This is a genomic window from Arthrobacter sp. D5-1 (genome assembly GCF_017357425.1).
Taxonomy (GTDB): Bacteria; Actinomycetota; Actinomycetes; order Actinomycetales; family Micrococcaceae; genus Arthrobacter.
Genome location: NZ_CP014571.1, coordinates 2399875 through 2515217 on the forward strand (window position 1 = coordinate 2399875; position 115343 = coordinate 2515217).

The window sequence follows — 115343 nt, forward strand, 5'->3', positions numbered from 1 at the left end:
ACGTTCCCAAAGAGGGGCCCTTCATTGTGGCCCCCAACCACCTTTCCTTCCTTGACAGCGTGATCGTCCAGGCTCTGATGCCGCGTCCGGTCGCCTTTTTTGCCAAGGCCGAATACTTCACCACCAAGGGCGTCAAAGGTGCCGTCATGAAGTCCTTCTTCGAAGCCGTGGGATCCATTCCGGTGGAACGAGGTGAGCAGGCTGCCAGCGTGCAGGCGCTCAAGACCCTGCTGGACATCCTCGAGTCAGGCAAGGGCATCGGCATCTACCCCGAGGGCACCAGATCGCGCGATGGCATCCTCTACCGTGGGCGTACGGGCGTGGGGTGGCTTGCCCTGACCACAGGCGCGCCTGTCATTCCCGTGGGCCTGATCGGGACCGAAAGGCTGCAGCCTGCGGACAAGAACGCAGTAAGGCCACAGCACTTCACCATGAAGGTGGGCGAGCCGCTCTATTTCGAGAAGACCGGGCCGGACCACTCGCTTCCGGCGCGGCGTGAAGTCACCGACAGGATCATGGACGCCATCGCCCTGCTCAGCGGCCAGGAACGCTCTGCAAGCTACAACCAGAGCAAATCCGTCGACTAGCAGCAGCTGCCGGGGGATGACGTGGCAATGGTTGTCGTTCCGGTTCACTAGACTGGAAACGTGGCAGATCCAGCAAGTTACCGGCCCCAAACAGGTGAGATTCCGACCACCCCGGGCGTCTATCGATTCCGCGACCCCCATGGCCGGGTCATCTATGTAGGCAAGGCAAAGAATCTCAGGTCCAGGCTTAATTCCTACTTTGCCAACCCTGCAGGACTGCTTCCCAAGACCCACGCCATGGTGCATGCGGCCAGCAGCGTCGAATGGACCGTGGTGGGCAGCGAGCTGGAATCGTTGCAGCTGGAATACACGTGGATCAAAGAGTTCAAGCCGCGCTTCAACGTAGTTTTCCGCGACGACAAAACCTATCCCTACCTTGCCGTCACCATGGGGGAGAAGTACCCCCGGGTGCAGGTCATGCGAGGTGAGCGCAGGAAGGGCACCAAGTACTTCGGGCCCTACACCGCCGGCGCCATCCGCGAAACGATGGATACCCTGCTGCGGGTTTTCCCGGTCCGCAGCTGCAGCGCGGGCGTCTTCAAGCGCGCGGAATCCAGCGGGCGTCCTTGCCTGCTCGGCTACATCGACAAATGTTCGGCCCCTTGCGTCGGCCGGGTGAGTCCGGATGAACACCGCAACCTCGCCGAGGATTTCTGTTCCTTCATGGGCGGCGAAGCGAAACGATTTATAAGCCGCCTGGAAAAGGACATGGCAGCAGCCGTGGCCGAACTCGACTACGAGCGGGCTGCCGGGCTCAGGGACGACATCATCGCGCTCCGGAAGGTTTTTGAGCGCAATGCCGTGGTCCTCGCCGAAGATACCGACGCTGACGTCTTCGCGCTCCACGACGACGAACTGGAGGCTTCCGTGCAGGTCTTCCACGTCCGCGGTGGCCGGGTCCGCGGACAGCGTGGCTGGGTGGTCGAGAAAGTTGAAGATGCCACGACCCCAGAGTTGATCGAACATTTGCTGCAGCAGGTCTACGGCGAGGACAGCGAGGTCCAGGGCCGGATTCCCCGCGAAGTCCTGGTGCCGGAAGCACCCAGCAACCATGCCGAACTCACTGAGTGGCTGGGCGGGCTGCGTGGTGCCAAGGTGGACATCCGCGTGCCCCAGCGTGGTGACAAGGCCGCCCTGATGTCCACGGTGCGCGAGAACGCGGAGCAAGCCCTCAAATTGCACAAGACCCGCAGGGCCGGCGACATCACTGTCCGCTCCGTGGCGCTTCAGGAATTGCAGGAAGCCCTGGAAATTCCGGTTCCCTTGCTGCGGATAGAGTGCTTCGATATTTCGCACGTGCAGGGCACCAACGTGGTGGCCTCCATGGTGGTGGTGGAGGACGGTCTGCCCAAGAAAGCGGACTACCGCAAGTTCTCCATCACGGGCGCAGCGGCAGCTGACGACACCGCGGCGATGCATGACGTCCTGACCCGGCGGTTCCGGCATTACCTGACGGACAAGGCTGCCCAGGTCCCCGTGATATCCGGCGAGATCGTCAACCCGACGCGTGCGGGGGCCAAGAGCAACACTGAAGCCCCGCCGTCGGACCCCACGATGCCGGCCCCCAAGGCCAAGTTCGCGTACCCGCCCAACCTTGTGGTGGTGGACGGCGGGCAGCCGCAGGTCAACGCCGCCAAGCGTGCGCTGGCGGAGCTCGGCATCGACGACGTCTACGTGGTGGGCCTTGCCAAGCGCCTGGAAGAAGTCTGGCTGCCTGACAGCGACTTCCCGGTCATCCTGCCGAGGACATCGCAGGGACTGTATCTACTTCAACGGATCCGTGACGAAGCCCACCGCTTCGCCATCACTTTCCATCGGCAGAAGCGCGGGAAGGCCATGACGGTATCCGTCCTGGACGGGGTGCCGGGCCTTGGTGAAGCCAAGCGCAAGGCTTTGGTGGCGCACTTCGGCTCGCTGAAAAAGATCAAAGCGGCTTCCGTTGAAGAGCTCACGTCTGCCAAAGGTATCGGCCCTGCGCTGGCAGCTGCCGTGGTTCAACACCTGGGTAAGACGGAAGACTCCGCCGGGGCAGTCCCGGCGATCAACATGACCACCGGCGAAATCCTTGAATCTTAGCTAGGGTTAGAACCTGGCCGATGGCCGCATCAGCGGCCACCGGCTCTTGAACATGTCGAGGGTGCGTTGACCCAAGGGGAGCGCACCTCAGGCCGTAAACACCACTTCGGACGAAACGGGGAACAACTCATGGATGAGGCAACGGCAGGGTCCGGAACGGAGCAGGACGGCCTCACGCCCGTCAAGCCCCCGGAGGCGGAACTGCTGGTCGTCACCGGCATGTCAGGGGCAGGACGCAGTACGGCCTCGGATGCCCTGGAAGACCACGGCTGGTATGTGGTGGACAACCTCCCACCGCAGATGCTGGGAACCCTGGCCGAAATTGTCTCGCATGCTCCCAAATCCATTCCCAAGCTGGCGGTGGTGGTGGATGTCCGCAGCAAGGACCTCTTCACTGACATCCAGACGGCGCTGGGCGCGCTCAGCGCCAGCGGCATCACCTTCCGGGTGCTCTTCCTGGACGCCAATGATGACGTCCTGGTCCGCCGTTTCGAGCAAGGACGCCGTCCGCATCCCCTGCAGGGCGGCGGCAGGATCCTTGATGGCATCGGGGTCGAGCGCGAGGTCCTGCGGGAACTGCGCGAGCATGCCGACGTCGTGCTGGACACCTCCGACTTCAATGTCCACGGCCTGGCAACAGCCATCACCGAACTGTTCAGCGACACAGGCCCGGTGACCCTGCGCCTGAACGTCATGAGCTTTGGATTCAAGTACGGACTCCCTGTGGATGCCAACTTCGTGGCCGATGCCCGTTTTATTCCCAACCCGCACTGGGTTCCCAAGCTTCGGCCCCATACAGGGCTGGATGAGGACGTCAGCAACTACGTGCTGGCTGCCGATGGCGTGCACGAGTTCGTGGACAGGTACGTACGGGCCCTGGAGCCTGTCCTGGACGGCTACCGCCAGGAGAACAAGCACTACGCTACCTTGGCTGTTGGCTGCACTGGAGGCAAGCACCGATCGGTGGCGGTCGCCGTCGAACTTTCGAAGCGTTTGGCGCAGTATCCCCGTGTCACAGTCACCACCACCCACCGAGACCTGGGACGCGAGTAGTGGGCGTCCTCACCGGCCCACTGCCCCTGATCCCGCCCAAAGGCGTCCCCGGCAGCCAGCAAAAGAAAAGTCCGTCAGTGGTTGCCCTGGGTGGCGGCCACGGACTGGCGGCGTCGCTGTCGGCACTGCGCCTGCTCACCTCCGAGCTGACGGCAATCGTCACAGTAGCGGACGACGGCGGCTCGTCCGGGCGTCTTCGCGAGGAGTACGGCGTCCTTCCGCCCGGCGACCTGCGGATGGCGCTCAGCGCCCTGTGCGACGATACCGACTGGGGCCGGACCTGGCGGGACGTCATGCAGCACCGTTTCAATGCCGGGTCCGCCAAAGGCGGCTCACTGGACCATCACGCCATGGGCAATCTGCTGATCGTGACCCTGTGGGAGCTCTTGGGAGATACGGTTGCCGGCCTGAAGTGGGCCGGCGCCCTGCTGGGAGCCAGGGGCCAGGTGCTGCCCATGTCCAGCGTTCCCCTCACCATTGAGGGCCAGGCCCACATTGACCTTCCGGGAGGTGGCCAGGAACTGCGTACGGTCCGGGGCCAGGCCAAATGCGCTGTGGCGGGCAAGCTTGAAGACGTCAGGCTGCTGCCTGAGGATGCTCCGGCCTGCACAGAAGCCCTGACGGCCATCGAACTGGCTGACTGGGTCATCCTTGGACCCGGTTCCTGGTACACCTCGGTCCTGCCGCATCTGCTGCTGCCTGAGCTGCGCCAAGCCCTGGGCGACACCGCTGCGAAGCGCTGCCTCACCATGAACCTTGACGTCGAAACCAAGGAAACCTCGGGCATGACGGCCGCGGACCATCTGGATGTCCTGCGCCGCTATGCACCTGAATTCAGCGTCGATGTGGTCCTTGCGGATCCTGCTGCAATCCAGGACCTCAAAGCCTTCGAGAAGGCCGCGGGGATGATCGGGGCTGAAGTGGTGTTGGGTAGAGTGGGGGCGTCGAGGCGCCGCCCCGTCCATGATCCACTGCTGCTGGCAGCGGCGTACCACGATATTTTCGGGAACAGTTAGGAATACGCGATGGCACTTACTGCGTCGGTCAAGGACGAACTGTCCCGGCTGGACATCAAAAAGTCTTCAGTCCGCAAGGCTGAAGTTTCGGCAATGCTGCGCTTCGCGGGTGGCCTGCACATCATTTCGGGCAGGATCGTCATCGAGGCTGAAGTCGACCTCGCTTCCACGGCACGCCGCCTCCGGGCCGCGATCGCGGAAGTGTACGGCCACCAGAGCGAAATCATCGTCGTTTCCGGTGGCGGCCTGCGCCGGGGAAGCCGCTATGTTGTCCGTGTGGTCCGGGACGGTGAAGCACTCGCCCGCCAAACGGGCCTGCTGGACGGACGCGGACGTCCTGTGCGAGGGCTGCCCTCGGTGGTGGTCAACGGCTCGGCTGCAGACGCCGAGGCTGTCTGGCGGGGAGCGTTCCTCGCCCACGGTTCACTCACTGAGCCGGGTCGTTCTTCCTCGCTGGAAGTCACGTGCCCCGGCCCCGAATCCGCGCTGGCACTCGTTGGGGCTGCCAGGCGGCTCGGCATCCAGGCCAAGGCCCGTGAGGTGCGCGGAGTGGATCGCGTAGTCATCCGAGACGGAGACACCATTGCTGCCCTCCTGACCCGCATGGGTGCGCATGACGCGCTGATGGTGTGGGAAGAACGGCGCATGCGCAAGGAAGTCCGGGCGACGGCCAACAGGCTTGCCAACTTTGACGACGCCAACCTGCGCCGGTCTGCCCAGGCAGCAGTGGCCGCGGGTGCCAGGGTGGACCGTGCCCTGGAAATCCTGGGAGACGACGTACCGGACCATCTCAAGTACGCCGGGGAGCTCCGTGTTGCCCACAAGCAGGCCAGCCTGGATGAACTCGGACGCCTGGCGGATCCGCCCATGACCAAGGACGCCATTGCGGGTCGCATCCGCCGCCTCCTCGCCATGGCGGATAAGCGGGCCCTCGACCTGGGCATCCCGGGTACTGAGGCAAATGTGACTCCGGAAATGATGGACGAGTAGTCCGCACCCATAGAATCGAAAATGCGTGGAGGAAATACTGCGAGGCCACCCGGGGTTGTTCCCGATGGAGGCAAGAGCAGGCTTCTTCGCCAAGGATTTCCGGCCAGCATGCTGGCCGGATGACATAACGAGAGTTACCAACCCGGACGTCAGTCCATTACATTGGAGGATTTCGTGACAGAGTACGTTCTGCCCGAGCTCGGCTATGACTATGCAGCACTCGAGCCGCACATTTCGGCAAAGATCATGGAGCTGCACCACAGCAAGCACCATGCTGCTTACGTTGCAGGCGCCAACAATGCCCTCTCCCAGCTGGCCGATGCCCGCGAGAAGGGTGACTACGCCAACATCAACCGTCTCTCCAAGGACCTCGCGTTCCACACCGGCGGACACATCAACCACTCCGTTTTCTGGAACAACATTTCCCCGGACGGCGGCGACAAGCCCGAAGGTGAGCTCGCAGCAGCCATCGATGACGCCTTTGGTTCGTTCGACGCTTTCCGTGCGCAGTTCAGCGCTGCCGCACTTGGCTTGCAGGGTTCCGGCTGGGCTTTCCTGGCCTACGAGCCCATCGGTGGCAACCTGCTCATCGAGCAGCTCTACGATCAGCAGGGCAACGTTGCAGTAGGTACCACGCCGCTCCTGATGCTGGACATGTGGGAGCACGCCTTCTACCTGGACTACGTCAACGTCAAGGCTGACTACGTCAAGGCCTTCTGGAACATCGTCAACTGGGCGGACGTTGCAAAGCGCTTCGAAGCCGCGCGCGCCAACGCCACGGGCCTCATCGTCCTTTAGTTGGTGAGCCCCGGTTCACGCCGATGTAACAAAAGTCACTTTTTGCGTGAATTGGGGCCAAATGCTGGAAAGCCTGCCTCCGCAGTTGCGGGGGCAGGCTTAGTTAAACGTAAGATGGATCACGGAAGGCGGTTAGCCTTCAGCAACGTGGCTGGTCGCCCTCCGATCTGATAATCACCTCTGCCCAAAGACGTGCGGGGTCTGTTGGTTGGAAATAATAAATCCGACTCACTAGGCGTGCTTGCAAGAGCACCAAGGAGATTGACACATAGTGACCACCCGTATTGGTATCAACGGCTTCGGCCGCATCGGCCGTAACTACTTCCGCGCAGCACTGGCCCAGGGCGCAGACCTTGAGATCGTCGCCGTCAACGACCTCACCAGCCCCGAGACTCTCGCCCACCTCCTGAAGTACGACTCCGTCGGTGGACGCCTCGCCCAGACCGTGGAAGTTGTCGATGGAAACCTGGTAGTCGATGGCAAGTCCATCAAGGTCCTGGCTGAGCGCGATCCCGCCAACCTTCCCTGGGGCGAATTGGGCGTTGACATTGTCATCGAGTCCACCGGCTTCTTCACCAAGGCCGCAGCAGCCCAGAAGCACATTGATGCCGGCGCCAAGAAGGTCCTCATCTCGGCTCCCGCAAGCGACGAAGACATCACCATCGTCATGGGCGTCAACCACGAGCTTTACGATCCCGCAGCGCACAACATCATCTCCAACGCCTCCTGCACCACCAACTGCCTCGGCCCGCTGGCCAAGGTAGTCAATGACGCCTTCGGCATCGAGCGTGGCCTCATGACCACGGTCCACGCCTACACGGCCGACCAGAACCTGCAGGACGGACCGCACGGCGATCTCCGCCGCGCCCGTGCCGCCGCCATCAACATGGTTCCTACGTCCACCGGTGCAGCCAAGGCAATCGGACTGGTCCTGCCGGAGCTCAAGGGCAAGCTGGACGGCTACGCCATCCGCGTTCCGGTCCCCACGGGTTCCGCTACGGACCTCACGGTCACCGTCTCCCGCGAAGTAACGGTTGAAGAAGTCAACGCAGCAGTCAAGGCTGCCGCTGAGTCAGAACAGTTCGCCGGCATCCTTAGCTACACCGACGCTCCCATCGTGTCCTCTGACATCGTCGGAGACCCGGCGTCTTCCATCTTCGACTCCGGCCTGACCAAGGTCATTGGCAACCAGGTCAAGGTTGTTTCCTGGTACGACAACGAGTGGGGTTACTCCAACCGTCTCGTAGACCTCACGGAGCTCGTCGCATCCAAGCTGGGCTAGGGTAGACACATGACATCTCACACCCTCAACGAACTCATCGCTGAAGGTGTCCGCGGGCGGTACATTCTGGTCAGAAGTGACCTCAATGTGCCGCTCGACGGCTCTACAGTGACCGACGACGGCCGCATCAAGGCCTCACTTCCGGTCCTCAAGAAGCTCTCGGACGCCGGTGCCCGTGTGCTCGTTACCGCACACCTTGGACGCCCCAAGGGCGCTCCCGAAGAAAAGTACTCCTTGAAGCCCGCTGCGGCCCGCCTTGCGGAGCTGGCGGACTTCCCGGTACAGCTCGCCGCCGACACGGTGGGGGACTCCGCCAAGGAGCTCTCATCCGGCCTCAACGACGGGGACGTACTCATCTTGGAGAACGTTCGCTTCGATGCCCGCGAAACCAGCAAGGACGACGCCCAGCGCGGCGCCTTCGCCGACGAGCTGGTTGCCCTCACGGGAAGTAACGGCGCCTTCGTGGACGATGCCTTTGGAGCGGTCCACCGCAAGCACGCGAGCGTTTATGACGTGGCCACCCGGTTGCCGTCCTATCTGGGCGACCTCGTCCACACCGAGGTAGAGGTTCTCCGGAAGCTCACCACGGACACGCAGCGCCCGTATGTCGTAGTTCTTGGTGGCTCCAAGGTCTCGGACAAGCTGGCGGTGATCGAGAACCTTCTGGGCAAAGCGGACACCATCCTTGTTGGCGGCGGCATGCTCTTTACTTTCTTGGCCGCAGCAGGCCATAAGGTTGCGGGAAGCCTTCTTGAGGAGGACCAGATCCCCGTAGTCCAGGACTACCTCCAGCGCGCTTCGGCTGCGGGTACCTCCTTTGTGATCCCCACCGACGTAGTAGTGGCCAGCCGCTTTGCAGCTGATGCAGACCACGAGGTCGTCAGGGCGGACGCCATTGAGGACAGCGCTTTCGGAGCTTCCGGTATCGGCCTGGACATCGGACCGGAATCCGCTTCCGCGTTCGCAGCCCAGATCGAAGGCGCCAAGACCGTCTTCTGGAACGGCCCCATGGGTGTCTTCGAATTCGAGGCCTTCTCCAGCGGCACGCGGGCCATCGCCCAGGCGTTGACGGATACGGTTGCCTTCACCGTTGTGGGGGGTGGCGATTCCGCCGCAGCCGTTCGGACCCTAGGGTTCGAGGACTCGCAGTTCGGACACATCTCCACTGGTGGTGGCGCAAGCCTGGAATACCTTGAAGGCAAGGAACTTCCCGGCCTGAGCGTCCTGGACCGCTAAGCACCATCCGGCCGGCAGGACGCCATCGCGTTCTGCCGGCCGTTCCATATTTCAACGCATTCTTTGGAGTTCATGTGACTACCTCTGCCAACGGCAACTTTGTCCGCAAGCCCTTCATCGCCGGCAACTGGAAGATGAACATGGACCACGTCCAGGGCATCACCTTGCTGCAGAAGCTCGCCTGGACGCTGTCCGACGCCAAGCACGACTACAACCGTGCCGAGGTTGCCGTCTTCCCGCCGTTCACGGACCTCCGTGGCGTCCAGACGCTGGTCCAGGGTGACGACCTCGAGGTGGTCTACGGTGGCCAGGACCTCTCGCAGTTCGACTCCGGAGCCTACACCGGTGATATCTCCGGTCAGTTCCTCAGCAAGTTGGGCTGCACCTACGTCCTGGTGGGCCACAGTGAGCGCCGCACCGTCCACAACGAATCCGACGACGTCCTGAACGCCAAGGTCAAAGCTGGGTTCCGCCACGGCGTCATCCCTGTCCTCTGCGTCGGCGAAGGCCTCGAGATCCGCCAGGCAGGAACGCATGTGGAGCACACCCTTGCCCAACTGCGCGCCGGTGTTGAAGGACTCACGGCTGAGCAGGCTGCGGAACTCGTGGTTGCCTACGAACCCGTCTGGGCCATCGGCACGGGCGAAGTTGCCGGTCCGGAGGATGCACAGGAAATGTGTGCAGCCATCCGAGCCGAACTTGCCGAACTCTTCGACGAGACCGTCGCAGCAAAGACCCGTCTCCTTTATGGCGGTTCCGTCAAGGCCAACAATGCAGCCGCCATCATGGCCGAAAGTGACGTTGACGGATTGCTTGTGGGTGGCGCAAGCCTGGACCCCGCTGAGTTTGCTAACATTGTCAGGTTCGAGAGCCACCTCGTCACGGACTAGTCCGGCTCCCGTTTTCCGCTTCTTCGAAAGGCCGTCGTGGACGTTCTTCAAGTCATTCTGCAGATCCTGCTGGGAATCACCAGTCTTCTGCTGACGCTGCTCATTCTCCTGCACAAGGGACGTGGCGGCGGTTTGTCCGACATGTTCGGTGGCGGAATGAGCTCCGGATTGAGTTCGTCCGGTGTAGCCGAGCGCAACCTGAACCGCTTCACCATCATTCTCGGTATCACATGGGGAGCTGTCATCATCGGCCTTGGCCTGATCATGCGCTTCACCTCAGGTGGCGACTCCTAGTCCCCACCTCAACGGATCTATCACAAGAGGAGTGGTTCCTTCCCAGGGACCACTCCTCTTTTTGTTGGTTACCCATCCCCAGTGCCGTCGTCGAGCACTTCGCACTAGAATGTCCGTGTTGGCCGAAAGGCCCACGGGCCGTGACGGCCGACCACCGAGTCGCTAGGGGTTCGAAAATGGTTCATGGCACGCCAGGATATCGGGGCACCCGCGTAGGTGTGGCCCAAGGTTCTACTCCGAGAAACCAAAGCGACCATGGCGGGGGAGTCCAGCTGCCGCGGATTCGGGTTCCCTATTGGTGCGCCAAAGGACACGAAACCCGGCTTGTTTTTCTTAAACTGCCGGACGAGCAAATTCCCAGGACCTGGGACTGCCCTAAGTGCGGCCTTCCGGCCTCCCGTGATCCCGGCCGTCCGGCCTCGGCCCGGCCAGAGGACGAGCTCTTCAAATCGCACCTCGATTACGTTAAAGAGAGACGCTCCAGCCAAGACGCAGAAATTGTCCTGACTGGAGCGTTGGAGCGGCTACGCGCCCGCGGGGTCCTTCCGGACCAGCTGCTGGGGGACGCGTGAGGCTGCGTTCTCGTCTATAAGCCACAGGGTCCGCGCACGGCCAACGGGACCGGAGGCGGGCACCTGGACCGGGTTGGCGCCAGCCAAGGCCAGGCCAACAGCTCCTGCCTTATCTTCGCCGGCAACAACCATCCAGATCTCCTGGGCGGTGTTGATGGCGGGCAGCGTCAAGGAGATACGCGACGACGGCGGCTTGGGCGAGTTCTCGACACCCACCACCGTGCGTTTCTTCTCACGGACGCCGGCCTGCTCGGGAAAGAGCGACGCCACGTGGGCGTCCGGGCCCACGCCAAGAAGCAGGACATCAAAGCGCGGCAGGAGGCCAGGCTCGTCGGAGCGGCTATCAGACATGTCAGCTGCATGCTCGGCTTCGGCTGCTGCCTTGAGTTCCTCGGCATAGGCAAAGGCGGCTTCGTCAGCTGTGGCAAAGTCGTCCGCCGAGCCGGGCTCGTGGACCCTGGCAGGATCTACAGCCAGGTGGGCCAGCAGGGCCTGGTGCGCTTGACGGGTATTCCTGTCCTCGCTGTCAGCAGCAACGAAGCGTTCATCACCCCACCAGAAGTTAACTTTTGACCAGTCGACGGCCGGTGCTGCAGCTGAATCGGCCACAGCCTTCAGCGTTCCGATTCCGACGGTGCCGCCGGTCAGGACCACCGTGGCCTCGCCGTGCTTGTCCTGGACATCCACAAGCTTGGTAATGAGGCGTGCCGCGATGGCGGCCATCAACACCTTGGAGTCGGGATGGATGCTAACTCTTGGCTCAGCGTGCACTTGTCTGGACTCTCCTCTGGCTGGTAAGTGGCAGTCCCATCGTAATCACTTCTCCGAAGACTTCGTCGGGGTCGAGCCGTCGGAGTTCTTCGGCGAGGCAATCTTTAAGGCTGCGCCGGGGGAGGGTGATACGCTGTGCCGGCTGTCCAGGTTGGGTCAGTTCCGCCACGGACAGTCCGGGACGGAAAAGCTGGACATCGCCGCTTGCACGGGTCAGCCGGACCCGCCGAATGCCGGTACCTGCAGGGTCCGCCACAATCGTGACGGGCGCCTCCAGCGCCAGGCTCAGCCAGGCAGCCAGCAGCAGGGTGCTGGGAGAGTCCGATGCGCCTTCCACAGCCACGGCTGAGACGGGGTCGCTGTCGACTTGGTCGAAGACAGCTGCGAGTTGCATGCGCCAGTTGGTCAGGCGGGTCCAGGCAAGGTCGGTGTCGCCGGCTTTGTACGTTGCCCGGATGTTCTCCAGTGCCCGGCGGGGGTCAGGTTCGTTGGCGGAGTCGGTGATGCGGCGGTGCGCGATGCGGCCGATGGAGGTTTCGCAGGCGCTTTCCGGGGCTCCGTGCGGCCACCAGGCAACGATCGGGGCATCCGGCAACAGCAGGGCGGCCACCAGGGATTCGCTCTCGTGGGCCATGTGCCCATGCCCGCGCAGGACGATGACCTCGGATGCGCCGGCGTCGCCGCCGACACGGATTTGAGCATCAAGACGGTCAGGACCCTCAACGCCGGCGTCGGCCAGGACAATGATCCGGCAGGGGTGTTCCCGGCTGGCTTCATTGGCGGCCTCTATGGCTTCTTCTTCCTGCCCGGACTTGGTCACCACCACCAGGGTCAGGACACGGCCCAAGGCGATGACGCCGCCCTGTTCACGCAGCGACATGATCTTCTTGGAGATCTTGGAGGTGGTGGTATCGGGAAGATCTACAATCATGGCCTTCTCCAGGTTCGTCCGTCACGGGCGAGCAGGTCATCGGCCGAGGCCGGTCCCCAACTGCCGGGTGCATAGGGTTGCGGTTGTTCGTCCAGGCCGGCCCAGTATTCCTCGAACGGGTCCAGGATCTTCCAGGACAATTCCACTTCCTGGTGGCGCGGGAAGAGCGGCGGTTCACCCAGGAGTACGTCCAGAATGAGTCGCTCGTAGGCTTCGGGGCTGGACTCCGTGAAGGAGTGGCCGTAGCCAAAGTCCATGGTGACGTCGCGGACTTCCATCTGGGTGCCCGGGACCTTGGAACCGAAACGGATGGTGGCGCCTTCGTCGGGCTGGACGCGGATCACCACGGCGTTCTGGCCGAAGTCGTCCTCACCATGGTCGCGGAACAACAGGTTCGGCGCGCGCTTGAACACCACGGCGATTTCGGTGACACGACGACCCAAACGCTTACCGGCGCGCAGGTAGAACGGCACACCGTTCCAGCGGCGGGTGTTGATGTCCACCCGGATCGCAGCATACGTCTCGGTCTTGGAATCGGCAGGGATGCCGTCCTCATCCAGGTAACCGAGTACTTCTTCGCCGCCCTGCCAGCCACCGGTGAACTGACCACGTGCGGAGTGGGTGGAGAGGTCGTCGGGCAGCTTGACCGCCGCGAGGACTTTTTCCTTCTCCGCCCTCAAATCATCGGCATTAAAGGAAATGGGCTCCTCCATCGCCGTCAACGCCAGCAACTGGAGCAGGTGGTTCTGGATGACATCGCGGGCAGCACCCACGCCGTCGTAATACCCTGCACGCCCGCCGGTGCCGATGTCCTCGGCCATGGTGATCTGGACGTGGTCCACGTAGTTGGCGTTCCAGAGCGGCTCAAACAACTGGTTCGCGAAGCGCAAAGCCAGGATGTTTTGCACCGTCTCTTTGCCGAGGTAGTGGTCAATCCTGAACACGGCATCGGCCGGGAACACGGATTCGACGATGTCGTTCAGCTGGCGGGCGGACTCGAGGTCATGCCCAAACGGCTTCTCGATCACCACACGTCGCCATTGGCCAGGCTTGGCCTGGGCAAGGCCATGCTTGGACAGCTGGCGGCAGACCTGTTCAAAGGCCTTGGGTGGGATCGACAAGTAGAAGCCGTGGTTTCCGCGGGTTCCGCGGGTCTCATCCAGCTCATCAAGGACATCACCGAGGCGCTCAAAAGCGTCGTCGTCGTCGAACTCTCCCTGGACAAAGCGAATACCCGAGGCCAATTGCTCCCATACCGCTTCATCGAACTTGGTCCGGGCGTGGGCTTTGACGTTTTCCTTGACCTCGGCCGCGAAGTCAGCGTTGTCCCAGTCACGGCGGCCGAAACCAACCAGCGCGAAGCTGGGAGGCAACAGACCACGGTTGGCGAGGTCATAGACCGCCGGCATGAGTTTTTTACGGGCGAGGTCGCCGGTGACTCCGAAGAACACCAACGACGACGGCCCGGCGATGCGGTTCAGGCGCCGGTCCCGCGGATCCCGCAGAGGATTCCGCAGACCGGCGTTTTTCCTGCCGTTTTCAGTTTCTGGCATGTTTGGTTCTGTGCCTTAGCTTTCGAGTGCGCTGGCTTGGTCGGCCAACGCAGCGACGACTTCCTGGAGTTGGGCCACGCCGGCAGCACGTTCGGTGAGGTGCAGGCGCAAAACAGGACGGCCATGGCCTTCCAAGACCTGGGCGTCGCCCGAGGCCTGGGCGGCAATGAGCTGGCCGAAAGTGAAGGGCCGCTCCGGGATGTCCAGATCAGTGGAGGATGCTGCAGTGACCTGCAGGAATACTCCGATGGCCGGTCCGCCCTTGTGGAACTGGCCCGTGGAGTGAAGGAACCGCGGACCCCAACCGAATGTCACAGGACGCCCGCTGACGGCCGCGAGTTCATCCCGGATACCTTCAAGCGGCGCGTGGGAAATACGGTCGAGGTATGCCTGCACGCTCAAGTAGCCATCCGTGCCGAGCTGGCTGAGCAGTGCCTGCACAGCCTCGCTTACCGTTGAGGCGTTACCGAGCCATCCACCTCCGCGTACTTCCACAGCACCGTCGGTGAAGGCCGCGGGGGTGGGTTCGGGACGGGCGTCCAGCAAGCCGCGGGCTGCCACCTTGGCGGCCTCGACGTCGGGCTGGTCAAACGGGTTGATGCCCAGGAGCCGGCCCGCCACGGCGGTTGCGAATTCCCAGACAAACATCTGCGAGGCCAGCCCACCGGCGATGGCTACCTCGTTCCCACGAAGCTCGACGTCGGCATCCGCGCTGACCAGCCGCACCACCAGGACGTCGTCGGCACCGTTCAGGGCCTCAGGAGAGTCCGGGCCGGCAACGACAGGCAGGACGCCCGTACCCAGTTTGCCGGTGGATTCCGCAATGAGCTGTTCGGCCCAATCAGCGAAACCGACAATACCTGAGCCGTCTTCGGCGATGACCACCTTGTTGCGCAGCGGGCTGGTACCACCCAAAGCTATGCCCAGTGCCAGGCCGATGTTGTCGGCGGAGTCCTCGTTGAGGATCTCCGCAGCTTCCTCCGCCTCATCCAGGAAGGCCTGGATGTCCACACCGGCAAGCCCACAAGGGACCAGGCCGAACGCAGTCAGTGCTGAGAAACGGCCTCCCACGTTGGGGTCGGCGTTGAATACCGCGCGGTAGCCTGCCTCGCGCGACGCCTTATCCAGGGGCGACCCCGGATCAGTAACGATGATGATGCGGCTCCCAGCGTCGATGCCGGCGTCGTTGAACGCCTTCTCGAATACACGGCGCTGGGAGTCGGTCTCAACGGTGGAGCCGGACTTGGAGGAAACGACGATCGCCGTTTCCGCCAACCGATCCGCCAGGGCAGCACTGACCTGTTCAGGATCAGTGCTGTCCAGCACAGTCAGCTCGACGCCGGCAGTACCGGCAATGACCTCGGGAGCCAGCGAAGACCCACCCATGCCACACAGGACAATGCGGGTAACTCCTTCGGCACGAAGGGCGTCACGAAGTTCCAGAATGTCACCGACCAAGGCCTGGGACACTGTGGCGGCCTCTACCCAGCCGAGACGGATCGCAGACTCGGACTCTGCCTCAGGACCCCACAGAGTGTGGTCCTTAGCGAAAATCCGCGTGGCGATCCTGTCCTCAACCAGGCTGTCAATGTGCTGGGCGATGGCCTGTTGCGCGGCACCGCTGGCGTCGTAGCTGATTGTGCTCATGGTGGGTTAGGAAGCCTTCCGTGCGGTGGCGAGGGCGCCTTCGACGTCGGCGAGGAGTTCCTTCCAGGAGCCTACGAACTTCTCAAGGCCTTCGGTCTCAAGCAACGTCACGACGTCGTTGTAGGAAACGCCGAGGGCTTCGAGGGCGTTGAGGGTCTCGTTTGCCTCGTCGTAAGTGCCGGTGATGGTGTCACCAGTGACGACACCGTGGTCGAACGTGGCATCCAGCGTTTTCTCCGGCATGGTGTTGACCACGCCGGCTGCCACGAGTTCGGTCACGTAGAGGGTATCCGGGTAGGCAGGGTCCTTGACGCCGGTGGAGGCCCACAGCGGACGCTGCGGGAGGGCGCCGGCCTCTGCCAGCACTGCCCAGCGCTCGGTGGAGAAGAGCTCTTCGTAGACCTGGTAAGCCAGGCGTGCGTTGGCGACACCGGCCTTGCCCTTGAGTGCCTTGGCTTCATCGGTGCCGATGGCGTCGAGGCGCTTGTCGATCTCGGAGTCAACGCGGGACACGAAGAACGAAGCAACGGAGTGGATCCTGGAGAGGTCGTGGCCGTTCTCCTTGGCCTGCTCAAGGCCGGACTGGAAGGCGTTGATGACCGCGCGGTAGCGCTCCAGGGAGAAGATCAGGGTCACGTTGACGCTGATGCCCTCGGCCAGGGTAGCCGTGATGGCTTCGAGGCCTTCCAGGGTTGCTGGGATCTTGATGTGGACGTTGTCCTTGTTGACCTTGGCGTAGAGGTGCTTGGCCTCGGCGATGGTGCCGGCGGTGTCCCAGGCAAGGCGGGGATCCACCTCGATGGAAACGCGGCCGTCCACACCATTGGTGGCGGCGGCTACCGGTGCAAAGAGATCGCAGGCGTCTGCGACATCAGTGGTGGTGATTTCAAAAATGGTCTCTTCGACGCTGGCGCCGGCCGCGGCCTGCGCTGCGATGATGGCGTCGTAGTCCGTGCCGGCGGTGATCGCGGCGTGGAAGATGGACGGGTTGGTGGTCACGCCAACCACGTTCTTTTCGTCGATGAGCTTCTGCAGGGTGCCTGTGTCCAGGCGGGTGCGGGAGAGGTCATCGAGCCAGATGGAAACGCCGGCGTCGGAAAGCTGCTGCGTGGGAGTGCTAGACATGTGTTTTTCTCCTGTGAGAGGGGAGCAGACTGTTATGCGTTGACGTCTGCGAGGGAGTCTTTGGCTGCGGCTGCGACGGCTTCGGCGGTGATGCCGAATTCGTTGAAGAGCCGCTTGTAGTCGGCCGAGGCACCGAAGTGCTCAAGGGAGATGGAGCGGCCGGCGTCGCCGACGAATTCGCGCCAGCCGAGTGCAAGGCCGGCTTCAACAGAAACGCGGGCTTTCACGGAAGCGGGGAGCACGGATTCGCGGTAGGCCTCGTCCTGCTTGTTGAACCACTCAACGCAGGGCATGGAGACAACGCGGGCTGCGATGCCTTCGGCCTGGAGGGCTTCGCGGGCCTGGACTGCCAGCTGGACTTCGGAGCCGGTGCCGATCAGGATGACCTGGGCGTCAACGGTTTCGCCGTCCTTGGAAGCTTCGGCCAGCACGTAGCCGCCCTTGGCAACGCCTGCGGTGGAACCGAACGTGTCACCGGTTGCTTCACCTTCGCCGCGGGCGTAGGTGGGGATGTTCTGACGGGTCAGGACGATACCTGCCGGGTTCTCGTGGTTCTCCAGCATGGCCTTCCATGCCGCGGAAACCTCGTTCGCATCACCGGGACGGACAACGTCCAGGCCCGGGATGGCGCGCAGCGAAGCGAGCTGCTCAACCGGCTGGTGGGTGGGGCCGTCTTCGCCCAGGCCGATGGAGTCGTGTGTCCATACGTACAGGGACGGAACACCCATCAGCGCGCCAAGGCGGATGGCCGGGCGCTGGTAGTCGCTGAAGATGAGGAACGTACCGGAGAAAGCGCGGGTACGGCCATGCAGGGAAATGCCGTTCACAATCGACGCAGCAGCGTGCTCACGGATACCGAAGTGCAGCACCCGTCCGTACGGGTTGCCCTTCCAGGCGTCCGTGGAGCGCGAGGTCGGGATGAACGACGGCGAGCCTTCGATCGTGGTGTTGTTGGACTCGGCGAGGTCGGCCGAACCGCCCCACAGCTCCGGCAGGACCGGGCCGATGGCGTTCAGGACCTTGCCCGAAGCCGCGCGGGTGGAAACGTCCTTGCCTGCTTCGAACACGGGAAGCGCAGCATCGATGCCCACGGGGAGCTTCTTCGCTTCAACGCGTTCCAGCAGGGCAGCGGCGTCCGGGTTGGCGGACTGCCATGCCTCGAACGAGCTCTGCCAGGCAGCGCGTGACTCGGCGCCACGGTCCAGGACCTTACGGGCGTGTGCCAGGACTTCTTCGTCAACATCGAAGGACTTGGCAGGATCGAAGCCGAGCACGGTCTTCAGGGCCGCGACTTCCTCGGCACCCAGGGCGGAACCGTGGATCTTGCCGGTGTTCTGCTTCTTCGGCGCCGGGTACCCAATGATGGTGCGCAGCGAAATGATGGACGGCTTGTTCGTCTCAGCCTTCGCCGCGAGCAGTGCTGAGTAGAGTTCCTGGACGTCTTCGACGTAGTCTCCGGTCTTGGTCCAGTCAACGCGCTGGGTGTGCCAGCCGTAGGCCTCGTAGCGCTTGAGGACGTCCTCGGTGAAGGCGATGTCGGTGTCGTCTTCGATGGAGATGTGGTTCTCGTCGTAGATCACTACGAGGTTGCCAAGTTCCTGGTGGCCGGCCAGCGAGGACGCCTCGGAGGTCACGCCTTCCTGGAGATCGCCATCGGAGGCGATGACCCAGATGGTGTGGTCGAACGGCGATTCGCCGGCGGGAGCATCGGCGTCGAACAGGCCGCGCTGGCGACGCTGGGAGTACGCGAAACCAACAGCCGAGGCCAAGCCCTGGCCCAGCGGGCCGGTGGTGATTTCCACGCCGGCGGTGTGCTTGTACTCGGGGTGGCCAGGGGTCAGTGAACCCCAGGTGCGGAGCGCCTCAAGGTCCTTCAATTCCAGGCCGTAACCGGACAGGAACAACTGGATGTAAAGGGTCAACGACGTGTGGCCGGGGGACAGGACGAACCGGTCGCGGCCAAGCCAGTCCGGGTTCTTTGGGTCATGGCGCATCAGCTTCTGGAACAGCAAGTATGCTGCCGGAGCCAAGCTCATCGCCGTACCGGGGTGGCCGTTGCCGACCTTCTCCACGGCGTCTGCGGCCAACACACGAACGGTGTCAACTGCCTTCTTGTCCAGATCGGTCCATGACAGTTCTTGCTCTTCCAAATGTGGCACGAAAACCGAGCCCCTCTCTGTGCTGACGGCAGGCGTATGGACACGGCACGCAGGAAGCACAGGATGGCGCCCGCTGCAATGTGTCTACCAGCCGTTCACCATTGAAACGTTGATCTCTCATCCAGACGCACGGATTCCCGAGAATACGGTTTCCCGGATCGTCAACGTGTGCTGATCTGCTCAACAGCTTAGCCCTAAACGTGTCACGGAACTCAGGGAATCCCACTAACTGGACAGAAATTCCCTTATATGAATCACGATGGCCCGGAAGCGGAGTGAAGATTCGGAAACATTGACGGATTTTGCGGACATTGGTCCACTTCCGGCCACGGTATGATATTTGGAGGCCACCAGCGGTTCATGCGCCCGTGTCAGCTTTCGAAGACCGGGACGGCAGCCGTTGCGAGAACCCCAGAGCATAGAACAGAGTGACTGCCGCCGTGAGCACAACTGATACGCCCCTCAACGCGTCCCCGGCCCGGGGAAGCATCGGAATTTCCCGTAAGTTCAAGGCGTATCTGGCACTCACCAAACCCCGGGTCATCGAACTCCTCCTGGTCAGCACCCTGCCCACCATGATCTTCGCCCAGCGTGGCTTCCCCTTCATCGGCCTGATCCTGGCCACCCTCGTCGGCGGAGCGTTTGCAGCCGGCAGCGCCGGAGTCTTCAACTGCTACATCGACCGCGACATCGACAAACTGATGCACCGCACCGAGAAGCGCCCCTTGGTCACGGGTGAGGTCACGCCGCGCGAGGCCCTGGTCTTCGCCTGGATCCTGGGTGCAGCGTCAATCGCCATCCTGTGGTTCGGCGCCAATCCTCTGTCCGCCTGGCTCGGGCTCGGTGCCATCGTCTTTTATGTGGTTATTTACACCATGATCCTGAAGCGCCGCACGGCCCAGAATATTGTGTGGGGCGGAGCGGCCGGATGCTTCCCCGTGCTGATCGCCTGGGCCGCTGTCACCAATACGGTGGAGTGGCCGGCAATCGTGCTCTTCATGGTGATCTTCCTGTGGACGCCCCCGCACTACTGGCCCCTGTCCATGCGCTACGGCGAGGATTACCGCAACGCCAAGGTGCCCATGCTCGGTGCCATCGCCGGCGCCAAGGTGGTATCGGTACAAGTTGTCCTCTATGCCTGGGCCATGGTTGCCTGTTCACTCTTGATGGTTCCCGTTGGAGGTGCCGGCTGGGTTTACACGATCGTCGCCGTTGCCGCCGGTGCTTGGTTCCTCTACGAGAGCCACGCTCTGTACAAGCGCGCACAGGGTGGCGACGTCTCCAACAAGGGCGCCATGAAGGTCTTCCACGGATCCATCAGCTACCTGACGCTGCTCTTCATCGCACTGGCCGTTGACCCCTTCATTGGCTCAGCGATCGTCGGCGGCTAAGTTTCGCGCTTCGTCAGGAAACAACGTTCGACGCCGGTGCCCGCCAGAGTGCCGGCGTCGCGCTTTTCCCTCACGCCACCTGACGCTCGCCCACATCCCAAGCCCTTGATCCCAACGCTCGCTCACATCCCAAAAGACGCAACCAAGTGAGCCAACGGGGGAGGCGCCTTGCCGGCGGGCAGCGCAGAGACCAGCAGGGGAGCGTAGCGAATCTTGTTGCCACTCCGGCCTCCGAAGAACCGTCGTAATTGGACTTCCACGGACCGGTCCCGCAGTGAGGGCTGGCGTTGGAGGAGCCTGAACGAGGCCAGCTCGCCTTCAGCCCCGATGACGTCGAGCACGGCGTCGATTCCCAGGCATCGGATAAGTTCATCCTCCAGATCGGTGTCACAAACCTGGAACCAGCGCTCTTCCAACGGTCCGGATCCCACACCGGCATGCAGGAGTGCCCTGGCAATGACTTTGGACTCGCCTGCATCACAAAGCCCAAGTATTCGGTGGCCGGATCCCTTCGGGCCGTAGCGCTCGAGGTAGTGGACGATACTCGTGGCGCCACCCATCGGGATGATTTGCACACGTTCTGAAGCCAAGTTGTGGTCACATCGAAAGGCCAGGGCTTCTACGGCCAACCTGTCGCTTTCACCCTCGACCAGCACAGTTGTCGCCTGCATAAGACAAGTATGTCGGACGCGGCAACGGAGGGCTTTGACGCGCTTCTATACCTAGAGTTCTCTTGGCAGCACCTAGTTTCGCCCTTCCGGGCACCTATTTCTTGCCCAAATGCCACCTAGTTTGCGGAAAAGTCGTCTAGGTGGTGCCGTGCGCACCCTAATGTTCGAAATGGAACAGAGCCGTTCCACACCGCACGAGCATTGGGGAAAACAATGAAAGCGCTCCTCCGTACTGCAGGAATCGTGACCATCGCGTCGGCTTCAGTTTTGACCGGAGTGACAGCCGCGCAAGCAGCGCCGGCCTGCTCCACGGCACGTGTATGTCTCTACGACAACTACTGGTTCACCGGAACGCAGCGGACCTACAACTGGGTCGCTTCGTATGTGGGCGACGCGGCGAACGATAAAGCCAGTTCCGTCGTCATAGGCCCGGCCGCGAACGTTCAATCGCCCTACGTGTATCTGTACCGGGACCTCAATTACTCCGGGCATGCAGTGATCTTCCGTGGTGGGAACGCAGTGAACGATCTCCGGGGTGTGTCAATGTATGCCGGTGTGAACTGGGACGACGAGATCTCAAGCATTTGGGGTTAGCCTTGCAATCGCCCGCTCTTCGGTCCACCGTGAAGGTCGCCTCGTTGCTGGCAGGGATCGTGATGGCCTGCGCTGCCTGTTCCGGCCCGCCGGCATCGTCGCCCAGCGAATCCATGGCCACCAGTTTGCCCGCCATCGATCGCTCTGCCGGCGCCAGGGCCAAAGCGTCCCTCAACGAAGTGAGCGGTGAGGTGCTCCTTCCCATGAGTGCCTACTGGTACTCGGACCGTGAGAACGTGATCGTAAATTCGGCGGTCGCTTTCCTCATCTACGACTGCGTGGAAGAAGCCGGGTTTACGGTGGCGCCGTGGGGCGGCGGAGGCAAGGCCCTGCAGGACTACAGGTTTGGTCAATGGTCCCGTCCATTGGCAGCCAGGAACGGCGCCATGCCGGAGATACGCGAAGTACCAGGGGTGCTGGACGAGCAACCGGAGCGCCCGCCCCTGAGCGCCAGGCAGCAGGAGGAAGAAGTGAAGTGCACCAACTCCGTGGGGCGGGCAGGCTTGCCCGAACTCCTGGAGGGGCTGGCCGGAGACACATCCCTCCAACACCGGATCACCGGTAACGCCGTGGCGCTGACGGAGCGCGATTCCGACTACCTTGCCTACCGGAAGAGCTGGGAGGACTGTGTGGCCGGCAAGGGCCTGAAGGTCGCGGAGGCGGGTTCCTGGAATCTGTCATCGAGCGGCTCCAAGGAAGACGAGATTCGAGTCGCCTTGCTGGACCTTGAATGTAAGGAGGCCAGCGGCGGGGCCAGGAAACCCTATGACATTCTCGCGGAATACCAGGCAGCACAGATGAAGGACCATCAGGCCGAGCTCAACGCCCTGGCAGAAGAGAAGACGGCCGCCGTGGAGCGGGCCAAGCAAATACTGCGGGACCATGGCGTGGCTGATGCAAGACTCTGAGTCAATCCTGATTCGCCGCGGCATGCGGCGTGTTCCGCGCTGGTGGCTGATGCCTGTCGCCGCGTCCATTGTCATTGCAGGTTTGGGCGTCACCTATTGGGCGGGGGCTGCCAGCACGGCCGGGATGGAGCCAGGGCCACCCGTGCCCGAGGTGGTTCCTGTTTCGGCCACGGTGGAGCGCCGTGCGGTGGCCAAACAGGTGGTTCTTTCGGGAAAAGTCATAGCAGGAGCCCAGTCCGCACTGCAGGCAAGCCCGGCCGAAGGTGTTGACAGGCTGGTGGTGACGGCGGTGGCCAAAGAAGCTGGGAGCGTCGTGGTGCCCGGTGAACTGCTGGCGGTCGTTTCCGGCAGGCCCCTGCTGATACTGCCCAGCAGTGTGCCGTTGTACCGTGACATTATCCATGGGGAGTCGGGACCTGACGTCATCGCCCTCCAGGCGGCACTGGCGATGTTTGGGTATGCATGCACCACAACAGGAACCTTTGACCTGGATACCCAGCAGGCATTGGGATCCTGGTACGAGTCCGCAGGGTTCAAGGCGCCCACAGCGCCCGCTCAACTCCCCCAGGGGGACGCCGGCAAGGCGGCACGAAAGCCTGCCGGGTCCGACATCATGTTCCGTTGGCGGGAATTCGTGCAGGTCCCCGGCGACTCCGGGACAATTGCATCCGTAGCTGGCCCGGGGGCCCTGCTGGCTGAGGATGGAATCGTAGCCCGCATAAGAGTTGCCGACGATTCGATTGTTGCGCGGGCCGACGTTGTCCAGTCCGAGAGTTTTGCGGTGGGTGCGCCCGTCACGGTCAGGGTCGGCTCAACGGTTCTGGACACCACTGTGGCCAAGATCAGCGGCTTCCTGGAGGGGGACCCAAGCAAGAATGAAATCCCTGGAAAAGACATCACGGTGGCAATTCCCCCAGGGTCACCGGGATTCGCGGCGGACCAATCAGTCACCGTAACTGCAGGCAGCGAAACTGCAGAGTCCCTCGCCGTTCCTCTGATAGCGATTCGCCAGGATCGTGGGACACCGTACCTCTTGATTGAAGGGAGCCACGAGCCCCGCCGCCTTGAAGTGAAGGTCACCGCACAGGCGGATGGTTGGGCGGCGATCGCTGACGTGGATGGTCTGGTTGTTGGGGAACGGGTGAAACTCCAATGAGCGCACCGGCTTCCACGCACGAATCCGCAGGGCCCGGTCACCCCCTGCCTGTCCTTAGCCTGCGGGGCGTAAACCGGGGGTTTCCCGGAACGAAGGCACTGGTGGACGTGCATCTCGACATTCATGAGGGGGAGTTTGTCGCCATAGTCGGTCCCTCCGGTTCGGGAAAGTCCACGCTCCTCAATGTCCTGGGCCTTCTGGACAGACCCACGTCAGGTACATATCGCATCAGAGGTACGGACGTCGCCGAGTTCAACGAGAGGCAGCGGGAAGATCGGCGGGCCGAAGTTTTTGGCTTCGTCTTCCAGGAATCACATATGGTGGGCCGGGACGCCGCGGCCCGCAATGCTGTGTTGGGGCTACGTGCACGGGGCATCGGGTTCGTGGTTCAGAAACAACTGGTCATGCCGGTTCTTGACAAGTTTGGGCTTGGGCATAGGGCAGCAACCCCGGCGTCACTCTTGTCCGGGGGAGAGCGACAACGCCTTGCCATCGCCAGGGCAGTGATCGGAGCACCCAAGGTAGTCCTCGCGGACGAGCCCACAGGCAGCTTGGACACAGAGAATGGCAACATCGTCATCCGCCATCTGCGGGGGCTCAGTGATGCCGGCACCACGGTGGCCATGGTGACCCATGATCCGGACATTGCGGCAGCCGCAGACCGGATCATCACGATGCGCGACGGAGCGATCGTCACGGACACAGGCCACAGCAGGGGAGCCGATCCCGTTCCAGCAACATCAGCTGCAGGTCCGGAAAGCACGCAACGCGCCTTCGTTCGGCGCCGGCGCCACGAGGCCATTGATGTTGTTGCCGACGCGCTGTCTGCGCTGACGGTTCGTCCCGCCAAGGCCCTTTTGCTGATCATGGCATTCCTCCTTGGCAGTGGAGGATTGGTTGCGGCCATCGGACTCAGCCAGAGCGCCTCTGTCAAGGTATCTGCCCGGATTGACGCAGCCTCGAGCGACGAAGTCAGGGTGACCCGAGCGGCTGGTTATGCATCATGGGAAGCCGTCAAAAGCGATCTCAAGGCATCCGAGGGACTGAACGGCGTGCACGATGCCGGAGTCATCGCCGAACTCTCATCCTCCGTGGTGCAGCCATCAACATTCCGGCCTGCGTCCTTTCCCGAACAACCCGCTTTCAACGGAGCCGTCCGGATTATCGACTCAGCTTACCTGCGGGTCCAAGGGGCTACCGTCTCCTATGGTGACGCCGCCTTGCTGGACCACTCATTCGGAGGGCCCGTCGCCGTTCTGGGTCAGGATGCCGCCCTACAGCTGGGAATCGCAAGGCCCGGTCCCGGCGTCGTGGTGTGGTTGTATGGCCAGGCGGTCCCGGTGGTGGGAATCGTTGAAGACCCGGGACGTGACCCGGTACTGCCGTCAGCGGTGATGGTGGGTGCGGGGTCTTACACTTTGACCAGCAACGTGGCAGCCAGCCTGGTCCTTCGGACGAGTCCAGGGATGCCGGCAGCTATTGCAGAGGCACTGCCAAAAGCACTCAATCCTGCTGAACCCGGGATCGTGGAAGTACAAACGGTGGCCGACCTCCGGGAACTCAAACAAGGGATTGATACGGACCTCGGCCGGCTGGTGGCCATTGTCTCCGTCATCCTGCTCGCCATGGCCGTCCTCAGCGCCGGAACCACCATGTACCTGGGCGTGCTGGCGCGATCAAGCGAGATTGCACTGCGACTGGCCTTGGGCATGCGACGAGGAATGCTGGCGTCGATGTTCCTCACCGAGGGCGCCGCAGTGGGAGCCTTGGGCGGGGCAGCAGGCGCAGCAGCCGGAATGGGCGCAGTCCTGGCCTACGCGGCCAGTGAAGGCTGGGTGGCAGTAATTCCTTGGTACGCGTCCATGTGGGGCCTGGGGGCAGGACTCGTCAGCGGCACCCTGTCTGCCGTATACCCGGCGATTCTGGCCATGCGGTCAAACCCCGCGCACCTGATCCGGGCGTAGGAGCGGCGGAGGAAATCTGCTAGCCGACCGGGCTGTGCTTCGCAAGGTCGGCCGCATTGGTAGCGGCACTCATGAGGACGGCTGCCCCGAACATGTGCGCACCGACCAGGAGAGCCGGAATTCCGTTGTAGTACTGGGTGAAGCCGATGACAGCCTGCAGCAGTGTCACGCCGAGCAGCAGGTATGCCGCTGTCCGGAACGGACCGTTGATCTTGTGGCGGACCACCAAGTACACCGCGAACAGCGTTCCGGCCGTGATCAGGTAAGCGGGGACGGCGTGGATGTGGGAGAAGAGGTCCCAGTCGAGGTCGTTCCGGGGTGCGTCAGCGTCTCCAGCATGAGGCCCGGCACCAGTAACCACGACACCCAGCATCACCGACACTGCTGAGAAAACAGCAACGGCCAGCATCACAGGGCGAGCCAAGGCCGGCAGCGCGGGCAGGATCCGGTTCATATGGCCACCGGTACGACCATAGGCCCGGTTGACAAGCAGCGTGGCGAAGACCACCAAAGCCATGGAGACCAGGAAGTGCAGGCCCACCACCCATGGGTTGAGGCCGGACAAAACAGTGATGCCGCCGATAATTGCCTGGGCCGGGATGCTTGCCAGCAGGCCCAGGGCAAGGATGAACAGGTCGCGGCGTTCTTTGCGGAGGTTCCACAAGTACACCAGCATGAGCGCGGCAACGGCTGCGAGGGCGAAGGTCAGCAGGCGGTTCCCGAATTCGATGAACCCGTGGATGCCCATTTCCGGTGTATTGACCAGCGAGTCATTGGTGCATCGCGGCCACGTGGGGCAGCCCAGCCCGGAAGCGGTAAGGCGGACGGCACCTCCGGTCACCACGAGGACCGTCTGCCCAATGAGTGACAACAAAGCCAGCCGGCGGACGGCCTTATTTACCTCGGTAGGCAGCTTGGACGTGAACCGCTGAACGGTTTTGGGGAGGCGCGATGCCGTGCTCACAGTTTTCTCACTTCTCAGTTCTGCATTGTTGTTGGTGCCCGTTGGATTAGTTCCACTTGAACCAGCGTATGGCCGCGGCGCCGGCAAGTACCGTCCACAGCAAAAGGACAAGGACCGCCGGGAATGGAACGGCGCCCATCAGGAAAGCGTCGCGGAGCGCCTGGCCAAGGGCGCCCGACGGAAGGAAGTGGACGATGCCCTGGAGCAGGCCGGGAAGTCGTTCGGACGGGACCACGATGCCGCCCAACGCACCCAACAGGATCCACAGCAGATTGGTGATGGCCAGCGTTGCTTCCGGGCGGACCGTGCCCGCTACCAGCAGTCCCAGGGCGGTGAAGGCGGCGGCACCGAGAACCAGCAGTCCGAGCCCGGGGAGCCAAGCCTCGGGCCGGGGCTGCCACCCCAACAAGGCGGCAATGGCGCCCACCACCACTACCTGCAGGAATAGAACCACCAGCACGGCAAGGATCTTGCCGGCAATGAGTCCACCCCTGCCCAAGGGTGTGGTGGACAGGAACCGGAGGACTCCATAGCGGCGGTCGAAGCCGGTGGCAATACCTTGCCCGGTGAAGGCCGTCGACATCGCGCACAGAGCGAGGATGCCCGGCGTGGCTACGTCCACACGTGATCCCCCCAGGCCATCCAGGAGGGGCGTCACTACCAGTCCCACCAAAGCCATCAAGGGCAGGACGATGGCAAGGATCAGCTGTTCGCCGTTCCGCAGCATGGTGATGGTCTCATAGCGTCCCTGCAGCATGATGCGGCGCGGCAGGGATGCGGGTCCCGCGTTGGGGGAGAGGAGCTTGCTCATCGGAGGTCCCTTCCTGAAATGTCCAGGAACACGTCTTCGAGGCTGCGGGCTTCCAGCCGAAGTGAGGCGGGCATGATGTTCCGTTCCGCCCACCAGGCAGTCAGCGCTGCAAGGTCTTTCGGTGTGATCGCACCCGTGATGGAGTAGCTTCCCGAGCGTGTCTCGGTCAGTTGAAGTCCCGGGCCCAGTGCGCCGGCAAAGTCGAGTCCGCCCGGAGCATCGAAGTAGAGCGTCCGGTCCGTGATGGGAGAATCCGTGGCGTGGTCATGTCGAAGGAGTTCCGCAACCGTTCCCTCCACCACATTGTGGCCGCCGTCGATGATGTAGACGTAGTCGGCCAGACGCTCGGCGTCGTCCATCAGGTGCGTGGTCAGGACAATTCCCATGCCGGCGTCCCGAAGTTCGGCGATCAGGTCGAAAACCATCTGGCGCGATTGCGGATCCAGCCCCGCACTGGGCTCATCCAGGAACAGGATCTCCGGGTTTCCCACCAAGGCTGCCGCCAGGGCGAGGCGTTGCTTTTGGCCGCCGGAAAGCCGACGGACGCTGGTCCTGCTGAACTGGCCGATTCCCAACCGTTCCACCAGCGCGTCAACATCCATGGGGTTTTGGTACATACCGGCCACGTGCCGCAACAGCGGGATGGGACGGGCCGACGGCGGCAGCCCGCCGTCCTGGAGCATGACGCCCACGCGGGACCTCAAGTCGGCGCCGGCCGCATCGGGGTCCGCGCCGAGGAGCGAGATACTCCCGCCGGTCCGCTTTTGCAGTCCTTGCGCACATTCAAGGGTGGTGGTCTTGCCGGCTCCATTGGCGCCGAGGAGGGCGGTCACCTGGCCGCGCTCCGCAACCAGGGACAGTCCGCTGACCACCCGGAGCATTTTGCCGTCAAGGGAGGCCAGGGGGCCTACATCCTTAATGAGTCCGTCTATGGTGAGGACAGGGGATTCGGGTGAGCGCACCAGAGTATTCTACGTGAAGTAGTACGGTCACACTTGGCGGGCGGCTGAGGTCAGTCTTGCCTTACTGGATGCATGAAACAAATTACGACATGATTGTGTTGTGTATTCCATGAGCAGTCCAACTTCCATGCCCTCACCACGGCATGCTGCAGCGGCGGGGGCATTCGCTGCCCCACATGCGCTGCCGGACGCGGATGACCGTACAAGGGACCGGGTGCTGAGCGCCGTCCTCGAAAACGGTCCGGTGAGCGCCGCTGAACTCGGCGACCTCCTCGGTTTCACGCCGGCTGCGGTCCGCCGCCACCTTGACCACTTGGAACGCAGCGGCGTCATTGAGGTCAAACGTGTGGCAAAGGCTGGTTCCGGGGCGGGACGTCCCGCGCGCCGCTACGTCCTAAGCTCCCAGGGGCAGTCCACTCTGGGCGACGACTACCTGAACATCGCCAGTTCGGCGCTCCGCCGCCTCCAGGAACTCGCCGGCGAAGAGGCAGTCCGTGAATACGCGGAGGAACGCTTCTCCGACATGGAACGGCGCTACGCCCCCGAGGTCGACGCCGCCGGAGATGACATCACCGCCCGGGCCATGGCACTCTCCAAGGCCCTGAGCCGCGACCGCTTCGTGGCGTCAGCACACTCCATTGAGGCCAAAGCCCCGTTGCCGGCTGCGCTGTCCAGCGTTCAGTTGTGCCAGGGTCATTGCCCCATCCAGCGGCTCGCCGCGGAGTTTCCCGTTTTTTGCGATACCGAGACCAAGGTCTTCTCGCGTTTGGTCGGCGTCGATGTCCGGCGCCTCTCCACACTCGCGCAGGGCGGCCATGTCTGCACCACCCACATACCTACCGGGCGCCCGGCTGCCACGGCATCCCCAGATGTCGCAGAGCAGACCGGGAACCCGTACCAGGAATCAAACAACCAGCAAGAAAGGCCGTGATGACGGACCAAATAGCAGAGAAAGCGGTAGCTGACGGCACTGTGATCTCGGAGATTCTGGAGAAGAATCCCGAACTGCACGGTATCGGAAACTACGAGTACGGCTGGGCCGACAAGAACGACGTAGGCGCAAACGCCCGTCGTGGCCTCAACGAGGAGGTCGTCCGCGACATCTCCTCGAAGAAGAACGAGCCCGAATGGATGCTCGATCTGCGGCTTAAGGGCCTGAAGTACTTCGACCGCAAGCCCATGCCTACCTGGGGTGCAGACCTCTCCGGCATTGACTTCGACAACATCAAGTACTTTGTGCGTTCCACCGAGAAGCAGGCGGCAACGTGGGAAGATCTTCCGGAAGACATCCGGAACACTTACGAGAAGCTGGGCATCCCGGAAGCTGAGCGCAGCCGCCTCGTCTCGGGCGTCGCTGCCCAGTACGAGTCCGAGGTGGTCTACCACCAGATCCGCGAGGACCTTGAAGCCCAAGGCGTCATCTTCCTGGACACTGACACCGCACTGCGCGAGCACCCGGAGATCTTCCAGGAGTACTTCGGCACCATCATTCCGGTGGGCGACAACAAGTTCGCATCGCTGAACACGGCTGTCTGGTCAGGCGGTTCCTTCGTGTACGTGCCCAAGGGTGTCCACGTGGACATTCCGCTGCAGGCCTACTTCCGTATCAACACGGAAAACATGGGCCAGTTCGAGCGCACGCTGATCATCGCCGATGAGGACTCCTACGTTCACTACATCGAGGGCTGCACGGCTCCGATCTACACCTCGGATTCCCTGCACTCGGCCGTTGTGGAGATCATCGTGAAGAAGGGCGCCCGCGTCCGCTACACGACCATTCAGAACTGGTCCACCAACGTGTACAACCTGGTCACCAAGCGCGCCATCTGCGAAGAGGGCGCCACCATGGAGTGGATCGATGGCAACATCGGTTCCAAGGTGACCATGAAGTACCCGGCCGTGTACCTTGTGGGCGAGCACGCCAAGGGTGAGACGCTGTCCATCGCCTTCGCCGGCGAGGGCCAGCACCAGGACACGGGCTCCAAGATGGTGCACATCGCACCGAATACCAAGAGTTCCATCATTTCCAAGTCCGTGGCCCGCGGCGGCGGACGTGCTGCTTACCGCGGCCTCGTCCAGGTCCGCGAAGGCGCCAAGCACTCGGCCAACACGGTCCGTTGCGATGCCCTCCTGGTGGACACCATTTCCCGCTCGGACACGTACCCGTACATCGACATCCGCGAGGATGACGTTGTCATGGGCCACGAGGCCACCGTTTCCCGCGTCAGCGAAGAGCAGCTCTTCTATCTGATGTCCCGCGGTATGCCTGAAGACGAGGCCATGGCCATGATCGTGCGCGGCTTCATTGAGCCGATCGCCCGTGAACTGCCCATGGAATACGCCCTTGAGCTGAACCGCTTGATTGAACTGCAGATGGAAGGGTCCGTCGGTTAACAATGACTGATATCACTACTGAAAAGGCGCGCATCGGCGCGCCCTCGGCCCAGCCGTTTATCAACGGCTTCACCGAGGAAGGCGAGAACCTTTCGCCCGTGAACACCGGAACGAACACCAGCACGACGTCGGAGCAGCCTTCCGCTGGTCCGCTGGCCGGCGCTTCGGCCAAGAGCCACTCGCATGGTGGCGGCGTAGGCATCCCGGACAGCTCCCGTGCAGGCCGCCTCACCTCCTACAAGCTGGCAGACTTCAAGCCCCTGAACGGACTTGAAGAAGACTGGCGCTTCACTCCGCTGAAGCGGCTTCGCGGCCTTCACACCGACGTCCTCAACGGCGCAGCCCCGGCTGTCAGCGTCACCGCACCCGCCGGCGTCGTTGTTGAAACCGTTGGTCGCAATGACCAGCGCATCGGCCAGGCAGCCATCCCGGAGGACCTTGTGTCCGCCAACGCCTGGGAGAACTTCGCCGAGGCCACGGTCATCACCGTGCCCGCCGAGCTGCAGGCCGAGAGTGAAGTTTCGGTCCTGATCACCGGTGCGGGCGAGGCACCATCTGCCCAGCACATCGTGATTGTGGCAGAACGCTTCTCCAAGGGTGTCGTAGTCCTGGACCACCAGGGCACCGCGGTTGTCTCCGAGAACGTGGAAATCATCGTTGAAGACGGTGCTGAACTGACCGTTGTCTCCTTGCAGGAATGGGCAGACAACGCTGTCCACGCGTCATCGCAGCAGGCAAAGATCGGCCGCGACGCCAAGTTCAAGCACATCGTGGTCAGCCTTGGCGGCGACCTCGTTCGCGTCACGCCGTCCACGCGCTTCACGGCTCCCGGTGCCGACGTCGAGATGTTCGGCCTGTACTTCGCCGATGCCGGACAGCACCTTGAGCAGCGCCTCTTCGTTGACCACGCAGTGGCCAACTGCAAGTCGCGCGTTCTCTACAAGGGTGCGCTCCAGGGCCGCAATGCCCACAGCGTGTGGGTCGGCGACGTCCTGATCCGCAAGGAAGCAGAGGGCACGGACACCTACGAGGCCAACCGCAACCTGGTCCTCACGGACGGTGCCCGCGCCGACTCCGTACCCAACCTCGAAATCGAAACCGGCTTGATCGAGGGTGCTGGCCACGCCAGTGCCACCGGCCGGTTCGACGACGAACACCTGTTCTACCTCATGGCCCGCGGCATCCCCGAGAAGGTTGCCCGCCGCCTGGTGGTCCGAGGCTTCCTCAACGAGATCATCCAGCAGATCAAGGTCCCGGCAATCGAAGATCGCCTGACCGCAGCTGTTGAGCGCGAACTCGCCGCGACCGACAACTAAGACAGGCCAGGCAGAGCAACAATGAGTGAAGAAACCAAGGGCGAACTGGTATGCAACGCCAATGACATCCAGGTCAAGCAGGCGCTGCGCGTCCTGATCGATGACTACCCCGTAGCCATCGTCAAGGACTCGATGGGCGAGATCCACGCCATCGCCGATACTTGCTCGCACGCGGACATCTCTTTGTCCGAGGGTGAGGTTGAAGGCTGCGCGATCGAGTGCTGGGGCCACGGGTCCCAGTTTGACCTCCGCAGCGGACAGCCGCTCCAGCTGCCTGCTTATGACCCCGTCCCTGTTTTCGCCGTCACCATCGACGGAGACGACGTGTATGTGGACGTGACCAACGTTGTGAACGGCGCCTCGGTAGATCACTACTGAGCGCCCAGTACCGCCAGACTTACGAACGGAAAGAAAGAAGAGCATGTCAACTCTTGAAATCAAGGACCTGCACGTCAGCATCGAGACGGAGCAGGGCACCAAGGAGATCCTGAAGGGCGTCAGCCTCACCATTAAGACCGGTGAGACGCACGCCATCATGGGCCCCAACGGCTCGGGCAAGTCCACTCTCGCCTCCACGATCGCCGGACACCCGCGCTACAACGTCACCAGCGGCACCATCACGCTGGATGGCGAAAATGTGTTGGAAATGAGTGTCGACGAGCGCGCCCGCGCAGGCGTCTTCCTGGCCATGCAGTACCCGGTAGAGGTTCCCGGCGTCACCATGACCAACTTCCTGCGGACCGCCAAGACCGCAATCGACGGCGAAGCACCGGCCCTGCGCACGTGGACCAAGGACGTCAAGGCTGCCATGCAGCAGCTCCGTATCGACGCCGACTTCGCACAGCGCAATGTCAACGAGGGCTTCTCCGGTGGTGAGAAGAAGCGTGTTGAGATCCTTCAGCTCGAACTCTTCAAGCCGAAGTTCGCCATCCTTGACGAGACCGATTCCGGTCTTGACGTAGACGCCTTGAAAGTTGTCTCCGAGGGTGTTAACCGCGCTCATGAAGAGGGCAACATGGGCACCCTGCTCATCACGCACTACACCCGCATCCTGCGGTACATCAAGCCGGACTTCGTTCACGTGTTCGTTGACGGCAAGGTTGTCGAAGAGGGCGGCCCCGAGCTCGCCGACCGTCTTGAAGACGAGGGCTACGACCGCTACGCCCCAGGCGCCGGCGTTGCCGTTGCTCCTGCCGTACAGGCCTAGTTAGGATCGTTTCATGACCGAAATCAACACGGCGCGCACCAGCCTCGAGGACGTCGAGGAAGCGCTCAAGGACGTCATTGACCCCGAACTCGGGGTCAACATTGTGGACTTGGGCCTTCTTTACGGACTGAAGTACTCCGACGACGACGGCGCCCTCCTGATCGACATGACGTTGACCACTGCGGCCTGCCCGCTGACGGACGTGCTTGAAGAGCAGGTAGGCAAGTCCCTTGACGGCGTGGTTGATGATTGGCGCCTGAACTGGGTATGGATGCCGCCATGGGGTCCCGAGCGGATCACCGATGACGGCAAGGACCAGATGCGGGCCCTCGGCTTCAACATCTGATCAGCAGTCTCCGCTCGCTTCCTGCGGGCAAAAGGAAGGGTTCCGGGCCATCGGCCTGGAACCCTTCCTTTGTCGTTTGCCCGCTGCACTAAGGCGTGGGTACCCCAAACGTGTCGCATTTGTTGATGTCGCCCGTGGTGTATCCCTGATAGAACCACTTTTGCCGCTGCTCACTGGAGCCGTGAGTCCATGACTCAGGGGAGACGCGCCCTGTAGCCGCCTCCTGGATGCGGTCATCGCCGACCGCGGAAGCAGCGGAGAGCGCATCCTGCAGATCCTGCTCGGTCAGGGGATCAAGGAAGGGCCTGCCGCTGGCATCCGTTTGCGTCGTTGCATGCCTGACCCACAAACCCGCATAGCAGTCAGCCTGCAGTTCCACCCTGACGGCACCCGACTGCGGGCCCTGGGGATCCTGCTGTGCCTGATCCAGGTTTCCGAGGACATTCTGGACATGGTGTCCGAACTCGTGGGCCACTACATACTCCTGCGCCAGCGGTCCTCCGGAGGACCCAAAGCGGGTCACCAGTTCGTCGAAAAAGCCAGGGTCAAAATACGCGGTGGTGTCTGCAGGGCAATAGAACGGACCCACAGCGCTGGTGGCTGCACCACAGCCGGTGTTGGTGGCCGCACTGAAGATGACGGTCTTGGGGCGCGGATACTGGACGTTGTAGTCGGCCAGGTAGTCAGGCCAGAAAGCGTTCAGGCTGTTCACCGTTCCAGTGATGCGGCAATCCAGTCGTTTGTCCGCGTCAGCTCCGGTCTGGCATTCCTGGACACCTCCGGCGCCGCCACTTTCGACGGCGGGCGGCTGGGTTCCGCTGCCTGTCAGGTCGCCCAGGATGTTGGGGTTTATACCGAAGAGTGCCAGCAGCAGGACCACGATCCCGCCGCCAATGCCACCGCCGATCTTGGTCCCGCGGCCCATTCCACTGCCACGTCGGTCCTCCACCTGGGAGGGGTCAAGCTGTGCGCCGTCATTGAAACTCATACAGTCAGAATAGACGTCACTATTGGTGCCCGGCGCCTGACACTGCCGTAAAATCGTGAGGATGCCTTTCCTGGACAAACTTCAGCTCTGGGCCGAAGAGCGCCCTCACGACACCGCGGTCGTTGTGGGCAGCAGCCGGCTCACCTGGGCGGAACTCCGTGACGCCGCAGCAGCGCTGCTGGACGACGCGAACGCCACTGCTGTTCTTGCCGAGCCAAACTCCGTTCGCTTTGTGGAGCGCTACACGGCGGCGGTGGCCGGGGAGCGGAGCTGCGCCGTGCTCGACCCCGAGTGGCCGGTTCCGATGATCGAAGAAGTCTCGGCGCGCATCGGCGGGACCATCAGGCCAGTCGAGACCGGGTTGTTGGACGGGGACCCGTCCAGTACGTTCCTCATCGGCCTGACGTCGGGCACTACCTCTGTCCCCAAAGCCTTCACCAGGTCCCGCCGGTCCTGGCAAGTGTCCTTCGAGGCATCCATCGAGTTCTTCGGCCTCTCACAGGACGACCGGACACTGGCGCCGGGCCCTCTGTCAGCCAGCCTTAATCTGTACGCGCTCTCGGAGTGCCTGTACGCGGGTGCCGCGTTTCACACGCTCGAATCCTTCGACGTGGGAGACGCCCACGCTGCCATCAGCCACGACGGCATCACCCGCTTGGTCCTCGCACCCACCGCGCTGCGATTGCTCAGCGAACGGGGACTGGCAGGAGACGTGGACGCCTCAGGCATCCGGAGCATCATCTGTGCTGGTTCCAAGCTGGACGGCCGAACCTTGGAGGCGGCCCGGCGGTGGGCGCCCCGGGCGGCCATCTACGAGTACTACGGCGCTTCCGAACTAAGCTTTGTTTCGGGCACCCGCCTGGCTGCCGGGGAACCAATGGACGCCGGTGGTACCGGCATTGGCTCGCCTTTCCCGGGCGTTGAACTGAGCATCCTCGACGACGACGGCAAGCCACTGCCGGACGGCGGCCACGGAAACATCAGCGTTCGCAGCGGGATGGTCAGCAATGGCTACCTGTGGGGAGACGATGGCCAAGCCCTGAGGTGCCTCGACGGTTGGTACACCGTAGGAGATCAGGGTTTCCTGGAGAAGGGCACCCTCCACATCCTGGGCCGCAGGTCAGACATGATCATTACCTCGGGAAAGAACGTCTACCCGCATGAGGTGGAGCTTGCCGTCGCCTCCGTACCCGGCGTGGACAGTGTTGTTGCGGCCGGGGCGCCCGACGATGTCCGCGGCCAGAAGGTGATCGCCGGCGTTGTGCCTGCCTGCGGTGCGGTCACTGCCACCCAGCTCCGAACGGGACTGGATGGTTTGCTGGCACGGGACAAATGGCCTCTTCAGTACTACTTGTTGGCGGAGTTGCCCCTGACCGACCGGGGCAAAGTCAGCAGAAAAGTTCTCCTGGACTGGATCAAGAACCATGACCCCAGGGCGCAGCTTCTTGGATAGCGGCTACGACTCCGCCGGAGAAGCCGACGAGTCCCGCCTGCCGGTGATCATCGCTGCGCTTCGGTCTCCAATTTGTCGCGCCAACGGCCAACTGAAGCATCTCCGTGCCCCGGACCTCGCGGCACCTGTCCTGGCCGCCCTGGTGGAAACAACAGGTATGGACCCGGCGGACGTTGACGACGTCATCTTGGGCAACGCCGTCGGCGGCGGCGGGAACGTGGCGCGCTTCGCGGCGCTCCAGGCGGGCCTGCCCATCACCGTTCCCGGGATTACCGTTGACCGGCAATGCGGTTCGGGCCTGGACGCCATTTCACTGGCGTCCCGCCTGGTGGCGGCGGGCGGTGATCCGCTGTTCCTGGCGGGCGGCGTTGAAAGCATCAGTACCGCCCCGGCAAGGGCCAACAGGAACGACGACGGCGAACTCGACTTCTACTCCAGGGCCAGCTTTGTGCCACCACAGTTTGGCGACCCTGACATGGGCGTTGCCGCCGAGAACGTTGCCCGCGCGTTTGGCGTTACACGTGAGCGCCAGGATGACTACGCCCTCCGGAGCCATCGTCGCGCCGTTGAAGCGGCCAGGACAGGCGGCTTCTCTGCGGAGATCGTTCCCCTGCGATGCAGCGAAAAATTGGTGGATTGCGACGACGGCCCCCGTGCCGCCCTCCGGGCGCCGTTGATGGCCAGGTTCCCTGCGGCATTCGTGCCCGGCGGAACGGTTACGGCAGCGAACTCTTGCTTCGACGCGGACGCAGCATCCGCCGTCGTCATCACGTCACTGAAACGTGCCCGCACCATGGGGGCCACCGACGGATTGATGGTGCTGGGGTGCGACACCACCGGGGTTGATCCGCAGTTTCCCGGTATCGGTGCGGCGCATGCGGCAGGACGTCTCCTGGACAGCCACGCTGTAGACGCAAGTGACATTCACCTTGTGGAATTCAACGAGGCCTTCGCATCCCAAACCATTGCCTGCCTGGAGTACGTGGGCATCGATCCGACGAGAGCCAACCTCCAGGGCGGCGCCTTGGCACTGGGGCACGGTTATGGTGCCTCTGGGGCTGTCCTGGTGACCCGTTTGCTGGCCCAGGCACGCAGCATGGATACCGTCAAAGGACAGCGCCCACTGGTGTTGGCCATGATCAGCAGCGCAGGCGGCATGGGAACCGCAGCGCTCCTGCGGTACTCAAGGCTCTAGTTTCTGCCCTGGTCAGTCCCTTTCGCCCAATCCGCGGGCTGCCAGGGCATCACCGGTTTGCCGGGCATACGCCACAGTGGTGATGAAGACCGGAAGAACCAGCGCCCGGGGATTGCGTTCAAGCCCGCGTGCCCGTGCAGAGTCCCTTACGTCCGAGAAGGCGCCGGCGATAAAGGGAATGCTCCTGAGCATCACTGCGATGGTCAAAGCAAAGCGCTCAGGGTCGGCCCCGAAGCGCCGGAAGGGCTTTGCCAGTGCCACCACACCATCCAACAAATCCTGCACGGGGGTGGTGGCTGTCAACACTGAAGCTGCCACCACACACACCAGCACGTTCAACACGATGCGGGCAGCGGTTGGCGCGCCGAGTTGCCACCACTGGAAGAGGCCGATGACCAAGAGGATGGGCATCACCATCCAGATAGCCCGCACGAGGCGACGCAACCCGGCGCCGGTCAGCATGAACAACCCACACATGACGGCAAAAATCGCCAGCGACACGGCCCAGTCGACAATGAGGAACGACGCCGCTCCACAGGCCGCCACCACCACCAATTTCAGCCACAGGGGAGTGCGGTGGATGATCGAGTTGCCGCGGACATGGTTGGCGAGCAGGAAACCATGGCCTCTCACCTGGACACGTCACCCAAGCGGGCACTGGGCAGGGGAGTTGCGCACAGCGCACGGTAATGGGCAACGCCTTCGGCAGCACCGCCGTCGAACACGATGCGTCCGGACTCCACCACCAGGACCCTGTCCATGTCGAGCGCAAGGTCCAGATCATGGGTGGACATGATCACCTGTTGGTCCAGGCCGGCGACGGTACGCCGCAGGAGTTCACGGTTCCTTAGGTCCAGCAGCGTCGACGGTTCGTCAAGGACCAGCACGGTGGGATCGACGGCCAGGACTGCGGCCAAGGCCAGCAACTGCCGTTCACCACCGGACAGTTCGTAGATGCTCTGATCGGCCAGGTGCAGCAGGCCGAATCGATCCAGGACTGTTTCTGCCCGGGCCGCCCGCTCTTTGGAGTTCTTGATGGAACGGCGCAAGGAAAGCTCAACGTCTTCGCGCCCTGTGGGCATCACCAGTTGCGACAAAGGATCGGTGAAAACAAAACCCACGTTGCCCCGGACGCGGCGCACGGCGCCAACAGTGTTGTCACCGTGGACCACTACGCTGCCCTGGGTCGGCGCAACCAAGCCATTCACAAGCCGCAGCAGAGTGGACTTCCCGGATCCGTTGGCACCGATCACTCCGATCCGGCGTTCGGCCAGGTCAAGGGAAAAATCGTGCAGCAGGGTCTTGGGTGTGTCGCTGCCATCGACGGCGACACGCACCGCGACCCTACTGAAACTGATGGAATTCATGGCGTGGTTGGTCCCGCTTTACTTGACCCGACGCACCAGGACGTCCGGGAAGGCTTTATGGATTGCCGTGGCGATGATCACGGCCAGGACGTTCTTAAGGATATCGCCGGGAACAAAAGGAAGGTCGGCGAGGAAGGCCTTGGCGAAGTCCAGCTTTGCGTTGACCATCATGCCCACAACACCCAGAGCATGAATGACCACGATGCTGCTCACCATGGTGGCGGCGAACAACCAGAGGGCCCTGGACTTAACGGTCCGACGGATGACTATGGCCGCCAGGTAGCCGGTGGCTGCTGCGGCCAAGGGAAACGCAATGATGTAACCGGCGGAGGGAGTCGCCAGGATACCCAATCCGCTGCGGCCGCCGCTGAAGATCGGCAGCCCCGCCAAACCCAGCAGTACATAGAGACCGACGGCGGCGAACCCGCGCCCGGCGCCGAGCACCAGACCGCTGAGCATCACCGTCAGGGTCACCAGGGTGATGGGAACGCCCAGGGCGCCTACCGGGATGCCGGGAACGATCGCGGAGGCTGCCACGAGGGCTGCGAAAACCGCGATGAGACCGAGATCGGTGGCAGTCCACCGTTGACGGGTCGTTGGTTTGTGCTGCACCGTGGCAGCGTTTGTCTGGCTCATGGCGGGTCCAATCAGGTGTAATGCGATGCGATGAATGCGGAGCGTTCTCCCCTGTTCTCGAGAATACGGATGGCGCGGACACAGGATTTTAGAGCCTTCCCACAAAGCCGGCCAGGAATTGTTTGGCCGTTGGCACAGTTTCCGCTTGCGGGGCCCGTTGTCACCCCGCGGCCGGGGTACCGGTAGACTTGGACAGGCTGTTCTCATAGCCGCACCCCGCCGCACTTATCGGACCCACCGGTCCCCGCGAGCGTTCCCCATTGAAAGGCATCACCCGAATTGATTACCGTCCAGGACCTCGAACTCCGCGCCGGCGCACGCCTGCTCATGGACCAGGTCAACTTCAGGGTGGACAAAGGGGACAAGATTGGACTCGTCGGACGCAACGGTGCCGGCAAGACCACCCTCACCCGGGTCCTCGCCGGCGAAGGCCTTCCGGCAGGCGGCAAGGTCACCCGTACCGGTGAAATCGGCTACCTTCCCCAGGACCCGCGGACCCCGGACATGGAGCAGCTCGCCCGCGACCGCATCCTCTCCGCGCGCGGCTTGGACGTGGTGGTGGGCAAGCTCAAAAAGGCCCACGACGACATGGCCAGCGACGACGCAGCCGTCCAGCGCAAAGCCATGAACCGCTACGACCGTCTGGAAGCTGAATTCCTGGCCGGTGGCGGCTACGCTGCGGAAGCTGAAGCCGCCGCGATCTCCTCCAACCTCGCACTGCCGGACCGTCTCCTCAACCAGCCGCTGAAGACCCTTTCCGGCGGCCAGCGCCGCCGCGTCGAATTGGCGCGCATCCTGTACTCCGACGCCGAGACCTTGCTCCTCGACGAACCCACCAACCACCTCGATGCCGACTCCATCACGTGGCTGCGCGACTTCCTGAAGAACCACCAGGGTGGACTGATCGTGATCAGCCACGACACCGAACTGCTGGAAGCAACGGTCAACAAGGTCTACCTGCTGGACGCCAACCGCGCCCAGATCGATTACTACAACATGGACTGGAAGCGCTACCTGCTCCAGCGCGAAACGGACGAGCGCGCCAGGAAGCGCGAACGTGCCAACGCTGAAAAGAAGGCCCAGGTCCTGATTGACCAGGCCAACAAGATGCGGGCCAAGGCCACCAAGGCTGTCGCCGCCCAGAACATGGCCAAGCGTGCTGAGCGGCTCCTGAGCGGCCTGGAGGCTGTACGGGAGAACGACCGCGTGGCCGCACTGCGGTTCCCGGATCCCTCACCCTGCGGCAAGACTCCCCTCACCGCGGAGGGTCTCAGCAAGTCTTACGGTTCGCTGGAAATCTTCACGGATGTGGACCTCGCCATCGACCGCGGATCCAAGGTGGTCATCCTGGGTCTCAACGGTGCCGGCAAGACCACCCTGCTGCGCATGCTGGCTGGCGTCGACAAGCCGGATACGGGCGACATCATTCCCGGTCATGGTCTCAAAGTGGGCTATTACGCCCAGGAACATGAGACGCTCGACGTCGACCGCACCGTCCTGGAAAACATGCGGTCATCCGCGCCGGACATGAAAGATGCTGAAGTCCGCGGCATCCTGGGTTCGTTCCTCTTCTCCGGTGACGACGTCGACAAGCCGGCTGGGGTTCTCTCCGGTGGTGAGAAGACCCGCTTGGCCCTCGCAACCATCGTGGCTTCCAGCGCCAACGTCCTCCTCCTCGATGAACCCACCAACAACCTGGACCCCGCCAGCCGTGCGGAAATCCTGGGTGCACTCAAGAACTACAGCGGCGCCGTCGTCATGGTCAGCCACGACGAAGGCGCTGTGTCCGCGTTGAACCCCGAACGTGTGGTGTTGCTCCCGGATGGCGTGGAGGATCACTGGAACGAGGACTACCTGGACCTGATCACGCTGGCGTAAGCCTCGCTGGGCGGTCCGCGGCGTGTGTTGCGTTCCGCTGCGCGGCGCGCCTGATCTGCCGCGTGCTGCCTAGCGGACTTGCAATGGTTCGGCGGCGGTGATGCGCGCCAGCTCTTCGTAGCTGATGGAGAACATGGACTTGTGGTCTCCGGCTCCGGCCCAGAGCAGCGGGTGTTCCTGCAGGGACGTGTCCAGAATAGTGCGGAGTTTCTCCGGGTGGCCCACTGGGGCTACGCCTCCGACCTGCTGGCCGGTGTGTTCCAGGACGAAGTCCGGCGTTGCGCGCCGGATCTTTCCACTTCCCAGCTGATCTGCCACCAACGCTGTATCTACCCTTGCCGCGCCGCTGGCAAGGATGAGCAGGGGTGACCCGTCGAGCTCGAAGATCAGGCTGTTGGTGATCGCGGCGAGCTCGCACCCCAGGACAGACGCAGCTGCGCCCGCCGTCGGAACCTCGTCCTCGAAGATTTGCACCGTGTCCGCAACACCGGCGGCAGTCAGGGCTGATTTTACGTTCAGTACAGGATCCGGAATCATTCAGTACCCTTGGGCGTCCAGGATGGCGTCTTCCTCTTCTTCGGACGTAGCGCGCTTGTTCTTCCGGGGAGCCGGACTACGCTTCTTCGGCGTGCCACCAGCAGCGATGATGTGCTCGTCCTCTTCCTCTTCGGCGTCAATGGCCGCGTTGCGGGCCTGTTGCCGCGCTGCGTAGCCGAACCCGATAAACATCAGGACACCAAAGGCAAACCACTGCAGGGAGTAGGAGAGGTGCGTCCCCTCCTCGGTTGCCGGTTTAGGGAAGGGCGTCGGCATCGGCTGTACTGCAGGATCTTCACTGGCCAGCTGCCCATAGGCCCCGGTGGCGATGGGGTAGGGGAGCTCGCTGGCGAAACCCGCCAGGTCAATGGAGGCCAACTGCCCGTCCACCGCTCCGCGGTCCAACTTGGGTTCAGCAGGCTTGAGGCGCGCCACCACCGTCACCTGACCCGCTGGTGGGGCCGGTATAACGTCGGGACGGCCGGGAGTGTTGTTGCCGATGGGCAGCCAACCACGGTCAATGACCACCGCTTCGCCGGTGGTAAGCCGGAAGGGAACCACGACGTCGTAACCTGGCTGCCCGTTCAGCGGGCGGTTTCGGACAACCCGCTGGCCCTCCACGTCGTAGCTGCCGCGCAGCTGGACCTGGGTCCATTCCTTTTCGGGATCCAGGGAATTGAACTGGTCCTTGATTTCTGTGTAAGGGACAGGCGTGGCCGAGTAGTTGCTCACCACGCGATTTATTTCGGCCAAAGTCTCGGCGCGGCGGTCCATCTGCCAGCGGCCCAGGAAAACACACGCTGTGGCAAAAATGACAGCCAGGACAAAGTACCCCAGCCACTTGCTGGAGAAGAGGAAGCGGTACATTCAGCCGGCCTCGTTCACTGCAGCGTCGCCGGCCGTGAAGGCAATCGTTTCTTTCCAGAGTCCCCGGGTGGTCAGATACTCCTCCAACCACTCCCGATGGTCTCCGCAGGAAAGCCACACTTTGCGCCGTTCCGGAGTGTGGATACGCGGGTTGTTCCACAGGAGTTGCCACTGGGCACCGGACCGGCACCCCTTCCGGGAGCACACAGCCGGAGCCGTGGCACGTTCGGAGTCCTGGCCGGCCGTACCTGGGCCACCGAGGTTGAAGATGTTCATGAAGCCGCCCGTTCGTCGCCGGGGTGTCCGGCCTCGCTTGCAGGGCCTCTCGAAGGGCCGCCTGGATTGCTTGTTGGTTCGTCGTCCACCAGCTCGCCCAGGAGCACCGTGGGTCCATCCGCGGTGGCTTCTTCCGGCTGGGAGGAGCGCTCGATTTCAGGGACAGCCACGTAGTCCAACAACGACTCGCTGTGGTCCTCAGCTTTGTCATTGCCGTTGGCGATGACAACCGCGATCCAAGGGAGGAAAACAGCGCCTGCGATCGCAATGATCTTGAACCATCCATCAACCACGAAAATGAGGACGATGCAGACCATACGGATACCCATGGCCACCGCATACTTGATCATGCGCTCACGCATGTCCTCGGAGTGGGCAGCGGCGGCATCCGTGATGCTGTGGACCTCGGGGTCGCCGGAAAAAGCGCCCGGTTCCCCGGGCACTTGCTGCAGGGGACTGTTTTCTCGTGTCACAACTGAATCATCACGCTCCAAAGGCCTCTCCCAATTCTCTCACCAAGGCCGTAACGGCCCAAACCGCGCAGGCTGAGGGTTACCCACGGGTTGGGATGGGCGACGGATAAGATCGACACAGGAAAATCCCCCTTTAATGCGGCACTTCGATGCCGCGGAACCTGGAGCCACAGCATGTCTGAAGCAGTCACAACCGGCCGCAGCGTCTTGATCACCGGCGGCAACCGCGGCATTGGCCTGGCCATTGCCGAATCGTTCCTCGCCAACGGCGACAAGGTGGCAGTGACCTACCGGAGTGAAACACAACTGCCTGAAGGCATCCTGGGCGTTCGGGCAGACGTCACGGACGAGGCCTCCGTTGACGCTGCGTTCAAAATCGTCGAGGAAGCCCATGGACCTGTTGAAGTCCTGGTTGCCAATGCCGGCATCACGAAGGACACGCTCCTGCTCCGCATGAGCGAAGACGACTTCACGTCGGTCCTGGACACCAACCTCACCGGCGCATTCCGTGTGATCAAGCGGGCATCCAAGGGAATGATCCGGCTCCGGAAGGGCCGTGTAGTCCTCATCTCTTCCGTCTCCGGCCTCTACGGAGCACCCGGCCAGATCAACTATTCCGCGTCCAAGGCCGGCATGGTGGGCATTGCACGTTCACTGACCCGCGAGCTCGGCAGCCGGGGTATCACCGCCAACGTGGTGGCGCCAGGTTTCATCAACACCGACATGACGGCTGAACTGCCCGAGGACACCCAGAAGGCCTACCTGGCCAACGTCCCGGCAGGTCGCTTTGCCGAGGCCTCCGAAGTGGCTGACGTAGTGCGCTGGGTTGCCAGTGACGAAGCTGCGTACATCTCAGGGGCCGTGATCCCGGTGGATGGTGGTCTGGGTATGGGCCACTAGCCTCAAACGCGGTTTTTGTCCGGGGCCCACAACCGATTTCGTCCTTGCCGCTGGCATGATGGAAGGCGAGGCCACGGAATTTGGATGAAGTGAACAAAAGGAGCATGAATGGGAACGCTGGATAACAAGACCGCCATCGTCACGGGATCTTCCCGCGGAATTGGCGCCGAAGTTGCCAAGATCCTCGCGGGCGAGGGTGCCGCCGTCGTCGTTAATTACCGGCAGAAGGCGCCCCGCGCCAACAAGGTAGTGGCGGGCATCCAGGAAGCAGGCGGCCGCGCGGCTGCCGTGGGCGCTGACCTGACCACCGATGAAGGCGTGCACGCCCTTGCCAGCAAAGCCATGGAGGAGTTCGGATCCCTTGACGTCTTGGTGCTGAACGCGTCAGGCGGCATGGAATCGGGCATGGAAGAGGGTTACGCCCTCAAACTTAACCGTGATGCCCAGGTCAATATGCTCAACGCAGCCGTTCCGCTCATGCCTGAGGGTTCACGCGTCGTTTTCGTGACCAGCCACCAGGCGCATTTTGTGGAGACTGTTCCCACCATGCCGGAGTACGAGCCCGTCGCGAAGAGCAAGCGCGCCGGTGAGGACGCACTGCGTGAACTGATTCCCCACCTCGCGGACAAGGGCATCTCGCTGGTAGTGGTCTCCGGTGACATGATCGAGGGCACAGTGACTGCGACACTGCTGGATCGCTCCAACCCGGGAGCCATCGAAGCGCGCCGTGCCGAGGCCGGCAAGCTTTACTCCGTGGAGGAATTCGCTGCCGAGGTTGCGAAGATGGTCACCGCGGACGTCGAATCCGGACACACGGAATACGTTGGCGGAGCCGATTACTTCGGCAAGACTGCAGAGTAGCAAATACCACCACAGCTGTGGCCCGGGACCTGTTCCCGGGCCACAGCTGTTTAACGCCACAGCAGCGCAATAGTCACCCACGCTTTGAAGTATCATTTTGGTAAATTATCTGGATTTTCGCGTCACGAAATGCGAATAGTCGTTTCGAATAAATGGCTTTGCATTATAAGAATTCTTCTGATTGACTCTCCAAGGCAGCCTCGCACGTAGTTGTCAGCACGTTGCGTAAACCACAATGAGAGGGTTTATGCATGCCTTAGGAGCTTCTTTGGACCTGTTATTAGATGCTGATGATATTCACGCGTCGTATGATCAACGGCGCATCCTCAAAGGTGTGGGGCTTTCGTTGCATCGCGGCGAGATCCTGGGGTTGATTGGGACCAACGGCGCCGGCAAGACCACCCTGATGGGCGTCCTGGCCGGTTCCGTCAAGCACGACCATGGACGGATCACCCTGGCGGGTGAAAAATACATGCCGGATTCCATCGCAGAAGCGCAGGCTTGCGGAGTGGGGCATATTCCCCAGAACTTCCACATAGACCCGGAACTGACCATCACCGAAGCCATCTTTCGCGGAACCTTCCAGTCGGGCCGGCCACACGCGGAACTCCGCGATCAAGCGGGCAAGCTCATCCGGGACATTGGTATCACCATGGACCCCGACGCGAGGGTCGGAACGCTGATTCGAGCCGAGCAGGCCTTGGTGGAGGTACTCCGGATGGTGGCCGAGGAAGCCCAACTGGTGATCATGGACGAAGTGGCCGCGTCACTTCCGGACCACGATGTCGCGGTTTTGCATCAGGTCCTGAGAATGCTCACACGGCAGGGCCGGGCCATCATCTACATCACCCACCGCCTTGATGAGGTCCGTTCCATAGCCCACCGTATTGCTGTTATGCGCGACGGTAAGGTGCACAAGATCGTGGAGGCCAGCAAGACCGACGTCGACGAACTTGCCTTCCTCCTGCTGCAGCAGGAACTGGAGCGGATTTCCCGGCCCTCCGGCCCTGCGGCCGGGGGAGAGGCCTTGCGGATCTCCCACCTCAGCGTGGAGGAGAAAGTCCGTGATGCGAGCTTCAGTGTGGCCAAAGGCGAAATTTTCGGACTGGCAGGAACCCACAGATCGGGCGTCTATCAACTGATATCAGCCCTGGCGGGTATCCGCCCCTGCACTTCGGGAGAGATCTACGTGAACGGAACCCACGTCCAAATCCGCGGGCCCCAGGACGCGCAGCGGTTGAAGATCGGTTACTCGCCGGATGCGGCCTTTACCCTTGGTCCTGGGACGAGCATTGCGGAAGGGCTTCATCAGGGCGCCGGGGCGGGCGCTGAAAACCTTCGGGATGAGATCACCCACCTGAGGAATGTGGCTGACGTTGTTCACCGCATGCGCATCAACACCACCAACATCCAGGGCGCCCTCTCCACTTTGTCCGGCGGCGACCGCCAGAAGGTGGAACTGGCCCGATGGATCTCCAGCGACTGTGACATCCTGATTCTCAGTCATCCCAGCCGCGGGATTGACGTTGGAGCCAAAGAGGTTGTGTACAAGATGTTGACGCAGCTCAGCAAGACTGGTGTCGCCATCATTCTCCTGTCCTCAGACCTCTCGGAGATGGTCAACTGGTGCCACCGGATTGGTGTCATGCGGGACGGGGAACTTGTCACCATTGAGGCCAACGCCAATACCAATGAGGATGTTTTGGTGCACCATATGCTGGGCGTCAAGTTCGAATCGGGGGGCAGCGCGGCCCGCCGCGCGAAAGTCTGACGCTTCCTGAAACACCGGCGAATGAAGGGGGGCGGCTGCGATATTCGCAGCCGCCCCCACGGTTAGCACCGGAGATCAGATGGCAATGGCCTTGGCGATGTTATTGAGCTTGTGCCGTGCCAGCGCCAGGTTGGCATAGGTCCGGTCCAGCACGAGGTAGACAAAGAGCCCCTTGGACCCCGCCGAGTTCAGGACATTGATGAGATGGTACTGCGAATCCAGGGTGATGAGGACGTCCTCGATGGAGCTGTCCAGTCCGAGGTCGGCCATGGTTCGGAGCTTGGAGCTGACAACATTGGAGTTTCCGGCAGCAGCGACGCCCAGATCGAAGCCTGGGTTGCCGCCCTGCGCCAGCGCCATTCCGCTGGTGTAGTCAACAATGGCCGCGCCCGTGGCGCCTTCTATGGCGAGCAGTTCTTTCGTAGCTTCGTCAAGTGAGCTCATGATCAGTTCTTCCTGTTCTGTGGTTTCATCACTGGCAGCCATGAAATAGACGGACGGAACTTCCTGGTAGGCGGGCGCACCGGGGCCGGAATCCCATTGATTGGGAGCCATTCCCGTTGCCACCGCGTCAGGGTGCCGCTCGCGAATGATCTCGTGGAGCGGTGTTGGAAGGGGTTCAAATCCTTCGCTGCGTTTCCACCATTTCCACGTACGCTCCGAACGGTTCACTTACTGACCCTGCACTTCCGTCATTCAGACTGCCGTATGTTCTACGGATTTCTTCGTCGAGTTTTTCACTCTACACATGAATTACGGGGATAACGGAAAGAGCGTTCATTTCCATCGAATCCTTGGCAAAGAATGTGCTATTAATGACGATTTGATAAATAGTCAGAATAACCGCGTCACGAAATACACATTGTTGTTTCACGCGACAGGCAACCAGGGGGTGCAGATGAGGCATCACTTGTTTTTGGGCGCGCTGAAGCGGATTGCCGCAAAGTGCAGCTGGCCGCGGGTCACCGCGGCGTGGGCACAGCAGGAGTCAGACGTTGGCGATGTGCCGTACGGCGTCAAGGTAAGGCATGTTGATTGCAGCGTCCGCTACCTCACGAACTGCTGGTTTGGCATTGAAGGCAATACCAATTCCTGCCGCACTGAGCATGTCCAGGTCATTGGCGCCGTCGCCCACTGCGATGGTGTGCTCAAGACTGATGCTCTCCGCTGCTGCCCACTCACGCAAGTACTTCTCTTTGGCCGCCCGGTCGATCACAGCGCCAAGCACCTTGCCCGTCAACACGCCGTCGATGATTTCGAGCTCATTGGCGATCCAATGGTCCAGTCCAAGGTCTGCGGCAATGGGACGAAGAATCTGGTTGAAGCCGCCGGACACCACGGCAACAACGTGGCCTGCTTCCTTGAAGGCGGCGACGAGTTCTGCAGCACCAAGGCTGAGGCGCACCTCTTGCCGGACTGACTCGACGACCGCCACGGGCAACCCTGCGAGCACGGCAACCCGGGCATGGAGACTCTGGGCGAAGTCCAATTCACCGCGCATGGCGGCCTCGGTGACAGCAGCGACTTCCTCGCGCTTGCCTGCGTGGGCTGCCAGCAATTCAATGACTTCCTGCTGGATCAGCGTGGAATCGACATCCATGATGAGGAGCTTCCGGGTGGCCTGGCGCAGGCCCTCGGGAACAATGGCTGTATCAAAGCCGTCACTGGCTGCCGCAGCAACGTGCCGCCGAACGGTTGCAAGATCCGCCAACGTGTCCGTGCCCGCAGCAAGACCGGCCGTCATGACACTGAAACGATGATCGCCACCCTGTGATTCCGATGACACCTCGACGCCGGCGTCAGCAAGTACCCTCCGAAGGCCAACGAGGGATTCGGGGGACAAATGCACGCCATAGCTGACTGCAGCCAAGTTCGAAGTCATGGCGTCAATCCTACTGAGCACTTCCTGTCCGCCCGAATTCATTTCGACTGGCAAACACTGCTACGTGACCGGTTATCAGTCATATGGATTTTTGTCCTAGTGTCTACTGCTATGAGTGATGTTCTGGAATTGGCTTCCGTCAGCGTTGTCCGAGGCAAGAAGACCCTGCTGGACAAGGTTGACTGGCAGGTCAACGAAGGGGAGCGCTGGGTCATTCTGGGACCGAACGGCGCAGGCAAGACCACCCTTCTCCAAATTGCCGCAGCCCGGCTCCACCCCAGCAGCGGAAAGGCCGGGATCCTGGATGAGGTCCTGGGTCGCGTTGACGTCTTTGAACTCCGCCCCCGGATCGGACTCTCCTCGGCCGCACTTGCTACCCAGATTCCCGAGCACGAGAACGTCCTGAACGTGGTGGTTACCGCCGCCTACGGTGTTACCGGACGGTGGCGTGAGGGCTACGAGCGCGACGACGAACGTCGCGCCTTTGGGCTGCTGAACGACTGGGGGATGGGCCCGCTGCTCAACCGGACCTTTGCCACGTTGTCCGAAGGGGAGCGCAAGCGTGTGCAGATTGCCCGCGCCCTCATGACGGACCCCGAACTGTTGCTCTTGGATGAACCGGCTGCGGGCCTGGACCTCGGCGGCCGGGAGGAACTGGTCCATAAGCTCGGCGAGTTGGCCGGCGACGAAGCCGCACCCGCCATGGTGCTGGTCACCCACCACCTTGAAGAAGTGCCTCCAGGGTTCACCCACGCCATGCTGCTTCGCGAAGGTGGAGTGGTCGCTGCCGGCCCCATCAAGGAAGTCCTCACCGACGAACACCTGAGCACCACGTTCGGCCTTGCCCTGGATGTCTCGGAAAACGGTGGCCGTTACACTGCCACCGCCCGCCGCTAGAGCGGTCCGGTAGCCAACAGTGGAGATTCTTAGCAGCATCCTGGTCTTTTTTGCCGGCTTGTGGGCCGGCACCATCAACGCGGTAGTCGGCTCCGGCACGCTGGTGACCTTCCCCGTGCTCATCGCCATCGGCATCACACCCGTGGTTGCGTCCATGAGCAACGCCATGGGCCTGGTGGCTGGCACAGCAGCAGGGGCGTGGGGTTACCGCCGCGAGTTGGCCGGCAGGGGACGGCAGCTGATGAAGCTGCTGCCGGCCTCACTGCTGGGCGGCATCACCGGTGCTTGGCTGTTGCTGCATCTGCCGGAGAAAGTCTTCCACTACGTAGCGCCCGTCCTGCTTGTCCTGGCGCTCCTGATGGTGCTGTTCCAGCCCAAGCTGCAGGCCTGGGTGCGCAGCAGGGAACAAAACCCCGAACATGCCATCCGGGACCGCAGCCACGGCATCCTCCTGGTGGTGCTTGTCTACCTCGCCGGCGTCTACGGTGGCTATTTCGTGGCGGCGCAAGGGATCTTGCTGGTAGGCATCCTCGGTGTGTTCCTCACGGGAACCATGCAAAATGCCAACGCCATGAAGAACATCCTGGTGCTCGGTGTCAACATGGTGGCAGCAATCTCCTACCTGATTTTTGCTTTCGACCGCATCGAATGGCTGGTGGTCCTCCTCATTGCCGTGAGCTCCACCATCGGCGGCTTGGTGGGATCAAAGGTTGGCCGGAAGTTGTCCCCGCGCGTCCTCAGGGCCGTCATCTTCACCCTGGGGATAGTGGCCCTGGGCTTCATGATCGCCAACCTGCTGAAATAATCACCCGGTGAGATTCCACTACCTTGAGTCCGCGGATGATCCGCGCGTGACGGACTACACCACCCTCACCGATGTGCACCTGCGGAAGTTGCGCGAGCCGGAAGAAGGCATGTATATCGCCGAATCCTCCAGGGTCCTGCGCAGGGCACTGGCGGCCGGGCACCAGCCCCGCTCCTTTTTCCTGGCAGAGAAGTGGATGGAAGACCTCGACGACGTTTTCCAGGCATATCCGGACGTTCCGGTGTTTATCGGCAAGGCTGCCTTGCTGGAGGAAATCACGGGATTCCACCTGCACCGCGGTGCAATGGCGGCAATGCACCGGCCGGCCCCTGTTCCCCTGGAAGTGCTGCTGGCCAACGCGCGGCGCGTGGCCGTGCTCGAGGACATTGTTGACCACACCAACGTGGGAGCCATCTTCAGGTCCGCTGCTGCACTTGGCGTGGACGCTGTCCTGGTCTCTCCACGCTGTGGAGATCCGCTCTACAGGCGCAGTGTCCGGGTCAGCATGGGAACGGTCTTCCAGGTTCCCTGGGCACGCCTGGAAAGCTGGCCTGACGACTTGTTCCGCCTCAAGGAGCAAGGCTTCACCGTGGCAGCAATGGAGTTGACCGAGGACGCGGTGGATCTGGATGATCTTGCGGCGAAGCAATATTCCAAACTGGCCTTGGTGCTCGGTACAGAGGGTGCCGGCATGAGCCAGGACACGTTGGCCGCGGCGGACCTCGCAGTCAAGATTCCCATGCGTGCCGGCGTTGACTCACTCAACGTCGCCGCTGCCTCGGCGGTGGCCTTCTGGGAACTCCGCCCACGGGACTGACCGGCGGTTCGTCTGGCGGGGCGCTTTCCGCTATGATTGGTTGTTGGCCCGGCAGCTGGATTATTCATCCTGCAGCAACCGGACCACCTCCATTCATACCTGGCAACTGGCAAAATCCAGTTGCGTGAACAAAAGGTCCCATTATGAAGTCTGATATCCACCCGAAGTACGAAGCTGTTGTTTTCAACGACCTGGCTTCCGGTACGCAGTTCCTGACCAAGTCCACCGTGTCTTCCTCGAAGACCATCGAGTGGGAAGACGGAAACACCTACCCGGTTATCGACGTCGAAATCTCTTCGGAGTCCCACCCGTTCTACACGGGCAAGCAGCGCATCATGGACTCCGCTGGCCGCGTCGAGCGCTTCAACGCCCGCTTCAAGGGCTTCGGCGGCAAGAAGTAACCACTTCACCCCAAGGCTTTCAAGGCCCGCATTGCTGGATCTCCGGCGATGCGGGCCTTTGCGTTTTCCGGCAAGATGGAACGCATGACTTCCAGCCCTGGGCAGCGACCCACCCTCAACGACGCCGACCACCCCTTTCACGGCGAATATAAAGTTCCCGGCGGCAAACTGGTGGTGGTTGACCTGGACGTCGTGGCGGGGAAGTACGCCAACGTCTCGCTGAGCGGTGACTTCTTCCTTGAACCGGACGAAGCCCTGCAGGCCATCAACGCCTCACTCACCGGACTTCCGGACAGCTCAACGGCAGCAGACATCGCCGCAGCCGTCACGGCCGGGCTGCCCAAGGATGCCGTCCTGTTTGGGTTCTCCGCGGAAGCCGTAGCTGTCACCGTCCGCCGTGCACTGGCCAAAGCCACCAGCTGGGCGGACCACCAGTGGGACGTCATCCCGCCGTCCGTGCTGCCCACCCAGGTGAACGTCGCCCTGGACGAGGTCCTCACTGAAGAGGTAGGCGCCGGATTGCGCAATCCTACGCTGCGCTTCTGGGACTGGGAGGAGCCATCCGTGGTGATAGGCAGCTTCCAGTCGGTACGCAACGAGGTGGACCCGGAGGGTGTAGCCCGCCACGGCATAACCGTGGTGCGACGCATCAGCGGTGGCGGCGCCATGTTCATGGAAGCCGGCAATTGCATCACCTATTCGCTCTACCTGCCCCAGACCCTGGTGGACGGCACCAGTTTTGCCGACTCCTATGCTTTCCTGGATGCCTGGGTGATGGCAGCCTTGGAGAAACTGGGCATCACGGCTTTCTACGTTCCCCTCAATGACATCGCTACCGAACAAGGCAAGATCGGGGGCGCAGCCCAGAAGCGCCTGGCGAACGGTGGCATGCTGCACCACGTCACCATGAGCTACGACATCGATGCCGACAAAATGGTGGATGTTCTTCGCATCGGCAAGGAAAAACTCTCGGACAAGGGGACACGGAGCGCCAAGAAGCGTGTTGATCCGCTTCGACGCCAAACGGGGCTCGCCCGCGCGGCTATCCTCGCGGCCATGCAGGAGGTCTTCGCGGAACGCTATGGCGCCGAAGAGTCCCGCCTCACCGAGGCCGAGCTCGGTGAGGCCAGGAAACGTGTAGAGGCCAAGTTCGGCACCGACGAATGGTTGAACCGGGTTCCGTAGCCGGCCGGTGGGAACTACCCCACGGCGGCCTGTGCCGTGAGTGCCCGCAGCAAGTGGCTTCGCTGCTCGATGACTATCCGGCGCAGGGCGCGGGGAGCGTCAGCGTGCGCCTTCAGCCAAGCATCCGTCCGTACCAGCACCGGATGTTCGGCGGGCTGCATGCCCTCGCTCAAGTCCTGGGCGCCCGGGAACAATCCGCGCACAATCCTGCCGGCAATCTCGATGCTGCGTTCCGCCCATACCTGCTCGAGACAGTCGAAGTAGCGTTCCACATACGGTTCCAACAGGAACCCTGGGGCCGTGGAGAAACCCGTGATGGTTGCGCTCAGGATCTCGTTGGAGAGCCCAGGGCTGTTAACCATGGAATCCCACGCAGCTGCCTTGACTGAGGCATCCGGCACGGCGGCCGATGCCAGAGCATGGCCCTCCCTGCCGGACGCTGTCGTATCGGCCTGCAGTTCCCGGTCCAGTTCGGCACGTGACGCCTGGCCTTGGGCGGACAGGGCCTGCCAGAAGCTCCACCGCAGTTCTGCGTCCACCGCAAGTCCGTCAATGACAATGTTGCCTTCCAGGATTCCGCGCAGCAAAGGAAGTTCAGTGTCCCCATGCCGGGACACGTCTGCCAAGGTCCTGGCCCATGCCAGTTGTTGGTCTGAACCGGGGGCTGCTGCCTTCATCCTGGCCGCCACGACTGCGAGGAAATCCTTGCGTACCCCTTCACGGGCTGCCGCCGGAACGTAGCGTTCAATGGCGCCGGAGGCATTGCCAAGCACGTTCAACAGGACCCCAATGCCGGTCTCCGAGGAGGCAAACTGCTCCACTGCGGCCACGTAGCGCACGGCGGGCGTCACACCGTCGCGGGCAGAATCCCACAATGCGGTCCAGCACAGGGCGCGGGCCATGGGATCGGTGATTTTGTCGAGCGACGTCCGGACCGTGTGTTCGGAATCCGGATCCAGGCGGACCTTGGCGTAGCTCAGGTCATCATCGTTGACCAGAAGCAGGGCTGGACGGCGCTTGCCGTTCAGTTGGGGCACCAACGTGCTGGGCCCTGTCACGTCCACCTCATGGCTTTCGGACCGGACGAGCCGGCCCGAAGCATCAGCGTCGTACAGGCCCAACCGCAACCGGTGGGGTCGGAGTTCCTGATGTCCCGTGATGGGGTCAATGGCATCCTGCCGAAGCGTCACGGCGCCAAAGACGCCGTTGTCGTCCACGATTTCTGCCGAAATCGTGGAGATGCCGGACGTCTGAAGCCATTGACGGGCCCAGTCTCCAAGGTCCCTTCCTGATGCGGTGCTGAGTGCGCGGAGGAGGTCCTGGAGAGAGGTATTGCCGAACGCATGGTCCCGGAAGTACTGACGGGAGCCGGCAATGAAGGCATCAAAGCCTACGTAGGCCACCAGTTGTTTCAGTACCGAAGCGCCCTTGGCATAGGTGATCCCGTCAAAGTTCTGCTTGGCTGCTTCAAGGTCCGGGATGTCGGCCACAATCGGGTGCGTGGTGGGCAGCTGGTCCTGGACATAGGCCCAGGCTTTACGCTTATTGGCGAAGTTCACCCATGCGGTGTCCCAATCGGTGGCACGGTCCACGCCAAGTGTCCCCATGTAGTCGGCGAACGACTCCTTGAGCCAGAGATCGTCCCACCAGTTCATGGTCACGAGGTCGCCGAACCACATGTGGGCCATCTCGTGCATCAAGGTGTTCGCACGGGCCTGGTACTGGGCATCGGTGGCGCGGGAGGCGTAGACATACTTTTCCGTGAATGTGACCAACCCGGGATTTTCCATGGCTCCGAGGTTGTATTCGGGCACGAAGGCCTGGTCATACTTACCCCACGGGTAGGGGTAGTCGAAGAGGTCGTTGAAGAAGGCCAGCCCGCTCTTGGTCAACCGGAACAGTTCTCCGGCATCGAAGGAGTCCGCCAACGAGGCCCTGCAGAAAAGTGCCAGCGGCACGTCAAGGCGGGTGTCGTCGTCGAGCGTTACGCCCCAGTGGTCAGTTGCCTTGAAGTAGGGTCCCGCCAGGACGGTGGTGATGTACGTGGACATGCGTTGGGTTGTGGCGAAATCCCAGCGCGCGGCGCGGGTGTCACCGGCCTCCGGTGTCCGCAGTTCCTCAACTCCGTTGGACGCAACTTCCCAGTTTGCCGGAGCGATCACGTGGAACGTAAATTCGGCCTTGAGGTCCGGCTGTTCGAAGTTGGCGAAGACCCGGCGGCTGTCCGCAGGTTCGTACTGGGTGTAGAGATAGCACTGTCCATCGGCGGGATCAACAAACCGGTGCATGCCCTCGCCTGAGCGGCTGTAAAGCCCTGTTCCGGTTACGGTGACCGTGTTCTCGGCTGCCAGTCCGGCCAGGGTGATCCTGTCGCGGTCCACCACCGATCCGACGTCCAACGCCTGGCCGTTCAGCACCACGGACTGCACGCCGCCATGGATGAAATCCAGGAAGGTGGCAGAGCCTGGCTCAGCGGAGAAAGTGATGGTGCTGGTACTCGGATAACCGGAGACGGCGGGATCTTCCGCGTCGCGGACATCGAGGGTGACGTCGTAGCTGTGGGTGGTGATCAGGGCTGAACGGGTAGCGGCTTCATCGCGCGATAGATTGTGATTCGACACACAGCTATCTAATCATGATCAAGGCGGCGCCCAGGCCCAGCGATGCGATGAGCAGCCAGGAGCCCAGGGCTACCAGAACAGCCCGCCCTCCGGTGTGGATCAGGGTCCGTATGCGCACGGCTGAGCCCAGTCCAAAGAGCGCCGTCGCCAGCAGAATGTCCTGGACCGCTGCCGCGATCTCCAAGCCCACAGGCGGGGCCCAGCCCAACGACCGTACGGCCACCAACGCGAGGAAGCCCGCCACGAACAGAGGGACAATCGGCGGAAACCTGCTCTCCATTCCGGCCGTTCCATTGGCGCGTTCCCGGAAATGGAGAACCCGCTGATGAAGCCCCGCGGTGGCAGCTATCGGTGCCAGCAGGACAACCCTGGTCAATTTCACGACGACGGCGATTGCCAACGCCGAAGTCCCGGCGGTTTGGGCGGTGGCTACCACCTGGCCGACGTCATGGACGGAGGCCCCTGTCCATGCACCGAACTGCCCAGGGCTGAGGCCCAAGGGGTGCATGAGCAGGGGAAGAACCCCAATGGCCAACGTGCCGCAGAGGGTCACCAGCGCTACTGGCAGGACCGTGTCCTGGTGCCTGATCCGCCGCACTGCAGCCATGGCCCCGATCGCCGATGCGCCGCAGATGGAAAAGCCTGTGGCAATCAACAACGCCGCCTCGCGAGGGAGACGCAACAAGCGGGCCAGGCCATACGTTCCTGCGAAGCTCACCAGGACCACCCCGGCGATCAGCAGCAGTGCCACCCATCCAAGTCCAAGGACATCGCCCATGCTGACCTTGAGTCCCAGCAAGACAATGCCTGCACGCATGAAGTGTTTCCCCGCGAAGTCGAGCCCCGGGCGGGCGCGCCCCGCCGTGAGGACAGCCGTCCCCGGTATATTTGCTGAGAGCAAGCCCAAGGCGACAGCGAGCGTCATGGCCGGAACCGCCGGAAACACGGCGTGGATTGCGAAGGCAAGACCCGTAGCGGCGATGCTCAGGACCAACCCGGGCCCCAGCCGGGACAGCTGGGGCGTAAGACTGTTGAAGGGCATGCCATAACCCTGCCGGATGGGGGCACGGAAAGGCGAACCGGGAGCACCCGGAAACCGCGACACAATCAGTGCGTAATGCGCTCGACTCAAAAAGGTGATTGTCTAATTCCCATGTCTGACCTATTCCAGGATTACTCCGAGGCCGCTGCCCGCAGCGGCGCCTATGACGAGATGTTTGCCCCCGGCCACGTTGCCAGAAAATCCTACGGTCAGGTTTCCGGCGCCTTGCGGGAGCTGTCCCTGGCCGATGTGACCGCCCGGGCCGACTCCATGGCGCGCACGTTCCTGGACCGCGGAGTCACCTTCGACTATGCGGGGGAGGAGCGCCCGTTCCCGCTGGACATCGTTCCCCGCGTTATCCCTGCCGACGAATGGGACGTCCTGGAACGCGGGGTAGCCCAGCGGGTCAAAGCACTGGAGGCTTTCCTCAACGACGTCTATGGACGCATGGCGGTAGTCACCGATGGCGTGATCCCCCGGCAACTCGTCACCACCAGCGCACACTTCCACCGGGCAGTCCATGGATTCGAACCATCCGGCGGTGTGCGTGTCCATGTCTCGGGCATCGACGTCGTCCGTGATGCTGCCGGGACCTTCAGGGTGCTTGAGGACAACGTCCGCGTTCCCTCCGGCGTCAGCTACGTTCTGGAGAATCGCCGGGCGATGGCCAAGGGCCTTCCGGAGGCTTTCGGCCAGCAACACATCCGTCCTGTGGAGGAATATCCCCGGCGGCTTCTCTCAGCACTCCGTAAGACAGCTCCCGCGGGCGTGGACGATCCTACGGTGGTTGTCCTGACGCCCGGCGTGTTCAACAGCGCCTACTTTGAACACACGCTCCTTGCCGGCCTCATGGGCGTGGAACTGGTGGAAGGCCGCGACCTCATCTGCCGCGGCAACCGGGTCTACATGCGGACCACTGCGGGCGAACAACGCGTGGACGTCATCTACAAGCGCATCGATGACGACTTCCTTGATCCGCTCCAGTTCCGTTCCGATTCCATGCTGGGTTGCCCTGGCCTGGTCAATGCCGCACGTGCCGGGGGAGTGACAATAGCCAACGCTGTGGGCAACGGCGTAGCTGATGACAAGCTCGTGTACAGTTACGTCCCTGACCTGATCCGGTACTACCTTCACGAAGAGCCGATCATCGCCAACGTTGACACTTTCCGGCTTGAGGAAAAGGAAGCCAGGGAGCATGTGCTGGACCGCCTTGACGAACTGGTGGTGAAGCCCGTGGACGGTTCAGGCGGCAAGGGACTGGTCATAGGACCTGATGCCACGAAGGACGAACTCGATGCCCTGCGCAAACGGGTTATTGCCGATCCGCGCGGATGGATCGCGCAGCCTGTCCTGCAGCTGTCAACCGTGCCGACGCTTTCCGGGGACAAATTCGGACCCCGTCACGTTGACCTCCGTCCCTTCGCTGTCAACGACGGCGACGACGTCTGGGTCCTCCCCGGCGGACTGACCAGGGTGGCACTCAAGGAAGGTTCCTTGATAGTGAACTCCAGCCAGGGCGGCGGCTCCAAGGACACCTGGGTGTTGGCCGACTCGCCGAAGCTGCCCGCCGAGGTCATCCCGCGCCAGTCCGTCACCGTCCGTGAACAGGTCTCTGTATGGCCCGTCGAAAGCAATTGGCGTGACCGCCAAACGGAGCAGCAACAGTGACCCCGATCCACCACCACTTGAACTTCGACCTGCACCACTCGAAGGAGGCAGTTCCATGCTGAGCCGTATTGCTGAGTCTCTTTTTTGGATCGGACGCTACGTAGAACGCGCCGATGGTACGTCCAGGATCCTGGATGTGCACCTCGAACGACTGAACCACCTGCCCCTCGAGGAGCAGCGGAGCGTAGCCCGGGAACTCCTTGCCGTGATGGGTGCCAAGCCCCAGAGCGAGGACTTCGGACTCCCTGAACTCCTGCATGCCCTCGCTTATGACAAGCAGAGCGCCTCCTCCATTGCCGGTTCACTGGGGGCTGCACGCGAGAATGCACGGCGCGCCCGGGAAACTGTTTCGCAGTCACTTTGGGAAAGCCTCAACACCACCTATTACGGCCTCAACCAGCATCGCAAGGATGTGGTGGGAACCTACCGTTTCTGCAACTGGGTCCTCGAACGGACAGCAATGGTCCGCGGTCTTGCGGACACCACCGTCAGCCATGACGAGAGCTGGTTGTTCATGGTGTTGGGCCGGTCCCTGGAACGGGCGGACATGACTGCCCGCATGCTCTCAACGCGCGATGTCCAGTCTGCGGGTATGTCGTGGGTCAACATGCTCCGATGCGCGGGCGCCTATGAGTCGTTCATCCGTACACGCAGGGCTGCCTTCGGAGACCAGCACGCCGCGGAATTCCTGCTGTTGGACCGTTTGTTCCCGCGGTCAATCGTCTATGCCCTGCGCGATGCCGATGAATGCCTCGCGAAACTGGACCCGTCAGCCCAGCGTGTGGGCTTCATCAACGATGCCCGGCGCATTGTTGGCCAGGCCCGCACGTTCCTCGAGTTCCACCGCACAGACGACCTCATGTCCGAGCTGCCCGAGCACATGGAACGTGTGCAGAAGGCCGTGACGCAGGCGTCCGATGCGATTTCCCGTAAGTACTTCAATCAGGCTGATGAGCATGCCTGGGTGGGAGAAGTTTCATGACCCGGCTGAGCATCGTCCACAAGACGGCTTACAAGTACAACCGCCGCGTGACGTTGTCCTATAACGAGGCCCGGATGACGCCCCTCACCGACGGCCAGCAGGTGGTTCTCGAGTCCTCGCTGAAGGTCTCACCCCATCAGGCGTCCGTCAGCACCTACCGTGACTACTGGGGTACCAGGGTCACGGCATTCGATATGCAAATGCCGCATGAGAGCCTTGAGGTCCTCGCCACGGCCACCGTGGAAGTGCACCGCACCGAACGCGTGGCAGTCGAGGACGACATCGTCGGATGGGACGTCATTGCTTCGGACAAGGTCCAGGACGAGTTCAGCGACTGGTTGCCCCAGTCCAGGCTCAGTGGGCCGGGCGAGGAGGTCCTGAACATTGTTCCCGGCGTTGTGGAGGGTAAGAATCCCCACGAGGCAGCCTTGGCGGTGTTCGCCTGGATGGCCGGTGAGATGACCTATATGAAGGGCACCACCGGGGTGACGACGAATGCCGAGCAGGCGTGGTCCCAGCGCCAAGGCGTGTGCCAGGATCTGGCACATCTGGCCATTGGGGCATTGCGCTGCAGTGGCATCCCTGCCCGCTATGTTTCGGGGTACATCCACCCAAGGTCCACGGCCGACATTGGTGAAACCGTTGCGGGACAGTCACACGCGTGGCTGGAATGGTGGGATGGGGAATGGCGCAGCTGGGACCCCACCAACCACAAGCCTGCAGGCGATTACCACGTCACGGTGGCGCGGGGCCGAGACTACCGCGATGTTCCCCCACTGAAGGGCATCCTGTCCGGTGGCGGCGGCTCGGGACTCTCCGTTTCGGTGGAGATCACGCGCCTCGCGTAGGAGTTCAGTCGCGGAGGAGTTTAATTACAGATAAGGCCCTTAAGAGCTGCTCTTAAGGGCCTTATCTGTACAGAGACTCCAGATTTTCTACCAAGGCGAGGGCTTGTAGTCCTTCAGGAAGACACCGTACTGGTCCTCGCCCTTTTCGCCCATCACTATGGGGTCGTAGACTCTCGCGGCACCATCCACCAGATCCAACGGGGCATGGAAGCCTTCTTCCATGAGCCTGACTTTGGTGTAGTGCGGGCGCTCATCGGTGATCCATCCGGTATCCACCGCGGTCATGAGGATGCCATCGGAATCCAGCATTTCCTGGGCGCTGGTCCTGGTCATCATGTTCAACGCAGCCTTGGCCATGTTCGTGTGGGGGTGTCCGGGGCCCTTGTAGGCACGGGAGAACTGTCCCTCCATGGCCGAGACGTTGACGATGTACTTCCTGTGGGCCGTCGACCGCTTCATGGCTTCCCGAAGGCGGCTGACCAGCAAGAATGGCGCAGTGACGTTGCACAGCTGGACCTCGAGCATCTCCAAGGGATCCACCTCATCCACCACTTGGGTCCAGCTGTTGATCGAGGCGAGGTCGGGGACCAAGCCGCCGGCGTCGATCGCTGTTCCGGACTCGATCCGTTCCAGGGACGCGGACCCGGTGGAGAGCGCCAGAGAGGTAATCGCATCGCCCGCCAGGACAGGGTGCTCGGTGACGCTGCTGGCAAGGGCCAAGGGATGTTTGTCATGGGCATGGCCGAACGTGACCAACTCCGGGCCACCATTGGCAGCGTCAAGGGCGGCAGGCAACGGCTCGTCCTCGGCGTCGACCAAGGGCTTGTAGGCATTGCCGGAGCGCCGAACCGTCTGGGCTGCGTTGTTGATGATGATGTCCAGCGGGCCAGCCTCGTTGAGGGAGTCCGTCAGAGCCATGACCTGCGCCGGGTCGCGGAGGTCAATGCCCACGATCCGTAGCCGGTGCAGCCACTCGCTGCTGTCTTCCATGGCGGCGAAGCGACGGGCTGCGTCCTTGGGGAAACGGGTGGTGATGGTGGTGTGGGCGCCATCCCTGAGCAGGCGCAGCGCGATGTACATGCCGATCTTGGCGCGTCCGCCGGTCAACAGGGCCCTGCGTCCCGTGAGATCCGTGCGGGCATCGCGCTTGCTGTGGCTGAAGGCCGCGCATTCAGGGCAGAGCTGGTGGTAGAAGGCATCAACCTGCGTGTAGTGCTTCTTGCAGATGTAGCAGGGACGCGAGCGGATAAGGTGGCCTGCGACCTCACCCGTGACGGAGGGGGCCAGCTTGTTGCCACGGGTTTCGTCGTCAATGCGGTCCGGAGCGGCGGTGGCCGTCAGGGCAATGACGGCCCGGTCAGCCTCGGCGATGGAGTCGCGCTTGGTGACCCGGCGGTGCCGCTTGACGGCTTTGAACATCTTGCCGGTGGCACGGCGGACTGCAACGTAGTCCGGGTGCTCCTCGTCATAGACGTGGATCGTGGTCAGAACCTTGAGGCAGGCCTGGATCTCTTCAGGCGTCAGATCGGTGGAGCTCATTGACCTGATTTTACAGCCTTGGGAGCCAGTGGCCTGCCTCGGGTTCTGTCGGCGTCAGTCGGGCGTCCAGCGCTTAGTGCGAGGCGCCCTGCGCTGCGGCATCCGCTACGCGTGACTGGATTCCTGCTGCTACTTTTTCGGCAGAGTCGCGGATGTCCGGATCATCATGGGTGGCGGCCTTGACAGCCTCGGGCAGTCCACGGCGGTGTTGCGCGGACAGCGCGAGCTCGGCCTCGCCGGGCTCGGGCACAACCTGGCCCTTTGCCAGCACGGTGATGCCTGACTCCGTCACCTTGTATCCCCGCGCCTTATCCAGGGCTGGGTCCAGGCCGATGGCCGCACCAGCAGGAACCTTCACGTTCTTGTCCAGGATGGCCCGCTTAATCACGGCGCCTTCGCCTACCCGGACCTTATCCATGAGGACGGAGTCTTGGACACGGCTGCCGGCGGCCACGTAGGCGTCGTTGGAGATTACGGAACCTTCAACGATGCCACCGGAGACCACCACGCCGCTGGCAACAATGGAATCGAGGGCCGTACCCACTGTGTTGTTCTCGCCTCGGACAAACTTTGCCGGGGGCGAGATGCTCTGGCGCGTGTAGATCGGCCACTCGGAGTTATACAGGTTGAAGATCGGCACGGGGGAGATGAGGTCCATATGGGCGTCATAGAACGAGTCGATGGTACCGACGTCCCGCCAGTACGTGCGGTCCCGATCCGTGGCTCCCGGGATGTCGTTGAGCGTGAAGTCGTACACGCCCGCTTCCCCCTGGTCCACGAAATACGGAATGATGTCCCCGCCCATGTCGTGCTTGGTATCGAGGCGCTCTGCATCCACATGCAGGGCTTCAACCAGGGCGTCTGCGTTGAAGACGTAGTTGCCCATGGAGGCCAGGAACTGCGTGGGATCTGCTGCCAGCCCGGGGGTGCTGGCCGGCTTTTCCACAAAGGCGGCGATTTTCTGGGGATCGTTCTGGTCTACCTCGATCACGCCGAATTGGTTGGCCATGTTCAGGGGCTGCCGCACAGCAGCAACCGTCGCTTTGGCGCCACTGGCAATGTGCTGCTCCACCATTTGGGAGAAGTCCATGCGGTACACGTGGTCAGCGCCGACCACAACCACGATGTCCGGGGCGTCGTCATGGATGAGGTTCAGCGATTGGTAGATTGCGTTGGCGCTGCCAAGGAACCAGCTCTTGCCCACGCGTTGCTGCGCGGGCACAGAAGCTACATACCGGCCCAGTTGCGTTGACATACGCCAGGTCTCCGAGATGTGCCGGTCAAGGCTGTGCGATTTGTACTGCGTCAGTACAACGATTTTCAAATATCCCGAATTAACAAGATTGGATAGTGCAAAGTCAATCAGCCTGTAGCCGCCTGCGAACGGAACCGCGGGCTTGGCCCGATCCGCCGTCAGCGGCATGAGTCGGTTGCCTTCTCCGCCTGCCAATACGATTGCCAGAACTTTCTTCAACGCCATGGTCACAGCTCCCCGTACGTCTTCGTATCCCCCAAAAGTCCGATTTTCCGGACTCTTTCACACTAGAACACATACGCCGGAACGACTACGTTGGTTAGCGTGCGAATAGACATTGTGACTAAAGAATTCCCTCCGGAAATTTATGGCGGTGCCGGTGTCCACGTTGCCGAGCTCAGCCGGGTGCTGGCAAAGCACGTCGACCTTCACGTGCGGGCCTTCGGCGCGCTGCGTGAGACCGACTATCACGGGGCTTCGGTGGCTTCCTACGCCACCCCCGAAGACCTCGGCGACGCCAACCCAGCCCTTCAAACCCTGGGCGTGGACCTGAGGATCGTTCCGGATATTGCGGGAGCGGACCTGGTCCACTCGCACACCTGGTATGCCAACATGGCGGGCCACCTCGCCTCGCTGCTGCACGGAATTCCCCACGTGCTCAGTGCCCACAGCCTTGAGCCTCTCCGCCCGTGGAAGGCTGAGCAGCTGGGGGGCGGCTACGCGTTGTCCTCCTGGGTGGAGAAAACGGCCTATGAGGCAGCAGCGGCGATCATCGCCGTCTCCGACGGCATGCGTCAGGACATCCTCCGCAGCTACCCCGACGTGGATCCGGACAAGGTCCGCGTTGTCCACAACGGCATCGATGTGTCCCTCTGGGAACGCGATGAAGAGGACGATGCCATCCGAGCACTGGGCATCGATCCCGCCAAGCCCAGCGTGGTCTTCGTGGGACGCAACACCCGCCAGAAGGGGGTACCGTACCTGCTTCGCGCGGCGTCCAGCCTTCCTGACGACGTCCAGTTGGTGCTGTGCCTGGGAGCCGCCGATACCCCCGAGCTTGCGGCCGAAACTGCACGGCTCATCGAGGAACTGCAAACCAAGCGCCAAGGGGTCGTCCTCATCGAGCGGATGCTGCCCCGGAAGGAACTTATCCAGGTGCTCAGCCATGCCACGGCGTTCGCCTGCCCTTCTATCTACGAGCCCCTGGGCATCGTGAACCTCGAAGCCATGGCATGCGGCGCGGCGGTAGTGGCCAGTGCCACGGGCGGCATTCCGGAGGTGGTCCAGCATGGCGAAACCGGGCTGCTGGTACAGCTGGAGCAAGTCACCGACGGAACAGGGACGCCCCTTGACCCGGAGAAGTTCGTCAGCGACTTCGCGGCTGCCTTGAACGAGGTGGTGGCAGATCCTGCACGTGCCCGCGACATGGGCATTGCGGGGCGCCGCCGCGCGGAAGAGCACTTCTCCTGGGAGTCCATTACGGAAACAACGTTGGAGGTCTACCGCTCGGTCCTGCGCTGAACCACCAGCGCCGCTACAGCGGAAGACAGGAAAACACGACGGCGCCGCCCCCTTTGGTGGGGACGGCGCCGTCGTGCTGTTCAACAGTTCCGCAGCTGTTAAGCGCGTGGCTGCCCGGGTCTGCTAGCGGGTTTTGGACGCCTTCAGTGCAAGAAGGGTTTTCTCGTCGGCGGGTGCGCTGCCGCTGGCCCGCTGCTCACGGAAGTGCTTCCGCGCCTCGTCCTGACGGGTGGATTCTGCGCCGGTCGCGATCGAGGCCCGCAGGTGCTCAGGTCCGTAGCCGAAAGCATCGACGAGGTCCACAGCGTGCGGGCGGATCTTGACGAGCAACCTGTTGATGTACGTGCCCACCGTTCGGCCACGCTGCATCGAGAGCCGTCCGTTCATGAGGTACCAGGACAGGTGCTTTTCAATCAGGGACAGCCCGAAGAGGTCACGCAGCCACGTCAAGACACGCTTGGTTCCCTCATCGGAGACCTGTGCCAGGGCTTCTGTGAAGGCCTCCCACTGGAGCAGTTCCGCGTGCGCCTGGGCGGCTTCGATGAGCTCGTTCTGATGCTGGTTGAACAGTGCCGCGGCCTGGTGCTGGGGAAGTTTGTTGGCTCCCTTGAGTGCAGCACCGACCTCGGCAACCATGGACTGCACCCGGTCGGCGAGCAACGTCCGCTGGCCTTCCTCGTCCCGCAGGGCCAGGGCGGCTTTCTGGACTGACCCCGTGTCGGCCACGAACTGGGCAACCTGGCGAAGCCCCGTCCGGTGGAGCGCCACTCCGGCCGCCTGGTCCACCACGTAGCGGGCAAGGACACCAAAGTCTGCGCTGCGGAATTCCTTGGCGTAATCGGCCAAAAGACGCTTGGCCACCAACTGCAGCAGCACGGTGTTGTCGCCCTCGAACGTGACGTACACGTCAAGGTCCGCGCGGAGGGAAGCAAAGCGGTTTTCGATCAGGAATCCGGCGCCACCGCAGGCCTCGCGGCATTCCTGCAGCGTGTCCAGGGCATGCCACGTGCTCAGCGGCTTGAGAGCGGCGGCCAACGTTTCAAGGTCCTGCCGGTCGGCGTCGGTGTCATGCGCACCGGAGAAGACGTCGTCGAATTTCTGCAGGAGCTGCTCGTGCGCGAAACTGGCCGCATAGGTAGTGGCCAGCCGGGTGAACAGCCGGCGCTGGTGCCGCTGGTAGTCCAGGAGTACTTCCTCGTCGGTTGCCGAGGAGGCGTTGAACTGACGGCGTTCAGTGGCGTACTGGATGGCAGTCTTCAAAGCAACCTTGCTGGCAGCAACCGCTGCTCCGTCCAGGGAAACGCGTCCTTGGACGAGGGTGCCAAGCATGGTGAAGAAGCGGCGCCCCGGGCTCTCGATGCTGGAGGAGTAGGTGCCGTCCACAGCCACATCGCCGTAGCGGTTCAGCAGGTTGGTGCGCGGGATCCGTACATTTGTAAAGTGCAACCGGCCGTTGTCGATGCCGTTGAGTCCACCCTTAATGCCGTCGTCTTCACCGCCGATGCCCGCAAGGAACTCCTTGGTGGCTGGATCACGGAGTTCCACATAGAACGCATGGACGCCGTGATTGACGTTCCTGGTGATCAGCTGGGCGAACACCACTGCGGCGAGGCCGTCGTTGGCAGCATTGCCGATGTAGTCCTTCCACGCCGCCCGGAAAGGTGTATTGATGACGAATTCCTGGCTGGCTTCGTCGTACGTCGCCGTGGTGGCGATGCTGGCAACGTCAGAGCCGTGGCCGGTCTCGGTCATGGCGAAGCACCCGGGAATCTCCAGGCTCATAATGCCGGGGAGCCATTTGTCCTGATGTTCCGTTGTGCCGAGGTGCATCACGGCAGAGCCGAACAGGCCCCACTGGACGCCGGCCTTGATCTGAAGTGACGGATCGGCGGTGACGATCTCTTCGAAGCCGGCGATGTTGCCGCCATGATCGTCGGAGCCACCCAACCGGGTGGGGAAGGCACGATGGACAGTGTTGTTGTCCACCAGGAACTTCAATTGCTCGAACACGCGGGCGCGGTGCTCGGTGTGGTGCAGTCCTTCGATCTTTTGTACCGCCGGATTGCCTGCCACTTTGCGGGCCTCGTGGCGGATGTGTGCCCACTTGCCGAGAAGCTGCTCTCCAAGCGAGGCGACGTCCACCGCAGGCTCGGCGCCAGTAGCGGCATCCTTGCTGCCTGTGGGGTGCTGGGCCGATGCGGTCCGGTCCACTACTTCAGTCATGTTGCTTCCTTCTTTGGTTTCCGACAACTGATGAGTCATTGCTGGTGTCAGGTGGATGTCTTGAGCGCTGGAGCAATGCCGAGGCACAACCAGTCGGTGATTTGAGCTGCCATGGTTTCCTGGTCCGGCTTGGCGTCGCCTGCCGGGCTCCCCAGCCACATCTCTCCGGCGTTCCTGACGAGGCCGATGGCGGCGGTGGGCCAATAGACAAGCACCGCTTCCTTCTCTTCGCCCAGGTACTCCCGCATGGGGGTGGCGATCATTTCAGTGATTTGCTCAAAGAAGTTCCCCAGCGCTCCCGAGGCGGCAATGGCGTCCTGCGCTGACGCTTCACCTGGAGTAAGCCGGGTAATGAACGCATACACGTGGGGGCTTGATTCGGCCATCTGCAGGTAGGCGGAGACCATGGCGAACAACCCTTCGCGGGGAGTCGATGCCAGCTGTGCGGCTTCCTGCATGCGGCGCTGCATCTGCCCCAGCACTACCTCGCCCATGGCTTGCTGAAGTCCCGCTTTGTCGCCGAAATAGCGATAGAAAACAGACTTCGACGTACCGGCGGCTCCCGCTATGTCCTCCATGGACGCATCACTACCGAGCCTGTGAACCGCTTTGCGCGCTTGCCTGATGAGTTCGGCACGCCGCTCCTCGCGGTGGGACTGCCAACGGGCAGTCCGGCCGTCGACGACGGTATTCTGCGCATCCGCTGCGGCACTGGCGAATTCTTCGTGGCGACTGTTCACGATACCCAGCGTATCAGGTACGCTGGGTATCAGTAACTGGCATTGATCGAAGGAGACCAGCATGGCTGCAGCAGACGTCACCACGGGTGGGACCCGGGAACCGGCTTCCACCCCCCAAGCACCACGCAAGGCGGTCATCGTGGGCGGCAACCGCATCCCCTTTGCCCGCACAGGAGGCGCGTACGTTAAGTCCTCCAACCAGGACATGCTCACCGCGGCGCTGGAAGGCTTGATCGCCAGGTTCGGGCTGCAGGACGAACACATTGGCGAGGTTGCCGCCGGAGCGGTGCTCAAACATTCGAGGGATTTCAACCTCACCCGCGAAGCCGTCCTCGGCTCAGCGCTGTCACCGGAAACTCCCGCCTATGATCTGCAGCAAGCATGCGCGACCGGGCTTGAAACGGTGATCGGGTTGTCCAACAAGATCAAGCTGGGGCAAATTGAGTCAGCCATTGCCGGTGGGGTGGATTCGGCATCCGACGCCCCGATCGCCGTGAGCGAGGGACTGCGTGAGATCCTGCTGGATCTCAACCGTGCCAAAACCCCTATCCAAAAGCTCAAGATCATCGGCCGCATCCGCCCCAAGGACCTGGCACCTGATGCACCGAACACGGGTGAGCCGCGCACCGGTCTTTCCATGGGGGAGCACCAGGCACTCACTACGGCGCAGTGGAAGATCACCCGCGAAGCCCAGGATGAACTTGCTTTCAACAGCCACCGCAATCTTGCTGCCGCTTATGAACGCGGCTTCTTTGATGACCTCATCACTCCCTACCGCGGCCTCAACCGCGACTCCAACCTGCGCGCAGATACCACTTTGGAGAAACTCGGATCGCTGAAGCCGGTCTTCGGCAAGAACCTCGGCGCGGAGGCGACCATGACGGCGGGCAACTCGACGCCACTCACTGACGGCGCATCCACCGTCCTGCTCGCAACGGGGGAGTGGGCCGACGCCCACGGCCTGCCTAAGCTCGCGACGGTCCTGGACGGCGAAGCCGCCGCAGTGGACTTCGTGCACGGTAAGGACGGCCTCCTCATGGCGCCCGTTTTCGCAGTTCCGCGCCTGCTGGCCCGTCATGGCCTGACGTTCGAGGACATCGATTTCTTCGAGATCCACGAAGCATTCGCCGGCACGGTCCTGAGTACACTCGCTGCCTGGGAGGACGAAGACTTTGGCCGTACCAGGCTCGGACTCGATGGAGCGCTCGGAAAGGTTGACCGGGCAAAGCTCAACGTCAACGGATCGTCGTTGGCTGCCGGGCACCCGTTCGCCGCTACCGGTGGCAGGATTGTGGCAAGCCTTGCGAAGATGCTGCATGAGAAGGGCTCCGTGGACGGGCGTCCGGCCCGCGGCCTGATCTCCGTTTGCGCCGCAGGCGGCCAGGGCGTCGTTGCCCTTCTGGAAGCAGCATAGGGGGAACTCCATGACAGACAAATACACACAACTGGTGAGCCACGGGCTGGGAAGGAACGTCGCCAAACGGCTCGGATTGCCTCAGCCGGTGGAGCTTCGCCGCTACCAACCCGGCAGCCCACTGGTCACCGGCCCGGTTCTGGTCAACGGAGACAGTCCAGGTGCGGACGATATTGCCACCACACTCCTCGGGTGGGGTCTTGACGTCCGACGGAACGCGTTGCCCAAGGAAAAACTGGGCGCCATCATTGTGGTCCTCGATGCTGTCCAACACCCCGGAGACCTTGCCGGACCCGTCCTGACCGCAGGCACTTCGCTTCGGGATCTGGGCGCCAACGGACGGGTAGTCACCATCTCCCGGACATCCCATTCAGCCCAAAACCCTTCCGGGGCCGCAGCGCGCCAGGGCATTGACGGGCTGGTGCGGTCCTTGGCCAAGGAACTCCGTGCAGGCTCCACCGCCAACGGCATACTGCTCGACGACAACCTCGCCACCACGAGTCCCTCGGCATTGGGTGCACTCAGGTTCTTCCTCTCCGGGCGTTCTGCCTACGTGGACGGACAGTTCCTGACGGTCAGCTCGACGTCGGGCACCTTGCCCAGCGACCCGGACAGGCCGTTGGCCGGCAAGGTTGCAGTAGTCACCGGGGCGGCCAGGGGTATTGGAGCTGCCATTGCCCGGACGCTGCACCGCGACGGCGCCAGAGTGGTTGCAGTGGACATCCCGGCAGCCGGGGACCACCTGGCTGCCGTGGCCAACGAGGTACGGGGCACCGCTCTTCAGCTCGATATCAGTCGTGACGACGCCGGTCACCGGATCATCGAGCACGCGGTGGAACGCCACGGCCGGCTCGACATCGTGGTCCACAATGCCGGAATCACCCGCGACAGGCTGCTGGCGAACATGGACGAAAGCCGATGGCAGTCGGTGATCGCCGTCAACATCGCAGCCCAACTGAACATCAACGAGGTCCTTCTCGCATCCGAACACTTCAAGGACGCACCGCGCATCGTGTCGGTGGCTTCCACCAGTGGCATCGCAGGCAACAGGGGACAGACCAACTACGGTGCTTCCAAGGGCGGGGTGATCGGCATGGTGAGGTCCACGGCCTTGCTGATGGAACCCTTCGATGGAACCATCAACGCGGTGGCCCCCGGGTTCATTGAAACCGAAATGACGGCCCGGATGCCCTTTGCCATCCGGGAGGCTGCCCGCAGGCTTAACTCGCTCAAGCAGGGCGGACAGCCGCGGGACGTAGCCGAGGCCATCTCCTTCCTGGCCAGTGACGCCGCTGGTGGAATTTCCGGCCAGGTCCTGCGGGTCTGCGGTCAGCAATTGGTGGGAGCATGACCAATCCCCAGCCAGTGATCCTCGGGGAGCTGCCCTCACTGTCCAAGCTCTACGTCAATGCGGCAACAACCGCGGCCCGCCGTCGGGTATTGGGGGCGGCAGCAGGCCAGCTCAGCTTGCCCTCAGTCAGCCACGAAGTGAGGAACGTCAAGGCAGACGTGGGAAACCTGACGGCATACCAACATCTGGTGGGGGAGACGGCCAGCGACACCCTGCCGGCCGGTTATGTCCATGCACTGGCCTTCCCGGTGTCCTTGAGCGTCATGAACCGGGATGATTTCCCGTTGCCGCTCCTGGGCATGATCCACCTGAAGAACCATGTGGAGCAACGGGTTCCCATTGCCTTCTCCGAGGCTTTGGACATCAGGTCCTGGGCTGAGAACCTCGCGGGCCACAAAGCCGGAACCCAAGTGGATGTTGTAGCGGAGGTCCGTTCGGCTTCCAGTGGCGAACTGCTCTGGCGTGGCGTCTCCACCTATTTGGCCAAGGGCATCTTCCTGCCGGGCATCGACAAACCAGGAAGCGCGAACGGAGCAACAGCACCCAGCGATTTTTCTCCTCCCAACCCCACCGCTCTGTGGCAACTCGGCTTGGATACCGGACGAAGCTACGCAACGGTCTCCGGGGACTTCAACCCGATCCACCTCAGCGTCCTGTCTGCCAAGGCTCTTGGCTTGCGTGGGTCCATTGCCCACGGAATGTACCTTGCCTCCCGCGCGCTGGCTGACGTGGGGGCCGTCAAGGCCGATGCGTTCACGTGGGACGTTGCCTTTGAGGCTCCGGTGTTCCTCCCGGCACGGGTCGCCGTGGATATCTCGACAGTTCAGTCGGTTTCAGGGGGTTGGGAACGCTCGGATTATGCAGCGTGGAATGCCCGCAGCGGCCGGCGGCATTTCACTGGCACTGTTGCCGCGTTGGGGTGAGTAGGGTCCCGTCGTCAAGCGAAGGGCGGCGGTCACCATATGGTGACCGCCGCCGTCGTCGTTAAACCCGTATCTGCTGCCTGGAACCGCAGGAGCGGACCGTGCGGTTCCACAGCGACACCAGAAAGTTCCGCAAACAAAACAAGGCCCGGAATCCGTGGATTCCAGGCCTTGCGATAGTGCGCGGAGGGGGACTTGAACCCCCACCCCCTTTCGAGGACTAGCACCTCAAGCTAGCGCGTCTGCCATTCCGCCACCCGCGCAGGTGGTGTTCGGTGGAGTCGTTTGCACCTTCCGGTGCTTCACTTTCCTCCGAAGCAGCGAGAAAAACTCTAACACGGTTTCCGGTGGCGAAAAAATCGGCGCTGGCCAGGATGGCCCCAAGGGACACCCGGCGACTTCCGGCGCCATGCATTCCTGCCAGGGACCGCGTCCGGTGAGTAGGCTGATGGGACAGGGGACGTCCACGCTGCGGAAGCGGCAGCGCACGTCGCCGAAACCTGCAGCCCAGCCACGCAAGGAGAGTTTCCATGTCTGTCATCCGCCCCGAAGATGAAGTTGTCCGGATCTGCCAGGAGCTGATCCGTATTGACTCCTCCAACTTCGGCGACGACACCGGACCGGGGGAACGCGCGGCTGCCGAGTACGCGGCCGGCCTCATTACTGAAGTGGGGCTCGAGGCAGAGATCTTCGAATCCGCCCCCGGCCGCGCCAACGTCGTAACGCGGATGGCCGGCGAAGACCCGTCTGCCGACGCCTTGGTGGTTCATGGACATCTGGATGTTGTTCCGGCCCTGAAGGACCAGTGGAGCGTTGATCCGTTCAGCGGCGAACTCAAGGACGGGCTGGTTTGGGGTCGTGGCGCCGTGGATATGAAGGACATGGACGCCATGATCCTGTCGGTCATGCGCGACTTCGCCAGGACCGGCCGCAAACCCAAGCGGGACATCATTTTCGCATTCTTCGCCGATGAGGAAGCAGGCGGCACTTACGGCGCCCGCTATGCGATCGAACACCGGCGCGAGCTTTTTGACGGCGCCACCGAGGCCATCTCCGAAGTGGGCGGCTTCTCCGCCACCATCGGCGGCCAGCGGACCTACTTGCTCCAAACAGCTGAGAAGGGCCTCTCCTGGCTCCGGCTGGTGGCACATGGCCGCGCCGGCCACGGATCGCAGATCAACACCGACAACGCCGTCACCCGTTTGGCTGCTGCCGTCACCAGGATCGGCGAATACAAGTGGCCGGTGGAGCTGACCCCTACCACCCGCCAGTTCCTGGACGGCGTCACCGAACTGACCGGCGTCGAGTTCGATGCCGACAACCCTGACATCATCCTGAAGGAACTCGGCACCGTCGCCCGCTTTGTCGGTGCGACGCTGCAGAACACGTCCAACCCCACGCTGCTGCGTTCCGGGTACAAGCACAATGTCATCCCGGAGTCGGCCGAGGCATTCGTGGACTGCCGGACGTTGCCCGGCCAGCAGGAACTGGTGTTCGAGACCATCAAGGAGCTGGCGGGCGATGGCATCGACATCAGCTATGTCAACAAGGACGTGTCCTTGGAAGTGCCGTTCGCCGGCAACCTGGTGGATTCCATGATTGACGCCCTGCACTCCGAGGATCCCGGCGCCAAGGTGCTTCCCTACACACTGTCCGGCGGCACGGACAACAAATCCTTGAGCAAGATCGGCATCACCGGTTACGGTTTCGCCCCGTTGATGCTTCCTGATGAGCTTGACTTCACCGGCATGTTCCACGGCGTCGATGAGCGCGTGCCGGCCGAGTCCCTCCAATTCGGCGCCCGCGTCCTGAACAGGCTGCTGAGCAACTACTAGACCGATAATCAACAAGAAAGAGGCCTGTTGATGGCACCCGAGGAAATCCTCCCCGACGCCCTGCTTGAGCGGCTGCGCGGCCGCGCTGCCGGCTACGACCAAAACAACGGATTTTTCCACGAGGACCTGGAGGAGCTGGCCGCGGCCGGCTACTTGAAGCTTTTCGTCCCGGAGTCCGACGGCGGATTCGGGCTCGGCCTCGAAGCGGTAGCTGCCTTGCAGCAACGGCTCGCCACGGCTGCCCCGGCCACAGCGCTGGCCGTCAACATGCACCTGGTGTGGACCGGCGTCGCGCAGGTCATGGCTGCCCGGGGCGACAACTCGTTGGACTTCGTCCTCAAGGAAGCGGGCCAGGGTGAGGTTTTCGCTTTCGGTATTTCCGAAGCGGGCAACGACTCCATGTTGTTCGACTCGGGCACCGTTGCCGAGCCGCTGCCCGATGGAGGTTACAAGTTCACCGGCCGGAAGATCTTCACGAGCCTTTCCCGGGGCTGGACCCGGCTGGGCACTTTCGGAAAAGACTCCGACGCCAGGGCCGGTGAGGGAGAGCTGGTCTTCGGTTTCCTGCGCCGCGACGAGCCCGGACACGAAACCCTCAGCGACTGGGACACACTGGGCATGCGGGCCAGCGCTTCAAACACCACGCTCCTGCATGGCGCCGTGGTCCCGGCTGAGCGGATCTTCCGCAAGCTCCCGGTAGGACCCAACAAGGACCTGCTGATCTTCGCCATTTTCGCGTGCTTCGAAACGCTTCTAGCCGCGGTCTATACCGGGGTGGCCCAACGTGCTTTCACTCTGGGAGTAGAAAACGTCAAACGCCGGGTGTCGGCCAAGCACGGTGGACGCAGCTTCGCCCAGGACCCTGATATTCGGTGGAAGGTGGCCGACGCCGCACTGGCCATGGACGGCATCGCGCCACAAATATCCAGCATTGCCCGCGACGTTGACAACCTGGTGGACCACGGGGCCCAGTGGTTCCCCCGGCTGGTGGGGCTCAAATCCCGGGCTACGGAAAACGCGCGCTACGTGGTGGACCTTGCCATTCGGGTCACGGGAGGCTCCAGCTATTTCAGGGGCTCTGAGATGGAACGCCTCTACCGGGACGTCCTTGCAGGAATCTTCCACCCGTCCAATGACGAATCTGCGCACAACACGGTGGCCAACGCCTGGTTGGGGCCGCTGGAGGAGCTAGACGGTCCGCTGCACTGAATACACTTTGCGGCGCAGCCAAAAACGGCGGCCACCGCCAAGGTAGAGCACGCTGCGTTCGAGCTCCCATTTGCCGTATTCGGAATGCTCCGCGAGCCGGCGTCGGGCGTCGGGCAGAGAATCGTCAGGTCCCACCGTCAGTACGAGGTACTCGTACTGACGTGCATAGTCTCGTTGGCGCTCTACGGAGCTACCCGGAAATTGTTCTCTCATCCCTCTCCATTTTCGTCCTTTTCCGGCTAACGTGAAGGCATGAGCATCGATCCGCGTGTCGCGCTTCAATCATTGACCGGCGCCCTCGAAGAGCACCTGGCTGCGGCCTCCGCCCGCCGAGGTGAAGGGGACCCCACCGTCGAGGCCGCGTTCTTCGCTGTTGCCGACGCTTTCGAAGTGTATGAGGACGCACTCTACGAGGCATATTCCGAGGTTACTCCGCTCCAGGTGTTCGATGATGAGGAAGACGAAGACGACGAGGTGCCCGACGAAGACCTCGAAATCGTCGAGGACTAGCCCTCCCACCGACCGGCCGCCTTGGGGCGGCCGGTTTTTTGTGTCCTGCTCTCATCTTTGTAGCCCTTCAGGCCCGGATTTCCGGGGTTTTCTGCAGTTAAGGCACGTAGTCCCTGCACCCCCGGATAGGTACTCGCACGTAGGGGTCATAGGTAATCCTGCGCAAATTTGAGTATCGACTACTGGTGCGCCTTCGGAGTGCCGCGGCTTCACTGATAGGTAGGCAACGGCAGGTCTGCAAAGAGGGCTGACATGGTGAGAGTTCCAGTCTTGCGATCAGGCAAGGCAGCGGCACCCCAGGGTGCCGCTCATGCCTCCGCGGGGTCAGCCTTCCGGACAGACTCTGCCGCCGCCACCGTCAATCCGCCGGCGTCTCCCTGGATTGGCAAGTCCGCTGCTGCACAGCGGACTGAAAAGGCGGGACTGGCGGCGCTGAGGTCGGATGTCACCCTGGACCCCGTGACGCCGCCAGTCACCCACCGCCACGCGCGGATCAAGGCACCGCTCAAAGACCGTTTGACGTGGACTCGCTTCCTGACCACCAGCCTCCTGTTGGCTGACACGGCCTTGGTTGCCGGAGCTGTCCTGGCCGGGACAGCCCTGAGCCCCGATGGAATGGGCGTATCGCCCGGAAGCCCGGCACAGGCCCAACACTTGTCCATGGGGTTGGTCCTGGGAGTGGTCTGGTTGGCGGCCCTGGAGGTGTACAGGACGCGCGATCCCAAAGTCCTCGGAGTAGGCCCGGAGGAGTACAAACGGGTACTTTCTGCCAGCTTCCGGGTTTTCGGATTCCTGGCCATCGTTGCGGTGGTATTCCGTCTGGAGGCTGTCAGTTCCTTTGTCCTGATCTCCTTGCCGCTGGGCCTGGTGGCCCTGACCGGAAGCAGATGGGGCTTCCGCCGATGGTTGAGCCATGAGAAGTCGAGGGGCCGTTGCCTTTCCCGCGCGATCGTTGTGGGCGAACCCCAGGACGTCAGGTACGTCATCAAGCAGATCAACCGAAAGTCCGGTGCCGCCTACGACATCCTGGGTGCCTGCCTCCCAGGTGCCCGCCGCGGTACCGTCCTGGCCGTGGACCACCTGCGCGTACCGGTCCTTTCCTCCATTTACGGCGTGGCGCATACCGTCCGGCAGACCGGTGCCAACGCAGTGATCGTGGCAGGCCCGGTTCCTGGTGGAAACCAGTTCATTCAGGAACTTGGATGGCGGCTGGAGGAAAATGCCGCTGAGTTGGTTCTGGCCGCTACCTTGACCAACGTTGCAGGTCCACGCATCCACTGGCGGCCCGTTGAGGGACTTCCACTCATGCACGTTGACATTCCGCATTACTCCGGCGGCAAGCACACGCTCAAGCGGCTGATGGACATCACAGTATCTGCAGCGGCTTTGCTCGTCCTGGCTCCTGTCTTGCTCGTCCTGGCCGCAATCGTCCGGGCCGACAGCCCCGGGCCTGTCCTGTTCAAGCAGGAGAGGATCGGAAAGCGGGGCACGACCTTCCAGATGCTGAAGTTCCGTTCCATGGTGGTGGATGCCGAAGCACACCTTGAAGCCCTTGGCAGCCAGGATGAGGGAGCCGGAGTCCTGTTCAAGATCCGCGGAGACCCCCGCGTTACCCGGTGCGGCCGGTGGATGCGCAAGTACTCCCTGGATGAACTGCCGCAGTTCTGGAATGTCCTGGTGGGAAACATGAGCCTGGTGGGGCCCAGGCCGCCACTGTCACGGGAAGTCAGCGGCTACGAGCGCCATACTCACCGCCGGCTGTTGATCAAACCCGGAATCACGGGGTTGTGGCAAATCAACGGACGCTCTGACCTTCCGTGGGACGAGGCAGTCCGGCTGGATCTCTACTACGTGGAGAACTGGTCAATAGCGGGGGACCTCATGATCATGTGGCGGACCTTCCGGGCGATGACCCGGCCATCGGGCGCCTATTAGTGAACGTTACGAAGTACCTGATAAGAACCGCGCTTTCAACACAGAAGTCGAGTGGGAAATGAGCATACGAACAATTCCATCGGGACAACTGAATGGCCACGCAGTGCGGCCCAAGCTTCAGATTGCAGTCGTCGGGGCAGGCTATTGGGGTCCCAATCTCGCCAGGAACCTTAAAGCCAGCCCTGACTGGGACCTGGTGGCCATTTGCGACCTGGACGTAGAACGCGGGCTCAGGCTTGCCGAAACGGTAGGTGGCGTGGCCGTCGTCGAGTCCTTGGACGAACTGCTGGACACATACAACCTTGATGCCGTTGCGGTGGCGACACCGGCACACACCCATCACGGAGTGGTGATGACGGCGCTGCGCGCCGGGAAGCATGTGCTGGTGGAAAAACCCTTGGCGGACAGCCGGGCAAAAGGCCTGGAGATGGTGGAAGAAGCCAAAGCCAGGGGTTTGGTGCTGATGGCGGACCATACCTACTGCTTCACCCCGGCAGTCTTGAAGATCCAGGAGCTTGTAGCCACCGGGGCGTTGGGCGATATCCTCTACGTCGACTCGGTCCGTATCAACCTGGGCCTGGTCCAACCGGACGTCGACGTTTTCTGGGACCTGGCTCCCCATGACCTTTCCATCCTTGACTTCGTCCTGCCGGGCGGCCTGCACCCCACAGAGATCGCGGCCCATGGGGCAGATCCGCTGGGTACCGGCCGTGACTGCGTGGGACATTTAACGTTTGGCCTTCCCAACGACGCCATGGTGCACATCCACGTGAACTGGCTCAGCCCCACCAAGATCCGGCAGATGATCATCGGGGGATCGAAGAGGACCCTCGTGTGGGATGACCTGAACCCGCAACAACGCCTCAGTGTCTACGACCGTGGGGTCAGCCTTGAACACCAGCCCCGGTCAGCGGCGGACAAACGGACCTCCGCCATTTCCTACCGCCTCGGCGACACGTGGTCGCCTGCACTGCAGGAGCGCGAGCCCTTGGGCCAGGTGGTGGCCGAACTCGCTGCGTCCATCCGTAACCACACCATGCCCCGTACCAGTGGAGAGTCCGGGCTCCGCGTCCTGTCTGTCCTGGAGGCCGTCACCCAAAGCCTGAGCACCGACGGGCAGTCCACAGTGGTGGCCGGCAACGAGGTCAATCTCCAGGTTGCACGGTGAAAAGGCTCCTCGGCGCCAACGTCCTGGTCACCGGTGGCGCCGGAACCATAGGGTCCACGCTGGTTGACCAACTGCTCGACGCCGGTGCCGCGCACGTGGACGTCCTGGATAACCTGGTGCGGGGACGCATGGCAAACCTGGACGCCGCATTGGCCAGTGAACGGGTGGACCTGGTGGAAGGTGACCTGCGGGACCGCGACCTGGTGCATGACCTCACCCGGGGCAAGGACCTGGTGTTCCACCAGGCCGCCATCCGCATCACCCAATGCGCCGAGGAACCACGGTTGGCACTCGAAGTGCTGGTGGACGGAACGTTCAACGTGATCGAGGCCACCGCCCAACACGCCGTGGAAAAGCTCATCCTGGCCTCCAGCGCTTCTGTGTACGGCATGGCCGAAGAATTCCCCACCACCGAACGCCACCACCATCACAACAACGACACGTTCTACGGCGCAGCCAAGTCCTTCAACGAGGGAATGGCGAGGAGCTTCCGGGCGATGACCGGCCTGAACTACGTGGCCTTGAGGTATTTCAACGTTTATGGTCCGCGGATGGACGTCCACGGGCTGTACACCGAGGTGCTGGTCCGTTGGATGGAGCGGATCGTCGATGGCCGTCCGCCACTGATCTTCGGCAGCGGTCAGCAAACCATGGATTTCATCCATACCGCCGATGTGGCCCGGGCCAACGTCCTGGCAGCAGTCAGTGACGTCACCGATGGTGTCTACAACGTGGCCAGCGGGACCGAAACCAGCCTCGCCGGGCTGGCCCAAACGCTGCTGGACGTCATGGAGTCACCGCTGCACCTTGAGCACGGACCGGAAAGAGCCGTCAACGGCGTGGCGCGCCGCCTGGCCGATACCTCGGCCGCGCGGGAGGACCTCGGGTTCGAGGCTGCCGTCGGCTTGGAAGATGGACTGCGCTCGCTGGTTGCCTGGTGGCGGCCACTGCGTGAAGAGATTGCCGCAGCACGCACCACCACCCGACCTGACGCTCCGGTAGCTGGTGCGAGATGACCGCCTCCGGTCTCCACCTGGCACGCATCGACGTCATGAAGCCGTGGCTGGGCGAGGACGAGGCCCAGGCAGTGGCCGAGGTGATCGCCTCCGGGTGGGTGGCACAAGGTCCCAAAGTCCGCCAGTTCGAAGAGGCTTTCTGCCTGCTGCAACAGGCAGGCTTCGCCGTCGCGACCTCCAACTGCACTACAGCCCTGCATCTGGCCCTTGTGGTGGCCGGCGTGGGCCCGGGCGATGACGTAGTAGTCCCGTCGTTCTCGTTCATTGCCACAGCCAACGCAGCAACGTACGTGGGGGCTCGTCCGGTGTTCGCCGACGTTGACGTCACAACCGGTTGTGTCACTGCAGAGACACTGCGTGCCGCCCTGACTCCGGCCACCAAGGCAGTCATCGCCGTGGACCAGGGCGGAGTGCCCGTTGATCTGGCTCCCATCCGGGCGATGTGCGATCCGCTGGGCATCACCGTGGTGGAAGATGCTGCCTGCGCCATCGGTTCCCGCTACCACGGCCGGGCTGTGGGGGCCGGAGCGGAAGTCGCCGCCTGGTCCTTCCACCCACGCAAGATCCTCACCACCGGGGAAGGCGGCATGCTGTCCACCTCGCGGCAGGACTTTGCTGATACATCAAGGCGCCTCCGTGAACACGCCATGAGCGTCTCTGCCGCCGACCGGCACGCCAGCATTCTCGCGCCCCAGGAGGAGTACCTCGAAATCGGGTTCAACTACCGCATGACTGATCTTCAGGCCGCCGTCGGAATCGTCCAACTGGGCCGGCTCCGGGAGGTCATCCAGCGGCGGCGGAAACTGGCAGCTACCTACGCGGACGCTTTCGCAGAAATCGAGGGCTTGCGCCTGGTCAGCGACCCGGACTATGGAATCAGCAACTTCCAGTCCTGCTGGCTTGAAGTCGGGCCAGGGTTTCCCCTGGAACGCGACGGGTTGATGTCTGTTTTGGCCGAGGATGGAATTTCTGCGCGGCGGGGCATCATGGCAGCCCACCGCCAACCGGCCTACGCCGGCAAAGACACCGGGAAGGCAGCCCTGGATGCCACTGAATGGCTGACTGACCACACCCTCATCCTGCCCCTGTACCACCAGCTTTCCCTGCACGATCAGGTCCGGGTCATCGATTCCGTGTATCGGGCAGCAGGTCGACTGACATGAGTGAACTTCTCCTCATAGCAGCCAGCGGCCTGGCCAGGGAGGTCCTGGCCATGGTCCGCAGCAACGGGCCCTTTGACGTCATCGGGATCCTCGACGACGACGAAGACAAACTCGGTCGGGTGGTGGACGGCGCCCACGTCCTGGGCCCCATCCGGGATGCCCTGAATTTCCCCCATGCATTGTTGCTGGTGTGCATCGGATCAGGATCGGGGCGGGAAGCCGTCGTCATGCGGCTCAGGACCCTGGGACTGGATGAAGGCCGATATGCCACGGCCATAGACCCCTCCGTGCAGGTCCCCGAAGGCTGCATGATCGGCAGGGGCAGCATCCTCCTAGCCCACGTGAGCATGACAGCGTCCGTGACGATCGGCAACCACGTAGTAGCCATGCCCGGCGTGACCTTCACCCACGACGACGACATCAGTGACTTTGCGACTTTCGCCTCAGGGGTTTCGCTCGGGGGCAACGTTCATATCGGGCGTGCCGCCTATGTCGGGATGAATGCCAGTGTCCGCGAGCGCACGTCCATCGGCGCAAATGCCACGATCGGGATGGGCGCGGCGGTCCTCACGGACGTACCGGCAGAGGAAACCTGGGCCGGGGTCCCGGCACGGGTGATCAAGCGGGGAAATTCCCCTGCGCTGGAGGGCATCCAATGAAACTGATGCGTCCCGTTCCCCTCCGGCACCCGGTGAGTGTTTCGGTGGTAGTGCCGTGCTACAACTACGGACACTTCCTGCCTGAGGCTGTTGCCAGCGCTTTGACGCAGGAGGGCGTGGACGTTGAGGTCATCGTGGTCGATGATGGGTCCACGGATGGCAGCGCCGCCGTGGCCTGGCGGCTGGCCTCCGAGGATCCACGGATCAGCGTTGTCCTCCACGACAGCAACAAGGGGCACATTGCCACCTACAACGACGGACTCTCCAGGGCGCGGGGCCGGTACGTAACGCTTCTGTCCGCAGATGATGTCATAGCCCCCGGTGCGTTGGCCCGGGCTGCCGCGCTGATGGAAGCCAACCCCCGGGTGGGAATGGTGTACGGCCTGCCCCGGGACTTCACTGACAAGCCTCCTGCCCCTTCCTCCCATGACCACAGCACATGGACTGTGTGGGAAGGCCGGGCATGGATTTCCCTGGCGTGCGCCCGCGGGAGGAACTTCATCCTCTCACCCGAGGTGGTCATGAGGACCGCGGCAATGCTCAGCGTGGGTGCTTACAGCACCACGCTGCCGCACTCCGGGGACCTGGAGTACTGGCTTAGGGCAGCAGGCTCCTGGGATGTGGGCAGGATCAACGGGCCGGTGCAGGCGTTCTACCGGGTCCATGGGGCCAACATGCATCAGACGGAGTTCGCAGCGGCCGCTGTGGACCTGAAGCACCGTCTGGAGGCTTTCCGGGTCCTTGAAGACTCCCGGTTTCCGGGCAATCCGAAGATCCGGGCACGGCAGGTGCAGCGGGCCAAGTGCGCCCTCAGCAAGGAAGCCGCGCAGCTGGGGTTCAGGGAAATCAACCAGGGCGGATCGGTGGAGGCCGCAGTCGAGCTTCGGAAATTCATCGAGGGCCTGCACGAGGTTCCCGGAAACATCCACCGGGCCAACGCGTTGCAAGCCAGGATCGCCCGGGCAGCCCGCGGCCGGAAACCAAGGGCAGAAAGGCTCGCCGCTGCTTTTGTGCGGAGCCAGCTGGACCGGGTCCGTTGGAGGATATGGGCCATGACGGGAATCTCATGACCGCCGTCAGCGGCCAAGACCGCACACTGGGCAACCTGGCTGCGAGCGCCACGCTGTGGGGCGGTGTCAACATGGCCTTGGGCAGGATCGTCCAGTTTGCCACCACCATCATCGTGGCCAGGATGATTGCCCCGGAGCACTTCGGCGCGCTCGCCGTAGCCATAGTGGTGCAGACCATCGCCACCAACATGGCCGAGCTCGGTGCGACCGCAGCCTTGGCACGCGGCACCGGGGATCCGGACAAGATCGCCCCCACCGTCTTCTCCATAGCACTGCTCACCAGCGGAGTCATGACGGCGGCAGCAATCACCCTTGCACCTGCCTTGGCGACAGCGTTTGATGACCCCGCCGCGACGCCAGTGATCCAGGTGCTCTCGCTCACCATCCTCCTCCAGGGAGCCGGTGCCGTCCCTTCCACCATGGTGTGGCGGGAGTTCCTGCAAAAGCCGAGGGTCGTCGTCGACCTCTGCAGCCTGGTCACCGTGCTGGTACTGGTGGTGCCGATGGCATTGGACGGCTGGGGAGCGATGGCGCTCGCCTGGTCCAGGGTGGGTGGACAGTTGGTGGCCCTGGCCGGCTATTGGATCATCACTCCCAAGCGGTACGCCCCGGGCTTTGACCGGACGGTGGCCGCGGAGATCCTGCGTCTGGGAATGCCGTTGGCCATGGCCAACCTGGTGGTGTTCGTGACCTTGAACGTGGACTATCTCCTGATAGGCCGGATGCTTGATCCGACGGCATTGGGCCTGTACCTCCTGGCGTTCAACCTGGCCGGGCTGCCCAGTTCGGTGATCACTGCGGTCATCCGGGCCACTGCGGTGCCGATCTTTGGCCGACTGTTCGCGGAGGGCACCCTGGGGGCGGTGGCGGGCAGGTTTGTGGCCGGTACTTCCTACTGCGCATTCCCGATCTCGGCCATGGTGATAGCTCTTTCGCACCCTTTGATAGTGGTGGCCTATGGAGACGCATGGGCGCCGGCCGGGATAGCGCTGGCAACACTGGGAGTCTTCGGCGCTACTCGGATCTTGGTGGAAGTCTTCGCTGACCTGTGCGTGGGCGCCGGTCGTACTGTGTGGCTGTTCTGGTTGCAGGTGGCTTGGCTGGTGAGCCTCACTCCGGCACTCATCGTTGGGATTCAATGGTGGGGGATTGCCGGGGCGGGAATCGCGCATGCTGCAGTGGCCTGTTTGGTGGTCATCCCTTTGTATGTAGTGGCGCTCAAATCCGTGCTGGCTGTTGGCGCCTGGGAATTGGTGCGTGGAAGTCTTGTCCCACTCGCGGCCGCCATAATCGCCGGATCAACGGCGTGGCTTGCGAGCGTCAGCGTGACGGAGCCTTTGAAGGCACTTCTGCTGGGGGGCTTCCTGGGTGGAGCGGTGTACGTAGCGTTGACGTACCGGCGGGGGAGGCTGCTGGTGCAAACTTTGCGGGGGCTGCTCCGTGAGAGGACTTCCCTTCCTGCGGGCGGACATACTGATACGGGGGAATCATGATGGTAAACCTGCCAGTGAATGGTGCCAGTTCCTCACCGGGCAGCGACCTTGCGGTGGTCACACCAAGCTATGCGCCCGATCGTGAGTTGTGCATTGACCTTAACCGGTCGGTCCTCGAAATGACCGGCCCCGGCGTGGTCCATCACATCATCGTCCCGGATCGGGACTTGGGGGTCTTCGCTGTCCTCCGAGGGCCCAGGACAGAGGTGCACGCAGCCAGCGAATTCCTGCCGTCTTCGTTTATCAGGCTTTCGCGATTCAACGTCTGGATCAATGCAGCCCATCCGTGGCCGCCGGTTCGTGGCTGGATCGCACAACAGATACTTAAACTCGCCGTGGTTGCAGCACTCCATGTTGACGGCGCCTTGCTCCTTGACTCCGACAGCCTGCTCATCCGCGATACCAACCTTGATACGTTCCGCAAGGACGGCAGGATCGCCCTTTACCGCGCACCAGGGGCTGTTGATGCGTCCCTTCCCGGGCACAGGCAGTGGCACGTTTCAGGCCGTCGGCTCCTGGGGCTGCCGTCTCCTCCCGAAGGTGACCTGGCTGACTACATCTGCTGGCCGTGCCTTTGGGAACCGGCCGTGGTAAGAAACCTGCTCCAGCACATCCAGAACGTTACCGGCCGAGACTGGCACACAGCTGTCGGAGCGGAGCTGCATTTCTCCGAGATGATGCTGTACGGCCTGTATGTGGACGAAGTCACCGGCGGCCCTGCCGCCAGCATCAGTGAGATGTGCGGAATTGTCCACTCCGACGAGGTGCCCTTGGACCAAGCGGACATCGAACGGCTGCTCCACGGGGCGGCCCCCGGCAAACATGTTGTGATGCTCTCCGCCAAGGCCGGCATACCACTGGATGTGCGCAGGCGTGCCTTAAGGTCGTTCCGGCAGACGGCCCCAGGTTCAGAACGGGGTGATATCCAGTGATCAACGTGCTGGGACGAATTCTGGGCCAAGCCCGCAAGGATGGCTGGGGTTCGGTTGCCGCTAAAGTGCTGCAGAGGACTGCTGGCAAAGCACTGGAAAACCTGGCTTTCACCGAGCCCACGCTGCCGGTTCGGCCTGAGGACATCGTAGATTTTGATGTTTTATGCGCCGCAGGCAACCCCCGCCCCAGAAGGGGGAGCCTGGATGTCGGGTGGGTCTGCACACCTCCTGGACCCGGCTCAGGCGGACATACCACCTTCTTCCGCATGGTTCAGGGCATGGCGGACCGCGGGCACCGGTGCACGCTTTTCCTCTACGACCGCAACAGCGATGACGTTTCCCGGCACACTTCCACCATCAGGCAATTTTGGCCGGATCTCGATGCCCACGTGAGAAGTGTTACCGAGGGGTTCGAGGGAATGGACGCCGTGGTTGCCAGTTCGTGGCCAACCGCGTACGCGGCCGCGGCCCGGCGGGGCCCGGACATTCACAGCTTCTACTTCATCCAGGACTACGAGCCATACTTTTACCCCCGGGGCACCCTGTATTGGCTCGCAGAGAACAGCTACCGCCTGGGGTTCACCAACATCGGACTCGGAGAGATGATCACCGCTGTGATGAAGGCAGAAACAGGCCAGGAGCCCGCCGCTTCAGTACCCTTCGCCTGCGACACCGCGACCTACCGCCTGCTGGAGACGAAAAACGGAAAGAATACCCGCCAAGGAGTGGTCTACTACGCGAAGCGGGCGGTGGATCGACGCGGTTACCTCCTTGCCAAACTGGCCTTGGAGCAATTCCACGCTATGCATCCGGAGCAGGAAATACACGTCTACGGCGACAGGATCAGCGGCTGGTCCATTCCCGTGCACAACCACGGCAATCTCAGTCCTGCCGCTTTGAATGAGCTCTATAACCGCACCATCACGGGGCTTGCCATCTCTTTCACCAACATCTCCCTCGTCCCGGAAGAACTGTTGGCTGCCGGCAACGTGCCCGTACTGAATGAGTCGCCCTTCGCTGCACAGGTCTTGAGCGACCCGGACGTCCTGTGGTCACCCGCCATCCCACGCCGGCTTGCCGAAACGCTCGCAGAAGCGGTTGAGGCCCCTGATATCTCCGGGCGTGCGGCAAGGATCGCGCAACGTCAGCGACTGGACTGGTCAGCCTCACGGGAATGCTTTGCCGCAGTGCTCGAATCCGTCTGTGCCAAAGAACCAGGAAGTCCGAGGCTGTCATGAGTGGTGCGCGTAGTTTCCTTGGCCTTCGGCAACCGGCGCAAATTCCAGAGCTGGACGACCTCACCGTGAGCGACCGATCAGCCAGCCCCCGGGTGCCCTTGCTTTTGAAGTTTGCCGCTTTCGGAATCTTCTTCTTTCCCTCCAATATGGTGCTGAAACCGCTGGGCGCGGTGGGTACATTGCCTCTGATTTTTGCATTGCTGCTGTTGGCTGTTTGGCTGTGTTCCGCCCTCTTTGGGTTGACCAACCCGTTGGATACCAGGCACCCCGGCCGCATGGGCTTCGTTCTCCTCTGGGTGGGAACGTGCGCTTCCTATGCGGCCATGTATTCCGGCTACACCGGGGGAAGTGAAAGTCCTGCACGCGCTGCAGCTGACAGGTGGCTGATTCTCCTGCTGGCCAGTGCAGGCATCATCCTCGTTACCGCGGAGGCCGTGAGGACGCTCAACACTGCCATGGAACTGACCCGTGCCTTGTTGGCCGGTGCGGCCTTCTGCTGCCTTGTTGCCGCCGTTCAATTTTTCTTCCGAATTGATCCCATGCAGTGGTTGCAATTGGCAATGCCGGGCTTCACCAATAACGGGGGAAATACAACGTTCCAGATACGCGGGTCGTTGATGCGCGTCTCAGGGAGCACTTTTCATTCCATCGAGATGGCTGTGATCTGTGCAATGCTTCTTCCCCTCTCCATCTGGCGGAGCCTCTACGACCCTAAAGGCAGAAAGTGGGTCCATTGGACCATCACGGCGCTGTTGGTCTTCGCCATCGCCTCCACGGTTTCCCGCTCAGGCATCCTTGGCCTCTTGGCGGGCATGGCCGTCTTTCTGCCCTTCCTTCCCCGTCTGGCCAGGCAATGGGCCTACGTCGCAGCTCCCGTCACCGTGGCCGCACTGTTCCTCGGAGTGCCGGGCCTGATCGGGACCCTCACTGCGTCTTTGACTGCCGGGGAAAGCGATCCTTCGATTACCACGCGGACCAACAACTACCCCCGTGTGGCAGCCATGGTGGAAGAACATCCGTTCTTTGGAGTTGGCCCGGGCAATTACATGCCAAGCAACGCGATCCACATCCTTGACAACCAGTACCTGAACGCAACGGTCACCATAGGTTTGGTCGGGCTGGTCGGGTTGATTGCCTACCTGACGTTCCCCGGCCTGACGACACTCCTCGCGGCTCGCGCTTCCCGCCTTGCACCCCTGCGCTGCCTGGCAGGCGCCGCAGCCGCAGCAGGAATTGTTGCCGCTATCTGCTCGCTCACCTTCGACTCCATGTCCTTCCCGGTGTTCGCACTCACCTACCCCTTCATCGTCGGATTGTCCGGAGGGGCCTGGATCATGGTCCGGCGGGAACTCGAACTTCAAAAAGTGCGTACCTCTGCCGAACAACCATCCGGGCCGACCCAAAGCACCACGCCACTAGTCCCCAAGGAGGGAACATGGACCCCGTAGCCGTTCTCAAAACCCTTTGGCGTTACAAGGTATTCGTAGTGCCCGTTCTGCTGCTGACGGCGGTGGCCGCTGTGTACATGTTCTCTTTCGCTCCACGAACCTATGAGGCCCGGACCACCTATGCAATCGTCAACCCGCAGACCCCTACAGCGGAGCAAATTGAAAAAGATCCTGCCTTGGGTCTGCTCAATCCGGATAACCCCTACCTGCGGTCTGCCGACTCGTCCCTTGTAGCCCAAGTTGCCGTGACCCGCCTGAACGACGTTGCCACTGGCGACATCCTTGCGGAACAAGGGCTCAGCACCGACTACAAAGTAGAGCGTCCCTCCGATGCGTTCCTCATTGACATCTCCGGCATCTCGGACGACAAGTCACAGGCCATTGCCACTGCCAAAGCACTGGGGGAGCGCCTGGAAGAGGACCTTCGGACCATTCAAACGATTAACGGAGCCTCCGACAGGTATCTTTTCACCGCGCTGGCGGTAGCCTCGCCCGACAAAGCCACGGAGCAGTTCTCCAGCAGGCTAAGGTCCGTGATCGTCGTTGTGGTGGCCGGACTCGTCCTCACCCTTGGCGCGGTCTCCCTGGCCCGTGCCGTCGAGACAACCCGGAAGCGAGGAAAACCCAAAAAGACCACGTCCGGCAAACGAGGGTCACCGATGGAACGCGAAACCAAACCGTCAAGCCTGGACCTTCCCGGCGCAGGCCTAACGGTCAACAAGACCTCGTTACCACCCGTGGAAGTCCTTCTTGGAGGCGATACCCGTCGACAAAACCAGGACAACAAGAGGGTCACCAGCCCACCGGCTGTTCAGCCAACCAACAGCCGTTAGGCTCAGGAAAGGTGCGGCCATGAACCGGTTTGGGTACCTGGTGCCGGAATTCCCGGGTCAAACACATGCCTTCTTCTGGCGTGAACTGAAAGCACTGACTGAGCTCGGACACCAGCCAGAACCAGTCTCCACACGCCATCCAGGACAGTCCGGCCCCATACCTACATGGACGCACGGGCGTATACCGGAAATCCACTACCTCGTACCACCGGACGCGCCACAGATTGCAGGTACTGCCTTGACCGCGCTCTCCGGACTGCGGCACCTTGATGAGCTTCGAGCAGCCTCCGGCCTGAAAGGCAGTCCCCTCCCTCCAAGGAAACTGATCCAAGACCTTCCACGGAAGGCCGCCCTGTTCCTGGCCGGAGCCGCGCTGGCCAGGCATGCACGAACCAGAGGGTGGACTCACATCCACGTCCACTCCTGCGCAGACGCAGCCCAGGTTGCGCTCTTCGCCCACGTACTCTCAGGCATTCCCTACAGCCTGACCCTCCACGGCCCCCTCAGCGACTATGGACCAAACCAAAGCGAAAAATGGCGCAACGCCGAGTTTGCCATCATCATCACAGAACAACTCCTTGCCGAAGCACAGGAGCACCTCAACGGGAGCCTGCCCACCACCGTGAAGGTTGCCCCCATGGGCGTCGAACTCTCCGCGTTCACCCGCCTCACCCCCTACAAGCCATGGACCCAAGGCACCCAGGCCCAAATCTTCAGCTGCGGACGGCTCAATCCCAGCAAGGGTCACATGGACTTACTCAGAGCCCTGCGGAGAGTTGTTGACTCCGGGGTGGATGCCGCCCTGACCATCGCAGGTGAAGACGAACACGGCGGCAGGGGCTACCGAACGGTCCTGCAACAAGCCATTACCGACTTGGGACTGACACGCCGCGTGACACTGCTCGGCGCAATCCCCGAAGACCGGGTCCGCGTGGAACTGGAGCGGACACACCTCTTTGCCCTGGCCAGTCTCCAGGAACCACTGGGAGTCGCCATCATGGAAGCCATGGCCATGGGTGTCCCGGTAGTCGCTACCGCTGCCGGCGGAGTTCCCCAACTCGTCACAGAGGGCCACAGCGGCCTCCTGGTGCAACCTCGAGAACCGGCAAAGCTGGCCACCGCAATGGTCGACATTCTGCGAAACCCGGCCCAAGCCGCCGAGATGGGCGCCCACGGCAGAATCAGGCTCGAATCCACTTTTGACGTTCGCCAAAGCGCTTCTGCCCTGTCCGAACTCATGTCTTGTCCGAACTGACAAAAACACCAGGAGATACCGTGAGTGCAAAAACCGTGGGACTGTGGACCGGCGCTGCGCTCGCCGTGGCATTGATTGGCGTGGCAGCAGCCAACGGGCTGGCACCGACTGCCGGACAGCGGGAGCCGGTGTCGCAACCCGCAACTGGGGCCGCAACTGGACCGAACACGACGGCGGTCACCCTCCGGACTGTTGACGGGGGAGCGGACTACTATGCCAGGTTCAGGAACAGTCTCCCGGCCGAGCCCACTTTCTTTCCTATTGGAGTGTGGCTGGAAAGTGTCCTCGACAAGGGGAATGTCGCTATGGACGCCGCGGCGGGACTCAACACCTATGTGGAATTGACCGCCAACTCAGACGTCCAACTGATCCACGATTCGGGAATGTACGCCCTGCCCGCCTTCGTCCATGAAGCCGCGGCCGGATTCACCCTGAGCGACGAGGTGGACATGTGGGCAGGCCCCGGAAATGCGACTTGGACGGGCAATTATCCCGGCGAGGGCCCTCCCTGTTCCCCCGAGGGAACTCCGTGCGGGTACACCATCCAGAAGGACCGCCGGGCGGTGGCCCCACAAGGTGCACTGCTCTACTCCAACTATGGCAAGGGCGTAACCTTCTGGGAATCGGACGAGGAAGCTCGCGAATTCTTCGCAGGCCTTCAGGATGTGGTGTCCGCAGATAACTACTGGTTCACCGATCCCAACATTTGCGGCCAAGGCGAGGGCGGCGCCATCGTAGGCTACACAAGGGACCTGACAAAGGAGGAATGCCGGCTGGCTGCCAACTACGGCTGGACCATTGACAGGCTAAGGAATCTGCAGGACCCGGCCACCAGAATTCCCGTCTGGGCGTTCGTAGAGAACGGTCATCCATCCGGCGACGTCCCCAACACCTCCACCATTACCGGTCCCGAACTCCGCGCCGCCGTGTGGAGCAGCCTCATTCACGGCGCCCGGGGGATCATCTATTTCAACCACAACTTTGGCGGGGTATGCCTCACCCAGCACGTCATCAGGGACTGTGGGAAGGATATCGTTCCCACCCTCACCGCCGTGAACAGGCAAATCACGGGTCTTGCTCCGGTTCTCAACGCACCGTTCCTCGACAATGCCACCACAGCAACCGGGCCCGTAGACTTCACCACCAAACTCCATGACGGAAAGGCCTACGTCTTCGCCGGAGCGAACAAGAAGGCGGGTGGCGAGGCCAGCTTCAAGGTCCGGTGTGGCGGCAGTACCGCCGTCGTACTTGACGAAAACCGGACTATTCCGGTGGTGGACGGCACCTTCACGGACACATTCGCTGACGGAAACGCCGTTCACCTCTACCGCATGGAAGGCGGGGGAAGCTGCGGCTTTTGACTAACGGCTGCTGTCGTCCCGCTCCCAGGCAAATGCAGGCTCTCCTCCCCGGAGCGGACGACGGCGACCACCAGCGGCGAAGGCGGCATAAACAGCTGCGTCAACTGCGGAGAATGGCCCTCTCACGGAGGACAACAATTCCCGGACAGTCCGTGACGTTGCAGCTTCCGCCCCCATCCTGTCCTGCTGCGCATTGCCGCGATAGCTCCGACGAAGAACAGCCAGCAAGGCGACCCAGGTCCGAGGCGTCCGAACCACCACAGGCTCAGTAGGCAGCACGGCTTTCTCCTCTCCGCTGAAGAGCCGGTCAACGTAATAGTCATCACCTGTCAGCGATGGAAAGACTCCGAGCCGATCGTGCCCGGCCTTACTGAGCGCATAGACCCCCGCACCCCAAAGGCCCTGCGCGGTGGAAGGAATCCGGCCCCTCGCCCGGTAATAGGACCTAACCAATGCAGAGGCACCATCAGTGTTGTAGCGGAACGCCGGACGGGCCGCCAGCAACGGGCCGTCCGAAAGAGCCTTCAGGACCGCATGGACGGCATCCGCACTGACTTCAATGTCCGCATCAAGATAAAGACGGGGCCAACGCACCGCAGCCTGGTCTGCGGCGTTCAACGCCGAGGTCTTGGAAGCAGCATCCACTCGCAGGACCCGCACGTCTTCAAACCCGGACGCGATGGCTTCCGTACCATCCGTACAGCCATTGCACGCAACAATGACCTCAACACTGCCCCAGGCCATGACACCCTGCAACGATTCCAGAGTCCTGGCAATGACCGCTTCTTCATTGTGTGCCGGGATGATCACAGCGCCCGATGGTGGCACCGCGCCCGTCACCTTGGAAAGCGCTCCGCGGGTAGCGTGCGGCAGCGCATCCCACCGCCTGCGGTCAACCACGGCAAGGGCAGCCTGACGATGCCCCGGCTTATGGAGCCGGACAAGCTCCGCAGCCATGACCACGGCAGTGAGCGCTGCCACAGTGCCCCGGCCGTGATACTTAGCCGCATAGCGCAAACGGTTCACGGACATCAGCGCGGTCAACTGTGGCGATGTACCCGACCCCCCACGTTCATGCCACATCCGCGCCAAGGGCTCAAACCAGATGGAAAGGCCCGCGGCTCGTACCCGTCGGCAAAAGTCTGTCTCCTCGGAGTACAGGAAGAACTGCTCATCCCAGCTGCCCACCTCACTCACAGCAGCCGCGCTGATCAAGAGCGCCGCACCCGTCGCCCAATCAACCCGGTGCGCATACACGTAACTCTCCGGATCAAAGTCCATCTCAGACAACCAACCCGGCCTGCCCTGAAGGTGCCCGCCCAAAGCCGCGTCACCCAGCGCTCGCAGGACCCCCGGCTCCCACCTCAGTGATGGATAAACGCTGCCGTCGTCGTCCAGCAGGACCGGCACCACCATGCCTGCCCCTGACACTGCCATCCGTCGCCGCATGGCCGCGATCGCCCCCGGCTCCACCCGCAGGTCCGGGTTGAGGATGAGATAGGCGTCCGCGTCACCAGCCACCCGCATGGCAGCATTGATCCCGCCGGCATAGCCAAGATTCCCACCCGTGCGTATCGCCAGGACATCCGGAAACCGGGCCAATTCGTTCATGGTCTTGTCGTCGGGGGAGTTATCAGCCACAACAACCCTGATGGTTTGTCCGGCGGTCTCCGCCCGGAGTCCCGCTACCAACGGCCCCACGTCATCTGCATTGTCATAGGTCACCACGATCACGGCGACGTTGGCTTTAACGTCACCCGCGACGAACTGTCCCGGAGCACGGCTGGGCCCGCACTCCGGGACGGATTCAACGGCGTTGAAGGGCACCGCCGCCCCAAAGACGGTTACCGGATCGGACGGGTTTGCGGCACTCTGACGCCGCAACGTCATGTATGCCTCTGGGCCGTCCACCAGGTACCGCCGGGCCAACCGTCGCGGTTCCAGCATCAGCCGCCACGCCCATTCCAGTCCATGGGTGCTCACCCACACCGGAGCGCGCCTGATCCTGCCGGCGAGGAAATCAACAACCGCACCAAAGGCCAACAGGACCTTGGCCCCCGTCAACTGAGCATATTCGGCAATCCAGAGCTCCTGCCTGGGCTTTCCCAAACCCACCACCAGGACGTCCACGGCAGCGCCGGCGATTTCCGCCGCCAAGAGCCTGGAGGCGTTCACATCGACAAGCACGGGACGCTCTGGGGCCCACCAGCCCGCCACCGTCAAACCGGGACGTTCCCGGGCAAACCTCTTCCGGATGAGTTCCTGCGCCTGCGGGCTTCCACCCAGAAAACCCACGCGAAGATCCAGGCGCTCGGCCTCGTCCAGCAAGGGTTCCACCACATCACTGCCGGCCAGCCGTGGCCAGGCCCGGCCCGTGACCCTGGCCGCTTCGGCCACCAACGGCGCACCGTCCAGCAAAGTCAACCATTCCACTGGTGAAGGTTGGTCCAACGTGCCGTTCCACCGGCTCCCCGAACCGAAATGACGGAGGTGGTCCAGATTGGCCGAACAGACGCCCAAAGGCTTCGCACCGCCGGACTGTGCGCGGTCCATGATGAGCTCCACGGCCTGCTCGAAGTCCATCAGGTTCACCAGGGCACCGCCCAGGTTTACCGACTGCCCTGCGCTGGGCTGGTCTGTCGCGGGGCGACCCAGGCCGGCGTGGACGGTCGTGGCGGCGCCCCGGCTGGAGGCCGCCCTGGACCGGCGTCGGTGGGGAGTCAGCAGCAGTGCGCTGCCGTTCATCTCCGGGCCTGATGAAGGGTGGGGGAGTGCGCTTTGTCGGGGCGCGATCTTCGGCAGCAGCATGCTCGGCTCTCCAGGCTTCCGGGTCCAGCTCAGGACACAACAATTGAGCCGGCGATCCATGCTGCTGCACTGCCTGGATCGCCGCGGACAGCCAAGGCTGCCCTTCCAACGTGTTCACTTGAGTTGTCTCCCGGCCTGCCTCAGGCGGGCTGCCGTACGGCCACTGTAGGCCCTTTTTCCGGACGCCGCTAGGGTTCCAGGCCGTCCAAATACTCCGCCAGGCGCACGGGCGCTGGAGCCGGGTCAAATCCGGCAGCCCGGATCTTCGACAGGTCCAGGACGCTGCTGCGGGGGCGCGGCGCGGTACCAGGCTTGGCATAGTCCGCAGTGCTGACGGGGTTCACCCGGACGGGATCGGCCCCGCAGTGCCGGAACACATCCCGGGCTACGCCGGCCCAGGATGCCCGCTCGCCGCTGTTGCTGACGTTGTACGTGCCGTACGGGGCCCGATGGTCCACCAGGTGACGGATGGCAGCAGCGACGTCGACGGCGAAGCTCAGCCTGCCCCATTGGTCATCAACCACGGACGGCGAAACTCCTTGGGCGGCCAGGGCAGCCATGGTTCGAACAAAGTTTCGACCTTCACCTACTACCCAACTGGTCCGCACGATGTAGTGCCGCGGGACCGTCGCCACGGCTGTCTCTCCAGCTGCTTTGCTCTGGCCGTAGACCCCCAGGGGCGTCGGGTTCTCGTCCTCCCGGTGAACGTCGGCAGTTCCGTCGAAGACGTAGTCGCTGGAAACATGAACCAGCGTCAGTGAATGCTCGACGGCGGTCCTCGCCAAGCGGGCCACTGCGGTTGCGTTGATGGCCCAGGCAGCCGCACGGCCCTCTGCGGTTTCGGCGGCGTCAACACCCGTAAAAGCCGCCGCATTGATGATGGTGGAGTACTTCCGCCAGTCCCGTGCCGCATACGATTCCCACGATGTGAGATCGAAGTCTGCCCGGCCGGCGAAGTCCACGCTGGCATCCCCGGCATACTCCCCCCGCAGGGCCTTGCCCAGTTGCCCGTCCGCTCCGAGGACCAGCGTTCGCCGTGGCTGCATGGGCTTTACGTCCGGCAAGCATGGATGGCCCTTGTCCTGGGTCGACAGAACAGCACGGTCCAACGGAATGGGCCAGGGAACGGCTACGTGGTCGTCGGCTGCATTGAGGAAGGTGTAGTCCTTCTGCGCCTCAGCACTCCAGTGGTCATTAACCAAGTACGTGTAGGCCGTGTCGTCTGCCAGGGTCTGGAAGGCGTTTCCAACACCACGGGGAACGTACACCGCGTCCTTGGCCGTCATTTCCGCGCAGAACATGGTGCCGAAGCCGGGCCCTTCGCGCAGGTCCACCCATGCGCCGAAGATCCTCCCTGCGGCAACCGAAATGAACTTGTCCCACGGTTCGGCATGGATTCCCCGGGTGGTTCCGCGCGCAGTGTTGAAGGAGATGTTGTTTTGCACCGGCCCGAAGTCCGGGAGCCCCAGGTCCAGCATCTTCTTGCGATGCCAGTTTTCCTTGAACCATCCCCGGTCATCCCCGTGAACCGGCAACTCGAAAAGCACCAGCCCGGGGATCGGCGTGGTGCGTGAACGCAACTGCTGTACCGGCTCCACGGCTTAGTGGCCCTGGCCGGCGTATTTGGACTCCGTTGAGGCTTTCTGGGGCCGCCACCAGGCTTCGTTGTCCCGGTACCACTGAACGGTGGCAGCCAGGCCGCCGTCGAAATCCGAAAACCGGGGCGACCACCCAAGTTCCCGGCGGAGCTTGCTTGAATCGATGGCGTAGCGCAGGTCATGGCCTGGACGGTCGGTCACCAGATCGTAGGCGTCACTGGGCTGGTTGGCGAGGGACAGCAGCTTTTCCACCACCTCCTTGTTGGACCGTTCTCCGTCGGCTCCAATCAGGTAGGTTTCGCCCACTCGGCCACCCTCAAGAATGGCCACCACTGCCGAGGAATGGTCTTCGACGTGAATCCAATCGCGCACGTTGCGGCCATTGCCGTAGAGGCGCGGCCGCGTGCCTTCCAGGATGTTGGTGATCTGCCGGGGGATGAACTTTTCAACGTGCTGGTAGGGACCGTAGTTGTTGGAGCAATTGCTGATGGTCGCCTTGAGGCCGAAGGACCTGACCCATGCCCGCACCAGCAGGTCCGAGCCGGCTTTCGTGGCGGAGTAGGGGCTGGTGGGCCGGTAAACGGATTCTTCGGTGAACCGGCCCGGTTCATCCAGGGCAAGGTCGCCGTACACCTCGTCCGTGGAGATGTGATGGAACCGGGTGCCATGCTTTCGCGCGGCTTCGATCAGGGTGAATGTTCCCAGCAAGTTGGTGTCGAGGAAAGGCCGGGGCTCTTCCAGGGAGTTGTCATTGTGGGACTCGGCGGCGAAGTGCACCACGGCATCCGCGGCGGCAGTCAGCGGATCCACCACTGCGGCATCACAAATGTCACCCTGGACAAATTCGAAGCGTTCAGGCGGCAACCCGGCAAGTGATTCGATATTGCCTGCATAGGTCAATTTATCCAGGACCGTGACATGGAAGCCTGTGTGCCCCATGATGTAGTGGACAAAGTTGCATCCGATGAATCCGGCCCCGCCGGTGACAAGGATTCTCTGCATGGCCCTAGAGTAGCCGTCCGCGGCGGGACAGGGCACAGGTGAGGACGGCAGGTTTGCGAGGAATTATTCTTGCAGGTGGAACGGGTTCCAGGCTCCATCCCATCACGCTCGGAATCAGTAAACAGCTGGTCCCCGTGTTCGACAAGCCCATGATCTATTACCCGTTGTGCACACTGATGCTCGCCGGTATCCGCGATGTCCTCATCATCACCACTCCCGGCGACGCCACCCAGTTCCAGCGGCTCCTGGGCGATGGATCACAGTTCGGCATCAACCTGACGTACGCAGAACAGCCGACGCCGGACGGGTTGGCCCAGGCGTTCATCCTGGGGGAGCGGCACATCGGGACCGGCAAAGTGGCCCTCATCCTCGGGGACAACATTTTTAATGGACCCGGCATGGGCAACCAGTTACGCCACTACGTGGATGTCGACGGCGGTGCCATCTTCGGATATTGGGTCAAGGACCCGTCCGCCTACGGGGTGGTGGAGTTCGACGACGACGGCCTGGCGGTATCCATTGAAGAGAAGCCGTCCATGCCCAAAAGCAATTACGCCGTCCCCGGCTTGTACTTTTACGACAATTCCGTAGTTGCCATGGCCAAAGACCTCAAACCCTCCCCGCGCGGGGAACTGGAGATCACGGACATCAACAGGATGTACATGGACCTCGGCCGGTTGCACGTACAGAAGTTCCCCCGCGGCACCGCATGGTTGGACACGGGAACCTTCAGCGACCTGAACGATGCTTCGAATTACGTTCGCACCACTGAGAACCGACAGGGCTTAAAGATCGGCGCCCCTGAAGAAGTTGCCTGGCGGATGGGCTACCTGGACGACGACGGACTCCGACAGCAGGCGGCAAAACTGGCCAAGAGCGGGTACGGCAGCTATTTGCTGGACATCCTGGACCGGCAATAGACCGGCTTATTGGGCAGAAACGTCCTCCAAGGCACGTGCTATCTCCGCAGGCAAAACCGTCAATTGCGCGTCCAGCAGTTCCTTGAGCTGGACGGCGTTCCTCGGCCCGACGATTGCCGTTGCCACGCCGGGACGGGAGAGCAGCCAACTCAGGGAGACATCCATAGGGGTGCGACCCAGCCCGCGGGCAGCCATGGCCACCGCTTCCACCACACGGGAAGCCCTCGGTTCCAGGTACGGCTCAATATAGGCAGCCAGGCGGTTCTGCGCGGCACGGGAATCCGCTGGAATCTGGCCACGGTATTTGCCGCTGAGGACACCCCTGCCCAATGGCGCCCACGCCATCAGGCCCAATCCGGCGTCCTCCACGGCAGGGATCAGTTCGTCTTCGGCCTTGCGCTGGACCAGGGAATACTCCGACTGGTTGGCCACCAGGGTGAATCCTGCCACAGCAGCGGCTTTGGCGGTCTGCCAGCCGTTGTAGTTGGAAATTCCCACATACCGGGCACGTCCGGTCCTCTGGGCAAGTTCCAGCGCTGAAAGGGTCTCATCGAGGGGCACGTTCGGGTCCCATTCGTGGGCGAACCAGATGTCGATGTAGTCGGTTCCCAACCGTGCGAGGCTGGCATCGAGCGCGGACAGCATGGCGCCGCGTGAAGCATTAATGCTGCGCCGTGAGTCCGACGACGACACGCCGGCTTTGGTGGAGATGACCAGTTCGGAGCGGGCCACGACATCGCCCAACATGGAACCCAGCATGGCCTCGGCCTGCCCATGGGCGTAGGAGGCCGCCGTATCAACCACGGTGCCGCCGGCAGCGACAAATGCGTGGAGGACTTCGGCAGCGTCCTGCTCATCGGTCTCCTGTGCCCAGGACATGGTTCCAAGGGACAAGGAGGACACGCGGAACCCACTGTTCCCGACATAACGCTGCTGCATAGCTGCTAGCTTACGGGGAGTTCCCAGTCTTCATGACGTAGGGTCTATTCACGTGAACTGGATAGAAGCAGCCTTGCTGGGCCTGGTGCAGGGCCTCACCGAATTCCTCCCGATCTCCTCGAGCGCACACCTGCGGATCGTCGGCTCATTCCTCCCGAATGCTTCCGATCCCGGCGCCGCGTTTACTGCCATCACGCAGTTGGGAACCGAAACCGCCGTCATCGTCTACTTCTGGCGCGACATCGTGAGGATCGTCCGTGCCTGGTTCGGGTCCCTCATCGGCAAAGTGGAACGCAGCAATCCCGATGCCCGTATGGGCTGGCTGGTCATTCTGGGCAGCCTCCCGATCATCGTCCTGGGCCTGCTGTTCCAGGACCAGATCGAGTCGGTGTTGCGCAGCATGTGGATCGTCGCCACCATGCTGATCGTTTTCGGCATGATCCTGGCTGTTGCGGACGCGATCGGGCGGCAGGAGAGGGATCTCACACAACTGACGTACAAGCACGGCATCCTGTACGGGTTCGCCCAGGCCATGGCCTTGATTCCGGGTGTCTCCCGCTCCGGTGGAACCATCACCGCCGGACTGCTCATGGGCTACACCCGTGAAGCCGCTGCCAGGTATTCGTTCCTGCTGGCCATCCCCGCCGTATTCGGCAGTGGCCTGTACCAGTTGTACAAGACGGTTTCGAACGATGGTCTGGCCGGTCCGTACGGTCTGGCGGAGACTGCGATGGCTACGGTCATTGCTTTCGTGGTGGGCTACATCATTATTGGCTGGTTCCTGAAGTTCGTCTCCACCCGCAGTTACCGGCTGTTCGTCTGGTATCGGATCCTCTTGGGCCTGGCCTTGTATGTCTTGCTGTATTTCAATGTCATCAGCGCCTAGCACTAAGGTTGAACCGTGAAATCGTGGACCTCCCGCCCTGTTCCTGAGCTGCCCGGCAGCATGCCGCAATTACGGCTGTTCGACACAGCCCTAGGCCGCGTAGTGGAGGTTGAACGGCAACCGGAACAGTCCATGTATGTCTGCGGCATCACGCCATACGACGCGACACACATGGGTCACGCGGCAAGCTACGTGGCCTTTGACCTATTGAACCGGGCTTGGCGAGACGCTGGCCTCCGCGTCTCCTATGTCCAAAATGTCACGGATATCGATGACCCCCTGCTGGAGCGCGCCACCGCCACGGGAGTGGACTGGCGCGAACTGGCCCAGAGCCAGATCGAGCTTTTCCAGACCGACATGGACGCACTTAATGTCCTTGCACCCAATCACTACATCGGCGCCGTTGAGGCCATCCCGGACATCGTTCCCGCCATCGAGCGCCTCATTGCCGACGGCGTTGCCTACCGCGTTCCTGGTTCTGACGGTGAGCCTGACGGCGATGTCTATTACGACGTCGAAATGGCCGGCAAGCGCTCGGACGCGACAGACGCCTGGACACTGGGGGATGTGTCGGGACTCGGCGAAACAGAGATGCTGTCGCTGTTCGCCGAACGCGGCGGAGATCCCGCAAGGGCTGGAAAACGCCACGCACTTGATCCGCTGCTCTGGCGCGTGGCCCGTGAAGGCGAACCGCGTTGGCCTGGCGGAACCCTCGGAGACGGCCGGCCCGGGTGGCACATCGAATGCACGGTCATTGCACAGAAGTATCTTCCGGCACCCTTTACCGTCCAGGGCGGAGGCTCGGACCTCGTGTTCCCGCACCACGAAATGGGAGCAGGCCATGCTTACTCTCTGTCCGGAGTGCCGTTGGCACGGCACTATTCGCACGCAGGCATGGTGGGTCTGGACGGAGAAAAGATGAGCAAGTCCAAGGGCAACCTTGTTCTTGTCTCCAAGCTCCGCGCGGCTGGAGAAGAACCGCCGGCCATCCGCCTGGCGATTCTGGCCAACCACTACCGTTCGGACTGGTCCTGGACCGATGAGGAGTTTGCGGCAGCCAAGAAGCGGCTGGCGCAGTGGCGTGAAGCAGCGGAGCATGCCCAGGCCGGTTCGGCGGGACCACTGGTGGCCGCGATGCGCAAGGAGCTGGCCAACGACCTCAACGCTCCCGGTGCCATCTCCGCAATCGATCGATGGGCAGAAGACACCCTGCGGGGCAATGCTCCGGCATCCGAGCAGGACCGTGCCGTGATATCTGACGCCATTAATGCGCTGCTGGGCGTTGAACTCTGAGGCCGCAAAGTCCGCAGAAACACGCCCAAAACCCGTAGGAAGCAGCAACGGCCCCGACGCTTCGTCGGGGCCGTTGCCGGTTTATGACGGCAGCAGGGGTCAGGGTCGGTCCTTACCGCGCCGCTTGAGGTACCGCTCGAATTCGCGGGCAATGGACTCCCCGGACGCTTCCGGAAGATCGGCCGTGTCTTTGGCCTCCTCCAGTTGACGTACATACGCGGCAATTTCCGGGTCCTCGGTAGCGAGTTCGTCCACTCCGCGCTCCCAGGCTTCCGATTCTTCAGCCAAGGCCAGACTGTCCAACGGAACCTGCAGCAGATCCTCGACCTTGTGCAGAATGGCGAGCTGGGCTTTGGGAGAGGGTGGCTGGGCCACGTAGTGGGGGACTGCTGCCCACAGGGAGACAGTCGGCAGGCCCGCAAGCATGGCAAATTCAGCAAGCACACCGACGATGCCTACCGGCCCCTCGTACTGGGAAGCCTCAAGATTAAGCCGCTCCCGCAATGAGCTGTCCTCGGTGGTGGTGCTCACCGGAATGGGACGGCTGTGGGGCACGTCAGCCAGCAATGCGCCAATCAGGACCACGGAGTCAACCTTGAGTGCTTCGGCATGGACCAGCAATTCCGTGGTGTAGGCACGCCAACGGTACGAAGGTTCCGTTCCAAGGACGAAAACCACGTCCACGTTGCTGTCTGGTACTGATGCCTTGTAGATCCGGGTTGATGGCCATTTGACCTTGCGGGCACCGGAAGAAGTTCGCCTCACGGTGGGCCGCGTGAACTGGAAGTCGTAGTATTCCTCGGCATCTACAGTGGCAACCTTCTTGCCATCCCACAGCTTGTTCAAATAGTGCAGCGCATCGCTGGCCGCCTCACCGGCATCATTCCAGCCCTCAAACGCGGCGAGCATTACGGTGACACGCTGGCCTTCCGCGGGTTCCTTGAGGAAACGCTCGGGCTCCGCGGTGATGTCCTGTCCTTCGGGGGTCCCGTCCACACTGTTCATCCACTCACCCTACGTCCAAGACCCTCGTGGATGCATGGCATTTGATGTCAATGCGTGTCACCGATTCGCCCACAGCGCAAAGCACGGACAGCCCTTGGCCAGGTTCCACGTAGACTGGAAACCATGCATTCCTCACCCAGCCAGCCCCACCTCAAAGCCGTGCTCTGGGATATGGATGGCACACTCGTGGACACCGAACCCTACTGGATCGCTGCCGAGCGCGCGCTGGTTGAGGCACATGGAGGCAGCTGGTCGCACCAGCAAGCCATGCAGTTGGTGGGGCAGTCTTTGCTGCATTCTGCTGCTGTCCTGCAAGCCGCCGGAGTTGGGCTTGAAGCCCGCAAGATCGTGGATACCCTCAGCGCCCAGGTCATTGAGCAGATCCGCAAGGAAGTTCCGTGGCGCCCCGGTGCGCGCGAACTGTTGGATGAGCTCCAGCAGGCCGGCATCCGCTGCGCCCTGGTGACGATGTCCGAGGGCCCGCTGGCCGGCGTTGTAGTGGAAAGCCTGCCCAAGCCCTACTTCGAGTTCATGGTTACCGGGGATACCGTCGCCAACGGAAAACCGCACCCCGAGGCGTACCTTACGGCCGTTGAACGGCTCCGGCTGGACGACCCGTCCCTCACCATTCATCATTGCGTCGCCTTGGAGGATTCCGTTCCGGGCGCAACCGCGGCCATCGCTTCGGGCGTGATCACCGTGGGTATTCCGCATCAGGTACCGCTGCCCGAGGATCACCGGATGGTCATGTGGGACACCTTGGTGGGCAGGACCTCATCCGATGTCCAGCAATTGGTCGTTGACCGCTTTCAGGCAGCAAACCTCCTCGAAGGGGCCAACTAGGTGACAAGCTCCTCCACCCCGCATCATGCAACCAGTAAGAAGGACGGCATACCCCTCGGAAGGATTGCCGGCATACCTGTCTTTCTCGCCTACTCGTGGTTCGTGATCGCCGGCTTCACGGTCATCGTGTACGGACCCGCGCTCCTGGTACGGATGCCGGATCTCGGCATCGGAGCCTACTTCGTTGCCTTGGGATACGCCTTGCTGCTGGCCGTCTCTGTCTTGGTCCATGAGCTGGCGCACGCCTTGAGCGCCAAAGTGTTCAACTGGCCCACGGAGAAGATTGTGCTGAACCTCTGGGGTGGCCACACCCAATTCGAGAACTTCACGGCTTCGCCCGGACGTTCAGTAGTGGTCGCCCTGGCCGGCCCTGCCTCCAACTTCGTCTTGGCGGCCGGGATGTGGGCCGTACTCTCTACTGGCGTCCTCAGCGGCGTATCCGACATCCTGGCCAACATCCTGATGTGGGCCAACCTCCTCATCGGCCTCTTCAATGTCCTCCCCGGCCTTCCCCTGGATGGCGGGCGTTTGGTGGAATCGGCTGTGTGGAAAGCAACGGGCAGCCAGGACAAAGGCACCATCGCCGCCGGCTGGTCCGGCCGCATAATCGTTGCCGCCTTGGTCATCTGGTTCATCGGCCTGCCGCTCCTCAGCGGTTCACCCCTGGACATCAACCTCATCCTGATCACTGTCCTCGTCTGCGGATTCTTGTGGATGGGTGCTTCCAGTTCAATTCACCACGCGAAGCTCCGCAGCCGCCTTTACCTGGTGAGCGCCGCGGGCCTGGCAGAGCGCGCCGTGGGCGTACCGAACTCAGCCACCGTGGCCGACGTCCTGGACATATCACCGTCCGGAAGTCCCGCCGTCGTGATCTGTGGACCGGATGGCAAGCCGCAGGGCGTAGTGGACTTCGGCGCAGCGGCCGCAGTGCCTCCCCAGTCGACTGCGACGACGCCGGTCACCGCAGTGGCCCACGCCCTCGGCGCCGGGGCGTATGTCCCGGAATGGTCCAAAGGCCAGGAGCTGATCCAGTACTTGGCACGGCTGGAGGGCGGCGAATACGCTGTGGTGGACCACAACGGAATCGTGACAGGGCTTCTGCGCCAGCAGGCAGTTGTGACGGCCATAACAGGCAAGGAAGCCCGCAGGAGCGGGCGCCCCTGACATCCTTGCCGGTAGAGTTGCATGCCGGCGGTTTTACCGAAGAACCCATTGATTTTTGGCGCCCATCCGCCAGCACGATGTTGCGGCCAAGCCGTACAGGAGCGAGGAACAGTACATGAGCAGCGAAACCGCCGCCCCCGAAGCAAACGCCGGCATCGACGAGGCATCCGCGAGCCAGGCGATGACCGGCCAGGCCGTGCAGCCGACGGGCGCTGCCCGCCGCCGCGGCCCTTTCCGCGTCGGTGAGCGGGTCCAGCTCACTGACGAGCGCGGCCGCATGAACACCATCACCCTGGAGGTTGGTGGTGCTTTCCACACCCACCGCGGCTTCCTGAACCACGACGAAATCATCGGCAAAGTGGATGGCTCCGTGGTCAGCAACAACGTTGGCCAGCAGTACCAGACGCTGCGTCCCCTGCTCTCCGACTTCGTCCTGTCCATGCCCCGCGGCGCTGCTGTGGTCTACCCGAAGGACGCGGGCCAGATTGTCACCATGGCCGACATCTTCCCGGGCGCACGCGTCGTTGAAGCCGGCGTCGGCTCCGGCGCCCTGTCCATCTCCCTGCTGCGCGCCGTGGGTGACGGTGGTTACCTCCACTCGTTTGAGCGTCGCGAGGAATTCGCCGACATCGCCCGTGGCAACGTGGAGACCATTTTCGGTGGACCGCACCCGGCATGGCAGATCTCCCTGGGCGACTTCCAGGAAGAAGTGGTCAAGGCTGAAGCTCCAGGCTCCGTGGACCGTGTGGTCCTGGACATGCTCGCTCCGTGGGAGTGCCTTGATGCCGTGGCCACCGTCCTGGCGCCTGGTGGTGTCTGGATCAACTACGTGGCAACCGTCACCCAGTTGTCCCGTACGGCCGAGGCCATCCGTGCTGACGGACGCTTTACCGAGCCTGACGCTTGGGAATCGATGGTCCGCGGTTGGCACCTCGAGGGCCTTGCTGTCCGTCCGGATCACCGCATGGTGGCCCACACCGGCTTCCTCCTGGTGACCCGCCGCCTCGCCGACGGTGTCACCGGAATTTCCGTCAAGCGCCGCCCGTCCAAGACGGAGTTCAGCGAAGAGGACCTCAACGCGTGGACCCCTGGCGCAGTGGGGGAGCGGTCAGTATCCGACAAGAAACTCCGCCGGGCTGCCCGTGACGCCATCGCCGGCACCAACGTCCAGGACGATCCCGCAGTCACAAACTGACAAAGGTCACAATAGGGTCCGCATTCCGAATGTCACCCAGCACCCTGAGCTTTTCGGGACTAAGGTCTTGTTAAGCGCAGGAAGGGGCTGATGAATCGTGGATACGTCAAACAACGACCTTGGACGGCCAACGCCGGAGGAAGCACACGCCGCAGCGGAAGAAGCAGCAAGCCGGGGGCTTTCGGCTGTCCAACCGCCCGAGCCCTCGAGTGATCTGACCGTCGCCGAACGGCAAATCAATATCCTCCGGGACAAGCTTCGCCACATTGACCGCCAGTTGGCAGCCGCTACCCAGAACAACAGCAAGCTCGTGGGCATGCTGGAGACCGCGAAGGCCGAGATCCTCCGGTTGAAGGGCGCGCTGGAGCAGGAGGGCCAACCCCCCTACAGCTTCGGAACCGTGGTGCAGATCAATCCGCGGAAGCAACCGGCTGCCGGCAGTTCCAGCCAGGCCGCCACCGAAGAGTCCGTGGACATCTTCAATTCCGGCCGGAAAATGCGGGTGGGCGTCAGCCCACTGGTCAATGTGAACCAGCTCGCAGTGGGCCAGGAAGTCCTCCTGAACGAGGCATTGCTGGTGGTGGCCGGCCTCGGCTACGAACGCGCCGGCGAACTGGTGACGCTCAAGGAAATGCTCGGCAAGGACCGCGCACTGGTGGTGGGCCGGGCCGACGAGGAACGGGTGGTCCGGCTTTCGGGCGCACTGCAAAGTGTTCACTTGAAGGTCGGCGACGCCCTGTCATTGGATTCCCGCACCGGTTACGCCCTTGAGAAGGTGCCGCGGGCCGAAGTGGAGAACCTCGTCCTCGAAGAAGTCCCGGATATCACCTATCAGGACATCGGTGGCCTCGGCCCCCAGATCGAACAGATCCGCGACGCCGTGGAGTTGCCGTTCCTGCACCCGGACCTCTACCGTGAGCACGGGCTGAAAGCCCCCAAAGGCATTCTCCTCTACGGCCCTCCGGGTTGCGGCAAAACCCTCATCGCCAAAGCCGTGGCGAATTCACTGGCAGCGCGTGCGGCGGAACGTGCCGGCAACACCGACCTGAAGAGCTACTTCCTGAACATCAAGGGTCCGGAATTGCTGGACAAATACGTGGGCGAGACTGAGCGGCACATCAGGTTGATCTTCTCCCGCGCACGGGAAAAGGCGTCCGATGGCAGCCCGGTCGTTGTTTTCTTCGATGAAATGGACTCGCTGTTCCGGACCCGCGGCACCGGCGTTTCCTCGGATGTGGAGACCACCATTGTTCCGCAGCTGCTCAGTGAGATCGATGGCGTGGAACGCTTGGACAATGTGATTGTCATTGGTGCCTCCAACCGCGAGGACATGATCGATCCCGCCATCCTCAGGCCGGGCCGCCTTGACGTGAAGGTCAAGATACAGCGTCCCGACGCCGAGGCAGCGGCTGACATTTTCGCGAAGTACATCACCACCGACCTGCCCTTCCACGCGCAGGACCTGGCCGAATATGGCGGCGACGTCCAGGCCACCGTCGATGCCATGGTCCAGCGCACCGTGGAAGCCATGTATTCAACGGAGAAGTCCAACGAGTACCTTGAGGTGACCTACGCCAACGGCGACACCGAGATGCTGTACTTCAAGGACTTCAACTCCGGTGCAGTGGTGCAGAATGTGGTGGACCGCGCGAAGAAGTACGCCATCAAGGACCTCCTGACCAACAATCAAAAGGGACTCCGCATCGAGCACCTTCTGCGGGCCGTGGTGGACGAGTTCCGCGAGCACGAGGATATGCCCAACACCACCAACCCGGACGACTGGGCACGGATCTCGGGCAAGAAGGGCGAACGGATTACCTACATCCGCACCATCGTCCAGGGCAAAGCCGGCCAGGAACCGGGCAAGTCCATTGAAACCACTGCCAACACGGGCCAGTACCTGTGACAGCAAGACCCGAAGGTACGCCCGCTGAGAAGTTGCCCGCCGGCGGTGCCATGCGCGTCATGGGCTCCGAAACTGAATACGGCATCCATGCACCATCGGCTCCCGGGGCGAACGCCACCATGATGTCCGCAAGGATCATCCAGGCGTATGCCGCAGTCACCCGGCAACGGGCAGCCGGGGGAGCCGAAACGCGCTGGGACTACACCGACGAGGAACCGTTGCACGATGCCCGCGGCTGGACCGTGGACCGGGCAGCGGCGGACCCCAGCCAACTGACGGACCAGCCACCAGTGCTCGACGCCGAGGCAGTCGCGTTGGCCTATGGCCGCCAGGAGTTGGAACTTGACGGCGCGGATGAGTCCGGTTCCTTGCTGATGAACATGGTCCTGGGTAACGGTGCACGCCTTTATGTGGACCATGCGCACCCCGAGTATTCGAGCCCTGAGGTCACCAACCCCCGGGATGTTGTTGCGTGGGATGCGGCTGGGGACTTGGTTGCCTTGGCCACGGTCCGGAAGGTGGCGGCCGATGCCGGCCTGCCTCCCATCAACCTCTACAAAAACAACACGGACAACAAGTCAGTGTCCTATGGTTCGCATGAAAACTACCTCATGCCCCGTTCGGTTCCCTTCGGCGACATCATTCGCGGCCTGACACCGTTCTTTGTGTCCCGCCAGGTCATGTGTGGGGCCGGACGCGTTGGACTGGGGCAGGACAGTTCGACCCCCGGTTACCAGATCAGCCAACGTGCCGACTTCTTCGAGGCAGAGGTGGGGCTGGAAACAACCATCCGGCGCCCCATCATCAACACCCGGGATGAGCCGCACGCAACAGCTGACAAGTACCGCCGCCTTCACGTCATCATTGGCGACGCCAACCTCAGCCAGGCCTCGAACTACCTCAAATTCGGCACCACTGCCATGGTCCTGAGCCTTATCGAGGCCGGCCAGGCGCCCAGGATCGAGGTCCACGAACCCGTCCAGGCACTTCAGTCCGTCAGCCATGACACAACGCTGACGGCGACAGTGAGGTTGCTTGACGGCCGAAGGGTGACTGCCCTGGATATCCAGTGGATGTTCTACGAGGCGGCAGCAAAACTTTCCCAGGAAACGGGAGTGGCGGATTCCGTGACCGGAGACGGCCACACCCATGAAGTCTTGACGCGGTGGGAATCAACGTTGACAACGCTGGGCAGCGACCTCGATGCCGCCGCATCCTCTGTTGAATGGGTGGCCAAGAGGTCGCTCTTGGAAGGGTACCGGAAGCGCGACGGACTGTCCTGGGATGACGCCCGGCTGGGGCTGGTTGATCTTCAGTGGTCCGATATCAGGCCGGAAAAGGGTCTTTACTACAGGCTGCTGTCCAAGGACCGCATGCTGAGGATCGTCGACGACGCCGACATCGCCCGGGCGGTGACCGAACCGCCGTCGGACACCCGCGCATACTTCCGCGGCCGTTGTGTTTCGAAGTTCGGCAAGGACGTGGTTGGGGCAAGCTGGGACTCGGTTATTTTCGATGTCCCCGGGTTGGGCAAGCTGCAGCGGGTCCCCACCCGCGAACCCCTCCGGGGCACGGAGGCGTTGACCGGAGCGCTGTTTGAGCGCCATCAGGATGCAGGCGCCTTCCTGTCTGAGTTGATGGGCCGGAATGTACCCCCGGCGAAGAGCTGACGGCGCTCCGCCACGGGAAGATCCGGGCCTGGTCAAAGCCGTACGCAGCAGCCCGCAGCGTGGCAATATGGCAGTAGGAAGTCTCCGTCATCAGGAGACTGACAGTAGGGAGAAAGAAAATGGCAGCACAGGAGCAGCAACAACCACAGTCACGGGACACCGAAACTGAGGTGGATGTCCCTGAGGCCCCGCCCGCAGCACCTGCGGCACAGGCTTCGGACGCAACGCAGGGCGTGGATGACCTTCTCGACGAAATCGACGGCGTTCTCGAATCCAACGCTGAGGAATTCGTCAGGGCGTTTGTCCAAAAGGGTGGCCAGTAAGCGGACCCGCTACAGGATGTACTGCCCGGCAGGCGTGAGGCCGCCGGGCATCGGAACGCAGAGTCGAAGGAGTGCAGCAATGCAGGACCCATCAACCGGCCCCCTGGCCACCCAGGCAACATCTTCTTTCACGGAGCATCTCCAACGCTCGCGTCCCGAACTCCTCCCGTTCAATCAGTCCTTACCGGCCGGCACTGTCCCGTCCTCACCGCACGCCACCACGATCGTTGCCTTGACGTATCCGGGCGGCGTGCTGATGGCGGGGGACCGTCGCGCCACCATGGGCAATGTCATCGCCAGCAGGCACATCGAGAAAGTGTTCCCTGCGGATGAGTACTCCGTCTTGGGTATTGCCGGAACGGCTGGCCTGGCCATCGACATCACCCGTCTTTTCCAGGTTGAACTGGAGCATTACGAGAAGATCGAGGGCACTTTGCTCAGCCTCGTGGGCAAGGCGAACCGCCTTGGCGCCATGATCCGTGGAAACCTGCCAATGGCCATGCAGGGAATGGCGGTCATTCCCCTGTTTGCAGGGTTTGACCACGTCTCCGGCGTGGGCAGGCTGTTCTCCTACGACGTCACCGGTGGCCGCTATGAAGAGCAGGAACACCACTCGGTGGGTTCAGGTTCAGTGTTTGCCCGCGGAGCCCTGAAGAAATTGTGGAAGCCGAACCTCTCCGAGGAAGCCGCCGTTGCGGTGGCCGTTGAGGCCCTCTACGACGCCGCCGACGACGATTCCGCTACCGGCGGCCCCGATCCAGTCCGCCAGTTGTGGCCCGTGGTCTACACCGTCAACCGCGCCGGGACCCGCCGTGTTCCGGAACGGGATTTGGCGGCCATAGCGGGCGCCATCGTCGAATCCCGCGCCATCGCCGGACGGGAGGCCTGAGATGACCCAGCAGTTCTACGTCTCTCCTGAGCAACTCATGAAGGACCGTGCGGACTTCGCGCGGAAAGGAATCGCACGCGGCCGGTCAGTAGTGGTGATCAGTTGCGCCGACGGCATCGCGCTGATCGCAGAGAACCCCTCGCCGTCCTTGCATAAAATTGGTGAAATCTACGACAAAATCGCGTTCGCGGCTGTAGGCAAGTACAACGAGTTCGAAAGTCTCCGGCAGGCCGGCGTCCGCTACGCCGATGTCCGGGGCTATTCCTACGATCGCGAGGACGTCACCGCCCGCGGACTGGCCAGCGTGTATGCCCAGAGCCTCGGTGCCGTGTTCACGGCTGAACAGAAACCCTTCGAAGTGGAACTCGCCGTAGCCGAGGTCGGCTTGACGCAGGAGCAGGACCACCTCTACCGGCTGACGTTTGATGGCTCCATCGCCGACGAGAACGGCTTCGTGGTCATGGGTGGACTCGCCGAGCAAATTTCAGACGTCGTCAGCGGCGCCTGGGATCCTGAGCTCACCCTGTCCGGCGCCATGCGCTTGGCCCTGCGCGCCCTGTCCACGGACAAGGACGCCGATGCCCTGCCGGCCACCGCCGTCGAAGCTGCAGTGCTGTACCGCGCATCCGAAAGCCACCGCGGTTCCCGGAGGGCGTTCCGGAGGCTTTTGCCGGAGGACATGACCCGGTTGCTCACAGAGGAGGCTTGAGATGGACAAGAGAATATTTGGCATCGAAACGGAATTCGGGATCTCTTATTCCAGCCCGGATTCACGGCCCTTGGCTCCCGAAGAAGTAGCCCGCTACCTCTTCCGCAAGGTGGTCAGTTGGGGCCGTTCGTCCAATGTGTTCCTGACCAATGGCTCGCGGCTGTACCTGGATGTGGGTTCGCATCCGGAGTATGCCACGGCCGAGTGCGACGACCTCGCACAGCTGATTGCCCATGACAGGGCGGGCGAACTCATCCTGGACGACCTCGTGGATGAGGCCCAGGCAAGGCTGGCGGCAGAGGGCTTCAATGGCACTGTTTACCTCTTTAAGAACAACACCGACTCCGCGGGAAACTCCTACGGCAGCCACGAGAACTATCTGATCCCGCGCCGCGGCGAATTTTCCCGCCTTGCTGAAATCCTCATTCCCTTCCTGGTGACGCGCCAGCTGATCGCCGGTGCAGGCAAGGTCCTCAAAACACCCCATGGGGCCACCTTCGCGTTCTCCCAACGGGCGGACCACATTTGGGAGGGCGTGTCCTCAGCAACCACCAGGTCCCGCCCCATCATCAATACCCGCGACGAGCCCCATGCCGATGCCGAGTTCTACCGCCGCCTCCATGTGATCGTGGGGGACAGCAATATGTCCGAAACCACGGCACTGCTCAAAGTGGGAACAGTGGACCTGATCCTCCGCATGATCGAGTCGGGCGTCATCATGCGCGACATGCGCATGGAGAACCCCATCCGCAGCATCCGCGAAATCTCCCATGACCTGACAGGCCGCGCCCTGGTCAGGCTTGCCAACGGCAGGCAGCTCACCGCCCTCGATATCCAGCGCGAATACCTCACCAAAGTCACCGAATTTGTCGCCACCAACGGGGCGCACAATCCCCATGTACCGCTGATCCTGGACCTCTGGAAGCGCACGCTGGACGCCATCGAAAGCGGTGACACGTCCACCATTGATACCGAGGTGGACTGGGCCATCAAGAAGAAGTTGATGGACGGGTACATGCACCGGCACGACCTCAGCCTGGACTCTCCACGAATCGCCCAGCTTGACCTCACTTACCACGACATCTCGCGGCAACGCGGCATCTTCTTCCTGCTGCAGGCGCGGGGGGCAGCACGTCGGTTGGTCACGGAAACAGAGGTCAAGGATGCCGTGGACGCACCGCCGCAAACAACGCGGGCGAAACTGCGTGGAGACTTTGTCCGCCGGGCCCAGGAGCTTGGACGTGACTACACCGTGGATTGGGTCCACCTGAAGCTGAACGACCGCGCCCACCAGACAATCCTCTGCAAGGACCCGTTCCGGAGCGTCGACGAGCGGGTGGATGCGCTCCTGGACTCTATGAGCTGACTCCCAGCTTCACGGGCTATTCTGGATAGTGGTCTCTTCACGGGACCCAACCTGCTTGGAGGCGCAAAGCGCCCTTCCGAGTGTCCCTTGCCCCGACGAAAGTGTCTTTTTGTGCGCCGACTCCTAGCAATCCTCCTGCCCGCCCTTTTGCTCATCACCGCCTGTGGCGGCGAGAGCACGCCGGCGGCCGAGCCCACCAGCAAGTCCGTAGGCGACGTCTCCAAGCTCGACTCCGTCAAGGTAACGGACAACGGCAACGACAAAGCGCCGGGCATTGAATTCTCCAAGCCCCTCACTGTGGCTGAGCCCACGGTTGACGTCGTCAGCGAAGGCGATGGAGCCCGCGTGAAGGCGGGGCAGACGGCTGAACTGGCCTACGTCGCCGTGGACGGCAACGATGGCAAGACCCTCGAGGACGGCTACGCGAACGGCCCCCAGCCGATCGATCTGACGGATCAGATCAAGTCCAGCAATGAACTGATCTACAACGCCATTATCGGCGCCAAGGTCGGCAGCCACGTTGCCATCGCCGCCCCCGGCAATTCCTCGGGTGACACCCCTGCCGGCACACAGCTGGTGGTCTTCAAGATCGTCTCCGCCAAGGACGCCGCACCGGTCCTGGAGAAGCCCGAAGGTGAACCAGTGACTCCTCCGGCCGGCCTGCCCACCGTGAAGGAAGACGACAAGGGCATTCCGCAGATTTCCGTGGATGGCGTCGCCGCGCCCAAGGAACTCATCGCCCAGGACCTGATCAAGGGCTCCGGAGCTGCCGTCAAGGCCACTGACACCCTGACCGTCAACTACGTCGGTGTAAACCTCGTAGGCGGCACCAAGTTCGATTCGAGCTTCGACCGGGGAGAGCCCACCAGCTTCCCCCTCACCGGCGTCATCAAGGGCTGGACGCAGGGCCTTGAAGGCAAGACCGTCGGCTCGCGCGTGCTGCTGGTCATCCCGCAGGACCTGGCCTACGGTGAAACCGGCCAGGGCGAAGCCAAGGGCGACCTCGTATTCGTCGTCGACATCCTCGGCGTCAAGTAACCACCACCGAAACGTCGACAAGACTGCCGGGCACTGGCTTACGCTGGTTCCTGACACCAATCCGACCCCCACACCAAGGAGCAACCATGTCATTTGGTCAGCGTGACTTTGACCGCACCAAGCCTGAAATCGACTTCCCTGAAGGCGATGTCCCCACCGACCTCGTGATCACGGACCTCATTGAGGGCACCGGTCCCGAAGCCAAAGCCGGCGACACCGTCTCCACCCACTACGTTGGCGTCGCCTGGTCCACCGGCGAAGAATTCGACGCTTCCTGGGGCCGCGGCGCTCCGCTGGACTTCCGCGTTGGCGTCGGCCAGGTCATCCAGGGCTGGGACCAGGGCCTGCTGGGCATGAAGGTCGGCGGTCGCCGCCGCCTGGAGATTCCTTCGGAGCTCGCCTACGGTTCCCGTGGCGCCGGTGGAGCCATCAAGCCCAACGAAGCACTGATCTTCGTTGTAGACCTCGTGGCCGTCCGCTAGGACACCTCTCAGGGCAAGGCGCGTTGCTTTCCGGTTTTACCGGTTGGTGACGCGCCTTGCTGCTTTCCCGCCGGACTTTAGTAACGTAGCAACCGTGTCCGCATCCCGCACTGAACGACTCTTGAACCTTCTCCTGGCTTTGCTCAATACCCGGGTGGGCCTGCCACGCTCCGTCCTGCGCGAGAAGGTCTACCACGATTCCGCAGAGAATGACGTTGCCTTCGGGCGCATGTTCGAGCGCGACAAAGTAGATTTGAAACAGTTTGGCTTTGAGATCGAGACACTCACGGATCCACGCCACTTCGGTGTCGATGACCCTGCGTCAACGCGCTATCGCATCGGCAAGGACTCCAACAGGCTGCCCGATGTGAGCCTCACGCCCGCGGAATGCACCGTGTTGCTTCTCGCTGCGCAGCTGTGGGAACGGGCAGCGCTTGGGTCCGCGGCAGCCAACGCCGTCCGCAAGCTGCAAGCCGCAGGAGGTTTCACGGATGTGGACCTCCCCGCCGGGGTCCAGCCCCGGATCAAACCCGCAGGACAAGCCTTCGACGACGTCGTGGCAGCCATGCATGGCAACCATCCGGTCCGCTTCGGCTACCTCGCCGTCACTACCGGGCGTGAAGAAGTCCGGGAGGTTGAGCCTTGGGGACTCGGCAGCCGCTTTGGGCAGTGGTACCTCGTGGGCTTCGACCGGGGGAGGGGAGCAAAGAGGCTCTTCCGGCTTTCACGGATGACTACCGCGGTGGCCCTGGTGCCGGGGAGCAGCTTCGAGCCGCCGGCTGGTTTCAATGCCAGGGCCGAGCTGGATGCCCTCCATGAATTGCCCGTGCAGCGGGCCACGCTCTCCGTCGACAAGGACCGCCTGCTCGCCTTGCGCAAAAGGGCCGTCGAAACATCCCCCGTGGATTCCACCCGGGACCGCGTCATGGTGGAGTTCCGGGATCCCGAGGTTCTCGCCGAAGAGCTGGCCTCGTACGGTCCGCACGTAAAGGTGGACGGCCCCGCTGAACTGCGTGCCGCCGTCGTGCGCCGCCTCCAAGGTGCCCTGGACTTCGATGCTGGACCGCCCGTACCGGTGGTGTTCCCGGAGGCCGCGCGGGCCCAGCGTGCCCGTAAGCGCACCTCCGAGGACCAACTCGCCAGAATGCTGCAGCTGGTCCCGTTCCTGGTCCATCACCAGGGTCTCCACATCCAGGAAGTGGCAGACCACTTCGGCATCACCCGCAAGGCGCTGATAGACGATCTGAAGATCCTCATCTGTTCGGGACTCCCTGAGGGATATCCGGATGACCTCCTGGACATCCAGTGGGAGAACGACCATGTGTACATCTCCGAGCACCTGGACCTGAACCGCCCGGTACGCTTCAGCGAAGATGAAGCCGCTGCCTTGCTGACCGGCCTGGCCATGCTGGGAGACCTTCCGGCGTTGGCGGGCGTCTCCGAAGACGAGCCAGGGAGTGCCTTGGAATCCGTCACCATCAAACTGACTGGCGCTGCAGGGCAGGCGGGACGCTTGGCTGGCGCAGTAGCCGGCCAATCCGTTGAGCCCGAGCAATCACAGGCGTTCGCCGTCATTACCCAGGCGATCAGGGACGGCCGCCAACTGCACTTGAAGTATCTTTCCCGGCAGCGGGACGAGCTGACCGAAAGGGACGTTGACCCCCTGCGGCTCTATTCGCTGGATAATACGTGGTACTTCGAGGCGTATTGCCACAGCAAGGCAGGCATCAGGAACTTCCGCTTGGACAGGGTGGAAATCGTCGAACCGAACGGACGCCCTGCCTCAGGGACGGCCACTGCAGAGCAGGACTTTCCTGCCCGCTTGTTTACGCCCAGCGACGACGACGTCCTGGTGGTGCTGCACCTGACCAGGCAGGGTTTGGGGCTGGCGGATGACTACTACGCGGAGCGCACTGCGCAACTGCCCGACGGCGGCCTCCTTGCCGAGGTGCGGTTCGGCACAGCGGAGTGGCTGCCCATGTTCGTTTCCCAACACGGCGGCTCCGTCCGAATCCTGGAACCCGTGGCCCTGCGCGATCAAACCAGGACATGGCTTAACGTGGCCCTGGAGCAGTACGACTCTCCGTCCGACCGCGCGGCTGGCTAGACTACTCAGATGCCTTGGTGGTTCTGGATCCTGTTGTGGATCGCGCTCATAGCCCTGTCGTTGCTGCTTCACCTGACGCTGGGGTATCGCTTGTTCAGAAAATTCATGTCAACTGTTCATGAACTGGGCGACGCGGGTAAACGTTTCAGCAACCTTCCACCTGTCGTCGAAACCTCCGACGTTGAAACCTCGGAAAACCGCCCCGGGCCCGGGTCCGCAATTTTTGCCTCACCGGATCAGATGCGTCATGATTACCTGACGGCCAAAGCCTTCCGCCAGGAAGTTCGTCGCCAAAGGCGCGTCAAGCGCAAAGCAGAGCGGGGTCAGCCCCAATCCCTGCACGACATTGAATTCAGATAGACGTAGGATGTATCCAAAAGGAAAGGACCTCCCACATGAGGCTCGAAGGCTGGCATCTCATCATCATCATCGTCCTGGCTCTGGTGCTCTTCGCAGCGCCGAAGCTGCCGTCCATGGCGCGCAGCATTGGGCAGTCGATGCGCATTTTCAAGTCTGAAGTCCGCGAAATGAAGAAGGACGGTTCTTCCGAAGCGAAGGACTCCCAGGACGCTTCCGACGCCGTTGAAGGCAAGGTAGTAGGCCACCCGGACGCCAAGGTCAAGAACACCGGCGAGACTGACGTTCCGCCCTCCAACCGCGTCTAGAGAGAAGTGGTGGAAACGAAGGGGCGCAAGGCCAACCCCGAAGCCCGGATGGCGCTCCTTGACCACCTCAAGGAGCTGAAGAACCGGCTCTTCAAGGCTGCAATCGGCATCATCCTTGGCACCGTGGTGGGCTTCATCGTCTACCAACCGCTTCTGGAGGCCCTGATCAAACCGATCAAGGACCTTAACGAGAAGGAGGGGCGCGCCGCCACCCTGAACTTTGACGGAGTGGCCAGCTCTTTTGACCTCATGGTGCAGGTCTCGGTGTTCCTCGGCGTGCTCCTTGCCTGCCCGGTGTGGATCTACCAGCTCTGGGCCTTCATTGTGCCTGGGCTGCACAAGAAGGAACGGCGCTTGGCGTTGGCCTTCGTGGCCGCGGCCGTACCCCTCTTCGTCGGCGGGGTACTCCTTGCCTGGCTGGTGCTCCCCA

At 62.5% G+C, this 115343-nt stretch carries 106 protein-coding genes and 1 tRNA gene (2 of these 107 only partly in view); 74 read left to right on the forward strand and 33 right to left on the reverse strand.

The window, feature by feature from the left end:
- The 11 genes from AYX22_RS10880 to AYX22_RS10930 form a co-directional block, all read left to right on the forward strand.
- A protein-coding gene (locus tag AYX22_RS10880) for a lysophospholipid acyltransferase family protein (RefSeq protein ID WP_207593507.1) crosses the window boundary here: on the forward strand, positions 1-587 show its 3' portion. It extends 82 nt beyond the left edge of the window; only the last 587 of its 669 coding nucleotides appear in the window; the start codon falls outside the window, past its left edge; it ends in the stop codon at positions 585-587.
- Positions 588-647: 60 nt separating this feature from the next.
- A complete protein-coding gene (uvrC, locus tag AYX22_RS10885) occupies positions 648-2663 on the forward strand; it encodes an excinuclease ABC subunit UvrC (RefSeq protein ID WP_207593508.1) in 2016 nt (671 codons plus the stop codon).
- Positions 2664-2792: 129 nt separating this feature from the next.
- Positions 2793-3716: an RNase adapter RapZ gene (rapZ, locus tag AYX22_RS10890; protein ID WP_089595052.1), complete on the forward strand. Its 924-nt coding sequence runs from the start codon at positions 2793-2795 to the stop codon at positions 3714-3716.
- On the forward strand, positions 3716-4732 hold the full coding sequence (gene yvcK / locus AYX22_RS10895; protein WP_207593509.1) for a uridine diphosphate-N-acetylglucosamine-binding protein YvcK: 1017 nt from the start codon (positions 3716-3718) through the stop codon (positions 4730-4732). The genes rapZ and yvcK overlap by 1 nt, the downstream gene beginning before the upstream one ends.
- A 9-nt stretch (positions 4733-4741) precedes the next feature.
- Positions 4742-5722, forward strand: a complete 981-nt coding sequence (gene whiA, locus AYX22_RS10900; protein WP_018777554.1) for a DNA-binding protein WhiA — start codon at positions 4742-4744, stop codon at positions 5720-5722.
- A 174-nt stretch (positions 5723-5896) separates the two neighbouring features.
- Complete coding sequence (locus AYX22_RS10905) at positions 5897-6520, forward strand: superoxide dismutase (protein ID WP_089595054.1); 624 nt, start codon at positions 5897-5899, stop codon at positions 6518-6520.
- 271 nt (positions 6521-6791) lie between these two features.
- On the forward strand, positions 6792-7802 hold the full coding sequence (gap, locus tag AYX22_RS10910; protein ID WP_089595055.1) for a type I glyceraldehyde-3-phosphate dehydrogenase: 1011 nt from the start codon (positions 6792-6794) through the stop codon (positions 7800-7802).
- A 9-nt stretch (positions 7803-7811) separates the two neighbouring features.
- Positions 7812-9038, forward strand: coding sequence for a phosphoglycerate kinase (locus AYX22_RS10915; protein WP_207593510.1), 1227 nt, complete (start codon positions 7812-7814; stop codon positions 9036-9038).
- Positions 9039-9112: 74 nt separating this feature from the next.
- Complete coding sequence (gene tpiA / locus AYX22_RS10920; protein WP_207593511.1) at positions 9113-9928, forward strand: triose-phosphate isomerase; 816 nt, start codon at positions 9113-9115, stop codon at positions 9926-9928.
- 36 nt (positions 9929-9964) lie between these two features.
- The gene (gene secG, locus AYX22_RS10925) at positions 9965-10222 is read left to right on the forward strand and encodes a preprotein translocase subunit SecG (protein WP_024821019.1); all 258 of its coding nucleotides are present in this window, start codon (positions 9965-9967) and stop codon (positions 10220-10222) included.
- 176 nt (positions 10223-10398) lie between these two features.
- Positions 10399-10794: an RNA polymerase-binding protein RbpA gene (locus tag AYX22_RS10930; protein ID WP_207593512.1), complete on the forward strand. Its 396-nt coding sequence runs from the start codon at positions 10399-10401 to the stop codon at positions 10792-10794.
- Here AYX22_RS10930 and pgl read toward each other — a convergent pair.
- The 6 genes from pgl to tkt are packed head-to-tail and all read right to left on the reverse strand — an operon-like array spanning position 10747 to position 18980.
- Positions 10747-11517, reverse strand: a complete 771-nt coding sequence (gene pgl / locus AYX22_RS10935; RefSeq protein ID WP_242703302.1) for a 6-phosphogluconolactonase — start codon at positions 11515-11517, stop codon at positions 10747-10749. The genes AYX22_RS10930 and pgl overlap by 48 nt on opposite strands.
- 37 nt (positions 11518-11554) lie before the next feature.
- Positions 11555-12496, reverse strand: coding sequence for a glucose-6-phosphate dehydrogenase assembly protein OpcA (locus AYX22_RS10940; RefSeq protein ID WP_024821021.1), 942 nt, complete (start codon positions 12494-12496; stop codon positions 11555-11557).
- Positions 12493-14049 carry a glucose-6-phosphate dehydrogenase gene (gene zwf / locus AYX22_RS10945; protein ID WP_207593514.1) on the reverse strand — a complete coding sequence of 519 codons (1557 nt, stop codon included), beginning with the start codon at positions 14047-14049 and terminating at the stop codon, positions 12493-12495. Before zwf ends, AYX22_RS10940 begins: the two co-directional genes overlap by 4 nt.
- A 15-nt stretch (positions 14050-14064) precedes the next feature.
- Entirely contained in the window at positions 14065-15696 is a 1632-nt protein-coding gene (locus AYX22_RS10950) for a glucose-6-phosphate isomerase (RefSeq protein ID WP_207593515.1), read from the reverse strand.
- Positions 15697-15702: 6 nt separating this feature from the next.
- Positions 15703-16821 carry a transaldolase gene (tal, locus tag AYX22_RS10955; RefSeq protein ID WP_207593516.1) on the reverse strand — a complete coding sequence of 373 codons (1119 nt, stop codon included), beginning with the start codon at positions 16819-16821 and terminating at the stop codon, positions 15703-15705.
- Between the two features lie 32 nt (positions 16822-16853).
- Complete coding sequence (gene tkt, locus AYX22_RS10960) at positions 16854-18980, reverse strand: transketolase (protein ID WP_242703303.1); 2127 nt, start codon at positions 18978-18980, stop codon at positions 16854-16856.
- A gap of 428 nt (positions 18981-19408) precedes the next feature.
- Here tkt and AYX22_RS10965 point away from each other — a divergent pair, with 428 nt between their 5' ends.
- A complete protein-coding gene (locus AYX22_RS10965; RefSeq protein ID WP_207593517.1) occupies positions 19409-20371 on the forward strand; it encodes a heme o synthase in 963 nt (320 codons plus the stop codon).
- Between the two features lie 122 nt (positions 20372-20493).
- Here AYX22_RS10965 and AYX22_RS10970 read toward each other — a convergent pair whose 3' ends face one another.
- On the reverse strand, positions 20494-21042 hold the full coding sequence (locus AYX22_RS10970) for a TOPRIM nucleotidyl transferase/hydrolase domain-containing protein (protein ID WP_207593518.1): 549 nt from the start codon (positions 21040-21042) through the stop codon (positions 20494-20496).
- Positions 21043-21255: 213 nt separating this feature from the next.
- Here AYX22_RS10970 and AYX22_RS10975 point away from each other — a divergent pair, with 213 nt between their 5' ends.
- The 4 genes from AYX22_RS10975 (at position 21256) to AYX22_RS10990 (ending at position 25664) form a co-directional block, all read left to right on the forward strand.
- Complete coding sequence (locus AYX22_RS10975) at positions 21256-21636, forward strand: peptidase inhibitor family I36 protein (protein ID WP_207593519.1); 381 nt, start codon at positions 21256-21258, stop codon at positions 21634-21636.
- Positions 21637-21638: 2 nt separating this feature from the next.
- Positions 21639-22544 (forward strand): hypothetical protein, encoded by a 906-nt coding sequence (locus AYX22_RS10980; RefSeq protein ID WP_207593520.1) that lies wholly within the window; start codon positions 21639-21641, stop codon positions 22542-22544.
- Complete coding sequence (locus tag AYX22_RS10985; protein ID WP_207593521.1) at positions 22531-23700, forward strand: hypothetical protein; 1170 nt, start codon at positions 22531-22533, stop codon at positions 23698-23700. Before AYX22_RS10980 ends, AYX22_RS10985 begins: the two co-directional genes overlap by 14 nt.
- A gap of 107 nt (positions 23701-23807) precedes the next feature.
- Positions 23808-25664, forward strand: coding sequence for an ABC transporter ATP-binding protein/permease (locus AYX22_RS10990; protein WP_242703304.1), 1857 nt, complete (start codon positions 23808-23810; stop codon positions 25662-25664).
- 19 nt (positions 25665-25683) lie between these two features.
- Here AYX22_RS10990 and AYX22_RS10995 read toward each other — a convergent pair whose 3' ends face one another.
- The 3 genes from AYX22_RS10995 to AYX22_RS11005 are packed head-to-tail and all read right to left on the reverse strand — an operon-like array spanning position 25684 to position 28401.
- Positions 25684-26628 carry a COX15/CtaA family protein gene (locus AYX22_RS10995; protein ID WP_207593523.1) on the reverse strand — a complete coding sequence of 315 codons (945 nt, stop codon included), beginning with the start codon at positions 26626-26628 and terminating at the stop codon, positions 25684-25686.
- Between the two features lie 46 nt (positions 26629-26674).
- Positions 26675-27439: an ABC transporter permease gene (locus AYX22_RS11000; RefSeq protein WP_207593524.1), complete on the reverse strand. Its 765-nt coding sequence runs from the start codon at positions 27437-27439 to the stop codon at positions 26675-26677.
- Positions 27436-28401: an ABC transporter ATP-binding protein gene (locus tag AYX22_RS11005; RefSeq protein ID WP_207593525.1), complete on the reverse strand. Its 966-nt coding sequence runs from the start codon at positions 28399-28401 to the stop codon at positions 27436-27438. Before AYX22_RS11005 ends, AYX22_RS11000 begins: the two co-directional genes overlap by 4 nt.
- Positions 28402-28510: 109 nt before the next feature.
- On the opposite strand from AYX22_RS11005, the gene AYX22_RS11010 reads away from it, so the two are divergent.
- From AYX22_RS11010 to AYX22_RS11035, 6 genes are read left to right on the forward strand one after another with little or no spacing between them, the layout of a single operon-like run.
- Positions 28511-29332 (forward strand): helix-turn-helix domain-containing protein, encoded by an 822-nt coding sequence (locus AYX22_RS11010; protein ID WP_207593526.1) that lies wholly within the window; start codon positions 28511-28513, stop codon positions 29330-29332.
- Positions 29332-30795 (forward strand): Fe-S cluster assembly protein SufB, encoded by a 1464-nt coding sequence (sufB, locus tag AYX22_RS11015; RefSeq protein ID WP_011774792.1) that lies wholly within the window; start codon positions 29332-29334, stop codon positions 30793-30795. Before AYX22_RS11010 ends, sufB begins: the two co-directional genes overlap by 1 nt.
- Positions 30796-30797: 2 nt before the next feature.
- On the forward strand, positions 30798-32111 hold the full coding sequence (gene sufD, locus AYX22_RS11020) for a Fe-S cluster assembly protein SufD (protein WP_207593527.1): 1314 nt from the start codon (positions 30798-30800) through the stop codon (positions 32109-32111).
- 21 nt (positions 32112-32132) lie between these two features.
- The gene (locus AYX22_RS11025; RefSeq protein WP_089595076.1) at positions 32133-32489 is read left to right on the forward strand and encodes a non-heme iron oxygenase ferredoxin subunit; all 357 of its coding nucleotides are present in this window, start codon (positions 32133-32135) and stop codon (positions 32487-32489) included.
- 43 nt (positions 32490-32532) lie between these two features.
- Positions 32533-33318: a Fe-S cluster assembly ATPase SufC gene (gene sufC / locus AYX22_RS11030; RefSeq protein ID WP_089595077.1), complete on the forward strand. Its 786-nt coding sequence runs from the start codon at positions 32533-32535 to the stop codon at positions 33316-33318.
- A 13-nt stretch (positions 33319-33331) separates the two neighbouring features.
- On the forward strand, positions 33332-33664 hold the full coding sequence (locus AYX22_RS11035; protein WP_089595078.1) for a metal-sulfur cluster assembly factor: 333 nt from the start codon (positions 33332-33334) through the stop codon (positions 33662-33664).
- 88 nt (positions 33665-33752) lie between these two features.
- On the opposite strand, the gene AYX22_RS11040 is transcribed toward AYX22_RS11035, so the two are convergent.
- Positions 33753-34652, reverse strand: coding sequence for a neutral zinc metallopeptidase (locus tag AYX22_RS11040; RefSeq protein WP_207593528.1), 900 nt, complete (start codon positions 34650-34652; stop codon positions 33753-33755).
- A gap of 61 nt (positions 34653-34713) precedes the next feature.
- Between AYX22_RS11040 and AYX22_RS11045 the strand changes: the two genes are divergently transcribed.
- Positions 34714-36105 (forward strand): AMP-binding protein, encoded by a 1392-nt coding sequence (locus AYX22_RS11045; RefSeq protein ID WP_207593529.1) that lies wholly within the window; start codon positions 34714-34716, stop codon positions 36103-36105.
- Positions 36077-37300 (forward strand): thiolase family protein, encoded by a 1224-nt coding sequence (locus tag AYX22_RS11050; protein WP_207593530.1) that lies wholly within the window; start codon positions 36077-36079, stop codon positions 37298-37300. Before AYX22_RS11045 ends, AYX22_RS11050 begins: the two co-directional genes overlap by 29 nt.
- A 12-nt stretch (positions 37301-37312) precedes the next feature.
- Here AYX22_RS11050 and AYX22_RS11055 read toward each other — a convergent pair whose 3' ends face one another.
- From AYX22_RS11055 to AYX22_RS11065, 3 genes are read right to left on the reverse strand one after another with little or no spacing between them, the layout of a single operon-like run.
- Positions 37313-37933, reverse strand: a complete 621-nt coding sequence (locus AYX22_RS11055; protein ID WP_207593531.1) for an energy-coupling factor transporter transmembrane component T — start codon at positions 37931-37933, stop codon at positions 37313-37315.
- Complete coding sequence (locus tag AYX22_RS11060) at positions 37930-38667, reverse strand: ABC transporter ATP-binding protein (protein ID WP_207593532.1); 738 nt, start codon at positions 38665-38667, stop codon at positions 37930-37932. The genes AYX22_RS11055 and AYX22_RS11060 overlap by 4 nt, the downstream gene beginning before the upstream one ends.
- An 18-nt stretch (positions 38668-38685) precedes the next feature.
- Positions 38686-39303 (reverse strand): biotin transporter BioY, encoded by a 618-nt coding sequence (locus AYX22_RS11065; RefSeq protein ID WP_207593533.1) that lies wholly within the window; start codon positions 39301-39303, stop codon positions 38686-38688.
- A gap of 279 nt (positions 39304-39582) precedes the next feature.
- Between AYX22_RS11065 and AYX22_RS11070 the strand changes: the two genes are divergently transcribed.
- Complete coding sequence (locus tag AYX22_RS11070) at positions 39583-41181, forward strand: ABC-F family ATP-binding cassette domain-containing protein (protein ID WP_207593534.1); 1599 nt, start codon at positions 39583-39585, stop codon at positions 41179-41181.
- A gap of 69 nt (positions 41182-41250) precedes the next feature.
- Here AYX22_RS11070 and AYX22_RS11075 read toward each other — a convergent pair whose 3' ends face one another.
- Genes AYX22_RS11075 through AYX22_RS11090 form a run of 4 tightly spaced genes read right to left on the reverse strand, consistent with a single transcriptional unit; the run spans position 41251 to position 43355 of the window.
- Positions 41251-41718 (reverse strand): YbaK/EbsC family protein, encoded by a 468-nt coding sequence (locus tag AYX22_RS11075; protein WP_207593535.1) that lies wholly within the window; start codon positions 41716-41718, stop codon positions 41251-41253.
- Positions 41719-42585, reverse strand: coding sequence for an SURF1 family protein (locus tag AYX22_RS11080; protein WP_207593536.1), 867 nt, complete (start codon positions 42583-42585; stop codon positions 41719-41721).
- The gene (locus AYX22_RS11085; protein WP_207593537.1) at positions 42586-42861 is read right to left on the reverse strand and encodes a hypothetical protein; all 276 of its coding nucleotides are present in this window, start codon (positions 42859-42861) and stop codon (positions 42586-42588) included.
- Positions 42858-43355, reverse strand: coding sequence for a DUF3099 domain-containing protein (locus AYX22_RS11090; protein WP_207593538.1), 498 nt, complete (start codon positions 43353-43355; stop codon positions 42858-42860). Before AYX22_RS11090 ends, AYX22_RS11085 begins: the two co-directional genes overlap by 4 nt.
- 153 nt (positions 43356-43508) lie before the next feature.
- Between AYX22_RS11090 and fabG the strand changes: the two genes are divergently transcribed.
- The 3 genes from fabG to AYX22_RS11105 all read left to right on the forward strand — a co-directional run bounded on the left by fabG (position 43509) and on the right by AYX22_RS11105 (position 46866).
- A complete protein-coding gene (gene fabG / locus AYX22_RS11095; RefSeq protein ID WP_207593539.1) occupies positions 43509-44234 on the forward strand; it encodes a 3-oxoacyl-ACP reductase FabG in 726 nt (241 codons plus the stop codon).
- A 108-nt stretch (positions 44235-44342) separates the two neighbouring features.
- Positions 44343-45095 (forward strand): SDR family oxidoreductase, encoded by a 753-nt coding sequence (locus AYX22_RS11100; protein ID WP_207593540.1) that lies wholly within the window; start codon positions 44343-44345, stop codon positions 45093-45095.
- Between the two features lie 268 nt (positions 45096-45363).
- Entirely contained in the window at positions 45364-46866 is a 1503-nt protein-coding gene (locus tag AYX22_RS11105; protein WP_207593541.1) for a sugar ABC transporter ATP-binding protein, read from the forward strand.
- A gap of 75 nt (positions 46867-46941) precedes the next feature.
- Here the strand turns inward: AYX22_RS11105 and AYX22_RS24070 are convergent, their stop codons facing one another.
- Entirely contained in the window at positions 46942-47538 is a 597-nt protein-coding gene (locus AYX22_RS24070; RefSeq protein ID WP_242703305.1) for a hypothetical protein, read from the reverse strand.
- A gap of 316 nt (positions 47539-47854) precedes the next feature.
- The gene (serB, locus tag AYX22_RS11115; RefSeq protein WP_207593542.1) at positions 47855-48748 is read right to left on the reverse strand and encodes a phosphoserine phosphatase SerB; all 894 of its coding nucleotides are present in this window, start codon (positions 48746-48748) and stop codon (positions 47855-47857) included.
- 111 nt (positions 48749-48859) lie between these two features.
- Here serB and AYX22_RS11120 point away from each other — a divergent pair, with 111 nt between their 5' ends.
- The 5 genes from AYX22_RS11120 (at position 48860) to AYX22_RS11140 (ending at position 52853) form a co-directional block, all read left to right on the forward strand.
- Entirely contained in the window at positions 48860-49645 is a 786-nt protein-coding gene (locus tag AYX22_RS11120; protein WP_207593543.1) for an ABC transporter ATP-binding protein, read from the forward strand.
- Positions 49646-49664: 19 nt separating this feature from the next.
- Positions 49665-50450: a sulfite exporter TauE/SafE family protein gene (locus AYX22_RS11125; RefSeq protein WP_207593544.1), complete on the forward strand. Its 786-nt coding sequence runs from the start codon at positions 49665-49667 to the stop codon at positions 50448-50450.
- A gap of 7 nt (positions 50451-50457) precedes the next feature.
- On the forward strand, positions 50458-51267 hold the full coding sequence (locus tag AYX22_RS11130) for an RNA methyltransferase (RefSeq protein ID WP_207593545.1): 810 nt from the start codon (positions 50458-50460) through the stop codon (positions 51265-51267).
- Between the two features lie 143 nt (positions 51268-51410).
- On the forward strand, positions 51411-51668 hold the full coding sequence (locus AYX22_RS11135; RefSeq protein ID WP_017200906.1) for a type B 50S ribosomal protein L31: 258 nt from the start codon (positions 51411-51413) through the stop codon (positions 51666-51668).
- An 84-nt stretch (positions 51669-51752) separates the two neighbouring features.
- Entirely contained in the window at positions 51753-52853 is a 1101-nt protein-coding gene (locus AYX22_RS11140) for a biotin/lipoate A/B protein ligase family protein (protein WP_207593546.1), read from the forward strand.
- A gap of 14 nt (positions 52854-52867) precedes the next feature.
- Here the strand turns inward: AYX22_RS11140 and pepN are convergent, their stop codons facing one another.
- Together pepN and AYX22_RS11150 are read right to left on the reverse strand one after the other, a co-directional pair.
- On the reverse strand, positions 52868-55474 hold the full coding sequence (gene pepN, locus AYX22_RS11145; RefSeq protein WP_207593547.1) for an aminopeptidase N: 2607 nt from the start codon (positions 55472-55474) through the stop codon (positions 52868-52870).
- A gap of 4 nt (positions 55475-55478) precedes the next feature.
- Positions 55479-56516 (reverse strand): putative sulfate exporter family transporter, encoded by a 1038-nt coding sequence (locus AYX22_RS11150; RefSeq protein WP_207593548.1) that lies wholly within the window; start codon positions 56514-56516, stop codon positions 55479-55481.
- 111 nt (positions 56517-56627) lie between these two features.
- Here AYX22_RS11150 and AYX22_RS11155 point away from each other — a divergent pair, with 111 nt between their 5' ends.
- From AYX22_RS11155 to AYX22_RS11165, 3 genes are read left to right on the forward strand one after another with little or no spacing between them, the layout of a single operon-like run.
- Complete coding sequence (locus AYX22_RS11155; RefSeq protein WP_207593549.1) at positions 56628-58184, forward strand: circularly permuted type 2 ATP-grasp protein; 1557 nt, start codon at positions 56628-56630, stop codon at positions 58182-58184.
- 55 nt (positions 58185-58239) lie between these two features.
- The gene (locus tag AYX22_RS11160; RefSeq protein ID WP_026540668.1) at positions 58240-59166 is read left to right on the forward strand and encodes an alpha-E domain-containing protein; all 927 of its coding nucleotides are present in this window, start codon (positions 58240-58242) and stop codon (positions 59164-59166) included.
- The gene (locus AYX22_RS11165) at positions 59163-60014 is read left to right on the forward strand and encodes a transglutaminase family protein (RefSeq protein WP_207593550.1); all 852 of its coding nucleotides are present in this window, start codon (positions 59163-59165) and stop codon (positions 60012-60014) included. Before AYX22_RS11160 ends, AYX22_RS11165 begins: the two co-directional genes overlap by 4 nt.
- 87 nt (positions 60015-60101) lie before the next feature.
- Here AYX22_RS11165 and AYX22_RS11170 read toward each other — a convergent pair whose 3' ends face one another.
- Both AYX22_RS11170 and glgC read right to left on the reverse strand, forming a co-directional pair.
- A complete protein-coding gene (locus tag AYX22_RS11170) occupies positions 60102-61553 on the reverse strand; it encodes an SDR family NAD(P)-dependent oxidoreductase (RefSeq protein ID WP_207593551.1) in 1452 nt (483 codons plus the stop codon).
- Positions 61554-61626: 73 nt separating this feature from the next.
- Entirely contained in the window at positions 61627-63039 is a 1413-nt protein-coding gene (gene glgC, locus AYX22_RS11175) for a glucose-1-phosphate adenylyltransferase (RefSeq protein ID WP_172322769.1), read from the reverse strand.
- 93 nt (positions 63040-63132) lie between these two features.
- Here glgC and glgA point away from each other — a divergent pair, with 93 nt between their 5' ends.
- Complete coding sequence (glgA, locus tag AYX22_RS11180; protein WP_207593552.1) at positions 63133-64329, forward strand: glycogen synthase; 1197 nt, start codon at positions 63133-63135, stop codon at positions 64327-64329.
- A gap of 123 nt (positions 64330-64452) precedes the next feature.
- On the opposite strand, the gene AYX22_RS11185 is transcribed toward glgA, so the two are convergent.
- Both AYX22_RS11185 and AYX22_RS11190 read right to left on the reverse strand, forming a co-directional pair.
- Entirely contained in the window at positions 64453-66552 is a 2100-nt protein-coding gene (locus tag AYX22_RS11185; RefSeq protein WP_207593553.1) for an acyl-CoA dehydrogenase, read from the reverse strand.
- Between the two features lie 47 nt (positions 66553-66599).
- Complete coding sequence (locus tag AYX22_RS11190) at positions 66600-67355, reverse strand: TetR/AcrR family transcriptional regulator (protein ID WP_207597554.1); 756 nt, start codon at positions 67353-67355, stop codon at positions 66600-66602.
- On the opposite strand from AYX22_RS11190, the gene AYX22_RS11195 reads away from it, so the two are divergent.
- The 3 genes from AYX22_RS11195 to AYX22_RS11205 are packed head-to-tail and all read left to right on the forward strand — an operon-like array spanning position 67354 to position 70980.
- A complete protein-coding gene (locus AYX22_RS11195) occupies positions 67354-68706 on the forward strand; it encodes an acetyl-CoA C-acetyltransferase (protein WP_207593554.1) in 1353 nt (450 codons plus the stop codon). The two genes, AYX22_RS11190 and AYX22_RS11195, sit on opposite strands and share 2 nt — an antisense overlap.
- Positions 68707-68716: 10 nt before the next feature.
- On the forward strand, positions 68717-70057 hold the full coding sequence (locus tag AYX22_RS11200) for a 3-oxoacyl-ACP reductase (RefSeq protein WP_207593555.1): 1341 nt from the start codon (positions 68717-68719) through the stop codon (positions 70055-70057).
- The gene (locus AYX22_RS11205; RefSeq protein ID WP_207593556.1) at positions 70054-70980 is read left to right on the forward strand and encodes a MaoC/PaaZ C-terminal domain-containing protein; all 927 of its coding nucleotides are present in this window, start codon (positions 70054-70056) and stop codon (positions 70978-70980) included. Before AYX22_RS11200 ends, AYX22_RS11205 begins: the two co-directional genes overlap by 4 nt.
- Before the next feature lie 180 nt (positions 70981-71160).
- Here the strand turns inward: AYX22_RS11205 and AYX22_RS11210 are convergent.
- Positions 71161-71243: transfer RNA gene (locus tag AYX22_RS11210), tRNA-Leu, on the reverse strand.
- Between the two features lie 267 nt (positions 71244-71510).
- On the opposite strand from AYX22_RS11210, the gene AYX22_RS11215 reads away from it, so the two are divergent.
- Positions 71511-72815, forward strand: a complete 1305-nt coding sequence (locus AYX22_RS11215) for a M20/M25/M40 family metallo-hydrolase (RefSeq protein WP_207593557.1) — start codon at positions 71511-71513, stop codon at positions 72813-72815.
- 30 nt (positions 72816-72845) lie between these two features.
- On the forward strand, positions 72846-74024 hold the full coding sequence (locus AYX22_RS11220) for an acyl-CoA dehydrogenase family protein (RefSeq protein WP_207593558.1): 1179 nt from the start codon (positions 72846-72848) through the stop codon (positions 74022-74024).
- Here the strand turns inward: AYX22_RS11220 and AYX22_RS11225 are convergent.
- Positions 74004-74237 carry a DUF5703 family protein gene (locus tag AYX22_RS11225; RefSeq protein ID WP_011774832.1) on the reverse strand — a complete coding sequence of 78 codons (234 nt, stop codon included), beginning with the start codon at positions 74235-74237 and terminating at the stop codon, positions 74004-74006. The genes AYX22_RS11220 and AYX22_RS11225 overlap by 21 nt on opposite strands.
- 39 nt (positions 74238-74276) lie before the next feature.
- Between AYX22_RS11225 and AYX22_RS11230 the strand changes: the two genes are divergently transcribed.
- The 14 genes from AYX22_RS11230 (at position 74277) to AYX22_RS11295 (ending at position 90105) form a co-directional block, all read left to right on the forward strand.
- Positions 74277-74534 (forward strand): hypothetical protein, encoded by a 258-nt coding sequence (locus tag AYX22_RS11230; protein WP_207593559.1) that lies wholly within the window; start codon positions 74277-74279, stop codon positions 74532-74534.
- Between the two features lie 252 nt (positions 74535-74786).
- Positions 74787-76469, forward strand: a complete 1683-nt coding sequence (locus AYX22_RS11235; RefSeq protein ID WP_207593560.1) for a sugar transferase — start codon at positions 74787-74789, stop codon at positions 76467-76469.
- Positions 76470-76527: 58 nt separating this feature from the next.
- Entirely contained in the window at positions 76528-77637 is a 1110-nt protein-coding gene (locus AYX22_RS11240) for a Gfo/Idh/MocA family oxidoreductase (RefSeq protein ID WP_207593561.1), read from the forward strand.
- Positions 77634-78653 (forward strand): NAD-dependent epimerase/dehydratase family protein, encoded by a 1020-nt coding sequence (locus AYX22_RS11245; protein ID WP_207593562.1) that lies wholly within the window; start codon positions 77634-77636, stop codon positions 78651-78653. The genes AYX22_RS11240 and AYX22_RS11245 overlap by 4 nt, the downstream gene beginning before the upstream one ends.
- Positions 78650-79816, forward strand: coding sequence for a DegT/DnrJ/EryC1/StrS family aminotransferase (locus AYX22_RS11250; protein WP_207593563.1), 1167 nt, complete (start codon positions 78650-78652; stop codon positions 79814-79816). The genes AYX22_RS11245 and AYX22_RS11250 overlap by 4 nt, the downstream gene beginning before the upstream one ends.
- Entirely contained in the window at positions 79813-80475 is a 663-nt protein-coding gene (locus AYX22_RS11255) for an acetyltransferase (RefSeq protein ID WP_207593564.1), read from the forward strand. Before AYX22_RS11250 ends, AYX22_RS11255 begins: the two co-directional genes overlap by 4 nt.
- Positions 80472-81545: a glycosyltransferase family A protein gene (locus AYX22_RS11260; protein ID WP_207593565.1), complete on the forward strand. Its 1074-nt coding sequence runs from the start codon at positions 80472-80474 to the stop codon at positions 81543-81545. The genes AYX22_RS11255 and AYX22_RS11260 overlap by 4 nt, the downstream gene beginning before the upstream one ends.
- Positions 81542-83038 (forward strand): oligosaccharide flippase family protein, encoded by a 1497-nt coding sequence (locus AYX22_RS11265; protein ID WP_207593566.1) that lies wholly within the window; start codon positions 81542-81544, stop codon positions 83036-83038. The genes AYX22_RS11260 and AYX22_RS11265 overlap by 4 nt, the downstream gene beginning before the upstream one ends.
- Positions 83035-83970: a DUF6492 family protein gene (locus AYX22_RS11270; RefSeq protein ID WP_242703306.1), complete on the forward strand. Its 936-nt coding sequence runs from the start codon at positions 83035-83037 to the stop codon at positions 83968-83970. The genes AYX22_RS11265 and AYX22_RS11270 overlap by 4 nt, the downstream gene beginning before the upstream one ends.
- A 5-nt stretch (positions 83971-83975) precedes the next feature.
- Positions 83976-85208: a glycosyltransferase family 1 protein gene (locus tag AYX22_RS11275; protein ID WP_242703307.1), complete on the forward strand. Its 1233-nt coding sequence runs from the start codon at positions 83976-83978 to the stop codon at positions 85206-85208.
- Between the two features lie 65 nt (positions 85209-85273).
- Positions 85274-86656 (forward strand): O-antigen ligase family protein, encoded by a 1383-nt coding sequence (locus AYX22_RS11280; RefSeq protein WP_242703308.1) that lies wholly within the window; start codon positions 85274-85276, stop codon positions 86654-86656.
- Entirely contained in the window at positions 86644-87489 is an 846-nt protein-coding gene (locus AYX22_RS11285; protein WP_207593569.1) for a chain-length determining protein, read from the forward strand. Before AYX22_RS11280 ends, AYX22_RS11285 begins: the two co-directional genes overlap by 13 nt.
- 19 nt (positions 87490-87508) lie before the next feature.
- Positions 87509-88744, forward strand: a complete 1236-nt coding sequence (epsE, locus tag AYX22_RS11290) for an exopolysaccharide biosynthesis GT4 family glycosyltransferase EpsE (protein ID WP_207593570.1) — start codon at positions 87509-87511, stop codon at positions 88742-88744.
- 20 nt (positions 88745-88764) lie between these two features.
- Positions 88765-90105, forward strand: a complete 1341-nt coding sequence (locus tag AYX22_RS11295) for a hypothetical protein (protein ID WP_242703309.1) — start codon at positions 88765-88767, stop codon at positions 90103-90105.
- Here AYX22_RS11295 and AYX22_RS24075 read toward each other — a convergent pair whose 3' ends face one another.
- The 3 genes from AYX22_RS24075 to rfbB all read right to left on the reverse strand — a co-directional run bounded on the left by AYX22_RS24075 (position 90106) and on the right by rfbB (position 95513).
- Complete coding sequence (locus AYX22_RS24075; RefSeq protein ID WP_242703310.1) at positions 90106-92850, reverse strand: WecB/TagA/CpsF family glycosyltransferase; 2745 nt, start codon at positions 92848-92850, stop codon at positions 90106-90108.
- Positions 92851-93101: 251 nt separating this feature from the next.
- A complete protein-coding gene (locus tag AYX22_RS11310; RefSeq protein WP_207593571.1) occupies positions 93102-94511 on the reverse strand; it encodes a bifunctional dTDP-4-dehydrorhamnose 3,5-epimerase family protein/NAD(P)-dependent oxidoreductase in 1410 nt (469 codons plus the stop codon).
- 3 nt (positions 94512-94514) lie between these two features.
- On the reverse strand, positions 94515-95513 hold the full coding sequence (gene rfbB / locus AYX22_RS11315; RefSeq protein WP_207593572.1) for a dTDP-glucose 4,6-dehydratase: 999 nt from the start codon (positions 95511-95513) through the stop codon (positions 94515-94517).
- A gap of 53 nt (positions 95514-95566) precedes the next feature.
- Between rfbB and rfbA the strand changes: the two genes are divergently transcribed.
- A complete protein-coding gene (rfbA, locus tag AYX22_RS11320) occupies positions 95567-96433 on the forward strand; it encodes a glucose-1-phosphate thymidylyltransferase RfbA (protein WP_207593573.1) in 867 nt (288 codons plus the stop codon).
- Positions 96434-96439: 6 nt separating this feature from the next.
- On the opposite strand, the gene AYX22_RS11325 is transcribed toward rfbA, so the two are convergent.
- The gene (locus AYX22_RS11325) at positions 96440-97372 is read right to left on the reverse strand and encodes an aldo/keto reductase (protein ID WP_207593574.1); all 933 of its coding nucleotides are present in this window, start codon (positions 97370-97372) and stop codon (positions 96440-96442) included.
- A gap of 52 nt (positions 97373-97424) precedes the next feature.
- Between AYX22_RS11325 and AYX22_RS11330 the strand changes: the two genes are divergently transcribed.
- Complete coding sequence (locus AYX22_RS11330) at positions 97425-98258, forward strand: undecaprenyl-diphosphate phosphatase (RefSeq protein ID WP_207593575.1); 834 nt, start codon at positions 97425-97427, stop codon at positions 98256-98258.
- A gap of 15 nt (positions 98259-98273) precedes the next feature.
- On the forward strand, positions 98274-99551 hold the full coding sequence (gene mshC / locus AYX22_RS11335) for a cysteine--1-D-myo-inosityl 2-amino-2-deoxy-alpha-D-glucopyranoside ligase (protein WP_207593576.1): 1278 nt from the start codon (positions 98274-98276) through the stop codon (positions 99549-99551).
- A gap of 99 nt (positions 99552-99650) precedes the next feature.
- Here mshC and AYX22_RS11340 read toward each other — a convergent pair whose 3' ends face one another.
- Entirely contained in the window at positions 99651-100556 is a 906-nt protein-coding gene (locus AYX22_RS11340; RefSeq protein WP_207593577.1) for a PAC2 family protein, read from the reverse strand.
- Positions 100557-100679: 123 nt separating this feature from the next.
- Between AYX22_RS11340 and AYX22_RS11345 the strand changes: the two genes are divergently transcribed.
- The 15 genes from AYX22_RS11345 to tatC all read left to right on the forward strand — a co-directional run.
- Positions 100680-101399, forward strand: coding sequence for an HAD family phosphatase (locus AYX22_RS11345; protein WP_207593578.1), 720 nt, complete (start codon positions 100680-100682; stop codon positions 101397-101399).
- The gene (locus AYX22_RS11350; RefSeq protein ID WP_207593579.1) at positions 101400-102563 is read left to right on the forward strand and encodes a site-2 protease family protein; all 1164 of its coding nucleotides are present in this window, start codon (positions 101400-101402) and stop codon (positions 102561-102563) included.
- Positions 102564-102678: 115 nt separating this feature from the next.
- Positions 102679-103758 (forward strand): tRNA (adenine-N1)-methyltransferase, encoded by a 1080-nt coding sequence (locus AYX22_RS11355; RefSeq protein WP_278251927.1) that lies wholly within the window; start codon positions 102679-102681, stop codon positions 103756-103758.
- 97 nt (positions 103759-103855) lie between these two features.
- Complete coding sequence (gene arc / locus AYX22_RS11360) at positions 103856-105664, forward strand: proteasome ATPase (RefSeq protein WP_207593580.1); 1809 nt, start codon at positions 103856-103858, stop codon at positions 105662-105664.
- Between the two features lie 50 nt (positions 105665-105714).
- A complete protein-coding gene (gene dop, locus AYX22_RS11365) occupies positions 105715-107334 on the forward strand; it encodes a depupylase/deamidase Dop (protein ID WP_207597559.1) in 1620 nt (539 codons plus the stop codon).
- A gap of 119 nt (positions 107335-107453) precedes the next feature.
- Positions 107454-107657 (forward strand): ubiquitin-like protein Pup, encoded by a 204-nt coding sequence (locus AYX22_RS11370; RefSeq protein WP_026540702.1) that lies wholly within the window; start codon positions 107454-107456, stop codon positions 107655-107657.
- Positions 107658-107736: 79 nt separating this feature from the next.
- Positions 107737-108546: a proteasome subunit beta gene (prcB, locus tag AYX22_RS11375; RefSeq protein WP_207593581.1), complete on the forward strand. Its 810-nt coding sequence runs from the start codon at positions 107737-107739 to the stop codon at positions 108544-108546.
- Position 108547: 1 nt separating this feature from the next.
- Complete coding sequence (gene prcA, locus AYX22_RS11380) at positions 108548-109255, forward strand: proteasome subunit alpha (RefSeq protein ID WP_207593582.1); 708 nt, start codon at positions 108548-108550, stop codon at positions 109253-109255.
- A gap of 1 nt (position 109256) precedes the next feature.
- Positions 109257-110621 (forward strand): Pup--protein ligase, encoded by a 1365-nt coding sequence (gene pafA / locus AYX22_RS11385; protein WP_207593583.1) that lies wholly within the window; start codon positions 109257-109259, stop codon positions 110619-110621.
- A 111-nt stretch (positions 110622-110732) separates the two neighbouring features.
- Positions 110733-111659, forward strand: coding sequence for an FKBP-type peptidyl-prolyl cis-trans isomerase (locus AYX22_RS11390; protein ID WP_207593584.1), 927 nt, complete (start codon positions 110733-110735; stop codon positions 111657-111659).
- 86 nt (positions 111660-111745) lie between these two features.
- On the forward strand, positions 111746-112141 hold the full coding sequence (locus tag AYX22_RS11395; protein WP_017200957.1) for an FKBP-type peptidyl-prolyl cis-trans isomerase: 396 nt from the start codon (positions 111746-111748) through the stop codon (positions 112139-112141).
- Between the two features lie 94 nt (positions 112142-112235).
- Complete coding sequence (locus AYX22_RS11400; RefSeq protein ID WP_207593585.1) at positions 112236-114248, forward strand: WYL domain-containing protein; 2013 nt, start codon at positions 112236-112238, stop codon at positions 114246-114248.
- 9 nt (positions 114249-114257) lie between these two features.
- Positions 114258-114608 (forward strand): hypothetical protein, encoded by a 351-nt coding sequence (locus AYX22_RS11405; protein ID WP_207593586.1) that lies wholly within the window; start codon positions 114258-114260, stop codon positions 114606-114608.
- A gap of 35 nt (positions 114609-114643) precedes the next feature.
- The gene (gene tatA / locus AYX22_RS11410) at positions 114644-114913 is read left to right on the forward strand and encodes a Sec-independent protein translocase subunit TatA (RefSeq protein ID WP_207593587.1); all 270 of its coding nucleotides are present in this window, start codon (positions 114644-114646) and stop codon (positions 114911-114913) included.
- Positions 114914-114919: 6 nt separating this feature from the next.
- Positions 114920-115343, forward strand: partial view of a twin-arginine translocase subunit TatC gene (tatC, locus tag AYX22_RS11415; protein ID WP_207593588.1) — the 5' portion only. 413 nt of this gene lie beyond the right edge of the window; 424 of the gene's 837 nt are visible here — the first part of the coding sequence; its start codon is at positions 114920-114922; its stop codon lies beyond the right edge, outside the window.

What these genes read in the sequence shown, in the direction of transcription:
- rapZ (WP_089595052.1), top strand. Translation starts at nt 2,793, where the DNA reads ATGGATGAGGCAACGGCAGGGTCCGGAACGGAGCAGGACGGCCTCACG.
- whiA (WP_018777554.1), top strand. Translation starts at nt 4,742, where the DNA reads ATGGCACTTACTGCGTCGGTCAAGGACGAACTGTCCCGGCTGGACATC.
- AYX22_RS10915 (WP_207593510.1), top strand. Translation starts at nt 7,812, where the DNA reads ATGACATCTCACACCCTCAACGAACTCATCGCTGAAGGTGTCCGCGGG.
- AYX22_RS10930 (WP_207593512.1), top strand. Translation starts at nt 10,399, where the DNA reads ATGGTTCATGGCACGCCAGGATATCGGGGCACCCGCGTAGGTGTGGCC.
- pgl (WP_242703302.1), bottom strand. Translation starts at nt 11,517, where the DNA reads ATGGCCGCCATCGCGGCACGCCTCATTACCAAGCTTGTGGATGTCCAG.
- AYX22_RS10940 (WP_024821021.1), bottom strand. Translation starts at nt 12,496, where the DNA reads ATGATTGTAGATCTTCCCGATACCACCACCTCCAAGATCTCCAAGAAG.
- zwf (WP_207593514.1), bottom strand. Translation starts at nt 14,049, where the DNA reads ATGCCAGAAACTGAAAACGGCAGGAAAAACGCCGGTCTGCGGAATCCT.
- AYX22_RS10950 (WP_207593515.1), bottom strand. Translation starts at nt 15,696, where the DNA reads ATGAGCACAATCAGCTACGACGCCAGCGGTGCCGCGCAACAGGCCATC.
- tal (WP_207593516.1), bottom strand. Translation starts at nt 16,821, where the DNA reads ATGTCTAGCACTCCCACGCAGCAGCTTTCCGACGCCGGCGTTTCCATC.
- AYX22_RS10970 (WP_207593518.1), bottom strand. Translation starts at nt 21,042, where the DNA reads ATGCAGGCGACAACTGTGCTGGTCGAGGGTGAAAGCGACAGGTTGGCC.
- AYX22_RS10975 (WP_207593519.1), top strand. Translation starts at nt 21,256, where the DNA reads ATGAAAGCGCTCCTCCGTACTGCAGGAATCGTGACCATCGCGTCGGCT.
- AYX22_RS10985 (WP_207593521.1), top strand. Translation starts at nt 22,531, where the DNA reads ATGCAAGACTCTGAGTCAATCCTGATTCGCCGCGGCATGCGGCGTGTT.
- AYX22_RS11000 (WP_207593524.1), bottom strand. Translation starts at nt 27,439, where the DNA reads ATGAGCAAGCTCCTCTCCCCCAACGCGGGACCCGCATCCCTGCCGCGC.
- AYX22_RS11010 (WP_207593526.1), top strand. Translation starts at nt 28,511, where the DNA reads ATGAGCAGTCCAACTTCCATGCCCTCACCACGGCATGCTGCAGCGGCG.
- sufB (WP_011774792.1), top strand. Translation starts at nt 29,332, where the DNA reads ATGACGGACCAAATAGCAGAGAAAGCGGTAGCTGACGGCACTGTGATC.
- sufD (WP_207593527.1), top strand. Translation starts at nt 30,798, where the DNA reads ATGACTGATATCACTACTGAAAAGGCGCGCATCGGCGCGCCCTCGGCC.
- AYX22_RS11025 (WP_089595076.1), top strand. Translation starts at nt 32,133, where the DNA reads ATGAGTGAAGAAACCAAGGGCGAACTGGTATGCAACGCCAATGACATC.
- sufC (WP_089595077.1), top strand. Translation starts at nt 32,533, where the DNA reads ATGTCAACTCTTGAAATCAAGGACCTGCACGTCAGCATCGAGACGGAG.
- AYX22_RS11035 (WP_089595078.1), top strand. Translation starts at nt 33,332, where the DNA reads ATGACCGAAATCAACACGGCGCGCACCAGCCTCGAGGACGTCGAGGAA.
- AYX22_RS11040 (WP_207593528.1), bottom strand. Translation starts at nt 34,652, where the DNA reads ATGAGTTTCAATGACGGCGCACAGCTTGACCCCTCCCAGGTGGAGGAC.
- AYX22_RS11045 (WP_207593529.1), top strand. Translation starts at nt 34,714, where the DNA reads ATGCCTTTCCTGGACAAACTTCAGCTCTGGGCCGAAGAGCGCCCTCAC.
- AYX22_RS11050 (WP_207593530.1), top strand. Translation starts at nt 36,077, where the DNA reads ATGACCCCAGGGCGCAGCTTCTTGGATAGCGGCTACGACTCCGCCGGA.
- AYX22_RS11060 (WP_207593532.1), bottom strand. Translation starts at nt 38,667, where the DNA reads ATGAATTCCATCAGTTTCAGTAGGGTCGCGGTGCGTGTCGCCGTCGAT.
- AYX22_RS11065 (WP_207593533.1), bottom strand. Translation starts at nt 39,303, where the DNA reads ATGAGCCAGACAAACGCTGCCACGGTGCAGCACAAACCAACGACCCGT.
- AYX22_RS11075 (WP_207593535.1), bottom strand. Translation starts at nt 41,718, where the DNA reads ATGATTCCGGATCCTGTACTGAACGTAAAATCAGCCCTGACTGCCGCC.
- AYX22_RS11080 (WP_207593536.1), bottom strand. Translation starts at nt 42,585, where the DNA reads ATGTACCGCTTCCTCTTCTCCAGCAAGTGGCTGGGGTACTTTGTCCTG.
- AYX22_RS11085 (WP_207593537.1), bottom strand. Translation starts at nt 42,861, where the DNA reads ATGAACATCTTCAACCTCGGTGGCCCAGGTACGGCCGGCCAGGACTCC.
- fabG (WP_207593539.1), top strand. Translation starts at nt 43,509, where the DNA reads ATGTCTGAAGCAGTCACAACCGGCCGCAGCGTCTTGATCACCGGCGGC.
- AYX22_RS11100 (WP_207593540.1), top strand. Translation starts at nt 44,343, where the DNA reads ATGGGAACGCTGGATAACAAGACCGCCATCGTCACGGGATCTTCCCGC.
- serB (WP_207593542.1), bottom strand. Translation starts at nt 48,748, where the DNA reads ATGACTTCGAACTTGGCTGCAGTCAGCTATGGCGTGCATTTGTCCCCC.
- AYX22_RS11120 (WP_207593543.1), top strand. Translation starts at nt 48,860, where the DNA reads ATGAGTGATGTTCTGGAATTGGCTTCCGTCAGCGTTGTCCGAGGCAAG.
- AYX22_RS11135 (WP_017200906.1), top strand. Translation starts at nt 51,411, where the DNA reads ATGAAGTCTGATATCCACCCGAAGTACGAAGCTGTTGTTTTCAACGAC.
- AYX22_RS11140 (WP_207593546.1), top strand. Translation starts at nt 51,753, where the DNA reads ATGACTTCCAGCCCTGGGCAGCGACCCACCCTCAACGACGCCGACCAC.
- AYX22_RS11150 (WP_207593548.1), bottom strand. Translation starts at nt 56,516, where the DNA reads ATGCCCTTCAACAGTCTTACGCCCCAGCTGTCCCGGCTGGGGCCCGGG.
- AYX22_RS11155 (WP_207593549.1), top strand. Translation starts at nt 56,628, where the DNA reads ATGTCTGACCTATTCCAGGATTACTCCGAGGCCGCTGCCCGCAGCGGC.
- AYX22_RS11160 (WP_026540668.1), top strand. Translation starts at nt 58,240, where the DNA reads ATGCTGAGCCGTATTGCTGAGTCTCTTTTTTGGATCGGACGCTACGTA.
- AYX22_RS11165 (WP_207593550.1), top strand. Translation starts at nt 59,163, where the DNA reads ATGACCCGGCTGAGCATCGTCCACAAGACGGCTTACAAGTACAACCGC.
- AYX22_RS11170 (WP_207593551.1), bottom strand. Translation starts at nt 61,553, where the DNA reads ATGAGCTCCACCGATCTGACGCCTGAAGAGATCCAGGCCTGCCTCAAG.
- AYX22_RS11185 (WP_207593553.1), bottom strand. Translation starts at nt 66,552, where the DNA reads ATGACTGAAGTAGTGGACCGGACCGCATCGGCCCAGCACCCCACAGGC.
- AYX22_RS11195 (WP_207593554.1), top strand. Translation starts at nt 67,354, where the DNA reads ATGGCTGCAGCAGACGTCACCACGGGTGGGACCCGGGAACCGGCTTCC.
- AYX22_RS11190 (WP_207597554.1), bottom strand. Translation starts at nt 67,355, where the DNA reads ATGCTGGTCTCCTTCGATCAATGCCAGTTACTGATACCCAGCGTACCT.
- AYX22_RS11200 (WP_207593555.1), top strand. Translation starts at nt 68,717, where the DNA reads ATGACAGACAAATACACACAACTGGTGAGCCACGGGCTGGGAAGGAAC.
- AYX22_RS11205 (WP_207593556.1), top strand. Translation starts at nt 70,054, where the DNA reads ATGACCAATCCCCAGCCAGTGATCCTCGGGGAGCTGCCCTCACTGTCC.
- AYX22_RS11215 (WP_207593557.1), top strand. Translation starts at nt 71,511, where the DNA reads ATGTCTGTCATCCGCCCCGAAGATGAAGTTGTCCGGATCTGCCAGGAG.
- AYX22_RS11220 (WP_207593558.1), top strand. Translation starts at nt 72,846, where the DNA reads ATGGCACCCGAGGAAATCCTCCCCGACGCCCTGCTTGAGCGGCTGCGC.
- AYX22_RS11225 (WP_011774832.1), bottom strand. Translation starts at nt 74,237, where the DNA reads ATGAGAGAACAATTTCCGGGTAGCTCCGTAGAGCGCCAACGAGACTAT.
- AYX22_RS11230 (WP_207593559.1), top strand. Translation starts at nt 74,277, where the DNA reads ATGAGCATCGATCCGCGTGTCGCGCTTCAATCATTGACCGGCGCCCTC.
- AYX22_RS11235 (WP_207593560.1), top strand. Translation starts at nt 74,787, where the DNA reads ATGGTGAGAGTTCCAGTCTTGCGATCAGGCAAGGCAGCGGCACCCCAG.
- AYX22_RS11240 (WP_207593561.1), top strand. Translation starts at nt 76,528, where the DNA reads ATGAGCATACGAACAATTCCATCGGGACAACTGAATGGCCACGCAGTG.
- AYX22_RS11250 (WP_207593563.1), top strand. Translation starts at nt 78,650, where the DNA reads ATGACCGCCTCCGGTCTCCACCTGGCACGCATCGACGTCATGAAGCCG.
- AYX22_RS11255 (WP_207593564.1), top strand. Translation starts at nt 79,813, where the DNA reads ATGAGTGAACTTCTCCTCATAGCAGCCAGCGGCCTGGCCAGGGAGGTC.
- AYX22_RS11260 (WP_207593565.1), top strand. Translation starts at nt 80,472, where the DNA reads ATGAAACTGATGCGTCCCGTTCCCCTCCGGCACCCGGTGAGTGTTTCG.
- AYX22_RS11265 (WP_207593566.1), top strand. Translation starts at nt 81,542, where the DNA reads ATGACCGCCGTCAGCGGCCAAGACCGCACACTGGGCAACCTGGCTGCG.
- AYX22_RS11270 (WP_242703306.1), top strand. Translation starts at nt 83,035, where the DNA reads ATGATGGTAAACCTGCCAGTGAATGGTGCCAGTTCCTCACCGGGCAGC.
- AYX22_RS11285 (WP_207593569.1), top strand. Translation starts at nt 86,644, where the DNA reads ATGGACCCCGTAGCCGTTCTCAAAACCCTTTGGCGTTACAAGGTATTC.
- epsE (WP_207593570.1), top strand. Translation starts at nt 87,509, where the DNA reads ATGAACCGGTTTGGGTACCTGGTGCCGGAATTCCCGGGTCAAACACAT.
- AYX22_RS24075 (WP_242703310.1), bottom strand. Translation starts at nt 92,850, where the DNA reads ATGAACGGCAGCGCACTGCTGCTGACTCCCCACCGACGCCGGTCCAGG.
- rfbB (WP_207593572.1), bottom strand. Translation starts at nt 95,513, where the DNA reads ATGCAGAGAATCCTTGTCACCGGCGGGGCCGGATTCATCGGATGCAAC.
- AYX22_RS11325 (WP_207593574.1), bottom strand. Translation starts at nt 97,372, where the DNA reads ATGCAGCAGCGTTATGTCGGGAACAGTGGGTTCCGCGTGTCCTCCTTG.
- AYX22_RS11340 (WP_207593577.1), bottom strand. Translation starts at nt 100,556, where the DNA reads ATGAACAGTGTGGACGGGACCCCCGAAGGACAGGACATCACCGCGGAG.
- AYX22_RS11345 (WP_207593578.1), top strand. Translation starts at nt 100,680, where the DNA reads ATGCATTCCTCACCCAGCCAGCCCCACCTCAAAGCCGTGCTCTGGGAT.
- AYX22_RS11355 (WP_278251927.1), top strand. Translation starts at nt 102,679, where the DNA reads ATGAGCAGCGAAACCGCCGCCCCCGAAGCAAACGCCGGCATCGACGAG.
- dop (WP_207597559.1), top strand. Translation starts at nt 105,715, where the DNA reads ATGCGCGTCATGGGCTCCGAAACTGAATACGGCATCCATGCACCATCG.
- AYX22_RS11370 (WP_026540702.1), top strand. Translation starts at nt 107,454, where the DNA reads ATGGCAGCACAGGAGCAGCAACAACCACAGTCACGGGACACCGAAACT.
- prcB (WP_207593581.1), top strand. Translation starts at nt 107,737, where the DNA reads ATGCAGGACCCATCAACCGGCCCCCTGGCCACCCAGGCAACATCTTCT.
- prcA (WP_207593582.1), top strand. Translation starts at nt 108,548, where the DNA reads ATGACCCAGCAGTTCTACGTCTCTCCTGAGCAACTCATGAAGGACCGT.
- pafA (WP_207593583.1), top strand. Translation starts at nt 109,257, where the DNA reads ATGGACAAGAGAATATTTGGCATCGAAACGGAATTCGGGATCTCTTAT.
- AYX22_RS11395 (WP_017200957.1), top strand. Translation starts at nt 111,746, where the DNA reads ATGTCATTTGGTCAGCGTGACTTTGACCGCACCAAGCCTGAAATCGAC.
- AYX22_RS11405 (WP_207593586.1), top strand. Translation starts at nt 114,258, where the DNA reads ATGCCTTGGTGGTTCTGGATCCTGTTGTGGATCGCGCTCATAGCCCTG.
- tatA (WP_207593587.1), top strand. Translation starts at nt 114,644, where the DNA reads ATGAGGCTCGAAGGCTGGCATCTCATCATCATCATCGTCCTGGCTCTG.